Genomic DNA, 115343 nt, shown 5'->3' with positions numbered 1-115343 from the left:
TCGGCAATTACCCAGTACTTTTTTAATGCCGATGCTTATTTTCGCTTTGTAGACGAAGTCAATGCACGCGGCATAACAATTCCTATCGTACCGGGCATTATGCCCATCCAGAACTTTAGTCAATTGGCGCGCTTTTCAGATATGTGCGGTGCAGAAATTCCACGCTGGCTGCGGCTGCGGCTGCAAGCCTTTGGTGACGACACGGCATCGATCCGCGCCTTTGGCCTGGATTTTGTTACCGAGCTTTCCGACCGGGTATTAGCGGGCGGTGCACCGGGCCTGCATTTTTACACACTCAATGCAGCCGGAGCCGTTTCTACTGTCTGCCAGCGCTTAGGTCGCTAAAAGACCCGATCGCCTGCACCTGATTACCATGGTGCTTGGCACGATAAAGCGCTCTGTCCGCCATGCGCAAGAAGTCAGCAGCACTGACTTCTTCTGCTCCAGAATGAATAGCAAGGCCCTGGCTAATAGTCAGAACAGAGCCATCTTCCTGTAAAATTCCGAGTTTAATAACCGCCAGACGAATACGCTCGGCCAGTAATGTACCCATATGTAAATCTGTATTGGGCAGTAAAAGAACAAACCCATTGCCTTCAATCCGGGCAGCACAATCACCAGGACGCTCGGCGAACTTACCCAATACTGCTGCCACTTTTTGCAAAGCAATATCACCCTCGTGGTGACCAAAACTATCGTTATATTGTTTAAATGAATCCAAGCCCAAAATGATCAGTGATAAGGGCTGATTCTTGCGAGCCACATTAGCCATTTCCTTGGCAAGCAGCTCATCAAAAACACGCCGGTTGGCAATTCCGGTTAAGGCATCATGACGCGTCAAATGTGCCAATTGGGTATTAGCAAGCAGCAAAGCATGCTGGGTTTCCTGCAATGACAATTGCTGGCAATGATGCGCCAATACATTGGAGCACAGCCCGGCCACCATAGGGAGCAAGCGCATTTCCAGCGCGGAATACTGGCGGTCCTGATCCGATAAACCTGCAAATAAAACCCCCAAGCGCTCCGTATTAAAATCAAGAGACAAGCCCGCCAGCTTACTTAAATGCAGATCACGGCATAATACAGCCTCATCGCTTCCTTTCGATAATTCATCATCTGCATTCACCATAAAAGTAGTTTGCGAAATAAGATTTTTTTTACTCAATTCAAATAAATTGCGCTTAGCGAAATTAAAATCACTGCGTATTTTTTTATCATCTTTATCCCAGAAATAAAGAGCGCCTTTATGGTGACCATCTGCAAAATGCACCACCACCAAGGCATCCAGTCCCATCAGCTGGCCTGTTTCTTTTAAGGTTTGCTCTAAAGCATATTGGGTACCATCCGGGAACATACTTAAACAACGTGCAGTATCTCTGGATAACAGCTGCAAAAAGCCCGATAAATAAAAGGATTCATCGGCACGTTGCGCGACTTCGACTTCTAACTGATCACGATTTTTTGCCAGAGCATGAATTAATTGACCACGCTGCTGCTGCTGATGCAATAAATTATCTTGTAAATTAGCAAAGCCTTGCAGCAAATTATCCAGCTCATCCCGAACCGGGCTTTCAAATAAGGGAGAAGGAGGAGCCGTATCTAAATGGCCATGCTGCAAAATATGAGTATGAATGGTCAATGCATCCAAACGCCGCAATACCACTTTGCGCAAAAACAGTTGTAAAACAAATAAAAGCCCCATTACAAACAGCAGTTGTGCAAGAGCAAAAGGAAACACGCGATAAGCAACTTGCTTCCAGATTTCATAACGATCACTAATCAGTGTTAACCGTCCGACAGGAATACTGCTGCTCCTGTACATTAATTCAACCGAATATCTTAATTTCTTAGCAACCTCATCAGTCTCCCCCCTGATATAGCGGGCACCACTGGGTGTGGTGAGTACAATACCTGCCACGCTATTTACAGCCAGAAGATTATCAAGCTCTTCGGTCAGAGCAATCGGATCAATATCCCACAATGCAGCACTCAGCCTGGGGCGGTGCTCCTGAGCAAGGCCCACCAGCTGCTCGTGTAAATTATCGGCTACATCAAAATAACAAAGAACGGCATAGACCATCACAATAACAAGCATCAGCAAAAAACCAATGCGATATAAAATATTACTTAGCCGCTGTGCTATTGGCTGAAAATGCTTGCGTGCACTCATTGTAATAAAGACTCTAAAGAAAAATCATACTGCTTTATTTTGGGATTAAGCACTTTGCTATAGCGGGTAAAATTAATTTTTTGAACGCCCTCCGGGCTAAGCCGCTCAGCAAATAAACCCGCCTTCGATACGCTTACCAAACTCAATAAAGGCAATTGCATTTGCGTACCCTGCTGCCTGCCAAAATCCCGACCATGTGCATAATCATACAGCAGCACTATACTCCAGGCCCCCACCATAAAATGCCCTGCTGATAAAGCAGTCAAGCGGCCATTTTTAATCATTGAAATTGCATCATTGGAGTAATTAATAGCCGAGACAAATACCTCCTTACGCGGCCCCCTTCTTTGCTCCAAACTGGAGATCACCCCAAAAGCCATCAAATCATTAGCACACCAGACGGCGGCAACATCGGGGTAACGATCGTGCAATACATTCATCTGCTCCGCAGCAAGCCCCCTGCGCCAATTACCATAGACGATTTGCTTCAGCTCCACATTAGGAAACTCTTTCAACGCCCTTTGTAAACCCAATACACGATCTTGCGATGCTGGCGTCGATTTATCCCCTGCAATCGCCAATAACTGATAAAGACCGTTAGCGCCAGGTTTCTTTGTTTGCACCAGCCGGGTTAATAAAGCCTTAGCCGTTAAATAGCCCGCCTGCTGATTATCCGGAAAGACACTTCCCAGCCAATATTTGAAATGCGTTCGGGGAGCGCCGAATTGCTTAATCTGCTCCGGCGTTAAATCATTAAGTGTAAGTAATGTTGGAATTTGTGCTCGCTCGGCAATCGCCAATAAAGGAGGAGCCATTTGCCTTTCATTGACCACAATTAAATAATCTGGTTTTGGTCCCTGATCAAGCGTTTGCTGCAAAAGAGAAGGCATGCGCAAATGATCACGCTCGGCATAAACCACTCTCAGCTCCATACCCAGATTTTGAGCGGCCGCAGCCATAGACTGGCTGACATTGACCCAGAATGCTTCACTTTCTTTGCCCGGATTAATAAATAAAACCGAAATAGCCCAGGAAGATGAGCTACTTAATAACAAAATCAGGATAAAAAAATGACGAAGTAAATTCATGCATCACTCCTGCACAATAAAGGAGTGAGAATTCTTATTCTGCATTGATACAGCTTCCCTGGCGGCCCCACCGATGTGGTTTATTCTCAGCAATTATAACGTTTACACCCTAACCCCGCTATGTACCTGATCATTTAGACCTGCGACGAAACCATCCTGTCAGCGATAAGCGCTCGCGCCGGGCAGCTAAAACCTCATGCTCAAAGCGATCCGATAAAAACACTACCAGCTTGCCCCCTTCGGGCAAAACATCCAAATGCCTATGCTCATCCAGATACAGACGCAATTGTCCCCCATCCTGCTCTTCCCATTCTGAATTCAGGTATAAAACAACCGTGACCACACGACTGTCTTCCCCCCGGTGCTGATCTAAATGGCGGGCATAAAAACTGCCTGCCGGGTAAGCTGCAAAATGGCACTCGAGCTCATCCAGGCCCAGATATAGTGCAGCATTGAGTGATTGTTTTAATTCATTCAGCCTGTCTAATACCTGGGCGGCAACCGGATCACGGGCATCAATCCAGTAAATATGATCCCCCCGAATCTGCTCGACTACAAAATGACCTTCTTTTCGCCCGACTCCTGCCTGACAAAATAAATCACGGCGCTCTTGCATGGCAGAAGCCAAACCACGAACCTCTGTACTATCTAAAAACTGGGGCACAAGAACAAAGCCATGCTCCACCAGATCGTCAATAACTAAATCAATGTCCATTCGCGTCACTCGATGCTTCATCTTTTGTTGGAATAAAAAAGTCTGCAGGGCGTTTTAGAAAACGCCGCATCAGCTGTCCTAATAAAGGCCGGGTCTGGCCAAAAGACAATTTACGGGAACGCAATGCAACCCACAGCGCCAGGGTAAAGCTCATCACTAAATTGGTCATCCCGATCAGCATCACACCAAGCAATGAGATCACAGCAATATGCCAGTCCATTTGAAAATTTTGCGCAGCTAAAGCAAAAGAAAAATTAGCGGATGAAAAAGTAATATGCCGGATATCGATAGGCAAACCCAGCAGCGTACCAATTGTGCCTATTGAGCCGAGCATTATTCCAAAATAAAAATTACCGGCCAGAGCGCCTAAATTATGCTCTATATAATTGGCCACTCTTTGTGTTCTTGCAGCCCCCAGCCAGCGGTTTAACCAAGGCAAAACAGCGACTCGTTCGGGAATCTCGTTATAAATTGCCTTATTATCGTAATAACCTGAAATCAGGCCCGACATAAATAAGCACACACCAGCAATAGCCGCATGGAAAATAGCCAGGCTGGCAATCGGGCTTAAATCATGCAGTAAATAATCCGCCTTATCTGCACTAATAAAAGGCTCGCCCAGCTGCCACTTCCATGCCATGCCAATTAACAATGCAACCGGAATAGCCAGTAAAACATTGCCGGCAATTGCCACAAATTGTGTTCTAAATACTTTTACAATCAGCTCAACTAATTCGCCCAAACTATCTTTTTGCTTGGTTGAAGAATGAATTGATGCTGCAATTTTAGCGGCAGTCATCGCAGGCTGCTTGGTCGCTACAGTAAAATGCATCATATGGATAAACATAAAACCAAAAGCATAATTTAGGCTAAATGCAATCGCTTCCAGCAATAAGGGCAGGTGTGCTTTGGTAATCAGAATTTTTAGCATGGCCATAAAGCCGACAATAATCCCTGCTCCCGCAGCGGATTTAAACATGCCCACCCAATCCCGGCGTGTTTCAGCGATATAGTGCTCTCCGGTATGGCTGGCATGCTCTGTAACCTGCAAAGCCAGCAATTCCGTATTTTCTGCAAAAAGATCTTTCAAACTATATTTACGATTTTCTGCTATTACAAATGCGTGCAGGGTACGAAGCAAAGTTGCTGATTTTTCAGGTGATGAATCTGGATTAGCCAAGGTAAGTAACGTTTTTAAGCGATCAATATGCTGACGTAATCGAATCAGCAAATAAGTTAAACTAACCGACACTCCCCGCTTGGCTGCATTTTTACGTACTTTGGCAATCACCTCTTCACATTGAGCAAGCAATACACGAATCTGTAAATCATCTTCACTAGGCTTGCCCTCATGAATTAAATCTTGCCGATAGCGTTCAATCCAGGCGAGTGTTTCTACATTCTGCCGTACAAAAGGAGATTCAAAGCGTTCTATATCAGGATGATTTTTTACAATTTCAGGCTCGAGCCCAATTGCAGAAACCCGGCAGGATAAAACCTGAATCGCTTCGAGCATTTGTACTAAAGTGCGGTTAATACTTTCTTGGTCTGTTTCATCATGAAAATGCAGCGCCAAACCTAAATCCTGCCATGCCTCATGCGGCACATTGCCAAACCAGACATAATCATCTTTACAATTAAATGCTGCGCCAAATAAATCTTTTAATGATGACAAATTAACAGTTGGTGGCAGCAAACGATGCCCGATTCGCCGTACCAGCGCATCATAAAGGCTTTCATTCGAAAGAATACCGGTATCGGTATATAAATGAACCTGCTTTGTTGTTGATAACAAATGCAGTAAATGACGGCGTAAAGCCGTACGTAATTCAATCTGCTGTTCAAGTAAATAACATAGAGCCTGAATATTATTAACTGCCTGAGCGGTGTCTTCCGCTTTTACAGGACGCAGCACAGCAATCAGCTGGCACAATAGCTCAAAAGCTTGATCTACCGTAGCCGCCTGCATTGATTTCAGTATTTTTTCCATTCAGTACTCTTTATTCAATTCATTTCAGAGTGCTTAAAGCACTACATTCACCCCGGAATCAGGCGCGCATTCAAAGCATTATTTCGGGCAATATCCCCGGCTGAAATCTCACTTACAAAACGAGGTCTCATTCATAAAAGTTTTTGTCCGATACAGATTGGACGGGAATCGCCCCCTGTTGGCAAGCAGCCTTTTTCCCTTTTTTAGATTTGTAACGCAAATGTCTCACGGTTCCCAAACACGGGAACTCAAAACAGCAAGAGTAATTATCAGCAAAAACAGGACATTACTACTCATTAAATCATTTTAAGCTTGCATTTATGTACAATCTGTCAGCAAAGTCTTATATCGGAGCAAGCAATGCATTTGATTTATTTGGCACTAACGGCAGCTATTTTACTTGTAAATTTAGCTGCACTAGGTCGCTTGTTTAACCTCTACTTCGCCGATGCACAGCTTGCAAGGGCAGCCGGAACACTAACTCTGCTAACTGCCCTGTTTTTCATTGAACATTTTATCGGTTTAGGCCGTTTAAGCTGGGTTTGGCCACTTGGCACTCTAATCAGCGTGCCTTTGCTATTTAAGCATTGGAAAACGGGAGGCTGGCGATCCGAGCTGCCATTGTGGCTCCCCTTTGCTTATGTGTTTGCCTGGCGTTTTGTCTTTCCCGATATTGATGGGCAATCTGAGCATCTCACAGATTTAGCCTTTATATCGAATTACCTCGGCGGCACGCAGCTTCCCCCTCCTGATGTTTGGCTCCCCGCTTACCGTTTTGATATTTACTACGGTTTCTTGCATTATGCAACCGCCTTGATGGGCCGTGTACTGGCTCTGGATGCAGGGCGTGCCATGAATTTTGGCTTTTGTCTGACGATCGCTTTTAGTATCAGCCTGGCCTGGAGTGTAGTAAGCCATTTTTTGACTTCTCGCTGGAAAAAAAGCCTCGTCACCGCCGCGCTCTTAGTCGGCGGAACAGGCGTTGCCCCACTGTTACCTGTGCTCTATGGAGCAGCCAACAGCGATCAAACCGCGATTAGCCAGCTCTGGGCTAATACGCGCTTTGCAGGGCTTTACGATCAGCAGATCAATACAGTAGCAGGGCAAGCGCTTTTCCCAAAAATTGAGGGAGCAGTGCCACGCGAATTACCGCTAGAAACGCTTTCTTATTACATTTACCTCGGGGATTTACATCCGCCATTAGCAGGCTTTGCACTGCTCTTGTTTGCGCTGGCGCTGATGATCCGCCTAGAGAACAAAGAGGAGCCTAAAGCCAAACCCCTAGCCTTTGCCCTAGGTGCGAGTGTGCCACTACTGCTGGCGGTAAATGCTTGGAATCTGCCCTTGCAAGGCTTATTGGTCTTAGGGTGGTGCACCTATCGCCGAGCAGGCCAGCAAGCTTGCTATCTAAAATACTTGATCGCAGGTGCAGGCTGCGCCTTGGCCTTGCTCTACCCATTTATTAATAGCTACGCACCGAATGCCTTATCTGCGGGCTTTGCCCTTGTCACCACAGAAGACCATACACCATTGCATAAGGGTCTTGCCATTTGGTGGCCAGTATTACTGCTGGCCGCTTTAGCACTGGGCCAGGGACCTAAAAACAGACTGGCATTTTGGAGTGGAGCAGGTGTTTTACTGCTCCTTGCCTTGATGGAATTTATCTATATCGATGATCCACTCTCAGGCACCTATAACCGGTTTAACTCCACCTTAAAGTGGTGGTCCTGGCTTTATCCTGCAGCGCTTTTGCTGCTGGGATCCACCGCACTCAATAGCCCCAGGCGTTGGCAACAATATTTAGCCGCAGTACCGCTGATCGCAGTCTGTCTTTACGCTTTGCCACAAGCACAATACTGGCGCTATCACCCCAAAACCAGCATGGGCCAATTTGCTGGCGATGGCTGGTTAAAAAATGACACCGTTCACCGCGCTATTTTAAATCACCTTCGCTCGGCTGAAAAAGGCATCGTTTTAGAAGGATTAGACAGAGGCTCTTACGCACCGGCAAGCGCCTTTGCTCTGCATAGTGGTCAGATGGCCGCCTTAGGCTGGCCAGATCATGAGAGCCTGTGGCGGAACCAAACGCCTTTTATTCAAACTGAAGCGAACAAAATTCGGGCGTTTTATCATGCGTCTCTTCCCAACGCTGATACCTGGCTCAAAAGTCAGAATATTCGCTACATCGTCTGGAGCCGCTTCGATCAGGCACGCAGCCCCGAAGCTTTTACCGCGTTAAGTGCGCAATTAGAACCGCACTACACCTGGCGAGTGCTGGTCATAGAAAACGGCATTGAATTCGGCGTTTGGGAGCAACGCCGGTAAGTTTGCCACCCAGCCAGTGAGAGCTACTTAAACGCTCTCATTGCTACTGAAATACCCCTTTCGCTTGCTACCTAAGCCAGGGCGCAACCTTGCCGCCTTGCCGCCACAGCTCTTCCAAGCGCTCCCAGACTTGATCTTTCTGCTCATCGCTCATCGTTACCCAACTTGACACTTCAACTGCACTCCGGCCGCATCCCCTGCAAATATCATCACCTAATGCCGTTGAACAAACTGCAATGCACGGCGAATCTGGGCGCTCTTTTTTCAATATTTAATCTCCCTGTGGTGGAAAGTGCTCACTAATTCAAGGACAGCATTACTATCACTGATCTGTCATAAACAAGCGGCATGATTTACACATCGCTTCCACGAGCTACCAGTATGTCGAAGAATACGCTCAAGTTTCGTAGCATCTGGATCTCTGATCTGCATCTTGGAACATCAGGTTGCCAAACAGATTATTTGCTTGATTTTCTCAAGCATTGCGATGCAGATCACCTTTATTTAGTGGGTGATATTATCGATGGCTGGGCCTTAAAACGCTCCTGGTTTTGGCAGCAAAGCCACAATGATGTCATCCAAAAAATCCTCAGAAAAGCCCGCAAAGGCACCAAGGTAACTTATATCCCCGGCAACCATGATGAAGGCGCCAGGCAGTTTCTGGGACTGATGTTTGGTGAAATCATAATCAAAGATGAAGTGATCCACACCATGGCCAATGGTAAACGCTTTCTGGTACTACATGGGGATCGCTTTGATGGTGTTGTGCAATGCGCCAAGTGGCTGGCCATTGTCGGCGACCGGCTCTATACCATTACCTTGAAACTGAACCACTGGTTTAACCGAGCCCGCGCACGGCTTGGCCTGGGTTATTGGTCTTTATCACAATTCTTAAAACACAAGGTAAAGTCTGCCGTCAGCTTTGTATCCAACTTTGAAACAGCCGTCGCGGCCCAAGCTAAAGCCCTCGGCTTAGATGGCGTGATCTGCGGCCATATCCACAAAGCAGAAATGCGTGAAATTGATGGGGTGCTCTACTGTAATGACGGCGACTGGGTGGAAAGCCTGAGTGCTCTCGTCGAATTACAAAACGGAGAACTGCGCATCCTCAGCTGGCAAAAATTATTTAGCGAACAACAAGCTGAGCTCATCCATCTGTATGCCCCTCACTCACCACTTTTCGAAGGAATAACCACATGAATATCCTGATTGTGACCGATGCATGGGAACCTCAAGTCAACGGTGTGGTTCGCACCCTCAAGCAAACGCGCCAGGAACTAGAACAGCTTGGTCATACCATTGACGTGCTCTCTCCACTCGAATTCAACACCATTCCCTGCCCGACTTATCCAGAAATTCAACTATCCATATTTCCCGGCCGAAAGATTGCGCAGCGCATCAAAACATTCAACCCCGACGCCATCCATATCGCAACTGAAGGCCCCTTAGGGCTATCTGCCCGCCGCTATTGCCTGCACAATAAACTACCATTCACCACGGCCTATCACTCTCGTTTTCCAGAATATGTCCAACTGCGGGTTGGTATTCCTCTCTCATGGACTTACACCTGGCTGGCACGTTTTCACAATGCTGCTGAAGCCGTCATGGCCCCAACCCAGGTGGTAGTAAAAGATCTTGAAGCTCGCGGTTTTAAAAATGTAGTGATGTGGTCTCGCGGCGTAGATCTCAAAATATTCAGTCCGGGCGACAGAGGCCGCCTGCAAACACGCCACCCTATTTTTGTTTATGTGGGCCGCGTTGCGGTTGAAAAAAATATCGAAGCCTTTTTACAGCTCGATTTACCCGGCTCAAAATGGGTATGCGGCGATGGCCCGGCCGCAGGACAACTACGGGCTAAATATCCGGAGATCAACTGGCTGGGAGTCCTCAGCCAGACGGAGCTTGCCAAAGTCTATAACGCAGCTGATTCTTTTGTCTTTCCATCAAAAACAGATACTTTCGGCTTAGTACTACTTGAAGCCATGGCCTGCGGCTGCCCTGTTGCAGCCTATCCGGTCACCGGCCCCATTGACGTTATCGGCACAGATGGTCCTGGTGCACTTAATGCTGATTTGCAAAAAGCCTGCTTAGACTCTTTAAAATTAAGCCGTGAAGAAGTGCGCAAGCATGCAGAAAAATTCTCATGGGCCGCAGCCAGCCAGCAGTTTCTGGCTCACCTGCACCCATTTACACCCACAGCCCAAAACGAGCTGGCACTTAGCCTTGCAAACACGGCTGAATAAGCCACTGATGGCATAACAGGCGTAGGTTTTGTAGCTTGGATAATCGCGTAACCCAGCATGCAAACCACTGGTGGTTGCTCGCTACGCGATAGCCACTTTTCTTCCACACAAAGCAAAACCCCCGCCTCTTTCGAGTACGGGGTCTTGTTTACATCACGTGCGAATCTTTGATTCGCTCAGTAAGGGTGTCTGGCAATGACCTACTTTCACACAGGTAATCTGCACTATCATCGGCGCTAAGGTGTTTCACTGTCCTGTTCGGGATGGGAAGGAGTGGGACCACCTCGCTATGGTCGCCAGACTTTAACGGGGTAACTCGTTGTGTGTATTGCTCCACAACGCGTTCAGTTCAATAGAAGAAGTAATGTCTTACATTTCAAATCTAGTTTTCTAATCTGGGTAGATTATACCGTCGCGCACACGCGTCTCAGGTTATAGGATCAAGCCTTACGGGCAATTAGTATCGGTTAGCTTAACGCATTACTGCGCTTCCACACCCGACCTATCAACGTCCTGGTCTCGAACGACCCTTTAAAAGGCTTAAAGCCTTGGGGAAATCTCATCTTGAGGCGAGTTTCGCGCTTAGATGCTTTCAGCGCTTATCTCTTCCAGATTTAGCTACCCGGCGATGCCACTGGCGTGACAACCGGTACACCAGAGATCTGTCCACTCCGGTCCTCTCGTACTAGGAGCAGCCCCCCTCAAATTTCCAACGCCCACTGCAGATAGGGACCAAACTGTCTCACGACGTTTTGAACCCAGCTCACGTACCACTTTAAATGGCGAACAGCCATACCCTTGGGACCGGCTACAGCCCCAGGATGTGATGAGCCGACATCGAGGTGCCAAACTCCGCCGTCGATGTGAACTCTTGGGCGGAATCAGCCTGTTATCCCCGGAGTACCTTTTATCCGTTGAGCGATGGCCCTTCCATTCAGAACCACCGGATCACTATGTCCTGCTTTCGCACCTGCTCGACTTGTCTGTCTCGCAGTTAAGCCGCCTTATGCCATTACACTATCAGTACGATGTCCGACCGTACCTAGGCGACCTTCGAGCTCCTCCGTTACAATTTGGGAGGAGACCGCCCCAGTCAAACTGCCTACCATGCACGGTCCCCGATCCGGATAACGGACCAAGGTTAGAACCTCAAAGGGGTCAGGGTGGTATTTCAAGGTCGGCTCCACGCAGACTAGCGTCCACGCTTCATAGCCTCCCACCTATCCTACACAAACCACTTCAAAGTCCAATGCAAAGCTACAGTAAAGGTTCACGGGGTCTTTCCGTCTAGCAGCGGGGAGATTGCATCTTCACAAACATTTCAACTTCGCTGAGTCTCAGGAGGAGACAGTAGGGCCATCGTTACGCCATTCGTGCGGGTCGGAACTTACCCGACAAGGAATTTCGCTACCTTAGGACCGTTATAGTTACGGCCGCCGTTTACTGGGACTTCAGTCAAGAGCTTGCACCCCATCATTTAATCTTCCAGCACCGGGCAGGCGTCACACCCTATACGTCGTCTTTCGACTTTGCAGAGTGCTGTGTTTTTGATAAACAGTCGCAGCCCCCATTTCTCTGCGACCCATTTCTGCTCCATTCGCGAAGAACTTCACATACTCTGGGCTCACCTTCTCCCGAAGTTACGGTGATAATTTGCCGAGTTCCTTCTCCTGAGTTCTCTCAAGCACCTTAGAATTCTCTTCCTACCCACCTGTGTCGGTTTGCGGTACGGTCAATATAAAGCTGAAGCTTAGAGGCTTTTCTTGGAAGCATAGGATCAATCACTTCAGTCCGAAGACTTCGTCGTCACGTCTCAGCGTTATAGCAGCCCGGATTTGCCTAAGCCACACGCCTACTCGCTTAAACCACCTATTCCAACAGATGGCTGACCTACCTTTCTCCGTCCCCCATCGCACTTCATATCGGTACGGGAATATTAACCCGTTGTCCATCGACTACGCATTTCTGCCTCGCCTTAGGGGCCGACTCACCCTGCGCCGATGAACGTTGCGCAGGAAACCTTGGGTTTTCGGTGTGCGGGCTTTTCACCCGCATTATCGCTACTCATGTCAGCATTCGCACTTCCGATACCTCCAGCATCCTTCTCAAGACACCTTCGCAGGCCTACGGAACGCTCCTCTACCATATGTACCATCGGTACATATTCGCGTCTTCGGTTATCAGTTTGAGCCCCGTTACATCTTCCGCGCAGGACGACTCGACCAGTGAGCTATTACGCTTTCTTTAAATGATGGCTGCTTCTAAGCCAACATCCTGGCTGTCTATGCCTTCCCACCTCGTTTTCCACTTAACTGATTATTTGGGACCTTAGACGGCGATCTGGGTTGTTTCCCTCTTGACCATGGACGTTAGCACCCACAGTCTGTCTCCCATGCTCGCACTTGACGGTATTCAGAGTTTGCCATGGTTTGGTAAGTCGCGATGACCCCCTAGCCATAACAGTGCTTTACCCCCGTCAGTGATACATGAGGCACTACCTAAATAGTTTTCGAGGAGAACCAGCTATTTCCAAGTTTGTTTAGCCTTTCACCCCTATCCACAGCTCATCCCCTAATTTTGCAACATTAGTGGGTTCGGACCTCCACTGCGTATTACCGCAGCTTCATCCTGGCCATGGATAGATCACTTGGTTTCGGGTCTACGCCCAGCAACTATGCGCCCTATTCGGACTCGGTTTCCCTACGCCTCCCCTACTCGGTTAAGCTCGCTACTGAACGTAAGTCGCTGACCCATTATACAAAAGGTACGCAGTCACCCCATTTTGCAAGGGCTCCCACTGTTTGTATGCATCCGGTTTCAGGTTCTATTTCACTCCCCTCCCGGGGTTCTTTTCGCCTTTCCCTCACGGTACTGGTTCACTATCGGTCGATGATGAGTATTTAGCCTTGGAGGATGGTCCCCCCATCTTCAAACAGGATTTCTCGTGTCCCGCCCTACTTCTCGCATGCTTAGTACCAACCAATCTCTTTCGTGTACGGGGCTATCACCCACTATCGCCAGACTTTCCAGACTGTTCCACTAAAGTTTGATCTATCACATGCAGGCTCTTCCCATTTCGCTCGCCACTACTTTGGGAATCTCGGTTGATTTCTTTTCCTTCGGCTACTTAGATGTTTCAGTTCGCCGAGTTCGCTCTACACCACCTATGTATTCAGTGATGAGTGACCCAAAAGGGCCGGGTTTCCCCATTCGGATATCGATGGATCAAAGCTTATTTGCCAGCTCCCCATCGCTTTTCGCAGGCTAACGCGTCCTTCTTCGCCTATCATCGCCAAGGCATCCACCAGATGCACTTAGTCGCTTGATCCTATAACCTCAAACACGTATCAACAAAGTTAATACAATTCGAAGTATCTGATTTCGCTTTGTTTGCGACATCGATTATTCAGTTCTGACTTCGAATAATCAATTTTGATACAATCTACCCTTATTTATTTCTAAACTTGAGTATTACTTCTTCTATTTTTTTAAAGATCAATTTACTGTCTTGCTGATTTTAGAAACCAGAATTAATGTGACTTTTGTTCAGCCCGATTAATTCTGCATCCTAAACCAACAATCCCTAAACCTACAGTCGATGAGTGTGAGTACTCAATCCAAAAGTCTTCTCTTGAAAGGAGGTGATCCAGCCGCAGGTTCCCCTACGGCTACCTTGTTACGACTTCACCCCAGTCATGAATCCCACCGTGGTAAGCGGCCTCCCGAAGGTTAGCCTACCTACTTCTGGTGAAACCCATTCCCATGGTGTGACGGGCGGTGTGTACAAGGCCCGGGAACGTATTCACCGCGACATGCTGATCCGCGATTACTAGCGATTCCGACTTCATGGAGTCGAGTTGCAGACTCCAATCCGGACTACGATCGGTTTTATGAGATTAGCTCCACCTCGCGGCTTGGCAACCCTCTGTACCGACCATTGTATGACGTGTGAAGCCCTAGCCATAAGGGCCATGAGGACTTGACGTCATCCCCACCTTCCTCCGGTTTGTCACCGGCAGTCTCCTTAAAGTGCCCAACCAAATGATGGCAACTAAGGACAAGGGTTGCGCTCGTTGCGGGACTTAACCCAACATCTCACGACACGAGCTGACGACAGCCATGCAGCACCTGTGTTCAAGTTCCTTGCGGCACCCCCCAATCTCTCAGAGGTTCTTGACATGTCAAGGCTAGGTAAGGTTTTTCGCGTTGCATCGAATTAATCCACATCATCCACCGCTTGTGCGGGCCCCCGTCAATTCCTTTGAGTTTTAGCCTTGCGGCCGTACTCCCCAGGCGGTCTACTTCACGCGTTAGCTGCGTTACTAAGGAACGAATTCCCCAACAACTAGTAGACATCGTTTAGGGCGTGGACTACCAGGGTATCTAATCCTGTTTGCTCCCCACGCTTTCGTGCATGAGTGTCAGTATTAGCCCAGGGGGTTGCCTTCGCCATCGGTGTTCCTCCGCATCTCTACGCATTTCACTGCTACACGCGGAATTCCACCCCCCTCTGCCATACTCTAGTTCACCAGTTTGCAATGCAATTCCCAGGTTGAGCCCGGGGCTTTCACATCACACTTAATCAACCACCTGCGCACCCTTTACGCCCAGTAATTCCGATTAACGCTTGGACCCTACGTATTACCGCGGCTGCTGGCACGTAGTTAGCCGGTCCTTATTCTTCCGGTACTGTCATCCCCAAAAGATATTAGCTCTTAGGATTTCCTCCCGGACAAAAGCGCTTTACAACCCGAAGGCCTTCTTCACGCACGCGGCATTGCTGGATCAGGCTTGCGCCCATTGTCCAAGATTCCCCACTGCTGCCTCCCGTAGGAGTCTGGACCGTGTCTCAGTTCCAGTGTGGCGGATCGTCCTCTAAGACCCGCTACAGATCGTCGCCTTGGTGAGCCTTTACCTCACCAACTAGCTAATCTGATATCGGCCGCTCTAATAACGAGAGGTCTTGCGATCCCCCTCTTTCCCCCTCAGGGCGTATGCGGTATTAGCTATCCTTTCGGATAGTTATCCCCCATTACTAGGTACGTTCCGATATATTACTCACCCGTTCGCCACTCGTCAGCGCTGCAAGCAGCCTGTTACCGTTCGACTTGCATGTGTAAAGCATGCCGCCAGCGTTCAATCTGAGCCAGGATCAAACTCTTTAGTTTAATCACTAAGCTAGTACTTACTGGCTTACAAAACTCAAGCCATTCCGAAAAATGACTCTTACTATGCAAGCACTTGTTTCGCTTCCGAATCAAGCACTCACACTCATCGACTGTATTTTTTTAAAGATCGTTTCGCTTGCCCAAACACTGTGTTGCCGTGTGTGCTGCAGCGAGAGGCCGAAATATACGGACCTTACCCGGGAAGGTCAACCACTACCGTGCAATAAAAGCCTAGTAATGCGCTAACTGATTGATTTAGATAAGAAGCAATATCAACAAAAAACATCTCGTTTTCATACAAAGCAAAAACGCCGCAATTAGCGTGCGACGTTTTTGTTTACTTTACTCGCTGAAATTAGTGCAAATTTAGCGCTTAACCCCGTATACCTTGCCATTTGGCAAAGTAATAGTAATGTCGCTAGGTACCGTTAGCGGCATAAATACACGCATGCCGATAGTGATAGTTTTTCCTGCACTAAAGTCTGCAACACCCCAGCCTGAATCTTTCATCGCATAAGTCAGACGATGAAAACCATCTGGCAAACCACCAACATTGCCTGTTTTTGTACCGGCCGTTGTGGCTGTCCAAGTGCCACCGCTATAAATATCTACTAAATTCTCTACACCATTGCCTACAGGTGGATCACTTGGCTTGAGGTATTGAACTTCGGAAGGAATCAACGGAGTGGATGGCGCAACATTGAATGCAACCTTTGCACCGGTTAAATCAATCGTTGAATTGTTTTTCAGCTTAAGCCCAATAGCAAGCGGGTAGTTATCATCACCCTTAGGCTTATACCCAACCATATCGACCGAGATATCTAGCAAATCTGCCGGGCGGACAAATTTCTCGTCGCCAGCTTTGATGCCATAAGGTACGGCTGCACGCAGCTTAGCGGCTGCTAGCTTGGTCAGCGTACTGCCCATGGCGTAATAACCCAAGCCATTTTCTGATGGCTTACTGTAGTCCCCTGCCATTTCCCAGAACATGATCCCGCCCGCGCCCTGATCAATGGCGTACTGAACCTTTGCAGCAAAGGATTGCTCATTTTCAGTCGACAAGAACACTTTGGTGGTTGGATTCCATAGCCAGGAAGACTTAGCGACATCGTCATAATTTTCCTGGTAAGAGCCACGAACTTTGGCTTCTGGACGGCTTTGATCGTGACCATACTGAGTAAAGTAAGGTGCACTCAGACCATCACGAAGGTTATTAACATGCCACAGCGGATTAACACCAGCATACATTTCATTACCAGCAGCATCCCGATCAAACCAGAGATTATCAATCCCCTGGGCCCCTAAACCGCAGGGTGCGCCCGCTTTTACACTCAGTGCATCCGGGCCAAGATTCCCGCCAGTACCGAGATAGCACTTGGTTTGATCGGCCAGAGCAGAAAGCCCCCATAAACCATTAGTGCCACCCGCTACATTTTGTGAACCACGGGTGTAGTAGGGCAAACCAATGTTAATGCGCCCTCCCGCAAGAGCTGTACGGAAGTATTTATATGCCCAGTCAATATTCAGATAGCCTTGTGAATTGTAATAATGCGCATCGCCACCCGAATAAATTTTGGCATCGGCAATTTCATTGTCTTTACCTGTATCGTACAACGGTGCATTGTGGCCCACAAAGTGGTTCCATGCGCCGTGCAAGTCGTACGTCATCATATTGACGTAATCTAGGTATTTAACTGCCTGCATGGCTTCCATGCCACGCAATAAATAGCCAGATGATGGGGACGCAATCGTCAACATGTAGTACTTACCTTTTGCTGCTGCCGCCTTATCCAACTCGGCACGCAGTGTTTTGGTCAGAGCCATATAGCCTTTCCACAATTCACCACGATGGGCATTACCGATTTTCCAGTCTTCCGGATTACCCGCATCATTCATTGATGTTGGATATTCATAATCAAGATCAATACCGTCAAAGCCATATTTCTCTAGGAAGGCAACCGCCGACTTAGCAAAGATATCAATTCTATCCTGACGAACTGCGCCTGTTGCCGCATCGTTAGTCAATGCATAGTAGCCACCGCTGACCGTACGGCCATCTGCATCATTAAAATACCCCCCCGTTTCAGCCCAGCCCCCCACCGACAGCAACAGCTTCACGCCTTTAGGCGCGTTCTTATGCAGCATATTAAAGTGGCCTTTGTACGGCAGATTTGGGTCTAGCGCGTATTTAGGATCAGCTTTTTTATCGTCAAAAGTCATACCAACGGCAGAGTTGTTAGGATCCGCAGTATTACCTACCGAAACCTGCCAATTGCTATCGATATGAGCGAAGGCATAATTCACGTGGGTAATGTCATTCCATGGAATATCTGCGGCCAGATAAGAATTCGGCCCGGAATTACGCCAGTTAGTGAAATAGCCAATTGAGCGACGCTTCATATTGTTTGGCAGCTTCTCCCGGCCGTTTGCATCATACACATCACAATAAGGCACATTTGCAACATCTGTCACCAAACCCTCAGGCTGACAAGCAACGCTTGGAGCGGGAGCAGGGACTGGAGTTGGAGTTGGAGTTGGAGTTGGAGTCGGAGTTGGAGTTGGAGTTGGAGTTGGAGTTGGAGTTGGAGTTGGAGTTGGAGTCGGAGTCGGAGTCGGAGTCGGAGTCGGAGTCGGAGTCGGAGTCGGAGTCGGAGTCGGAGTCGGAGTCGGAGTTGGAGTTGGAGTTGGAGTCGGAGTCGGAGTCGGAGTCGGAGTTGGAGTTGGAGTCGGAGTCGGAGTCGGAGTCGGAGTCGGAGTTGGAGTCGGAGTCGGAGTTGGAGTTGGAGTCGGAGTCGGAGTTGGAGTTGAACCACAAGCGCCCAGATCTAACCAAGGCTTGCCTGCCCCTACATTACTGGACGGCACATCGCCCTGTGTCCACCACTGTGCTTTATAATTACGGCCATCATAAGTCACACTTTGACCACCGGAATAAGCCGTCGTTGCCACCCATGCCAGAAAACAACCGGCTGGTGTTGGTGCTGGAGCAGGCTCTAACGTTGGAGCCGTTGTTGGTGCTGGTGTTGGCGAAGGGGTAGACGAGTCACTGGCAATCGGCTCCCAAGGGCCCCACTGCTCAGCACCCGGCACATTACCTTGCGTCCACCACTTCGCTTTCCAATCTTTCCCAGAATAGCTTACGGTTTGACCTGCAGTATAAGTAGAAGAAGCTGTCCACTCAGGAGCAGAAAAAACCTGGGCTGAAATAAAGGCGGCTGGAATAGCAGCCAGCATAAAACGACTAAATTGCGACATAGTTTAATTCTCCATCCATCTTATGAATTGGCGTTATCTGCAAGCACCAAGTGGTATTGATGTTACAAACACGTGTCTATTCTTTTTTGTAATTATTACGTAATAAAGTCATTTACAGAATGCTTCTGGAACTAACTTAAAGATAAGTAATTAAGATTAGTCACTAACGCATTTACTATGTCAACAAGCTCTGTATCGCTTACCAACAAAAAAATCGACCCCCCCCCCTTCTCTGTCATGATAGTTACAAAAACCCAATAATTTTCTCATGGAAACATCACAGCAAAAAATATAAGTACTTGATTAAAAAAATAAAATATTAACAAACAAACACATAAACCTACAAAATATGTAGTCAAAAAACAAATGAAAATGTAGTTCAGATCAGAAAAAAAGAATAATTTTTGATACAAAACCAGAAAGAAGAGAAATTATTACATCAGTAAATATAAAAAATATCTTTCTTAATTCTTTCTAAACATGTTAATAAACACAAATGGCATCATACAAAAAATTTCTTACAAAAAATTAGCCATTCTCAATAAATGGAATTAAAAAAAATTAACAAGTGGATCTATTTAAAAGGCTATTTTAATCAATACCTTGCCGATCTGCGCTGCATCTGATAGAAACCGAACTAACTCTTTGACCTGCTATTCATTATGCTAATTCGTAAACTGTTTAAATTTGAAAATGCACACATCGTGCGTAACTGCTCAAGTGAGCGCTGCCGCAGCTCAATTCATGGACATAGCTATCGGGTTGAAATACTACTGGAAGCAAACGCACTTGATCACGGCCAGATGGTTTATGACTTTGGTTTAATGAAAGGTACGATCCGTGATGTAATTGATGCTTTTGATCACGCAATCTGTTTCTGGGACAGAGATGACACGGAATACATCCGCCTGTGCAAGCAGTTCTCTACACGCTGGATCGCCATGCCGGTGTCACCTTCTGCCGAACAATTTTCCCGTATATTTTTTGTCATTATCGATGCATTGCTTCAGCAAACGATCATGGCTAACGGAGAAGCAGATGTCACCCTCCATTCTGTAATTGCCCACGAGACAGATACCGGCTACGCACAGGCTTTCCGGGCAGATGCGATAAATGAGCGTATGGGGATCATTCGCCTGGAAGATATTATCTTTTCTGAACAATGCCAGGCTGAATGGAAAGACCCTGATATGTATAAAAAACTCTTATCTGGTAAGCACTTTAGCAACCCGCCAGCACCAAGGCAGATTGAAGTCTAAACAACACACAACTAAAAAGGGCATCACTCACCCAAAACTGAGTCCTTGCCCTCATTCATGGCAAGTTTGTCAAACCATGAACAATACGGATTTAATCAGAGCTTACTCAAACAAATAAAAAGCGCAGCCCTTAGGCCGCGCTTTTTATGTTTAGTCCATTCAAATACCAGGTCCCATATACAAACCGGAGCCTACATCTCTACCTGCATCCCCATCTCGACCACACGATTTGGGGGGATCTTAAAAAAGTTAGTTGCACGCGTTGCATTACGACTCATGATGCTAAAGAGATTCCTGCGCCACCAGCTCATAGCCGGATATTTGGCTTCGACAATTGTTTCCCGTGAAAGGAAATAGGATGTCAGCATGCTATCAAACTCAAGCTCGGGTTGTAATAGCTCTACCTGAGCCAGAATAGCGGGCACACTCGGCTCTTCTTTAAAACCGTAAGTGGCAATGATCTGACAGAAACTCTCACCTAATTTACGCACCACTACCCGCTCACGCGCGGCCACATAGGGAATATCCATCGTTAACACAGTCATAAATACCACGTGCTCGTGCAACACTTTATTATGTTTTAAATTATGTAGCAGGGCGTGGGGCACCGAATCCGTGCTCGCAGTCATAAAAATAGCGGTTCCTTCAACGCGTTGTGGCGGGCTTGCTTCCAAAGCTTCAACAAAACCGGCCAGAGGGAGCTCACCGTCGTGCATGCGCTCACTCAGCAGCTTGCGGCCATATTTCCATGTTGTCAGCAAAGCAAACACCATAAGGCCAATCATAAGAGGGAACCAGCCACCTTCGTGTAACTTGAGCAAATTGGCAGAGAAAAATGCTAAATCGATCACTAGTAAGAACGACAAAACAAACCAGATCAGCAGGCGATTCACACGGGAAGCATCACGCCCCAGCACAATAAACGCCAGCAGGGTAGTAATCACCATCGTACACGTTACAGCAAAGCCATAAGCCGCAGCCAGATTACTAGAAGTGCGGAAAGCCAGCACCAAGAGAATCACTGAAACCAGCAGGAACCAGTTAATTTGCGGGATGTAAATCTGGCCGATCTCATTCTCAGAAGTATGTTGGATATCCATACGTGGACAAAAACCAAGCTGTACGGCCTGGCTGGTCATCGAGTATGCACCTGATATCACCGCTTGTGATGCAATGACGGTGGCGCACGTTGCCAGCACTACCAGCGGCGCAAGAGCCCAGGCCGGAGCCATCAAAAAGAAAGGGTTTTTAATCGCCTCGGGGGTATGTAAAAGCAAAGCACCCTGACCAAAGTAATTTAAAACCAGAGCAGGCAGCACCAGTAAAAACCATGCATAACGGATAGCAGGCCGGCCAAAGTGGCCCATATCTGCATACAGCGCCTCAGCCCCAGTCAGAGACAGCACCACCGCGCCCAATAATATAAAGGCCAGACCCGGCTCTGCAGCAAAGAAATGCACCGCATGGATAGGGTTCATTGCAGCCAGCACATCTGGGGATTTAATGATATTCCAGACACCAAGCGCTGCAAGAATAGCAAACCAGATCAACATGACAGGGCCAAACAGCTTGCCAATACTGGCCGTACCTCGTGCCTGCATCATAAACAGGCCAATCAGAACAATAATGGTGACAGGGATAATATAAGCATCAAGCTGATGCGAAATCACCCCAATCCCTTCTAAGGCAGAGAGCACGGATACCGCAGGGGTAATCATGCTATCACCGTAAAATAAAGCCGCACCAAATAGGCCCAGGCCAACAATCACCGCATATTTTCGCGAGCCGGGGGCCGCAGAGCGCAGCGCTAAAGCCATAAGGGACAACACGCCGCCTTCACCACGGTTATCCGCTCGCAAAATGAATACAACGTATTTCAAAGATACAACCAACATCAACCCCCAAAAAATCAGGGATAGAATGCCCAGCACATTAAAAGCAGATAAAGTCAGCTCTGCGTGGTTAAAGCACTCTTTAAGTGTATAGAGCGGGCTGGTGCCAATATCGCCATAAACGACGCCGATCGCTCCGACTGCCAAACCGGCTATTTTTTTTGGGTCACGATCCAAGCTTGATGCTGAAGTCATATTTTATGGTGCCTAACTGAGGGTCGGCGGATTATAACGCTGGCCTTTGTAAAAAAACTGACTTTTTGGACAAATCTTGCGGCAGTGCAATATGACCCCAGTCAAAAAAAGGCCCCGGATCGGTTTTCCTACCCGGCGCAATCTGGCTGTGACCCAGCAGGTACTTCAATGGATATTGAATAGCTAAAGCCTTCAGCAGCTTGTTTAGTATCTGATACTGAGCGGCTTCAAACGGCACAAAATCAGAGCCCTCAAGCTCGATTCCTATCGAAAAATCATTACAACGCTCCCTGCCCTGCCAGCTGGACACCCCGGCATGCCAGGCCCTCTGCATACAAGGGACAAATTGCAACAACTCCCCACTGCGGCGAATCAAAAAATGCGCAGATACCCGTAATCTGGATAATTCAGCGTATGCCGGATGCTTAGCCGTATTTAAGGTGTTAGTAAATAGGCATTCGATATCATCCCCGCCAAAAGGCTGCCCCGGCGGCAAATGAATATTATGAATCACCACCATATCCACAACCGTATTCGGCGCACGAGCATCGCAATTGGGACTAGGTATAATCCGCGCCTGATCTAACCAGCCCTGCTCATCAAATTGCATGATTCACTTCCTGTATTACTGAATTCCCAACCGGTCTAGGCGATAACGCAGGCTTCGGAAAGTGAGGCCGAGTATTTTAGCGGCCTGAGTACGGTTAAACCGTGTTTTTTCCAGAGCCTCTAGAATGGCCTGCTTCTCAACCCGATCCAAATAATCCTGCAAAGGGAATTTTTCCCCCAGATCCAGCCCTTCTTCATCCTCATGATCGCTAAGGCTAAGTTGCAAATCCGCCGCCGTAATAGCGCATCCATCAGCCAGAGCCAGAGCACGCTCCAGTACGTTTTCCAGCTCGCGCACATTGCCAGGAAAATCGTAGCGCTGAAGTGCAGTGAGTGCATCTGCAGCAAAGTCAGGTAACTTCTGGCCATTTAACTTAGCCACTCTCGCCAGCACATGCCGGGCAATCACCAAGACATCACTGCCCATTTCCCTTAAAGCCGGCATACGCAGCTCAATCACATTCAGGCGATAATATAAATCCTGCCTGAACCGCCCTGCTTCCACACACTGGCTCAGACTTTGGTGCGTGGCAGAGATAATCCGCACATCCAGCGCATCCTCGGCCGTCGCCCCCAGTTTGCGCACTTTACGTTCCTGAATCACCCGTAATAGTTTGACCTGCATGGCAAGCGGAAGATCAGCCACCTCATCTAAAAACAAGGTACCGCCATTTGCGGCATGAAAAAAACCATCTCTGTCTTCATTTGCGCCAGTAAAAGCACCTTTTTTATGTCCGAAAAATTCACTTTCCATTAAATTTTCAGGAATAGCCCCACAATTTACTGCCACAAAAGGCTGCTTGGCACGGCTGGAGCTGCCGTGGATCAAACGCGCAGCCCGCTCTTTGCCAGAGCCGGATTCTCCCGTTACATAAACAGGAGCCTGACTTTTAGCCAATTTGGAAATCAGCTCCAATGTGTGCTGCATGGCGGCAGATTCACCCAATAAAGGGCGATCGCTCACATCCAACACCAGCATATCATCAAGGGCTAAAGCCGATTTAACCAATAAACGCAGCTGATCCAAAGCCACCGGTTTAGCCAGGTAATCAAATGCGCCTGCTTTTAGCGCCGCCACCGCATTGTCAGTACTGCCATAGGCAGTAATCACTGCCACCGGCACATCCATTCCTTTTGCTTGAATATGCCGGATGATTTCCAGCCCCTCACCATCGGGCATCCGCATATCGGTAAGGCACAGGTCATACGCCGCACGATCTAGCCTTGCACATGCATCTTGCACTCCATAAGCACAATCTACATCCAGCCCCATTTTTATGAGCGTAAGTTCCAGCAGCTCAGCAAGATCATGCTCATCGTCAACCACCAGTACACGCTTACTGTTTTTATTGATTTTTTTAGCCATTACTACTCCTGACGCACAGACGCAAAACTAAAGTTTTTTTAAATCAGCCCAGAACAGAACTTCGTTTTACCAGTCACCCAAAATTTCTTATAGGAGCAAAACTCAAATTACGCTCCTCTGTCCGTAAGCATACCCAAACACAATACGAAAACACGGATCAGGGCCAGGTGATGAGACGTATTCCAATACAGCCCCATTTGCAGCGCAAATTTCACGCGCTATGTATAGCCCCAGACCAGTCCCCTTGGTGTCAGTCGTAAAAAAAGGCTCAAACAACTGTGTTTGTGCATCAACTGCCACTGGCGGGCCATCATTACGTACATCTAAAACCCAGTGCTCATTTTCACGCCACACATTAAAACTCAGGCTCCCCGCATTTTTTTGACAATAACGCCAGCCATTACGGGATAAATTCCACATCACCTGATGCAGATGCCCCGGATCAAAACGAGCCTCGGCATTGGAAGGACACTCCAGAGCCAGCTCTACATGGATTTCCTCCTGCATGCTAAATTGCTCAACAAAAACGGCCAGCCAGTCTGCCAGCTTAATCTGCGTCATTTGCACACGATCACGCCGATTAAGCTCCAGCACGTCTTTCACCATACGCTCCAGACGCTGACTATTATCATCAATGATGCGGGTTAGCCGTTGCATCAAAGCATTATCTTCAGCTTCCTCCCCCAATAATTGTGCGGCATGTGTAATCGCACTCAGTGGATTTCTGATTTCATGCGCCAGATTCGCGGTTAAACGCCCTAATGCCGCCAGCTTTAATTGTTGCGCCTCCCGGCCCAATTTATCCAAATCTTCCAGATAAATCAGTACATTGCCGTGTGAATCATGAGAGAGTGAAATAAAACGAGGCCTGAGTGTTTTTCGGGTTAAAGCTGTTGTAATTAAACTAGGGTTGTCAGACGGATTTGCCCGCCAACGGGCCAGCGCCACAGCAATCACAGGCATCGCATGCAATAGCACGCCTTCGGGCCGCATTCCCGCTAAACGAATCGCCTGCTCATTACATTGACGGACAATGCCATCAGCATCAACTACCAACACTCCATCAGACACATCTTGCAAAATACGCTGATTAAGCTGCCCCAAATTAGCCAGATCAACACCACGTTGCTCGGCTAAAGCCTCGCTGGCCTGAGCAAAGCGAGCCAGGCGATGTGCCAGCCAGGCCACGGCAAAAGAAGCCACGCATAGCAAAGCTGGCGGTAAGTAATCGCTGACATTCGCATTATCCTGCCAGATCTGCCAGGTTTGCTCACTCAATAGGGCAATACTTGCCATCGCCGCATGAAATAAAGTCATCCTCCCGCGGGAAATCAATCCTGCTGCGGCCAGATAAGGCAGTAATAAAGTGCCGATACCGCTGTGTAAACCTCCAAATAAATGCATCAGCCCGACAATAAACAGCACATCAGTAGCCACCTGGATGCTGAGCTGTATTTCAAAACCGGGCCAACGGCGCCAAATTCCCAAGGCAAACAACAGAGCTAAACAACTATCCACCCCGGCAAGAGCAAGAAACGAATACCAGCTACTCATATCATTTAGCGGCTTATAAGCCAGCCAGAGCACGCTGCAAAAAATACCAATATTAGAAAGCAGCCGAAAAACATTCAGCAGCGCTAAAGAGCGCCAATGAATCTCGGTATGAAAAGCAGAGGAGATATTGGGCATAGGAAGAGGGAGAGACGCGGGCCAGGAAAAACATCAGCCCGCGTAATAGTTGCACCAGCCGCCCATTGGACTTAGGCGATTGTAGTGAGGAAAAGACCAGTTTGGGACAGATTTCATGCGTTGTTGAGGCGAATAGCTGGCTATTTGACGAAAAAACGCGTGAAATATAGCCAAATCCGGCTCTTTCTGCAGTAGATCAATCCTAAATCCAACAGGCGGCTAGTGACCTGAAAAACGCATGACACGAACCACACGCTCAGGTGCTTCTTCAAAGAAACGAGTCAGTTCAAAAAGAGCAGATTCATACACCGTACGCTTGAATTCAATCACCGAATCAAGCGGTGACCAATATTCAGTCCAGCGCCATGCATCGAATTCAGGATGCATAGTGCGGCGCAAGCACACATCAGAATCGTGCCCCGTCAGGCGAAGCAAAAACCAAATTTGCTTCTGCCCCCGGTACGTACCGCGCCATTCGCGGCGAACCCAGTTTGTCGGCACATCGTACTTCAACCAATCCCTTGTGCGGCCAATGATTTCAACATGCTGAGGGCCTAATCCAACTTCTTCCATCAGCTCGCGATACATCGCCTGTTCGGGTGTTTCACCCTGTTTAATGCCGCCTTGCGGAAACTGCCACGAGTGCTCACGCACCCGTTTGCCCCAGAACACCTGGTTTTGCCGGTTGATGATGATGATGCCGACGTTAGGCCGATAGCCATCACGATCGAGCATATCCTTACCTGCGTAAATTGCTTAGTTAACTCGATTTTTCCACATCCTACTCTGCTTGGAAACAGGTATTGCTCGCAAATAGGAAGTTAATCGCAGAATTTATATAAATAATTTTCTGTCATTGTGAGGATTCATCCTTGCCAGATCGCTCACAAACTCAGCAAACTCAAGCCCCAGCTGGGTTTCAAGCACTTTGGCCCGTTCGGCCAGCTTATCCCACGTTGGATTATTCTGACCACAACGAAAAGCAAAAGCAATTACGTTTCCCTTCTGTCTTGCAGGTAAACACAGCACCCGCCCTTCAAAAACTTCACCCAGACGCTCTAAGTAATGATTAAAACGTCGATCTGCTCCCCACAAATTTACCGCCAGCACACCATTATTTGTCAGCCTTTGCCTGCATGCACTGAAAAAATCGACGGTGGCAAGCGGCTCAGCAATACCGGTTGCAGAATAAGCATCCATCATAATCAGGTCACTTGAATTCTCTGGCATATTGTAAACATAGGCCGCACCATCCGTGCACAACACTTCAAGACGGTCATCATCAGGCGGTAAACAAAACATCGAACGCGCTACTGAAATCACCTGCGGATGCAATTCGGCGCAGGTCAGCTTGGTATCCACCAGCTTATGATGCACCCATTTGGCAATCGATCCGCCACCCAGGCCAATTAACAGCGCCGTTTTGGGCAATTCAGTAAATAAGAGATAGCCAAACATACAGCGCGAGTAGGCAAGAATCATTTCGTTTGGATCAGATACCCGCATTGCACTTTGCGTGTCGTCCGCACCGAAATGTAATTTACGTACACCTTGCGATTCAGACACATCAATCATAATTTCATCGCCACCACGGCGGGGAGTGCGTCTGCCCAGCATTATGCATCTCCACAGGCTTCAACCTGAATCGGCCTGCGGCTGTCCATAATCGAAATACGCGCCGGGTCACTAAAGACTTCCTTATCAAAAGCCTTATCGCCGTCTTCTCGCGGCTGTCCATCGGCCTTGATATTGGCAAAGTCATAGCGCTTAGGATCGGCCAGATGCGAAGGCACCACATTGCACATGGCGGTAAACATGGTTTCCAGGCGGCCCGGAAAGCGTTTATCCCAATCGCGCAGCATGTCTGCAATAATCTGGCGCTGTAAATTAGGCTGGGAACCACATAAATTACACGGAATAATCGGGAATTCACGGGCATCGGCGTAGCGAATAATATCTTTTTCTTTACAATAAGCCAGCGGGCGGATCACCACATGCTTACCGTTATCCGAAACCAGCTTAGGCGGCATGCCTTTTAGCTTACCGCCGTAAAACATGTTTAAAAATAGTGTACTAAGGATATCGTCGCGATGGTGGCCCAAGGCAATCTTAGTTGCGCCGATTTCCTCTGCAACGCGGTACAAAATGCCGCGACGTAAACGCGAACAGAGGCTGCAGGTGGTTTTACCTTCTTCAATCACCCGAGTGACAATACTATAAGTGTCTTCCTCGATAATCCGGTGTTCCACGCCAATACCAGTCAGATAGGCCGGTAAAATATCCTCCGGAAAACCCGGCTGCTTCTGATCCAAATTAACAGCAACAATGCTGAAGTTAATCGGCGCAGATTTTTGCAAACCAAGTAAGATATCCAGCATGGTATAGCTGTCTTTGCCTCCTGACAGGCACACCATCACCTTATCGCCTTCCTCGATCATATTAAAATGATTAATCGCATCACCCACATTGTGGCGTAAGCGTTTGGCGAGCTTATTGAAATTGTACTGCTGTTTTTTTTCGACTTCGGAAAGCGTTGAATCAGTCATACGGGGCACCAATGCAGAGCAGGGCGCATCGCGCCCTGCTGTAGATTCTTGAATTAATGCGGATTTTACCCGATTAGAGCGAATTACCGTAGATATAGAAGGTATTTTATTAGCAAAGCACAAAGAGAAGCCCTACAGCACCACACTCCTTCCCCCGTCCACCGGCAAAATCACCCCGGTTAAATATGGCGCTTCCAGTAAAAAGTGAATAGCCTGGGCCAGATCCTCGGGGCTGCCGTTGCGGGCCAAAGGAATGGTATCGATAATGCGTTCACGCTCGGCATCATCAAAAACAGATTCGCCCTCGGGCCAGATATTTGCACCGGGAGCGACGGCATTAACACGCACATAAGGGGCCAGATCTCTGGCTAGCGATTTGGTCATCGCCACCAGGCCCGCCTTGGCAATAGTGTAAATGGTGTGATTTTTATACGGGCGATCAGCATGAATATCGGTAATGGAAACAATTACCCCTCCTGTTTTTTTCAGCTCGCAGGCAGCGGCCTGAGCCAAGAACAGCGGGGCTTTTAGATTGGAGCCCAGTAAATCTAGCCAGGCCATTTCACTAAAATCGCCAATCGGCGTTGGGAAAAAGGATGAGGCATTGTTCACCACAGCATCCAGCCGGCCAAACGCAACAATCGCAGCAGAAACCAGCTCGGGCAGGCGAGCGGTGTCGAGTAAATCTAATTGCACCAGTGCAACAGATGCCGGGCGGATGGTGTTTAACTCGTCAGCCAGCTGCTGCGCGGCCAAAGCGGATGAACGATAGTGCAGCAGCACTTGCCAGCCACGGGCGTGTAAATAACGAGCCAAACCTGCTCCTACTCTTTTCGCCCCGCCAGTAATCAAAACTACCTGCATGCCCAACTCCCCGTTTTAACGGCCCTTGCCAGCAATTTATACAGCCCGGCCCCCCACTTGCCCCACACTTTATTTTCCACGCCAACGGCACTCAACACCACTTTGTGCTGCATATTCTCCCCCCGCCCCATACAATATTGTTTTTATGCTTGCGATTTTCCCGCCCACATGACTAATCCGCAACTCCCAACGCCATCTGACGAGGCACTACAAGCCAGCCAGGCCTTAATCTTACATATTCGCCAGCAGATTAAAGAATCGGGAGGCTGGATTTCTTTTGCCGACTATATGCGCATGGCCCTATACACACCGGGCCTTGGCTATTACAGCGGTGGTGCGGCCAAGTTTGGAGGCGCGGGTGATTTTGTTACTGCACCAGAAATCTCCCCCCTCTTTGGTACCTGCATCGCCAATACGCTGGCTCATGCTTTGCAGGAATGCGGGGGCGACGTTCTGGAAATAGGCGCAGGCACAGGCCAGCTTGCCGCACAAATCTTACTCGAGTTAGAGCGCCTTGATGCCCTGCCCAGCGAATACTTCATTCTGGAGCTATCGGGCGAATTACGCGAGCGCCAGCGTAAAACACTCCAAACCCTTGTGCCACACCTGGCACACAAAGCCAGATGGCTTGATGATCTGCCCAGACAATTTGTGGGCGTAATGGTTGGCAACGAAGTACTAGACGCCATGCCCTGCGAGCTGGTGCGCTTTAACGGCTATCACTGGCAGCAATGTGGTGTGGTTGAAAACAATGGCAATCTGGCATTTGAACACCGGGCGATTACAGATTTAAAACTGGAAGTCGCTTGCGAGCCCTTCCCGCACATCCCGCAATACACCACCGAAATCCAGCAAGAAGCACAGGGCTTTATCAATACGCTCGCTGCCAGCTTGCAATTTGGCTTGATTTTACTGATTGATTACGGCTTTCCTGCCCGCGAGTTTTACCACCCGGAGCGCAGCATGGGCACGCTGATGGGCCATTATCGGCACCACAGCATTCATGACCCTTTCTTTTTACCCGGCCTGACAGATATTACCTGTCACGTGGATTTCTCGGCCATTTACCACGCAGCCAATCAAGCCGGGCTGAGCCTTGAAGGCTATACCTCGCAGGCCAGCTATCTGATCGACGCGGGCATTCTGGAGCGTGCAGCACAAATGGAAACCGGCAGCGTAGAATACCTGCGAATGTCCACTGCCTTACAAAAACTAACCAGCAATACCGAAATGGGCGAACTGTTTAAAGTCATCGCCTTCTCCAAAGAATTGCAAGGCAAAACAGCGCCGGGGCTGGGCGGGCGGGACCGCTCGGGCGAGCTTTAATTTTGAACTGAATGTCTTTTTAAGAACTCATATTAAATTTCAATGGCCAAGCACGTTTCCAGCATTAAATACACTCGGGTATTTTTTAAAAAATATTCAAAAAGCGCCTAATTAGTGTTTGACAGCCCTCCAAAAAGCCACCATAATGCGTCCCTCTTTAAGGCTATGTAGCTCAGTTGGTTAGAGCACAGCACTCATAATGCTGGGGTCGCAGGTTCGAGTCCCGCCATAGCCACCAGATACTTCTCTGGTTAACGCCAGAGAAAAAGCCCCGCAAATCTAACGGTTACGGGGCTTTTGACATTGGTCATCGCTCTCCCAAGTACCAACAAAGCCGACCACCATTGTTGGTATATTTGTTGGTATCAAATCCACATACCAACAATCCATTTTCCGTGGATATTCCTCCCTCACCCCCCGCTGCTTGGGGCTGGCAAAAATATGCCCGCGCTGAATTTTGGCTTTTGATAGCAAGTCCCCTTTTGCCACAAATACCATACGGCCTATCTCTATTTTAAGAGCGATCATGTACTTAGAAGATGCCCGCTGTACCTTCATATTTCACTATAAATTTAGATTTTTAATTCTTAGGTACGCCAATAAAATAATTTAATTTTTACAATATAGTTTGCAGAGGAAAGCTTTATTTAATTGAGCCTTCAAAGGCAAAAAAATGAATCCTTGTTTACATCGCGTTGTATGTTATTGATTTTTTACTGCACTTTCCATTGATGCGTCAAAGTTTAATTTTTATATTGACTAAATAAAATGTACATTTTTACCTGCTATAGAGCAAAAACATAGCCAAAAAAAATATTTTAGAGCGTTTTTTCGAGCCCCTGCATCGCCAGCTAAGCAAAAATATGGCACCACTCGTGGCCTCTGGCCCCACTGATTTACCTGCAAGCACAGCTAAATCAGTACCGTGCTCCGGTTTAAAACAGCGCTTCTAACTTTGACATAACAACGGCTACCCTTCCATATGCACAGCACTAATCTGCTAAAATACAGCAAATTTATGCAATGCAATAAGTCTGAAGCTGCCGCTTTTAAATATCTTATCGCTCTCTCTTAGTCTGCTCTACCCGCCCCCAATCTTCGGGCGCTTTTACCGTAAGGCTCGTCATGACCTCTCCTTTCGCACCCCGCAAATCTGTCACCATTATTGGTGGTGGCCCTGCTGGCCTCATGGCCGCCGAAATCCTTAGCCAGGGAGGGGCAGACGTGGATCTTTTTGACGCAATGCCATCGGTAGGGCGTAAATTTTTACTTGCTGGCGTGGGTGGTTTAAATATTACCCACTCCGAAGCTACCGAGCCTTTTTTAGCCCGCTACGGCCAGCGCAGCAGCCAGCTGCAGCCCATGCTGGCTGCCTTTAGTAACGAAACTTTGCAAAAATGGGTACATGGCCTCGGCATCGAAACCTTTGTGGGCAGCTCTGGCCGGGTATTTCCGAAAGAAATGAAAGCCGCCCCCCTATTACGCGCCTGGATTTCCAGATTGCGCAGCAGTGGCGTGCGCATTCATGTGCGCCATCGCTGGCTGGGCTGGAACGATACTGGGCAAATGCGCTTTACTACGCCAGAGGGCGAAATCAGCCACAGCAGCGATGCTGCCATACTGGCTTTGGGCGGTGCAAGCTGGGCCAAGCTCGGCTCTGATGGCCTTTGGCAGCCTCTACTGGCAGAAAAAGGCATCGATATAGAGCCTTTAGCCCCTGCAAATTGTGGCTTTGATATTGGCTGGAGCGATCACTTAAGCGAGCGCTTTGCCGGTACGCCACTGAAAGCGGTTGCCATTGAATTTAAAGGCATGCGTAAACAAGGCGAATTTGTACTGACCAAAGGCGGGGTAGAAGGCAGCCTGATCTATAGCTTCTCTGCAGCTTTTCGTGATGAAATCAAAGCCAGTGGTAGCGCCGATATTCTGCTGGATCTCGCCCCCGGCAAATCGCTGGAACGTATTTTAGAAGATTTGAAACGCCCGCGTGGTGCAGATTCAATGGCCAGCCATTTGCGCCGCAAATTAGGTATCGAGGGGGTAAAAGCGGGCCTGCTGCGCGAAGAGATTTCCCGCAACGATTTTAACGATATGAATAAACTGGCTATCGCTATTAAAGGTCTGCCGCTCAAACTATTAGCCACGCGGCCAATTGATGAAGCCATCAGCAGTGCTGGCGGTGTGCGCTTTGAAGCAGTAAACCCTGCGCTGATGCTGAACAAAATGCCCGGCGTATTTTGTGCGGGCGAAATGCTGGATTGGGAAGCTCCCACCGGTGGCTATCTAATTACCGCCTGTCTTGCCAGCGGCAGGCAAGCCGGATTGGGTGCTCTGGATTGGTTAAATCAAAACAATTAAATATGCTAGCCAGTTCATACATTTGAACTGGCTAACCAGATTAAAAACTGCTTAATGCGTATCTCTACCATCTAAGACTATTCATCAACAAAGCGATCAAAATCAATAACTGCACCATTTCACACAAAAAACTCAAAAAACAGCGCTATAGAACCTACTTGTACCTACCATCAGTTAAAAAAAATATTCCGTTTTGTAATTAAAAATCTCTGCCATATTAAGCATAACCAGTAACCATAAAATGGTGATGCAAAATGTCTTCTTTCCAAAAAAATCTTATGTTATCTATTGGCTGTCTGATGCTATTAGTCATCGTATTTGCCGTATATGTCAGCCTGCAAAGCCGGGTGGACGATGCCAATTTGCAGCGCTACCAATCCTATTTACTTGCAGACGAGTTACGTCAGTCTTCTGATGATTTAACCCGCCTGGCACGAACCTATGTGGTGTCGCGCGATCCGGCGTATGAAAAGCAATATATGGATATTTTGGCGATTCGTAATGGAGAAAAAGCACGGCCAGAAAGCTACAACCGAATCTACTGGGATTTTGTAGCTGCTACAGGAGCCGCGCCAAGAGCCGATTCAGCCCTCAAACGCCCCTTATTAGAAATGATGAAGGAGCTGGGATTTACCGATGAAGAATTTGGCAAGCTCACTGAAGCCAAGAAAAACTCCGATGGCTTAGTCAATACCGAAGTAGAAGCCATGGGTTTAGTCAAAAAAACCGGAGAAGGCTCGGAAGAAGGCTACGCCAAAGCACGAACAATAATGCACGATAAAAACTATCACATAAATAAAGCCAAAATCATGCAGCCCATTGATGAGTTTTACATCCTGCTTGAATTACGTACCACAAAGGCGGTAGTCGACTCCAATCACTTGGCCAACATTGCAAAACTGACCTTCATATTAACCGGACTAGCGACTCTATTTATGCTGTGGCGCACTTTTGTCGCCTTACGCAACACCATCGGTGGCAGTGTGGAAGAAGCCAAGCAACACATTTCCTATATGGCCGCAGGTGATTTTGCACACCACATTGCAATAAGTGGCCACGCTCCAGACAGCTTTCTGGCCCTTATGGGCGATATGCAAATCAAATTAAGCCGCATAATGCAACAAGTTTCAAATGCTGCCCAGGAAATCGAATTGGGAGCAGATGCAATTGGCAATGCCTCGGATGAAGCAGAAAATTTAGTCAAAAATCAATCCGACTCAATGCTCGCGATGCGTGAAACCGTACAACAACTTGTCACCAGCATTAGTCAAATTTCAAGCAACGCCAACAACGCCAGCGACATGACCAAATCATCCAATCAAACCTTAACCCGCAGCGATCAGGTAATCCGTGAAACAGTAGACAGCATCAAAATTATTGCCGCTACAGTACAAGAAGCCTCCGGCAGTGTCGCTATGCTCACAGGCCATGCCCAGCAGATTTCTGTGATTGTGCAAGTCATCAGAGATATTGCAGATCAAACCAACCTTCTGGCTTTAAACGCTGCTATCGAAGCTGCAAGAGCTGGCGAGCAAGGACGGGGCTTTGCTGTCGTCGCTGATGAGGTACGAAAACTAGCTGAACGCACCGCTAGCTCCACACAGGAAATTACCGATAAAGTACGTAAAATCCAGGAAGGCACTGAATACACAGCAGTACATATGAATGATGGAGTAAAGAAGGTAGAAATGGGCGTTGAACTCGCCAGCCGTGCAGGGACTGCAATCGAAACCATACGCATTGATGCAGAAGCAATGGGGAATGTAATCGGCGACATCAGCAGCTCTCTGCACCAGCAATCACAAAAAGCCAATAACGTGGTTGGTAACATAGACCTTGTTTCACGGCTGGCATCATCCAGCAGCAGTGCAGTAGAAAAAGCCGCCGGTAACGCACGACGCCTGAGAGAGCTATCCAAAGCGCTCACAGCAGAAATGCAGCAATTTCACTTAGTGTAATCCAGTAAAGACAGGCTTCCCCTACTCCACAGCGCCACCCAAAGCCTTATAAATGGCCAGCAAATTACTTGCCTGATCAAAGCGATTTTGTAGCAGGCTGGTTTGGGCGTTACGGCGGCGGGCGGCGGCATCCAGCCGGGGCTGGATGTCTGTGGCCCCTGCTTCAAAACGGGCCTGAGCGATACCATCTAGCTTGTCTGCCAATTGCAAAGACTGAACCAGCTGCTGGTTTTGTTCGCCAAGGCGAACTCTGGCATCCAGTGCCTGCTCAGTTTCAGCCAATGCTTTATAAAGACCTTGCCTGAATGTAATAAGCAACTCTTCATATTGCGTACGGCTGATATCCAGATTCAGCTGATGCTTTTCCCAATCTAAAAAAGGCAGCGCAAGATTCAGGCCGGCAGAAGCGATCGGGTTTTGAAATAGCTCAACTAAAGCAGAACTACCGCTACCCAGGCTGCTGGTAAGTGAAAAGCCGGGGTAGAACGCTGCCCGAGCCACATCAATTTGCGCCAAACTCGCCCTTAATCTAGCCTCCATCGCCTGTAAATCAGGGCGTCGGCCTAATACCTCACTAGGCAAACCCGCGGCAATGCCGGGTAAATCACCTTGCGGTAAGCGGGCTTCTGTCAGAGTAAAACTCTGTGGTGGCCGATCAAACAATAAACTCAGGCTATAAAATGCGGATTTTCTTTGCTGCAAAAGCTGAGTGTGATTAGCCTCTTCACTCAACAAGCTTTGCTCGGCGCTCAGCACTTCACTTCTTGCCAAAGCCCCTGCCTGATTCTTGGCCTGTACGATCGCCAGCAGCCGCTTCTGCTGCTGCAGATCAAGGGTGCTGGCCGCAAGCTTTTGATCCAGTAAAGCAATAGTCCAATATTGACCTGCAACCGATGCCGAGATTGATAATTTAAGCGCCTGCCTGTCGGCCTCAGAAGCAATCCGCTCTTCCCTGGCGGCGGCCCGATCACTGGCTAAACGCCCCCACAGATCAAACTCATAGCTGGCAGTGGCCGAGAGATTGTAGCTCTGACGATTGACTACCGGATCAAAACTACGACTCACACCCGCTTCACCACTTCCACCCAGAACTGGTAAAGCCGCATGCTCACTGACGCCCTCTCTAAGATACGCACGGCGTAATCTGATAGCGGCAACAGATAAATCTGCATTGCTTTGCAAAGCATCGTCAATCAGCCGGTTAAGCGCCGTATCATGAAATGCCAGCCACCATGAGCCCTGAGACACGTTAGCGGCCTGATTTTGCTCAACCCACAGGGCAGGTGTAGCGGGCAAAGGTGTACCGGAACTAGGACTAAGCAAAGAGCCGCAAGCGCTAAGTAAAACCGTTGAAAATAATAAAATTTTTTTCATTTTTATTCTCGCGCCAGCGCTTCAATCGGATCTAGACGTGCAGCATTGCGGGCGGGCAGAAAGCCAAAAAAGACACCAATCAAAGTCGAACAAATAAAGGCTGCAACAAAAGAGCCAAGTGAAAAAATCATTTTCCAGTCAGGTGCAACCAGAGCCACCAGGCCGCCAATTGCCAGCGATAACAAGGCACCAATTGCGCCACCAATCAGGCAAACGAGTACCGACTCGGTTAAAAACTGCTGCATCACATCACTTTGCCTTGCGCCCACCGCCATACGAATTCCGATTTCACGCGTTCGCTCAGTGACCGACACCAGCATAATGTTCATCACGCCAATCCCGCCTACCACCAGAGAAATCAGCGCAATCAGCGATAATAAAAGCGCCAGCATCTGGCTGGTCTGCTCTATTTTTTTAACGAGACTATCCATATTGTAAATAAAGAAGTCCTTACTGCCATGGCGTAATGTAAGCAGCTTTTCTACACTTTGCTCGGCCGCAGCGGACGATTGCCCATCCTTCACCCGCACCGTGATGCTGTTAAAATATTGCCGCCCGAACAGGCGATTGGCCGTAGTGGTAAACGGCAGCCAGACCTGCAAAGATTGCCCGCCACCGCCAAAGCCACTCTTATTTTCTGCTGCCACACCAATCACCGTGGCTGGCAAATTACCTACTAAAATCACCTGTCCCAGCGGGTTGCCCCCCTTAGGGAATAATTTGCCCTGGGTATGAAGATCGATCACGACCAGCTGCGATTGGTTCGCCACATCCTCACTATTAAAAAATCGCCCCAGTGCAGGCTGCAAACCACTCACCCGGAAATAATACTCACCTACCCCACTCACACTGGCCTCTATATCCTGGGATCGATGGCGCAAGCGCAAATTAGTACTGGTACTAGGGGTTACACTATCAATAAAGGGCATAGCCTGCAGCGCAGTAATATCCCCCGGCAGCAGGGAGCGTAAACTTCCCGCCCTATCGTCCCCTCTGCCTTTACCGGGGAAGATATTCATCGTGTTACTGCCAATTTCACCAAAATTTTGCAAAATCCTGCGCTTGGCACCCTCACCAATTGCCACAATCGACACGACCGAAGTAATACCAATCACCACGCCCAGCATGGTGAGCAAGGTGCGCATCCGGCTAGCCGACATCGCCCGCCAGGCCATATTTAAAGCCGCCCCAAAGCGATCTAGTACAACTTTTAGCGATTTCACTTCCCGCCTGTGCGGTGCGACTTTTCCTTCAACCTGCACATCCAGCGGCTTGCTGTGATCGCTAATAATGCGCCCATCGCTGATCTCTACGATGCGCTCGGCACAATCGGCCACTTTATGATCATGGGTAACAATAATGACGGTGTGTCCCTGTGCGTGCAGCTCGCGCAGTATATTCATCACTTCTTCACCGCTGTGGCTGTCAAGCGCACCGGTGGGCTCGTCAGCCAGAATGACTTCGCCACCATTCATCAAAGCACGGGCAATACTCACCCGCTGCTGTTGACCACCAGAAAGCTGGCTGGGGCGATGCTCAAATTTATCGCTTAAGCCAAGGCGGCTGAGCAGAGCTTTGGCTCTATCCTGCCGCGCATCCTTAGCCAGCCCCGAATAAATCGCCGGCATTTCCACATTGCCCTGCGCCGATAAATGCGGCAATAAATGGTAGCGCTGAAAAATAAAACCAAAACGGTCCCGCCGCAACCCGGCCAGCTCGTCACTATCAAGACTAGAAACATCACGGCCATTCACCTGATAAGTACCCGAAGTTGGCTGATCCAGGCAACCCAGGATATTCATCAAGGTAGATTTGCCCGAGCCGGAAGCGCCCACAATCGCCACCATTTCACCAGCGTGAATACAAAGATTCACCTGATCGAGCACCACAGCATCACCATCGCCAGCCGAAAAGCTGCGCACAATATTGGCTAACTCCAATAATGGTTTACGCACGCTATGCTCCAACTGACGCAGAACCACCTGATTTACCTAGGGCCGCATCGCCAGTTACCACCAGATCGCCTTCCTTCAAGCCTTCAAGTACTTGCACCTGCACATTGTTATTCAGGCCGGTTTTGATCTGTTTGTCCACAGCAAAACCATCCATGCCGACCACCCGCACGGTATAGCGGCCATCTTTGGCCTTCGCTCCCAAGGCAATGGTGGGGATACTTAAAGCACTTTTTGCAAAATCAAGCACAATCGCCACCTGAGCTGTCATATCCTGACGCAGCGCACGACCGGGGTTTGGCACCTCAAACAGTGCATTATAAAAAATCGCATTATTCAATTTTTCCGGAGTCGGTTGAATCGCACGCAATTTACCGTGATAGCGTTTATCCGGCTCCCCCAAAGTAGTGAAATAAACCGCCTGCCCGGCATGGACTTTCATCACATCTGCCTCCGAAATCTGCGCTTTAACGGTGATGGTATCTAAATCGGCCAAGGTTAAAAGATTAGGCGCTTGCTGAGCAGCAATTACGGTCTGCCCTTCCAGCGTAGTAATCGCCGCCACTTCACCATCAATCGGCGCAAGAATACGGGTGTAGCCAAGACGGGTTTTGGCAGAATCAAGTGTAAGCCTGGCTTTTTTGATATCGGCATCGCGCAGCGCCAAATCGGATTGCAGCATTCTTTGCTTTAAGCCTGCATCCTCCAATGCCTGCCTGGACGTAGCTTCACGGCTCAGCATGGTTTGCTGGCGGCTCAGCTCGGTTTTGGCCTGCTCCAATTGCAGCAGAGTCGATTGCCTTTGCGCGAGCAACCCCTCTAAAGATGCCCCAGCATTGAGTGCCTCGTTTTGCGCCAGATTCGGGTCGATGGTTGCTAAAAGCTGGCCTTTCTTTACCCTGTCCCCAAGTTCCACTTCCAGCTTTTGCAACTGCCCGGAAACCTGCGCACCCACATCTACCTTGCGAAAAGCCTGCAAAGTGCCTGTTGCCAGTACTGCATTTTCCAGATCTGCCCTCTCCGCCTTCGCCGTGGTGTACTGAGGGGCAGCCTTACTTGGAAAGAAAATCACCTTTACTCCCCAGCCAAATAAAGCCAGCAGGAATAAAACCATTACAATTTTCAACCAGGACCAACGTTTAAACTTCCAAGTCATCGCGTTTTCTTCCAAGCAGTCGATAAAACGAGGCGGTCAGCATAACACCCGGCTTGACTATTTTTTACCGTAAAAAAGTAGCATATAACCATATATTTTTATAGCAGGAGCGCTCTGCTTAACCACAGTCATGAGTAGGCAATGTACGTCTCGCACCATATGACATAAACATTAATGGTGCCACTACACCATTAGTTATTTGTCATTGACTGATAACATCCAGAGCAGTTAAAAACTTATCTCAAGATATTTTAAGTAAGCAAAACCCAAACACCCTAAGTAAACTTGGCATAGCTTTGCCTGCGTCTGCCTCAATTGGAGCGAGCGCAACCCTCACTTAGGCGGCGCGCTCGGCCGCAACGCTACTGCAGCGGGCCAAAATACGATGAAAGATATTTTTGGCATCAAGATATAAACCCCTTACCTCTAGGCCCGCTATGTCTTTGCTCAATACCGCTCTTGCACAAGAAATCGTCAACCGAACCATGACAATTATTGGCAGCAATGTAAATGTGATCGATGCCTCGGGCACGGTGATCGGCAGTGGTGATGCAAAGCGGCTGGGCAAGCAGCATGAAGGCGCTTTGCTGGTGTTGTCTCAGCAGCGCACGGTAGAAATTGACGATGCCATGGCGCAGCAGCTGCATGGCGTGCGCCCCGGTGTGAATTTACCGCTGCGCCTTGCCGGGCAGATTGTGGGCGTAGTCGGTATCACCGGCCAGCCCGATGCGGTGCGCCACTATGGCGAGCTGGTGCGCATGACGGCGGAAATGAGCTTAGAGCAAGCAAGGCTGATTCAGGCCTTGGGGCGTGACACCCGTTACCGTGAAGAGCTGGTTTTGCAGCTGATCAAAGGAGAAGCCGCGCCGCATTCCGATCTGGAAGCCTGGGCGCAAAAGCTAGGCGTAGATATCCAGCGCCCGCGCGTGGTGGCGGTGATTGAGGTAGACAGCGGCACGCTGGGTATTGATGCTGCATTGGCCGAGTTGCAAGAGCTGCAAACCCTGCTGGGCACGCCAGAGCGCGACAATCTGGTGGCCACCGTTTCTTTAACCGAATTAGTGGTGCTCAAACCCGCGTTAGATCATCAAGGCAGCTGGAACCCGGAAGAGCACCGGCTGCGGGTACACGATTTACTCGCACGGGTTGCCAGCAAAAGCAAGCTGGGAGTACGCATTGCGCTAGGGCAATATTTTAGCTGCGCCAATGCCGTGGCCCTGTCTTATCAGAGTGCCATCACAACTTTGCAAATCGGCAAGACACGCCACCTGGAGCAGGCCTGCTTTTTTTATCAGGATTTAAGCTTGCCGGTGCTGCTGGCCGGGTTAAATTCAGGCTGGCAAGCCGCACAGCTACGTATCCCGCTTAAAAATCTTGAGCGCCAGGATGGCAACGGCCAGCTGCGCAAAACACTACAGGCGTGGTTTGCCTGTGACACCCGCCCCGTAGAAACAGCGCAGTTTTTGCATATTCATCGCAACACGCTGGATTACCGCCTGAGCCGGATTGAGGCTATTACTGACCTGAATCTCAGCAAAACGGATGATCGCTTTTTACTCTACGCTGCTTTGCAAATTGCATAACATCACGCCACCCGTAATAAACTCCAAAAAAAATACCAAACACCCTGCATATTTTTATGCAATTGCATGAAGATATCCCCTCGCAGGAAGTTTATCCTGTTCAACATATGCTATCCGCAACCCTCGGCCAGAACAGGAGTTTCAAGCGATGGAAGTCAGTACTCTAGGTGCGCTCAGTGCGCTCGTTGTTGCCATTTTTCTAATTTTAAGAAAAGTACCTCCTGCCTACGGCATGATTGTTGGCGCTTTAGTGGGCGGAATTGTAGGCGGGGTTGATTTATCCAGCACCGTCAATTTAATGATGGGTGGCGCCAAAGGGATTATCCCTGCCGTCATGCGCATTCTGGCGGCCGGTGTGCTGGCGGGTGTGCTGATCGAATCAGGTGCCGCAGCCAGCATTGCCGATACCATCGTCAAAAAAGTAGGCGAAACCCGCGCACTCCTAGCTTTGGCAATGGCCACCATGATTTTAACTGCCGTTGGTGTGTTTATTGATGTGGCTGTCATTACCGTTGCCCCGATTGCCCTGGCAATTGCACGGCAGGCCGATCTATCCAAAATGGCGATTTTACTGGCCATGATAGGCGGTGGTAAGGCGGGTAATGTCATGTCACCCAACCCCAATGCAATTGCAGCGGCCGATACCTTTCATGTACCACTCACCTCGGTGATGGCTGCAGGGATAGTGCCAGGTCTGGTCGGTTTAGGGGTTGCCTATTTCATTGCCAAAAAGCTAGTTAATAAAGGCAGCAAGGTTGAAGCCAGCGAAGTGGTCGCTTTTGATCGCAAAGCCTTGCCTTCCTTTGCGACCGCCATCGTGGCCCCGCTGGTGGCTATTATTCTGCTTTCACTACGCCCGGTGTTTGGCATTGTGATTGACCCCCTGCTCGCCCTGCCTCTTGGCGGTTTACTTGGCGCACTGGCAATGGGCCGCTTTAAAGACAGCAATCAATTTGCCGTGGCAGGCTTAGGCCGCATGGCTCCGGTGGCGATTATGCTGCTGGGCACGGGGACTTTAGCTGGGATCATTGGTGCATCCAGCCTTAAAACTGTACTGATCGAAGCACTGCAAAGTTCTGGCCTGCCCGCCTATATGCTGGCCCCGATCTCCGGTGCGCTAATGTCGCTGGCAACCGCTTCCACCACAGCAGGCACTGTGGTTGCATCGCAAGTATTCAGCAGCACGTTACTCGAGCTGGCCGTTCCAGCCCTTGCCGGTGCCGCCATGATTCATGCGGGTGCTACCGTATTTGACCATATGCCGCACGGCAGTTTCTTCCACGCCACAGGTGGCGCGGTCAATATGAGCATCACTGAACGCCTGAAAGTCATTCCTTACGAAACAGCAGTTGGCTTGTCAATTACAATTGTTTCTACGCTGATTTTTGGTGTGTTTAAATTTTAAGTACTGGAGTTGATAATGAAAATTGTAATTGCCCCCGATTCCTACAAAGAAAGCCTCTCTGCACTTGAAGTTGCCACGCAAATTGAAGCCGGTTTCAAAGAAATACTACCCGATGCACAGTATATAAAAGTGCCGGTAGCCGATGGAGGTGAAGGCACGGTTGAAGCCATGGTTGCCGCCACAGGCGGGCGGATTATTTTGCAAACAGTCACCGGCCCGCTCGGCGAATGTGTGCAGGCATTTTTAGGGCTGTCTGGTGATGGCCATACTGCCATTATCGAAATGGCGGCAGCCAGTGGTTTAAGCCTGGTCCCCCCTTCATTACGTAACCCCATGCTGACCACCAGTTATGGCACAGGTGAGCTGATTCTGGCCGCACTCGAGCATGGCGCAAGACATATTATTCTGGGGATCGGCGGCAGCGCGACGGTTGATGGTGGCGTAGGCATGATGCAGGCTTTGGGCGGACGATTTTTAAACGCATCAGGTAATCCTCTGGCTTTTGGTGGTGCTGATCTGTCCCAGCTCGCACAAATGGACCTCAGCGCCGTCGATAAGCGCATTCAGGATTGCAAATTTGAAGTGGCTTGCGATGTAAACAATCCGCTAATTGGCGAACAAGGCGCCGCAGCTATCTTTGGCCCGCAAAAAGGGGCAACACCTGAAATGGTCGCTCTACTTGATGCAGGTCTTGCCCACTACGCCCAGCAAATCAGCCAGGATTTAGGCATTGACGTGGCACACGCCAAAGGAGCGGGTGCAGCAGGCGGCATGGGCGCTGCGGCTCTGGCGTTTTTAAATGCCAGCCTGCGCCCCGGTGTAGAAATCGTACTGGAATCCGTGCAATTTGCCGCTCTGTTGCAAGACGCAGATCTGGTCATCACTGGCGAAGGCCGTATGGACAGCCAGACCATCCATGGCAAAACACCGATGGGTGTGGCGCGAATGGCCAAGATATTTGATATCCCCGTTATTGGCGTCGCAGGCTGCCTCAGCCCCGATGTAGATGTGGTGCACCAGCACGGAATCGAAGCCGTATTTAGTGTTCTCAACCGTGCCGTCTCAATTGAAGAAGCTCTGGCCCAGGCTGCAGAAAATATACGGCGCTGCGCCAGAAACATCGCCGCCACCATTAAACTGGCGCAAAACCTGCCTAAACGATAGCCACCATTGGCCCGGCTTATGTCGGGCCAATTGCTATACAAAGCTCCGTATTTTTCGTAAATTATATTTTCAAGATTTTGATTTTGCCGCATAAGCGCCCTTGTTTCGCAGCAAAAAAGCCCTTAATCGGCACAAAAAGCCCAGTTTTCACGCCCACATAAATCAGTCTGCACTTTCAATACGCCCCCGAGCTTGTTAGCATTGCGGGTTTTACTAGCGGGAATCCCCATGCCTAAGCTCTTGTTTTGGCTAGCGCTTGCCATCAGCAGCCACAGTTACGCCGCTCGCATCCTGCCCAATCAAGGCCAGTTAGGGAGTCTGGAAGCCGCCGCTCTGCCTGAAATTAAAATTAACGGCAAGCTCTACCGCACAGCGCCGGGGCTTAGAATCTACGGCATTAATAATGCCCTGATTATGCAAAATCAAACCCCGCAACAAGCCCCGATCTGGTATCAGATTGAAACAACTTCCGGCAATATCTGGCGGATCTGGCTGCTTACAGATGATGAAACCGCCACATTAAAAGCCCGCCCGAAAGCGATCCTCACAGAATAATTAACCGAAAGTACAGGCACATTTCATATCTTCGAGCATTAGCTGCCCGTAACAAGCAAACACAATTCAATGAATGAATTTGAAGTAAAACTAACGATCAGAGCATGTATCAATGAGCAAGAAAGTATTTATTAAGACCTTTGGCTGCCAGATGAACGAATACGATTCGGACAAAATGGCCGATGTCCTCCACGCATCCGAAGGCTTAACACAAACCGATAATGTTGAAGAAGCCGATGTGATTTTGTTTAACACCTGCAGCGTGCGTGAAAAAGCGCAGGAAAAAGTGTTTTCAGATCTTGGCCGCGTAAGAGAGCTCAAGCTAAAAAACCCTAATCTTTTAATCGGTGTAGGCGGCTGCGTCGCCTCGCAAGAAGGTGCAGCCATTGTGAAGCGCGCGCCCTATGTAGACATGGTGTTTGGCCCGCAAACCCTGCACCGCCTGCCCGATTTAATTGCAGAGCGTCGCAGCAGCGGTATTTCTCAGGTAGATATTTCTTTCCCTGAAATCGAAAAATTCGACAATATGCCGCCAGCGCGTGTCGAGGGTGCAACCGCTTTTGTATCGATCATGGAAGGTTGCAGCAAATATTGCTCGTTCTGCGTGGTGCCTTACACACGCGGTACCGAATTTAGCCGCCCGTTTGAAGAAGTACTGGCCGAAGTGGCTGGGCTTGCCGCGCAAGGCGTGAAAGAAATTACCCTGCTTGGACAAAATGTAAACGCCTATCGCGGGGCGATTGAAGAAGGCAAAGACGGCGAAGTAGCCGACTTTGCCACCTTGCTCGAATACGTACACGAAATTCCCGGAATTGAGCGCATGCGCTACACCACCAGCCATCCGCGTGAAATGACCCAGCGGATTGTAGATTGCTATCGCACCCTGCCCAAGCTCGTTTCCCACCTGCATTTACCGGTGCAGGCCGGATCGGACCGCGTACTGGTGAATATGAAACGCGGTTACACCACGCTGGAATTCAAATCACTGGTGCGTAAGCTAAAAGACGCACGCCCGGATATTTGCCTGAGCTCCGACTTTATTGTGGGCTTTCCCGGTGAAACCGAAGACGATTTTGAGCGCACCATGAAGCTAATTAACGATGTGGGCTTTGATGCATCATTCAGCTTTGTTTACAGCCGCCGCCCCGGCACGCCTGCTGCCGATTTGCCAGATGATGTACCTGAAGAGCTGAAACTCACCCGCCTCAGACGCCTGCAAACCCGCATTGACGAGCTGGCGCTGGACGTCAACAAAAACATGATCGGCACCGTGCAACGTGTACTGGTTGAAGGCATGGCACGTAAAAACCCTGAGCTGCAAGAGCTGGCAGGCCGCACGGATAACAACCGCATTGTTAACTTTGCAGGCAACCCGCGTCTGATTCATCAGTTTGTAGAAGTGCTGATCACCGAAACTTTCCCGCACAGCCTGAAAGGCGAAATTGTTGTGAAGTAAACAGACGTTAAGCCGCCTCCTGAAGCAGGGCCACAGGAAGAAGAGATATTTCTTCCTGCTCTTAACTTGTTTATTTTTGCTTAGTCACTATGATTGGGCTGAATCAGCCTGTCAGCTCATTGAAGCCTTATAAGATATTAATTACTGCGACGATTGTCATCAACGCACCCGCCAAAAGTATTAGGATATAGGCCTGCCTTACCCTAATACGCATTACCCAAGGAAAACACCATGCTATCGCCAAAAGATGCTGAACTTTTTGCCGTACTAAGCGACGACGACCTCGACCTATTGGCCGATTTTTTAGAATCTGATGCAGCCCCGGAGCAAGCAATGGATTTATCCATGCTGCATGGTTTTTTAACTGCGCAGCTGATTGGCCCGGAAGAAATCCCTGCAGATAAATGGTTTGCCCAGGTTTGGGGTGAAAATGGCGAGCGCCCGAAATTTGCTTCAAATGCAGAGAAAGAAAAAATCGAAGGCCTGATTCTGCGCCTCTATAATCAGCTGATGGATGAGCTGGCCGATGCCGAAAACACCTTTAGCCCGATTGTGTATGTAGACGAGGAAAGCGGCCAGGATATCTCGCAGCAATGGTGCTATGGCTTTACGCTGGGCACATCAATGAACCCGGATGCCTGGCAGGAAATGATGGACGACGAAGAATACGCTCAGCTTGTCTACCCGATTCTGGTTTGCGCCGACGACGAAGGCCGCGCCAATCTGGAAAGTGACGGGCAGGATATGGACGAATTCGAGCACGAAGTCGCAGCATCTTTAGTTGATATCATCCCGGAAATCCGCACATTCTGGCTGGAACGCCGCGAAGTGCCAAAGAATTTTCACTAAACCTTGTTCTGATTCCAAGATAGAAACCTAAAGTCTGTAGACACAGAGCTAAAAGGAGCGCATGAGGCATACGGAAAAACCCTTGAATTTTCAGGTTTTTCTCGATGCGCTCTGTGTTCTTAGCGATCTCTGTATCTACAGATTTGTGTACTTTTGAGAGTCTCTTTTGAATAGCCAAATCATCCATTTCACCCCTGTTGATAACCGTCGCCTTGCCAATCTTTGTGGCGCTTTTGACGAAAACCTGAAGCAAATCGAAACCGCGCTCGATATCACCATCGTCAGGCGTAATGAGCAGTTTCGCGTCAGCGGCAGCGCCAAAAACCTGCAGCAAGGTATTACGCTGCTGGAGCATTTTTACGCCATGGCAGAAGAGCCGCTGGAGCGGGATGATCTACAGCTATCAATTATCGAACACATGCAAAGTACAGAAATTCCGTATATAGAAGAAAACACTACACCGCTACGCACCAAACGCCATGATTTACGTGGCAGAACGCCGCGCCAAACGATCTATATCAAAGCCATCCAAGATCACGACATTACCTTTGGCATCGGCCCGGCCGGCACGGGTAAAACCTATCTGGCTGTCGCTTGTGCCGTCGATGCACTAGAGCGTGATCTGGTTAAACGCCTGGTTTTAGTTCGCCCGGCCGTAGAAGCAGGTGAAAAGCTCGGTTTTTTACCCGGCGATCTAGTACAGAAAATCGATCCTTATCTGCGCCCGCTTTACGATGCGCTCTATGATTTAATGGGCTTTGATAAAGTCACTAAGCTATTTGAAAAAGGCATTATCGAAGTCGCTCCGCTGGCCTTTATGCGCGGCAGAACCTTGAACAACAGCTTTATTATTCTGGATGAAGCACAAAACAGCTCACCAGAGCAGATGATGATGTTTCTGACCCGTATCGGCTTTGGCTCTAAAGCGGTTGTTACTGGCGATCCGACCCAAATCGATTTACCCAAGCATCAAAAGTCCGGCCTGAACGACGCACAAGATGTGCTGGCTGATATCAAAGGCATTGCCCTGCACCATTTCACCAGCGAAGATGTGGTTCGCCATCCGCTGGTGCAAAAAATAGTTAACGCCTACGCAAAGAAAACACAAGAACGGGAAGCAGCATCATTACGCCGCAAGGAATAAACATGTATCGCATCATTTTTATTCTGCTACCACTTGTCAGCAGCCCGGGCTTTGCCATTGACGGCAAAGGTGAACAAGAAGTAAACGCCCTGCTTCAATTTATCGAAAAAGCGAATTGCACATTTATTCGCAATGGCAGCAATTATTCCGCCAAGGAAGGTGCCGATCATATGCGGGATAAATTTAATAAAACACGCGACAAACTTAAATCTGCAGACGACTTTATCGAACATATTGCCAGTAGCAGCTATTTTTCCGGCAAGCCTTACCAAATTCAATGTGGGCAGGCCGCCGCTAAAGCAACCGGGCCCTGGTTAAGCAGCGAGCTAAGCAGAATCAGAAAAGGAGGCAAGCCATGAGTCAACGTTTAGAAATCTGCCATCAGATAGAAAGCGCCGCCACCGGCCTGCCTGACACAGTACAGTTTCAGGCCTGGGCGAAAGCTGCATTGCTACCCGATGTAACAGCGGCAGAAATTACTTTTCGAATTGTCGACACCGAAGAAGGCCAGCAGTTAAATCGTGATTATCGTGGTAAAGACTACGCCACCAATGTGCTCACCTTTACCTTTAATGAAGACATGTCCGATATCCCCGGCCTGCCGCTGCTGGGCGATATTGTGTTCTGCGCGCAAGTAGTAGAAAAAGAAGCTCTGGAACAAAACATCAGCCTGCTTGATCATTACGCCCACCTAACTATTCACGGCATGCTGCATTTACAAGGCTATGATCACCAGGAAGAAGATGAAGCAGAAGCCATGGAAGCGCTGGAAACCAGGCTGCTGGCAGGCTTAGGTATCCGCGACCCTTATTCTGAAGAGAAATAACGCCTACGCGGATCTCCATACGAAACAGATCACGGCTTGTGACCATCTCACTATCACAGCACTGCCTGCAATATCCCGCCACAAGCCATGATCTTAAACTGGCTTTGCCAGCACTTTCAGATGCAAACCAATGATTATCTCATCTAAAATGTGCATTAACCTATCTGTCATAAGATGTACTCAAGCCCCCGGTGCTTTTTTACAGGGTGATTAATCATGCCTGATTTGCTTAATCCCTTTCTCCCGATAAAGGCTAAAAGCAAGTAGAATCAGGGCGTTTAAGAAAAAAGAACTGAGAATGGGAATATGCTGACTTTCCAAGAAATTCTGCTCACGCTGCAAAACTACTGGGGCCGTAATGGTTGCGCCCTGTTGCAGCCTTACGATATCGAAGTAGGCGCGGGAACATTCCATACCGCCACATTTTTACGGGCACTTGGCCCGGAGCCTTGGAACGCCGCCTACGTGCAGCCTTCACGCCGCCCTAAAGACGGCCGTTACGGTGAAAATCCGAACCGTTTGCAACACTATTATCAGTTTCAGGTAGCTTTAAAGCCATCACCTGACAATATCCAGGATCTGTACCTGGGCAGCTTGCGCGAGCTAGGCATTGATACCAGCGTGCATGATATCCGCTTTGTAGAAGACGATTGGGAAAGCCCGAGTCTGGGAGCCTGGGGTCTGGGTTGGGAAGTATGGCTAAACGGGATGGAAGTCACCCAGTTCACCTATTTCCAGCAAGTTGGCGGGATTGACTGCAAGCCGGTGCTCGGTGAGATCACCTATGGTGTTGAACGTCTGGCCATGTATTTGCAAGGTGTAGAAAACGTTTACGATTTAGTGTGGACAGTTTACCCGAATGGCCAGAAAGTAACTTACGGCGATATTTACCATCAAAATGAAGTGGAGCAATCCACTTATAATTTTGAACACGCCAATGTGCCGCTACTGCTTGATTTATTCAATAAATTTGAAAGCGAAGCCGCCCGCCTGATGCAAGCAAATCTGGCGCTGCCAGGCTACGAGATGGTAATGAAATGCTCCCATGTATTTAATCTGCTGGATGCCCGTGGTGCAATTTCGGTGACTGAACGTGCGGCTTATATTGGCCGCGTTCGCACACTGTCACGCTTGGTTGCCAGGGCCTATTACGACTCGCGCGAAGCTCTGGGTTTCCCTATGTGCCAAGCGGCTACGGCTTAAGGTGATATCAATGATCCGCTATCTTCTGTTGATTACGCTATTAACTGCTTGTGGAAAATTTGAAGACGAGGTTTACGGCCCGCTTGAAGTTCCGAAAGAAGGCGACTGGCGCAGCTATGGCACGATGGCGGATTATGAAATGCTGGTCGATGTAAAATCGATTACACATGACGATGATTACGCGCCTACCAAGTACACCTATGTCTGGTTACAGCAAAAATTTAATCAAGACCAGATTGATGAAATAAGCAAAAAGAAGTATCGCCTGAAGTATTCACGCCACGCTATTGATTGCCCGTCAAAAAAAATGGCAGGTGTTTTAAGCGATTTGCGTGATACAGAAAACGAGCAGGTGGCGCGTTACGATATCCCAGGTTTTCAGTGGGAATTCGATGAACCACCTGCCAATAGCTTTGGCGGTGATTTTGTTCGCCAAGTTTGTAAAATCATGGCCGAGAAAGAAGCTAAATTAAAAGAGAATTAATCCCCATGTCCAATCCTGTATCTCAAACACTACTGATTGAAATTTTTACCGAAGAGTTGCCCCCCAAAGCACTGCCTAAATTAGGTGCAGTGTTTGCAAATGGTATTTTTGATGAGTTGGCCAAGCTGGGCTTTGTAGCAAAAGACGCCGAATTTGAATCCTTTGCCAGCCCGCGCCGCCTTGCCGTATCAATCGCCAATGTGCTGGCAGTGCAGCCCGATCAGGCCATTGAGCGCCGGGGTCCTGCTATAGCTTCCGGCATGAAAGACGGCGTACCAACACCTGCACTCGCTGGCTTTGCCCGTAGCTGTGGCGTAGAAGTCGCGCAATTGGCGCAAGGCTCCGATGGCAAACAAGACGTATATATTTTTTCCTCGATAAAAACCGGCGAAGCGCTGACTAAAGTCTTATCAGGCATTATTGCGGCCACACTTAAAAAACTGCCCGCACCAAAAACGATGCGCTGGGGCGACAGAGACGGCCAGTTTATCCGTCCGGTGCATGGCCTGGTGGTACTGCACGGCAGCGATATCGTGCCCGCGCAGTTTCTGCATTTAGAAGCGGGCCGCAGCACTCTGGGGCATCGTTTCTTATCCAACGGCGAAATTGAGCTGGCAAACGCCGACGAATACGCAGGCCGCCTGTTTGATGATGGCTTTGTAGAGGCAAGCTTTGATGCGCGCCGCGCTTTGATTGCCGATCAGCTAAAAAATGCCTGCACTGAGCTAAATGCCCAGATTGCGCCATCGGATGGTTTACTGGATGAAGTCACTGCGCTGGTTGAATGGCCGGTGATTTATACCGGTAATTTCGATGAGAAATTCCTGGATGTGCCGCAAGAGTGCCTGATTTTATCGATGCAGCAGCATCAGAAATACTTCCCGCTGCTCGATCAAAACGGCAAATTACTGCCTAAATTCTTAGTGGTTTCTAATCTGGAAACCGCCGATCCTAGCCATATTATTCATGGTAACGAGCGCGTATTACGTGCGCGTTTATCGGATGCGGAGTTCTTTTTTGAACAAGACAAAAAGAAGAAACTTGAATCCCGCGTGCCGCAGCTGGCCAATGTGGTTTATCACAACAAGATCGGCAGCCAGCTTGAGCGCGTAGAGCGTTTGCAAAAAATTGCCGCTGCCATCGCGGTGAAGCTCAGAGCCGATGTGGCCGATTGCAAACGCGCTGCATACTTAGCCAAGGCCGATCTGATCGCTGATATGGTGGGTGAATTCCCAGAATTGCAAGGTGTGATGGGCATGTATTACGCCCGCATCGATGGCGAAAACGAAGCGGTAGCCAGTGCCATTGAAGGCCATTACCACCCGCGTTTTGCCGGTGACACTTTGCCAGTTGGCGCGGTGGCTCAGGCAGTTTCTCTGGCAGATAAACTGGAATCCATCGTTGGCATTTACGGTATTGGTCTGATCCCGACTGGTGATAAAGATCCGTTTGCCTTACGCCGCGCCGCGCTTGGCGTCTTGCGTATGGTGCTGGATTTACCGCTGGATCTGAAAGAATTGCTCAGCATTACCAGCGATGCTTTCCCGGCAGGTGTGATTGCCGATGGCACCATTGAGGGCGTGTATGGCTTTATGCAAGATCGCCTGAAAAACTATCTGGCGGCAGATTATCCGTCCACCGATATCGATGCCGTCTTGGCGCTAAACCCAACGCTGCTGAACGAGATGGTGATTCGCCTGCAAGCCGTTGCGGCGTTTAAAGCCCTGCCAGAAGCCACTGCTTTGGCAGCGGCAAACAAGCGTATTCGCAATATCTTGAAAAAAGTCGAAGGCGATTTGCCAGAGCTGAATGCGGCGCTGCTGAGCGATGCGGCTGAAATTGCCCTGCATGCTGAGTTATTAAAGCTGCAGCCAGTGGTCAGCAGTGCCCTGATGAGCCAGGATTTCACTGGTGCATTAAAAGCACTGAGCGCATTAAAAGAGCCAGTCGATGCATTCTTTGATTCGGTGATGGTAATGGCAGAAGATCTAGCCGTGCGTGGCAATCGCCAGGCGCTGCTCGCCGCGCTGGCCTGCCTGATGAACCGCGTAGCCGAGTTGTCTTTATTGGCTGAGTAAACGCAAAAAACGTTAAACAAGTCTGCAGACACTAAGATCTCAAAGTGAGTAAAGCGAGAACACAGAGCATGATGTCGTTTTTGGTGCGTAATGTTTTTTTCATTGCGCATCTTAGCGAAATCTCATCGTTAGCAACGAGCAAGCACGACGCTGAGGTATGCTGGGTGTTCTTTCCGTTCTCTGTGTCTACAGAACGTTTAGTTTTTTGAAGCAGATTTAAAACGGAGTCGCGTATGAAGTTATTGATTCTCGACCGCGACGGCGTAATCAATGAAGATAGTCCGAACTACATCAAAACGCCAGAGGAGTGGACTCCGATTGCAGGCAGCTTAGAAGCCATCGGCGAGTTATCCCGCTCTGGCTGGACCATTGTGGTGGCCACAAACCAAAGCGCGATTGGCCGAAAAATGATTGAGACAGGCATGCTCAACCATATTCATGCCAAGATGCACCGAGCCATTGCCGGGCAGGGCGGGCATGTAGATGCAGTGTTTTTTTGTCCTCACGGGCCAGATGATGGCTGTACTTGCCGCAAACCTAACCCCGGCATGATTTTAGATATTTCCAGCCGTTTTCATGTACCGGCTTCACAGCTGACGATGGTAGGTGATTCTCTGCGTGATTTACAAGCTATTGCGGCCGTCGGTGGTAAACCGGTCCTGGTTCGTACCGGTAATGGCATTAAAACTGAACAGAAAGGCTTGCTGCCTGATGGCACGCAGGTATTTGACGATTTGGCGGCATTTGCTGCGCATTTACTTGTAGTCAGCCCAGCTGGATGAATGGGATAGAGATAATGGATTTTTTCGTCTGGAAAAATGCAAGAAAACCGCATAGCAAGCTATGCCGCCAGACAGAAAAAGACGCGACTCATACTCGCCCGATTCATCAGGGCTGACAACTAGCACCAGAGGGTGAAGATTAAATGATTTGGTTGCGCTCCATTCTGTATTGGCTGGCTGTCCCTGTAGTAACTCCCGTTTTCTGCGTAATTGCGATCTTGATTCTGCCGCTGCCCCCAGTGCTGCGCTACCGGATTATTCGTGGCTGGTCGTGGACAATGCTCAAATGGCTGAAATTCACCTGTGGCCTGACTTATCGCGTAGAAGGCATCGAAAACCTGCCCGCTCACCCGTCAGTAGTGATGTGCAAGCACCAGTCGGCCTGGGAAACATTGGCCCTGCAGCATGTGTTTCCGCCGCAAGTTTGGGTATTGAAAAAAGAACTGCTGAAATTGCCGATTTTTGGCTGGGGCTTAGCGACTTTATCGCCGATTGCGATCGACAGATCGAACCGTGCCGAGGCGCAAAAGCAGCTGATCGCCCAGGGTAAAGATCGCCTGGCTAAAGGCTTCTGGATTGTGATTTTCCCGGAAGGCACCCGTGTTCCATCGGGTGGCTACAAGCCTTATAAGCAAGGCGGAGCACGTTTAGCCATCGACTTAGAAGTGCCGATTGTGCCAGTAGCGCTTAATTCGGGTGAATTCTGGCCAAAAAATTCTTTCCTGAAATGGCCGGGCGAAATTACCATGGTGGTGGGTAAGCCCATCGATCCCACCGGCCGCAGCCCGCTGGAGCTAACACAAGAAGTTGAAACGTGGATCGAGAACGAAATCCAACGTTTTGGCGGTATTGGCCCCTGCTACTCGCCTGGCAATCATGGCAAAAAGGCCACAGCGCATCATGAAGCGTAAGCTTGCCATGGCCTCACCTGCCTCTCCCCAAGCAGCGCCCTTGGCGCAATGTTACGTTAAATGACTACACATTCGCTGCGTCTGGCTGATCGTGAACTGCCTTACCAGCTGGAGCGCAGCAGCCGGCGGCACTCGATTGGTCTAAAAATCACCGCCAGTGGCCTCACCGTAATCCTGCCTGCCCGTGCGCCTTTAAAAGAAGCCGAGCGGGCCATAGAAAGTAAATTAAAGTGGATACTTGCCAGGCTGGCGACACCTATCATCGCCCCTGCGGCATTGGCGGCGGGCAGCAGCGTGCTGTGGCTGGGCCTGCCTAAATTTATTCAGCGCTGTGCTGGCCGCACCCGGCTGGATGAAGATGTGCTGTATGTGTCAGAACAAAGCCCGTTGCCCATAACAATCACACGCTTTTATCAGCGCAGCGCCAAGCCTTATTTCTTGCAGAGGCTGGCGTATTGGAGTGAGGGAATGGGCTTGCAGCCACGGCAACTTTTCTTAAGCTCGGCTAAAAGCCGCTGGGGAAGTTGTACCGCCTTAGGCGATATTCGCCTGAACTGGCGCTTAATGCAGGCCCCGCCACTGGTGATTGATTATGTGGTGATCCACGAGCTGGCGCATTTGCAAGAGCTAAACCACTCCCCTCGTTTCTGGGCCATTGTAGAGAGTGCCTGCCCAGATTGGAAAACGCATCGCTTATGGCTGAAGCAAAACGGTGCAATGCTGTTTGCTTGGTAGGAGAGGTACTTATACGTGCTAAGTAAAGTCAAAAAGATCTTTTTAGTGCCTTCGGCACGTTAATTTTGGAGCGGTTGCCACCGCAGAGGCCTTCCTTTCTTGAATGGCCAAGAAACGAAGCCAAAGAAGGCCGCCCCGGCCAGCACGAAACCCCTCACTGCGGACAATCGAGTCGGCGGCTGCGGGACTCGCTTCGGCGTGCTTTAAGGGGACTTTAAAAAGCCCCGTGCCAAGATCTTGACCATTACGATTTTTCGTTGTTTGCTGAAATAAAATCGAATTCGAAAAATAACTTTTAAACCCTGTTTTTCTCCGTGAAACTCTTTGTTTCAAGATTTGGGTTTTACAACACCACATCGAAGATCTAACTCGCCCCCAAAACCTGATTCAACGCTGCTCTGGCGTAGCTAATTGTTTCGCTTGCCGTTAAGCCAATTCCATTGGGATGTATTCTGCGCCAATCATCCGCTGCACGGCCGTGTAGCCAGCTGCCGCTTTGTACAGCTTCTAGCGGGCAGAGGCCTTGAGCTATAAGTGCGGCGATGATGCCGGATAACACATCACCTTGCCCTGCACTAGCAAGGGCGGCATTGCCGCTGGCGTTGATGCTCCAGCTTTGCTCATTGGCACATATTGAGCCTGCTCCTTTGAGCAAGATGGTGGCTTTATAGCGCTGCGCGAGGGCGAGGGCAGATTTAATTCGATTAGCTTGCACGGCTTGAGTACTGGTATGCAGCAGTCTTGCTGCTTCAGCAGGGTGTGGCGTGAGAATACTTGCGGCAGTGCGTTGTTGCATTGCCATAGCTAGTTCTGCTGAGCTAGCCAGTAAATTTAGTGCATCTGCATCTAGCAGTAGGGCTAAGGGGCTGGCAATGCTTTGCCTGAGTAGATCTAAGGCCTTGCTACTCTGACCAAGGCCGGGGCCAATGGCTAGCAGGGTGAGTGCGGGATGGTGGAGTGCATCTTCTGCGCTGTGTAATATCAGCTCGGGCTGCATAGTGTCTACGCTCAGCGCTTTATCTAGCAGACCAAGTACAACGCGGCCGGCACCCATATGTAAAGCCGCTCGGCCAGCCAGTAGCGCCGCGCCGATCATTCCTGCTCCGCCGCCTATGATGCCCACCGTGCCGTAGCTTCCTTTATGGCTATCTGGTTTGCGTCTTAGTAGCGTAATGCTTGATGGTGCTTGAGTTTGTAAATGGCCGTCAGGGCTAAGCAATAGATCATCGGGTATTTGTAAATCGTGCAGGCTGACACCCCCCGCCAGATCGCAGCCTTTGCCGGTAAATAGGCCAGGTTTGTGAGCAATAAAGCTCAGCGTATGCGTGGCATGGATCGCTGTGATGGCATCGCCGCTATCAGCTATGAGCCCACTGGGGATATCCAAAGCGATCACCGGGCAGGACAGTGCTTGCAGTTCGGCGATGATTTGCTGGTCTGCATCACCTAAGGGGCGATTTAAGCCGATGCCATATAAGCCATCGATGGCTAAGTCAGCTTGCTTGGGGGGGCTGTTGAGTATTTGCCCTTCGTGCGCCAACCATACTGCGAGTGCCGCTTGTGCGGGCTGTGTTGCTGCAGGCGCGCTCAAACGTAGTAAAACTGTCTTGCCCGCTAGATGGAGCAGGGTAGCAGTAATGATGGCATCACCGCCATTATTGCCACTGCCTGCCAGCACATAGATGGTTTGTACTTCAGGGTAATGTTTAATAATCCAATCAGCGGCAGCTTGTCCTGCTCTTTGCATGAGTGGCAAGCCTGCTGCTGCAGCTTCAATTTGCTTGAGCTTGCTGCTCAGAAAAAGCGGAGGATTAATCATTCGCGTGAGATTCGCTGGCGTTCAATTTTATTGATAAAACGCTGAATCAGTGTTTGCATCTTGCCGGACAAATCAAAAAAACGGCAACCTATACGTTGCGTTTTAATGCCATTACGAAGCGTCACATCAATCACAATACAGATTTGCATATCAACTTCAATGATGCCGATATCCAGCAGTTGCACCCTGCAATCACGTAAAACATCACCAACCTGCATGGGCAAATCAGAAGATACACCAAGCAGGCTTAAGCCACCAAGGCTGATATCTGTGATGGATAATTCCGTATGCCCTCCGTCATTTAAAGGAATCACACAGTCTATTTTTTGTGACATAGGAATATCCAGACGATAAAAATCCCGTCTTTGCATCCGCAGTGTTTGCACGGGGCCGCCACTGCGAATTGCTGTCCGCCCGTCATAAGCCACCAGCATTACATTGGGCAGCTCAAATTGCACTTTGACTTTATTTACGACGCCCACTAGGAGCATTCGCCCCTCTTTGGTCAGTGCAGCATTGGTGCCCGCATCGTTGCTGACATCAAACAATAATTCATCATCATTAATAGCAAGCACAGTACTGATTGCAAAAGGCTCCCGCTTACCTGCCGGATAAAGGCAAATAATTTCACCATTATCCAGTAATTGCCTTAGCAAATATTTTATTTCTATGCTGGCACTGACAAGGTAGGGGCCCGTATCTGATACAAAAACGGGCTCCAGCGAGGGAGGTTGTTGCATTATGTTAATCAGTAAAAGAAAAGATAAGTTACTTTATATCATTGCCAAGGACTTAATCCTAGCTTGCATTACCATGTATCCAAGCGAATATAACGTACATCACTCTTAGAAACTGCGCAGGCAATAAATTTATAAGAGTCTGGGTTGCTAGCTGGATGCAGAAAGAAATACTTCCAGCTCCTCTAGCCGCATTCGTTCCTCTTTTTGCCGCTCCGCATCGCGCGGACGCACATGCAGACTCACCTGGCTATCGTCAAACCAAAAAGTCAAAGATGGGTAGTCGGCTAACTGGCGGCCATTGGCAGGCGGCAGAATGTCGTAGTCAATTTGTTGATTGAGCAAAAAAATCTCTGCCGATTTGGGGTCATCCAGAAACAAAATCAAATTAATATCCGAGTTTGAGCCCGCAACACCAGATAAAACCGAACCGGTAAGATAGGGATGAAAATGTGCCAGAATTCGCATCACCTTAAGCGCTTTTTGCCTGAGACTATTAAGATGATTGCTGTGTTCCGGGTAGTAAACCGCCCTGTAGTTGGCCAAGGCGGTCTCTATTTCCTGATTGGAGGGCATCATTCGCCCCTCGCTAATTCCCAGTTGCTTGGCGGCCTTTTTTTTTGCCAGTGCAAAATCATGCAAAAGATCTTCAGCAATCAAACGCGCCGCACGTTCGGCAATCTGGGCGCGCAAGACGGAAGACTGACGATCGAGAACGTACGGTTTGCTCATGATTTAGGTGCCCCTAAAAGAGTAATTCCTTGATCTCATCCAGTGGCTGAGCATTGCCTGCCCCGCCCCCTAAGCCTAATTCTGGATTGGTTTGCAAAAATTCGCTGAAAAAATATTCGGTATAAGGTCCGCGCTCTGTCTGAATAGTTTGCGGCGTAACTCCTTCTGGCACCGGATAACCTACATTATCAACGCCTTTCAGGGCTTTACTCATGTAATTAACCCAGATCGGCAGAGCAGCAACACCTCCGTATTCCTTGGCTCCCAATGAGCGGGGCTGATCAAAACCTACCCAGGAGATCGCCACCAGACCAGGCTGATAGCCAGCAAACCAGGCATCATTGGCGTCATTGGTTGTACCCGTTTTTCCTGCCAAATCGCTTCTGCCCAGAATATTGGTTTTGGCTCCCGTACCCTGCGTTGCCACATCGTGCAGCAGGCTGTTCATCACAAAAGCATTTCTGGCGTCCAGTGTGCGCTGCGCGTTTTCTCCAGCGACTTCAGGTTGTGTTTTAGCAAGAACCCGCCCACGGCTGTCTTCAATACGATCAACAAAATAGGAGCGCACGCGATAGCCCGTATTGGCAAATACGGCATAGGCTTCGGCCATTTGTAAAGGGGTAACACTGCCAGCGCCCAGAGCCATCGTCAGATAGGCCGGGTGCTGCTTTGGATTAAAACCAAAGCGGCTGATATGAGCCTGGGCATAGTCCACACCAATAGCTTGCAGTACACGAATAGTGACCAGGTTTCTGGAACGGGTCAGCGCATTACGCACGCTCATCATTCCCTCAAACTTACCATCACTATTTTTAGGCTCCCAGCTTTGCCCTCCCACCTGAGCCGGATCAATCACAAGCGGTGCATCATTAATTTGGGTTGCCGGTGTAACCCCCCGCTCTAATGCTGCAGAATAAATGAATGGCTTAAAGCTGGAGCCAGGCTGCCGCCAGGCCTGAGTCACGTGGTTAAAGCTGCTGCGGTTAAAATCAAAACCTCCGGCCAGTGCCTTGATCGCACCATTTTGTGGATCTAATGCAACAAAGGCACCTTCCACTTGTGGCAACTGAGCCAAACTCCAGCCTTTTTCTGTTTGCTTAATTCGAACAATCGCACCTGGCCTGATTCGTGTTGCAGGTGCAATTTTTTCTGAAAGCATTGCTCTTGCAAAACGTAATCCGTCTGCGTTGATCTCAACCAGCTCGCCCCCTTTTTTGTAAGCTTTTACAGACTGAAGACTGGCACTTAACACGATTGCAGGCTGCAAATCGCCCGAATCTTTTTGTTCAGCCAATGCTTCATCCAGTAGTTCCTCTTTACCTGGGAGTAGTACCTCAGGGGCCACAAACCCTTCCGGGCCGCGGTAACCATGGCGAATATCATAGTCAACCAGACCTTGTCGCAACGATTGATACGCGGCTTCCTGGCTGTCACTTCGCAGTGTTGTATAAACTTTAAAACCTTCGGTGTAAGTAGATTCCTTATAGCGCTCAACCATCATTTGCCGCACCATCTCGGCCAGATATTCAGCATGAACAGCGTATTCTTGCTGGGTACGCTTTAACACCAACGGGGCGTTCTGCGCCGTAGCATAATCGCTGTCATTAATGAACTTTAACTCGTGCATACGGCGTAAAACGTATTGTTGTCTGAGCTGCGCACGTTTAGGGTTGACAACTGGATTGTAAGCGGAAGGTGCTTTAGGCAGCCCTGCCAGCATGGCCATTTCTGCCGGGCTGAGCTGTTTTAGTTCTTTACCGTAATAAATCTGCGCTGCCGAGGCAAAGCCATAAGCGCGCTGACCCAGATAGATTTGATTAAAGTACAGTTCAAGAATTTGATCTTTCGATAGATTGTGCTCAATTTTAAATGAGAGGAGGGCTTCATTAAATTTACGAGTAAATGTTTTTTCATTTGACAAATAAAAGTTGCGAGCAACCTGCATAGTGATAGTACTGGCACCTGATTTTGATTGTCCTGACGTGATATTGCCAATCATTGCTCTTAATACGCCAAGATAATCGATTCCGCCATGCTTATAAAAACGCTCATCTTCAGCCGCTAAAATGGCCTGTTTCATAAGTAAAGGAACTTGTTCTATGGATGTAAATGCCCGGCGCTCTTCGCCAAATTCACCAATCAGTACGTTATCACTGGTGTAAATACGAAGAGGTATTTTAGGGCGATAATCTGTAAGTGCTTCTAAGGAAGGCAGGCGCGGGTAAGTAATAACCAGCGCAAAAGCACCAAGGCCTGCAACAAGAACCATCAGGCCAATTAGAATGCTACAAAGAATAAGTAAAAGGCGTTTGCTCATCACTAAGGGTAGAAAATTGAAAGTAGTGCTAATTTACGCGATTCTGGGTATGTTTGTATTGGCATTTATTTTCTGGCATCAAAGTAATTGAAAAAGCACGAATGTTGGTAATACGCTTGTATAAAAATAAGCTTTACCGTTCTTTCTTTACACAGATAAGTCGCGCTGCTACGATCTGAAGTAGATTCGTAACAGTTGTTTTTAAGTGTTTTATTTAAAAAAGGAAAATGAGTTGAATCTCGATTTCCTCAAGCCCAAAGCACCTGCGCTGATTGGAATTGATATTAGCTCTTCGTCCGTAAAAATGGTCGAGTTGAGCCTATCAGGAACAACCTACAGCCTTGATCGCTATGTGATTGAGCTCCTGCCAAAAGACGCCGTAACCGACGGCAATATCGCCAATATGGATGTGGTGGTGGAGGCTGTGCGACGAGCATGGCGGCAAATGGGCTCTAAAATTAAGAATGTATCGGTCGCTCTGCCTGCCGCAGCGGTGATTACTAAAAAAATTCTGGTGCCTTCCGGTCTAACCGAGCGTGAGCTTGAGATGCAGGTTGAAACCGAAGCAAATCAGTACATTCCTTTTTCTTTAGACGAAGTTAATTTGGATTTCCAAGTACTGGGTGTGTCTCCAATCGCGCCCGATGAAGAGGAAGTTCTGATTGCTGCTGCAAAAAAAGAGAAGGTGGATGAACGCGTAGCGGTCATTGAAGCCGCAGGTTTGCGTGCAGTGGTACTGGATGTTGAATCCTACGCCACACAGGCTGCGTTCGAGCTAATGCAGCCTCAGCTTCCCAATAATGGCGAAAACCAGATTGTGGCAGTTGTAGATATTGGCGCAACAGCCATGCACATGAATATTTTCAAGGATGGCCAGTCTATTTACAGCCGTGATCAGGCTTATGCAGGCAACCAGCTTACGCAGGAAATCCAGCGCAAGTTTAATATGTCGAGCGAAGAAGCCGAGCAGGCAAAAAAACACGGAGGGCTGCCGGAAAACTACGAGCCAGAGGTATTACAGCCTTTTATTGATACGCTGGCTTTGGAAATATCACGCTCATTACAGTTTTTCTATACGTCAAGCAATTACAATTCGGTTGACCATATTTTACTGGCAGGTGGTTGCAGTGCTATTTACGGCCTGGATGATGCTGTTTCTAGCCGCACCAATGTAAGTAGTGCAATGCGGGCTAACCCTTTTCAGGGGATGGCTACCGGTAAAGTACGTGGTAAGCAGGTGCAACTTGATGCACCTTCGCTATTGATTGCCTGTGGATTGGCAATGCGGAGGTTTGACCCTTCATGATTCGAATTAATCTGCTTCCCCATCGCGAGCAAAAACGTGCTGCGCGCCAGAGCCGCTATTTTGTTTTGTTAGGTATGGCATGCCTGGCTGCTGTGGCCGTTGTTGTTACCGGCTATCTTTTTTATTCTGCACGCATTGAAACTCAAAATCAGCGTAATCAATTTCTAACGGACGAAAATATAAAATTAGACCGTGAAATTTCCGAAATTGAGAAATTAAAAGCAGAAAAACAGTCTTTATTAGATCGTAAAAAAATTGTAGAGCGTTTGCAATCCGGCCGTTCAGAAACTGTACTAGCCATGGATCAGCTTGTGCGGCAAACACCTGAAGGTATCTACCTTAAGGAAGTCAGAGCCGTTGATGATCAGATCACGCTAATTGGTTATGCACAATCAAATGCTCGCGTTTCTACTTTAATGCGCAATTTAAACGATTCAGACATTTTTGAGCAGCCGGTGCTGATTGAAGTAAAAGCAGCTCAAATTGGGAATCAAAAACTATCAGAATTTATGCTTACAGTTAAAGTGACCCGCACATCAGAAGAAGCAGCAGAGACAGCCATTCCTGGCAAACGTAAACGGCAGGGTGGCTAAAAATGACACTTGACGAACTGCGGAATCTAGACCCTAAAGACGTAGGCAACTGGCCAATGGCAGCACAGATCGGCCTGATTGTTACAGTCTTTGCTGTGCTTATTTTTGGAGGCTACTTTTACGTCTGGAGTAGCCAGATGGAGGAGCTTGAAACAGGACTAGCCAAAGAAGAGCAACTAAAAAAAGACTTTATTGATAAGAAAAGTAAGGCTATTAATTTAGATGCCTATCGTCAGCAGTTACAGGAAATCCAACAGTCTTTCGGGGCATTGCTTAGACAGTTACCCAATAAGTCTGAAATGGAATCGCTGTTAACCGAGATTAATCAGGCAGGAGTTGGCAGGGGGTTATTTTTTGAATTATTTAAACCCGGTTTGGAAGTGAAAACCTCTGAATTTGCCGAGTTGCCGATTGATATTCGAATTTCAGGTAGCTACCACGATTTAGCCGCTTTTGTCAGTGATGTTGCCCAGCTATCCCGCATTGTCACCTTGAGCAATCTGCAGCTTGTATCTACAAAAGATCCTGAAGTGATTTCTATGCAGGCGATTGCTAAGACATATCGCTCGCTTGATGAGGCTGAATTGCAAGCTATGCATCAGGCCGCTCTCGACGCTAAGAAGAAACAGAAATGAAAATCCGTCTTGAATCAATTAAGCCTATTTTGCTGATAATGGTTACCACCATATCCTTAAGCGCTTGTTTTGGCGAGGAAAATAGCGATTTAAAAAACTGGATGAAAGAAAATAGCGAAGGCTTACGTGGCAAAGTTGAGGCTTTGCCAGAGGCTAAACCTTATGTTTCATTTGAATATAAAGCCTTTGATTTAAGTGACCCATTTCGTGCTGCTAAAATGGAATTAGCAAAAAAGGGCACGGGCGGTGGCTTAGCTCCGAATACAAATCGAGCCAAAGAAATTTTGGAAAACTACGATTTAGAAAAGTTACGCATGGTGGGAACTTTAACTCAGGGGAAAACCATCAATGGCTTAATTAACGCACCTGATGGCAACTTATATCGGGTAAAAGTCGGCAGTTATATGGGGCAGAACTTTGGCATGGTCACCGCAGTAAGAGACACCGAAATTCAATTAAAAGAAATTGTTGAGGACAGCGGGGGTGATTGGGTGGAGCGCACTACCAGTTTATCCCTTGATGAAGCGGAGCAAAAAAAATGAAAATACGCAATATCATCACGTCGGCTATTTTAAGCCTGGCGAGTTTTGCTGCCTTGGCTGCAAGTAGCATTACTGCAGTAGATATCAGTAATATTTCAGCAGACAAACAGATTATTCGTTTAAGTTTTACCGGGCCTGCACCAGTACCGACTAGCTTTTCTGTAAATACACCGCCACGCGTAGCTTTTGATTTTGCAGATACGACTAACCAGGCAGGGAAAAGCTCGGTGCAGGTCAATGGTGCAGCGCTGAGGCTAATCAGCCTTGCAGAGGGCTCTGGCCGTACTCGCGTTGTACTGAATATGCAAAAACAGGCGGCATATCAAACCAGAGCGGAAGGGAATGATTTTTATATCACGGTAGATGGCACAAGCAGTGCAGTGACTGCCCAGGCACGCAATACTCACTTTGCCGACAACAAAGCTTCAGAAGTAACAAATAAGAACAAGCGGGACAGCATCGAGAACATTGATTTTCGCCGTGGTAAAGATGGCGAAGGCAAAGTGGTGATTGATCTGTCTAGCCCGAATGTGGGCATTGATATCCGCCAGCAGGGCAAAATGCTCTTGGTAGATTTCAGCAAAGCGGCTCTGCCTAAAAAGCTGGAACGCCGTATGGATGTGACCGATTTTGGTACACCCATTCAAAAAGTCGATGCGTATACCCAGGGCGAAACAACCAAAATGGTAATCGAGCCTAAAGGCAACTGGGAGTACTCGGCTTATCAGACTGAAAATCGCTTTATTGTTGAGGTACGCGAAGTCAATGATGAGCGCAATAAACAGGCTGGTATCAAACCCGCATTCAAGGGTGAAAAACTATCATTGAATTTCCAGAACGTTGAAATTCGCACAGTTTTACAGGTCATTGCCGAATTTACCGGCCTGAATATCATTACCAGTGACACAGTGACCGGCAATTTAACACTACGCCTGAAAGACGTGCCTTGGGATCAGGCCCTGGATATGATTTTGCAGGCCAAGGGTCTTGATCAGCGAAAAAATGGCAGCGTACTTTGGGTAGCCCCGCGTGAAGAGCTGGCAAGTAAAGAAAAACAGGAGCTGGAATCCAGAAAACAGATTGATGAATTAGAGCCTACCCGCACCGAGGCATTTCAGCTGCGCTACCAAAAAGCTGAAGACCTGAAGAAAATGCTGAGTGACGATAAGCAGCAAATGCTGTCTAAGCGAGGCAGTATTGTGATTGATAGCCGCACAAACACGCTGTTCGTTCAGGATATTTCCAGCAAATTAGAGCAAGTCCGTGCGGTTATTGGCAAAATCGACGTAGCTGTCCGCCAGGTGCAAATTGAAGCACGGATTGTTGAAGCCAATGATGGTTTTAGCCGTGAGCTGGGTGTGAAACTAGGTTGGGGGTCAAGAGGTCATTTAGGCAATACTGATTTAGGTCTGGGCAATAATCTGGATAATGCCGGTAAAGGTATTGGTGTTCTTCAAAGTGGCACGACTACACCAGCTAACAATACTTTAACAATGGGCAATAATGTGAACTTGCCAGCCATTGGTTCAGGTGTGGGCACACCGGGCACATTTGCTTTGATTGCAGCTAATGCAAACTGGCTGCTGGGTCTGGAAATTAGTGCTCTAGCTGCAGACAATAAAGGTAAGATCATTTCCAGCCCGCGCCTTGTAACTGCTGACCAGGTTGAGGCTTCTATTGAGAGTGGAGAAGAAATTCCATATCAGGAAAGCTCACAAAATGGTGCAACAACCATTTCTTTCAAAAAAGCAACTTTGTCATTAAAGGTAACGCCGCAGATTACACCTGATGGCAATGTCATTATGAAGCTGAACGTAACTAAAGACAGTCGCGGGACAGTAACTCTGGGTATCCCATCAATCAACACCAAGCAGATTAATACAACAGTACTGGTTGAAAATGGGGGCACAGTAGTAATTGGTGGAATCTACACGCAAGAAGCTGGGTCTGATGTGACCAAAGTACCTTTGCTTGGCGATATTCCTTATCTGGGGCATCTATTTAAAAACACCCTGGAAAAAGATATTCGTCGTGAATTGTTGATTTTCATTTCACCTAAAGTGATTCAGTCAGACCTGTCATTACGCTAGTTTAGATAATTTATGGTCAGATAAGCGGGGCGCAAATCGCGCCCCGCTCTGCTTTCCGCTACAATGCTCGGCATGAAACTGCCAGGCAATTTTTTTCTGGTCGGCATGATGGGTGCCGGCAAAACCACCGTAGGACGAGCGCTCGCTAAGGTCAGCGGTAAGGTTTTCTATGATACGGATCACGAGATCGAATCACGTACCGGTGCAAAGATACCGATCATCTTTGAAGTAGAAGGTGAAGCCGGTTTTCGCCGCCGTGAGGTGGCAATGATCAAAGAGCTTTCCGCGCAAAAAAACATCGTACTGGCAACGGGTGGAGGAGCTGTGTTAAACCCGGCTAACCGCGCAATACTGAGGCGTGAAGGTTTTGTAATTTATTTGCGGGCCAGCGTGGATGAGCTGTATTTACGCACCTGCCACGACAAAAACCGCCCGCTATTGCAAACCGAAAATCCCAGGCAGCGCTTGCGAGAATTCTATGAAATTCGTGATCCCCTTTATTGTGAAGTTGCTGATCTGGTAATTGATACCAGTCGGCAGTCAGTTCATTCTTTGTTGCAGGTTTTAATGAAAGAGCTGGAGCTGCACGCCGATCGTTAACTGGCATGCAATACAGATACCCGCGCAGTTTGAAAAATGTGTGGGCCAATCGCACCCTACAAAGCTGGAGCGCCATGCAAACCGTTAAACTAGACCTTGCCCACACCCCTTACGATATTCATATCGCTCGTGATTTACTGACCCAGGTTGAGCTGATCAAGCCTCTATTGCTTCAGCCTCGAGTGGTGATTGTAAGCAACGCAACAGTGGCACCTCTCTATTTAAAATCGTTGCAAGATGCTTTGGAAGGCGCAGATATCCAATGCCACAGCATTATTTTGCCTGATGGTGAAGTATTTAAAACATCTGAAACGCTTAATCTGATCTTTGATGAGCTGCTGACCGAGCGCTGCGAACGCAAAACCACCCTGATTGCCTTGGGTGGCGGGGTAATTGGCGATATGACTGGTTTTGCGGCTGCGGTGTACCAGCGCGGCGTGCCATTTATTCAAATTCCCACTACTTTACTTTCGCAGGTCGATTCATCAGTAGGTGGTAAGACTGGGATTAACCATCCTCTGGGTAAAAATATGATTGGCGCGTTTTATCAGCCTAAGCTGGTTCTGGCGGATCTGGCAACGCTGGATACCCTGCCGCTGCGAGAGTTATCCGCAGGCATGGCCGAGGTGATCAAATATGGCTTAATTGATGATCTGGCGTTCTTTGAATGGCTGGAAGCCAATATCGAGCGGCTGATGGCGCGCGAGACGGAGGCGCTGGCTTATGCGGTGGAGCATTGCTGTCAAAACAAAGCACGTATTGTGGCTGGCGATGAAAAAGAGCAAGGCCAGCGTGCCTTGTTAAATCTGGGCCACACCTTTGGTCATGCCATTGAATCGGGCTTGGGTTATGGAGTTTGGCTCCATGGAGAGGCGGTGGCGGCAGGAATGATGCTGGCAGCCTACGCATCACGTGAGCGGGATCAGATCAGCGATGATGATATTGCCCGGATCGAATCTCTGCTGCAAAAAGCAGGTCTGCCCGTTAAAGCACCTGTTTTAGGCAATGAGCGATATTTGGATTTAATGGCTCAGGATAAAAAAGTAGATGCAGGCAAAATCAAATTTGTACTGATGCGCCGCCTGGGCGAATCCTATATTGGAGAGCTAGGCAGCGAAACCATTGTTGCTGCTTTAGCTGCAGGCTGCAGCGCAGCTTAATTTTAGAGGCGTAATGCACTTGTCGTGTGCATTACGCTATCTGAGCAATTAAACAAAGACCACACCGCAGCACCGCATACCCTTTTAATTAAATAGTGAAGTTAGTTGCGGTAGCTGCATCTGCTTTTTTCTGCGCATATTCTGCCAGCGTCATCCCTAAGACATTTTTAAGCTCCTCATGGATATTGCCCAGGCCAGCCTCTAAACGAGCGGACAATGGAGTAACCATCGTTTCAAATACATCGCGTAAGGTGATGCGCTGCAGATCTACCGCTAAGATCCATTCACCATCCCGTGTTGACTCCACCCAATTTTTTAACGCCATTTCTTCAAGTAAAGAATAACTGGCGTCCAGCCCCAGCTGTGTTTCACGCCGAAGTTTATCAATATGCAGTATCTCGCCCCGGCTATACGCTTCGGCCAGCACCAGCAGCAAGCGAATAGATTGTTCTAGCCGGCTCCCCTGGTTGCCCTCCCAGCGCCACGCTGACGCATGCCAGTAAGACAGACAGGCTGAAAGTACGGCTCCGCCTAAAATAATGACCCAACTTACATAGAGCCACATCAAAAAGATGGGGAAGCTGGCAAATGCACCGTAAATCAGCTTAAACGTACCAAACTGCTGGATATATAACCCAAAACCGCGCTTCATCAGCTCCAACGCAACGGCAACAACCAGAGCAGAGATAAAGGCATGGCTACGTGGTACATAACAATTGGGCACCGCCAGATAAAGTAGCGTGAGCGAGCCCAGCATCAGGAGCATAGGCCCAAGCTTGAGCAACAACAGATTCAGCAAACTGGCATCACTATGCAGACCCGTCTGGGCATATAGCCACGAGGTGAGCGAGAGGCTGATCCCAATAATCAGCGGGCCAAGTGTAAGAGCCGCCCAATAGATGATGGTTCTTTGTAGTAATTTTCTAGGGCGTTTAACCCCCCAGATTTCATTAAATGTTTTTTCAATAGTAAAAATCAGCAGCAGAGCCGTTACCAAAAGACCAATCGTTCCCATTGCTGTTAAACGCTCGGCATTATCTGAAAATTGCCGCATATACACGCTGATCACTTTTCCTGAAGCATCCGGCACTAAATTTGTCAGCAGAAAAATTTTAAATTTACTGCTGTAGTCACCAAACATAGGAAATGCAGAAAACAGGGACAGAGCAATCGTTAGCAGAGGGATCAGTGCCAGCAAAGTGGTGTAAGTCAGGCTACCCGCCGTGTCCAGACAACGGTCAGCAAGCAGGCGGCGCCCTACAAAGCGCGCAAAGCCAAACAAACCGTTAAAACGACTGACAACTTGCTGCGTGACCTTGTTATGTACCAACAGAGAAGATTGGGATGGAGTCATGTTTTACACATTTTTAAGTAATTCCTTATACGCTTTAAAAGATGCGCGTTACCGCTTTAAACCGCAGCTTGTCCTTGCTATGACAAATAAATTCTAGCCACCTGCACATTTAAATCAGTGCATAAATGTTACGTTTGTACGATTAATCGATACTTGGCCTTTATAATACCGCAGCTCCACTATTTTGGAATTGTAATGCCAGAGATCCTTGTACTTTATTACAGCACCCATGGTGCCACACGCCAGATGGCGCAGCTCATTGCACGGGGTATTGAGTCCGTCAGCGAAGTGAGTGCCCGAATACGCACCGTACCGCGTGTTTCCACGGTTTGCGAGGCTATTGAGAGCGATATTCCTGAGGCAGGAGCCCCCTATGCGGAGCTTGCCGATTTACAAGAATGCATTGCATTGGCACTGGGCAGCCCCACTCGTTTTGGTAATATGGCCGCGCCAATGAAGTATTTTTGGGACGGCACTGTAGGTGACTGGTTGCAAGGCTCTTTAATCGGCAAACCTGCCTGTGTGTTTACCAGCTCTGGCTCAATGCATGGAGGCAATGAATCAACCTTGTTAACGATGATGCTGCCACTGCTTCATCACGGGATGCTGATCGTAGGGACACCCTACTCTGAAACCACGCTGAGCAGCACCACTAGCGGCGGCACACCTTATGGCCCCAGCCATGTTGCGGGAAGCAAATCTGATCAGCCACTTTCAGAATCCGAAAAACAGCTCTGCATCGCCCAGGGTAAGCGACTTGCGCAAATTGCACTGAAACTGATGGAGGCAGAATGAAGGACCAGCATTTGATTAATTTGTCGCACTGGCTATCTATAGCAAGCCTCGTGGCGCTGATTGCGCTATGCACTGCATGGGAGTTGTGGCTTGCGCCAGTGAAAGACGGCGGTTCCTGGCTGGCTTTAAAGGCTGTGCTCTTACTGCCGATGTTAATGGGAATTTTGAAAGGCCGCCGTTATACCTATCAATGGGGCTCGATGTATATCCTGATCTGGTTTGTAGAAGGCGTGATGCGAGCCTGGGCAGATCATGGCCTATCACAAATATTAGCCGGGGCAGAAGTGTTTCTGGCGAGCTTATGTTTCTTCGGGTTTGCTACTTTTTCATGGTTAACACGCCCTTCATTGGGCGAAGCCGCCGCATAAACACAAAAAGGCCAAAAACCAGAGGCTTAACTTTAGCTCTGGTTTCTGGCCATTTGGTTTGAGTGTCTGCCCGGCACAAGACTTGTGGCCCTGTTGTAACAGATTGGGGATAGCCTGAGTAAAGCGTCCCCGACGGCGGGGCTGATTGGCCAGCCGTATCTCGGTCTTGAATCCTTTGTTTAGACCGGCTCCTGCGCGTTAATCCGCGTTTCCTTGTTATGCAATTTATTCAGCGCCGAGATATACGCTTTGGCACTGGCGGCAATAATGTCGGTGTCTGCACCCTGGCCATTAACGATCCGGCCTGATTTTTCTAAGCGAACGGTTACCTCGCCCTGACTATCCGTGCCCTGAGTAATCGCGTTCACTGAATAAAGTTGCAGCTCTGCGCCACTATTGGCCATGCTTTCAATGGCTTTAAATACCGCATCCACCGGGCCAGAGCCGCTGGATTTTCCGTGTTTTTCATGACCATCTTCGCTCATGGCAATATATGCAGCAGGCATTTCGCCGGTTTCAGAAATCACTTTCAGCGATGTAAATTTAAAATGCTCCTGCTCAATCACCACCATTTCATCAGAAACCAGCGCGTGCAAGTCTTCGTCAAAAATCTCACGTTTACGATCGGCCAATTCTTTAAAGCGGGCAAAGGCGGCATTAAGCGCTTCTTCGCTGGATAAATCGATGCCCAATTCATGTAATTTGGTTTTAAACGCATTGCGGCCAGACAACTTGCCTAAAGTCAGGCGATTGGTGCTCCAGCCTACTGATTCAGCGCTCATGATTTCGTAGGTTTCACGGTTTTTCAGCATGCCATCCTGGTGGATACCCGATTCATGGGCAAAGGCATTGGCCCCCACAATCGCTTTATTTGGCTGCACCGGATAGCCGGTAATAGTGGAAACCAGCTTGGAGGTCGGCACAATTTGTACCGGATCAATGCCGGTTTCCAAATTAAACAAATCTTTACGCGTACGCACCGCCATTACTACTTCTTCTAAGCTGGCATTGCCTGCACGCTCGCCAAGCCCATTGATGGTGCATTCAACCTGGCGCGCACCGGCTTGCACCGCTGCCAAAGAGTTCGCCACCGCCATGCCCAAATCGTTATGACAGTGGGTCGACCAGATCACCTTGTTAGAATTCGGCACACGGGCGATCAATTCCCGCATCCGCTCCGCCCATACTGATGGAATGCTATAGCCCACGGTGTCTGGCACATTAATAGTTTTTGCACCTGCCTGAATGACAGCATCAAAAATACGGATCAGAAAATCCATGTCCGAGCGCACCGCGTCTTCGGCAGAAAACTCCACATCGTCGGTGTATTCCAGAGCAATTTTGACCGCCTTGACTGCTGCATCGACCACCTGATCGGGTGTCATGCGCAATTTGTGCTCCATATGAATGGGGCTGGTCGCAATAAAAGTATGGATACGGCCATATTTAGCGGGCTTGATGGCTTCACCTGCGGCACGTATATCTTTTTCATTTGCGCGAGCCAATGAACAGACAGTGGAGTGCTCGATAATACTGGCAATAGCCTTAATAGCATCAGCATCACCGGGGCTGGCGGCAGCAAAGCCTGCTTCGATAATGTCTACGCCGAGTTTTTCCAGCTGGCGGGCGATACGGATTTTCTCTTCTTTAGTCATCGAAGCGCCAGGTGATTGCTCACCATCACGCAAGGTGGTATCGAAAATATACAAACGATCGCTCATTCCAGTTCTCTCAGATGTGGGTGCTATAGCTGAAAAGTAATACTGAATATTGAAGCTCTTGCCTTGATGGGCCGCCAGTTGCGCCAGTTTATTCGTAGCACTAAGCGGGATACTGCCGCGTTCACGCCATTTGTAGACGGCAGCACGTGAGATCAAATCATCCGGAAACAGATTATTAAGCGCCTCACTTAATGCACTTGGTCCACCAAAATCGGCGATTAGACGTTCAATGTCTAATTTCACGGCTATCTCCTCAAGGTTTATGTGCTTGAGATTAACTTTTGTGCGACGCAGTGTCAAACAATTTATAAATTTTATTTATTTACAGTAGTTAACACATGTAAAATCACATCAAATCAGACTTAATGTCTAATAATTACCAACATCGAGGAGTAAGGGTGTAACGTTTAATATTCAATTTGTACTAAGTTACTACCATGCAAGGCCGTGTAGCGCACACGGTAACCCCCTGTGTTCTTTTCAACATTGCAGCAGAGAGAGGTAGCCAGGCCCTGCAAAATACTCGCAAGGTGTCAGTTTCATGCATTCCAGAAGGACTGGATTTATGCTTCAGGAAGAGAGCTGGTTGAATCCACTGGTTTTAATGGTTTGATCCAGCGATAAAGCCAATACACATAGCCTGATATGCCGTAGCCAATAAAGACACAAAACAGCATAAGTGGCGGCCTGGCTACAATCACCAGTAAAATCAGCGTGATAACCAACAGGGCAAAAAAAGGTACGGTTTTACGCATGTGCAATTCTTTAAAGCTCCAAAAGCGCACATTAGATACCATGGTCAGCCCTGCAAACAGGGTAAAGATCAAAGCGAAATAAGGCATGGCCCCGCTAATGGGGGTGAGCTCTTCCACATATTCGTGGCTGATCCACACCAGACCCGCCACCATAGCCGCTGCCGCCGGGGATGGCAGGCCTTGGAACCAGCGCTTATCAATGACCTCAATATTGGCATTAAAGCGCGCCAGCCTCATTGCTGCGCCTGCACAATAAATAAATGCAGTGATCCAGCCAAGCTTGCCAAAATCGCGCAACATCCATTCATAAGCCACCAGCGCGGGGGCCACACCAAAGCTCACCATATCGGACAGCGAATCAAACTGTGCACCAAACTCAGATTGTGTGTGGGTCATGCGGGCAACACGCCCATCCAGTCCATCAAGCACCATGGCAATAAAAATGGCGACGGCAGCCTGATCAAAATTTTTGTTCATCGCCTGCACAATGGCGTAAAAGCCCGCAAACAATGCGGCTAGCGTGAATAAATTGGGCAACAAATAGATACCCTGACGGCGAAGATTGATCGGGCGTTTAGCTTGCATGAATCCGGCCTTTAAAACATATTGAGTTCGAATTGTAGCTGACACAGGTCAGTAGTTCATGCCCTTGATAGCCCTCTTGGGAAGCTTAAAGGCATCTGCATCGCCGGAGCTCAACTCAGCCGGGCCTAGATCACCAATCAGAAGCTGTCTATTACACTCGGGAGATTTTGCAGCAGCCTAATCCTAAGACCGCCAGGCTGTGAGGATACGTTATAATCTGCAGTTCGATTTATGCCGGAGATACACCTGTGTCAGAGCGTCTGTTCGTTCTATTGCAACATGTCCTACCTAAACTTGCACTTACTGCTTTGGCCGGGGCTGGTTCAAATGTAAAAGCGGGGGGTCTTGGCCAATGGGTAATTCGCTGGTTTATTGGCAAATATAAAGTCAATATGAGCGAAGCTGCTGATCCCGATCCTGCTGCATTTTCCACCTTTAATGAATTCTTTACCCGCGCTTTAAAGCCTGGTGTGCGCCCAATTCATGCCGCGCGCTTTGTCAGCCCCGTAGATGGCAAAATAAGCCAGCTTGGCCCGATTAAAATAGAGCAAATTTTTCAAGCCAAGGGTAAGGAATTCAGCGCAACAGCGCTGCTTGGCGGCGATAGCAACTTGGCCAAGCCTTTTATCAATGGTAATTTTGCCAATATCTACCTTAGCCCGCGTGATTACCACCGCATTCATATGCCTTGCGATGGCAGGCTGATGCAAATGATCTATGTACCTGGCGAGCTGTTCTCTGTAAACCCTGTGACCGCCCGTGGTGTTGATAGCTTATTTGCCCGCAATGAGCGCGTGGTTTGCATGTTTGAGTCCGATTTCGGCCCCTTTGCCCTGGTACTGGTCGGGGCAACCATTGTTGGCAGCATGGCGACCACCTGGCATGGCATCGTGAACCCACCAAGAAGCAAAACAGTAAAAAGCTGGGCTTACACCGATCAGAATATTACGCTGAAAAAAGGTGAGGAAATGGGCCGCTTCCTACTGGGCTCCACTGTGGTAATGCTGTTCCCTGAAGGCTGCTGCCAGCTTAATGCCGATTGGGCCGCAGAAAAAGCGGTGCAAATGGGCGAGAAAATGGGCAATTGACCGCTTAACAGTGCCCTTCCGGCCCTGCGCTGATTTAAGCTGCACCTAACACCTGTCTCAAGCCAGCCATTTCCAAACACACGCCAACGTCTGAGCCATACGAGCCAAGATCATCAATACCACGCCGTGTTGATCTGGTAGTCCTCATTTCCATAACTAGACCTGAAAGTGTATCGTCATGTTGGGGCAATCAGGGGATTATTACTTCCCGGCCCCAAGTCCCGGCTCCGGAACAAGGCGAAGGTTAAAAGAGTTATAAACTATTGCTCGTCTCTCGCATCACTGTGCCCGGTAATATCCTGGTAATAGCCATTCCATATCACGGCAGCATCAGGCAGCAACGTGGATGAAACAGCACGGAACAAAACCTGACACGGCTGCTTTTTCCCCATCAGCCGTATGCTTAACTCTATAAGCTGCGCTTTGCATCCTGCCCGAATTTTACGCGATGCATCGCGAATTGCATTTTGTGCACATGCTCTATCGTCCTCATGCACATCACTCCAGCATAACTCTGGATCATCTTTTAGACTTTCAGCAGAAATGCCAAATATCTCTTCTACCTTTTGATTAATGAAAGGATAAAAACAGTGCCCATCGGGATCAACCCGCATTTGAAAAACAACCAAAGGCAAAACATTTGACATTTCCAATAGCTGCTGATGTGCAGCTTCTGCTTCAAGGCAGGCTCGCCCGATAGCCAGCTCTGCGCTATTCAAACGCTCATTTTGCTCCCCCATTAAAGCTTGCTGAGCTTTAAGTGTTTGCAGCAGATCCTTAAGCTGCCAGCGCTGAATCAACAGGCACAACACAAAAATAACGATTAAGCCCGGCACCAGAGTGAGACGATGATCCGTATTCAAAACAACACCCAGCACCAGCGTGCCGGTCACCAGCAATAGGGTAGCTCGCAGCTGAAACGCCGTTAGCTTTCCCATTAAACGCTGGAAAAATCGTGGCTGCATCAGACTTATATTCCAGGTTAAAAATAAACAAAGAGCGGTATTAGCTAACACCAAAAGGTACATCAAACACATCGTGCCACGTACAGCCTGCAACAGAAATACACAAAAATCAGCACACTCAGGCGAGCTAATTTCCTCTCTGCACAAATAATTACAAACCACCGCCAAAATACTTTCACAACGACAACAGCAGTTTCATTGCAATAACGTTAACCTGGCAAAAATTCAATGATATAAAGACAAATTTACACAGGGGAAATGTCAGTCTGCCTATTGTTTTTTCATAGAAACAACAAATATTTTTCTCTTTTACAATTACTAACCTACGAATACTCGCAAGGCTCGGTTATGCTTGAAGTCATGCTTGTCAGCCCCACACCTATGAAAAACGATGAAAAAAATTTTATTGATCACCTCGCTCTCTCTTTCTGCCAGTGCCCACGCCAGGTTGGATTTATCTTCACTACGTGAAGCTGCCCGCAGCCGTGATTTACCCTCCATCGCAAAAATGGCCGATGCAAGCAATGGTGAAACATTGGAAATGTATCCGCGTTACTACTGGCTAAGCAGCCAGCTCACCACCGTAAACGAAAATGATGCTCAAAGTTTTCTAAAAAATTATGACAATAGTCCCCTTGCAGAGCGTTTTCGCAGCGAGTGGCTCAAAGAACTGGGCCGGCGCAAAAGCTGGGCCAGTTTTAATACCGAATACGCAAAATCGGATAATCCAAATAATGAGCTGCAATGTTTGCGCGCACAGTCAGCTATCGCAAACCGGGAAACAGCCCCTCTTTTAGCGGCAAAGCCATTGTGGTTTTCCGCCAAACCACAAAGCGAAGCATGCAACCCTGTATTTGATGCCTTATTTGACAACGAAGAACTCAATCAGGCTGATGCATGGGCACGCATTCGCCTGGCATTTGCCGACAATCGTACAGATCTGGCCCGCCAACTGGGGGGCAGGGTTGGGAACCCCGGCGAGTTCACCGCCAAAAACATCAGTGCAATCACAGCCAATCCGGACAATCAGTTTTCCAGACAACCGTTATCGGCCCAGGCCGGCCGGGAGCTTGCCATCTATGCACTGGGCCGCATTGCCAGAAGTAATCCGGATCGGGCAGCCAGCCTGCTCAGTGGCATAGAAAAACAATTGCCTGCAGCCGACCAACGCTATGCCTGGCAGCAGCTGGGTTTAATTGCCGCAAAAAAGCAACATGAGCGAGCTTCCACATGGCTGAGCAAAGGTGACAGCGAAGGCATGGATAGTGAAGACAGAGCCTGGTCGATTCGCGCAGCCCTTCGTTTTTCCGACTGGGGAACTGCTTTAGCCCGTATCGAAGCTTTGCCAGGCCAGGAGCAACAGACAAGCACCTGGCTTTACTGGAAGGCACGAATTTTAAAAGGCCAGAATAAAACCATAGAAGCCAACCAGCTCTGGGCTGCTGCGGCTGAGAACTATGATTTCTATGGTCTGCTCGCCAGAGAAGAGCTTGGCCCGAGCATGGAGCCTGCCAATATCCGCTATAAGCCCAACGATATAGAAATCAAACAAATCCGCGCCATGCCGGGCGTGCAGCGAGCCTTAGCCCTGATCGATCAGGACTGGCGCATTGAAGCTATCCGTGAGTGGAACTGGGCCATGAAGGGCCTGACAGACCAGCAGCTGCTGGCAGCAGCAGAACTGGCACGCAAACAAAACTGGCATGACCGCTCGATTTACTCCGCCGAGCGCACACGCCAGCTCCATGATTTTTCGCTGCGCTACCCTACGCCTTATTTGGATTTAATTGAGCCGGCAGCAAAAAATGAAGGGGTAGACCCTGCGTGGGTCTACGGCCTGATCCGACAAGAAAGCCGCTTTATCAGCGTGGCCCGCTCCGGTGTTGGAGCCAGTGGCCTGATGCAATTAATGCCTGCCACCGCAAAATGGGTAGCAGGAAAGCTGGGCAGGAAAAACTTTAATCAATCCGAAGTCAATGATTTGACAACCAATATCAGCTTTGGCACCTTCTACTTGCGCTACATCTGGGAGCGTCTGGATGATAACCAGATTCTGGCTACTGCAGGCTATAACGCAGGCCCCGGTCGCGCGCGCGCATGGCAATCCGGTCAGGCATTGGACGGTGTGGTTTATATCGAAACTATTCCTTTTAATGAAACGCGTGACTATGTGAAAAAAGTAATGGCCAACGCCATACACTACTCCCACGCCTTCGAGGGCCAGGGCTTACCATTGAAGCAGCGCATTGCCAAAATAGCGGGCCGTGGTCAGGCCGTTGACGCACCTTAACAGCAGGGAAGGTGCAGGGCTGCTAAGTAATAAGCCCCAATCTTACAAGCCCTGCACCACACAAAGAAGACTCGTATGTCAAAAATTTTATTAGTTGGTGGTAGCGGGTTTATTGGTAAACAACTGGCAGCCAGGCTGACAAAGGCCGGGCATGAAGTCACCCTGCCGACCCGCCACAGAGAAAACAAACGCGCCGATTTACTGCTCCTGCCCTACCTTAACCTGCTTAGCGCCGACGTTAATGACGATGCCACACTCACCCGGCTGATCACAGGGCAAGATATCGTAATTAATCTGGTTGGCATTTTGCAGGGCAATGAAGCCAGTTTTAAAAAAGCCCATATCACACTCACCGAAAGAATCATCGCCATTTGCACAGCACAAGGCGTGAATCGCTATTTGCATATGAGCGCTTTGGGTGCGGATGTTTATGGCCCATCGATGTACCAGCGCAGCAAAGGCGAGGCCGAAGCCCGGGTTAAAGCCAGCCGTTTAGACTGGACAATCTATCGCCCATCCGTCGTATTTGGTGAGGAAGATCAATTTCTTAATCTATTTGCCAGCCTGATTAAAGTTGCCCCATTTGTGCCTCTGGCAGGTGCGGACACACGCTTTCAACCAATCTGGGTGCAGGATGTCACGCAAGCTTTCGCTACGGGTGTAAAAGATGAAGCCTTGATCGGAAAAACGCTCAGCTTGGTTGGCCCCAAGATTTACACGCTCAGGGAGCTCGTCGCTTATACAGCACAAACCATTGGAATGGTCCGCCCAATTATTGCTATGCCTGACTGGGCAGCAAGGATACAAGCCAGCTTAATGGGCTTATTGCCCAATCCGCCACTAAGCCATGACAACCTTGATTCTCTGCTAGTTGATAATACCGACCCCGCAGGTCTTGCTCCTGAATTGGGCTGGCAAGCCACAGCGCTGGAAGCAATTGCTCCTCTTTACCTGACAGCGGGCAAGCAGGAGCGATATCGGAAACTGCGCAGCCACGCCCACCGAAATTAAACCCATCTTTTTTCCAGCACCTAAAGGGTATAACCATGCAAATTGTAATCGGCAACCTTCCTCCCGGCACATCGGTAGAAGATATACATAGCCTGCTCAAAGATGAAATCGGCCTGAATGATTTTGGTAGCGTCACCGTTACGGAGAATGAAAACACCCTCGCCCTGGTGCAGCTACTCACCGACAGCGCCGCCGCTGCCGACGTACTGACAGCAAAAATTACTGGCTTTCACTGGAAAGGTCACAAACTGACCAGCAGCCACACCCATATCTTTAAAGAGGGCTAAACAGGCCAGCTGATCGCGTGGGCAGGGCCGCTCTTTAAAATAGGTACGAGTCCCTGCATAGATCATCAGTTAACCAACAGGACTTCCACCATGCGCATTGCCGTTTTTGATAGTAAACGATATGACCGGGCCACACTCAGTCAGGCCAATAAACACCATGACCATGAGTTGGTATTTTTTGAAGACCGCTTAAATATCCAGACCGCAGCACTGGCGTCTGGCTTTGAAGTGGTCTGCCCCTTTGTTAATGACCGGGTTGACGCACCCACTCTGGCTCAACTGGCAAAAGCAGGCGTCAAGCTGGTGGCTCTGCGCTGTTCAGGATTTAATGGTGTCGATTTAGCCGCAGCAGCCAAGCACAATATCAGCGTAACACGTGTGCCGGCTTACTCTCCCGAAGCCGTAGCCGAGCATGTTTTTGCATTGCTCCTCACCCTGACGCGCAAAACGCACCGTGCTTATAACCGCATTCGTGAAGGCAATTTCTCGCTGGACGGGCTGGTAGGCTTTAACCTGCATGGTCGCACTTTCGGCGTGGTTGGTGCAGGTAAAATCGGTGCGGCAACCATCGCCATCGCCCGTGGCTTTGGTTGTAAAGTGCTGGCATTTGATCGCAGCCCGTCAGCAGAAAGAGAAGCGGCCTTAGGTTGCACCTTTGTTCCGCTGGCAAAGCTACTGGCACAATCTGACATCATCTCGCTGCACACCCCGCTGACCAATGAAACCAAACACATGATCAACAGCCACACGCTGGCAAACATGAAGCCTGGTGCAGTAATTATCAATACCAGCCGGGGCGGGCTAATCAATAGCAGTGCCCTGCTCGACTCACTAAAAAGCGGCCAGGTGGGAGGTGTAGGGCTTGATGTTTACGAATACGAAGAAGGCGTATTTTTTGAGGACTTATCCGGCTCTGCCCTGGAAGATGATGTTCTGGCGAGACTCACCACTTTCCCTAATGTCATGATCACCTCGCATCAGGGCTTTTTAACGGATGATGCTCTTGCCAATATTGCAGATGCAGTACTGGACGAAGTGAGTGCATTCTCCCGGGGAGAGGCATTGATTAACCCAGTCAGCCAATAGATTTATTACCGGCACAAACATACGGCCCCCGGCACAGGAAGGGCCGTTTTTTTCTGGCAACAGCAAGTAACGCGCACAAATATCACAAGCAGCCCCTACCCCCCATAGACAATTCCTGACATCTGTGGATAATTAACCTTTCACTAGGTTACCCGACCTTTTCGGGTCGACTCCCTGGCTTATCAGATTGACTTTGCATCCTATCACCGTCCCTCCCCGCATCAGCCGCTGGCTGCAACTATTGCCAGGCCTGATTGCAGCGCTATTTACGCTAGCCTTTGCCAGCTGGCTGCTGCTTACCACTGATGCGGATCAGAAACAGCGCAGCAACCAGTTAGAGCAGGATCTGCTCTGGCAAAAACAGGCCATTCAACAACAAATTACCGCCAATACCGATGCTATTAACGCCCTTGCTGTCACCGATTACAACAAACAGTCAGCCCTATTTCAGGCCCGTGCTTTTTCACTGATTCAAAACAGCGCGGAAATCGTTAGCCTGGTCGTCAGAAATCAGGATGATTTCAAGGTATGGTGGTCTGCGCCGCAACAAAAAGTACACCCGTTCAATGGAGAGAGCGGCTGGAGCACGCTGCCAGCAAAACACGATCAGCCCCCCCTGGCTCAATACGCAGTATCCAGCGCTGACGGGCACAATTTTATTATTGCCACCTTCTCTTTTGAACGGCTTTTGCAGCAACAGGTCCCCTGGTGGATTGCCCAGCGCTATCAGGTTTTACTACTTAACCATAACTATGTAACGCTGGCAGCAAAATCCAGCCGCCAGCTCGATCCAAGCGGCTTAAGCACCCGCATCGCACTCGACACCCCGCCCCTGGGCTTATCGCTGCAAGCCGAGCTTTATCATGTGCCACGCCACCAGCTGACCGACTCGCTGCCCTGGCTGCTGTTATGTTTAGCGATCGGCATGCTGGCCTCTACTGCACTCTTGCACCGCGTAATGCGTGTCCGCTCCCAGGCAGAAATGCAATTACGCGCCGAAACAGCGCTACGCCAGGCGATGGAAGACTCTCTCGTAAGCGGTATGCGGGCGATGGATAAAAACGGGCGCCTTATCTATGTCAACCGCGCTTTTTGTGAAATGACCGGCTTTACTGCTGACGAGCTGCTCGGCCAGCAACCTCCGCTGCCCTATTGGCCCCCTGAAGAACTGGAGCGCTGCCAGAGAGCTTTTGATGCTATTCGCTTGGGCCGCGCCGACCCTAATGGCCAGACAGTGCGCTTTATGCGTAAAAATGGTGAACGTTTTGATGTCAGCCTGTATGGCTCCAGCCTGATCGATGGCTCGGGCCGGCATATAGGCTGGATGGGATCGCTCTACGATATTACCGAACTAAAACGTGAGCGCGAAGTGCTGCAAGCCTCACATCAGCGCTTTGTTACCGTACTGGATGGATTAGACACTGCCGTTGCCGTAAGTGACGCTGCCAGTGGCGAGCTGCTGATGAGCAATCGCCAGTTTGATCGCTCGTTTAATCTGCCCGACTGGCGTGGCCGCTGCTGCATCATGCCGTTTAATGTGCGCCGCTACGATACACCGGTCGACTCCGAATGGTATGATCCCATTACAAAACGCTGGTTCCAGATCAAAAGTCGCCACAATTTATGGGTAGATGATTCGGATGTCTGGCTGGAAGTCGCCACCGATATTACCGCACTCAAATCCGCAGCCGAGCGCGAACGCCTGCAAAACGAAAAACTGCAGCAGACCAGCCGTTTAATCTCGATGGGAGAGATGGCCTCCAGCCTTGCCCACGAGCTGAACCAGCCCTTGGGTGCGATTGCCAGCTATGCATCAGGCTGTCGCAATATTCTGGCCAATCCCACGCCTAATTTGCAGCAGCTGTCGCAAGCCATTGAAAAAATGGGGGAGCAGGCCCGCCGGGCTGGGCAAATTATTCGTGGCATTCGTGAATTTGTGCAGCGCCGCGCGCCACATCGCCGCCGCTGTACCATTAACGACCTGCTAGATACCGTACTGGATTTACAATCACACGAGATAGTACGGCGCGCAATAGAAATCAGCATTTCTGAATCGGGGGATTTACCGCCTTTATATGTCGATCCGATTATGCTGGAGCAGGTATTATTCAATTTAATCCGTAATGCCATGGAAGCCATGAGCGATACGCCCGCATCACAGCGAACGCTGGCTATTATGCTCAGCAGAGAGAATGATCACTTACAAGTCACCATTGCGGATCATGGCACTGGCATTAGTCCCGAACAAATGGAACAATTGTTTAAACCGTTTTACACCACCAAAGACTCGGGAATGGGCATGGGGCTGAATATTTGCCGCTCTATTATCGAATACCACCAAGGTCGTCTTTGGGCAGAAAATAATCCTGGCGGCGGTTGCCGCTTTATCTTCACCGTACCGTTTTCCGAGGAAACCCAGGCTAATGAACCCTGATCGCCGCATTGCAATCGTTGATGACGATGACGCCATTTGCGAGGCATTGTCAGCGCTTTTTTCTATCCTTAGCTAACCGGTCCCCTTCAGAGGAAATCCACACAAATGAACCCTGATCGCCGCATTGCAATCGTTGATGATGATGACGCCATTCGCGATGCCCTCGTATGGCTTTTTTCCACCCGCAATCACCGTGCGGACAGCTATGCCAGCGCCGAAGCGCTGCTCGCTGATTACACGCCTGAGCGCTATGGCTGTTTGCTGCTTGATGTACGCATGCCGGGCATGGGTGGCTTAGAGCTATTTGATCGAATCAAAGAGCATCCTTATTGCCCGCCCGTGGTGTTTTTAACCGGCCACGGCGATGTACCAATGGCGGTAGGCGCTTTAAAACAAGGCGCAACCGACTTCGTTGAAAAACCATTTAACGATAACGATATCGTTGATCTGGTTGAGCGCTGCCTGGCCAACGACGCCAGCAAGCGCGGCATCTGGCAAGTTAAGATGCAAATCACCAAGCGCCTTGGCACCCTCACCCCGCGCGAGCGAGAAGTGATGAAGCTGATCCTGACCGGCCGCTTAAATAAACAGATTGCCGATGATTTATCCATCTCGATGAAAACCGTCGAAGTTCACCGCGCACGGATTTTAGAAAAGATGCAGGTTAAAACCGCGATGGAACTAGCCGCGCTGCTGCGCGGATCTGGGGTAGAGTCTTAATTAGCCAGTAAAAAAACCTTAGATCTATAGACTCAGAGAACACAGAGAAAACATAAAGAACGGGTTAACGTTTACACACTCCTCCTCTTGGTTTTCTCTGCGTCGCTTCAAGTTCTCTGTGTTTCAATGGTGTCTGAGGTTTTACTCGGCTTATTCCCCGTGTACTCTGTATTCTCATTGGTCTCTGTGCCCTACAGACTTTTTTACTTTCTGCTTTTTCAACAAACACCCCATTTTCAAAGTCCGTCATGCTTATGCTGCTTTCTCCAGCCAAAACGCTGGATTACACTACGCCTCCTACTACCAGGGATTTCAGTCAGCCTGATTTTCTGGATAATTCTGCCCGGCTGATTGCTTTACTCAGACAACAAACCCCGGCACAAATTGCCAGTCTGATGAAATTATCCGACCCGCTGGCGGTGCTTAATGTGGGCCGCTACCAGGCCTGGCACCCTGACTTTACGCCTGATAATGCCAAGCAAGCCGTGCTGGCCTTTATGGGTGATGTATACGAGGGGCTGAATGCAGGGGAAATGACACCGCAAGAATTGGCCTATATCAGCCAGCATTTGCGCATTTTATCTGGCCTCTACGGCCTGCTGCGCCCGCTGGATCTAATCCAGCCCTATCGCCTGGAAATGGGCACATCCCTACCCAATGCAGCAGGTAATAATCTTTACGCTTTCTGGGGCGAAACCATTACTGCCGCAATTAACGCGATAGAACCCAAAGTGCTCGTCAATCTAGCTTCAGCCGAATACTTCAAAGCAGTCAAACCCAGGCTCTTAAATTGCCCGCTGATTACGCCGGTATTTGAAGACTGGAAAAACGGCAAATACAAAATTATCAGCTTCTACGCCAAACGCGCCCGCGGCCTGATGGTGCGCTGGGCTGCCGAGCACAATATTACTCAGGCCGGCGATTTAAAAGCCTTTAATACGGAAGGCTATACGTTTGATGCCGATGCATCCAATGGCGTGAGCTGGGTATTCAGGCGGCAGCGGGCTGATTAATGAAATGTGATTAAACCCACTCTTGAACCACAAAAGAATACAGGGCTTCACAAGGCAAAAAACTGCGGGTTACAAAGCTCCAGCCTCCTCTTCTTTTTTCCCCTGCTGCCACTGTGCCAGTTTTCGAAACACCCAGCTTTGTGGTTCGGTTTTACCGGTGCGGGCAAAATCCAGCAGATGCGTGGCCTCCTGCATGGCCTGATGAGCACTCTGTGCTTCACGATTACCCGCAAAAAGCAGCTGATCACCAAAGGTTAATGGAGTATCCAGAGAAGGCCATGCCTGCACCTCATCACCATGCACGCGCAGCAACGGCAGGCATTGCAATTTATAGCCATGATCAAAGGGATTATTAATCCAGTGAGCGAGGCGTAGTGGTGGTGAAGGATTAGCCAGAAAAGCATGTACGGCAGCGGTATTTTTGGCGTTCAGGGTAATACTCCAGATTTCCGGCACTTTCTGATCGCACAAATTAGCCAATTGATCAGACAATGCCTTCGCCCAGGCTTCATCTTCTTCTTTAATTAAATCCAGAAATTGCGCCAATAACGGCGTTTCAATCGCACGTAAACATTCATGCGCCACAATTTCACTGCGAATCGATGTGATATCAGGCTTAAAGGCTTCAAACAATAAATGGTTATCACGCAAATTTTGCCTGGCGACTACAAATAGCTTGGAATTAATCGCTCTGGCCGTCGCTAGCGCAGATAAATTATTAATATCATGATCATGACAAACCAGAAGCCCGGAAGCGTGTCCAATACCAGCCGCAATTAAAGAATCCGCATTCACACCCAATGCCTGTACAAATTGCCCTGGTAATAAATCAGGCTGAGGCTCCGGATCAATCACCGTCACACTGGCTCCTTCTTTTAATAATGCAGCGCGCATTGAGGTTCCGAATCGTCCATATCCGACAATAACCCAGTGCCCACAGGGAGGACGCACCAGGCCAGCAATTGGCTGACCGGGAAAATCAGAAAGTAAATTCCATAAACGATAGCTGTGCGGCGCATGCAGCAGCATCTGGAACTGCTGCCCTACGGCATTAAACATATTAATCACTTTATTTGCACCGAACGACTGCATATTATCGGCAACCGCTTTATTTTTACAACGGCAGACTGATACCAGCTTAGGTTGCAAAACAAAAGCTGCCATTGCAATAGCCAGATTAACATTTTCATCACCGGTAATTGCCAGTACCCCCCGGCAGCGCGCATGCGTAATTCCCGCAATTTTTAATAGCTCGGGATTAGAAGCATCCCCCGCATAAAATACCGGATCAGAATGAAAATCGGCCAGAGCCAGATTATTAACCCGATCCTCTCTAAGCTCAATCACCACAAAACGAACATTAATCTGATCAAGTACTTTACAAAGCAAACGCCCCGTTTGCCCGTAACCGCAAATTAAATAAAATGGCTCGCGCAAACGCCTAACTTTATTATTAAAATGCGTATATTGAATCGCTTTTTTTAATGTCTGATCATTAAATAAAGTAAAAATCGCCCCTAAATTATAAGCCCAGCCCGTAACCGACAAATAAATACAACATAAAACCCATAAGCGCTGAGAATAAGAAAATGCATAAGGTGTTTCACCAAAGCCAATCGAAGTAGCCGTATAGCTAATAAAATAAAAGGCATGAAAAAAACCCATTTGATAAGGCCGGCCCTGATCATCCACACCGGGAATCATCACCAGACCTAATACGGCAATCGCATAAATAAGAATCAGCGTAATAATCGGCGCACGCATGCGCCGCATCACCATAAAAAATATATTCGTCATGATATTAGATAATCCTACTAGAGAGGATTAGGGTAAAGCACACTGAAAACATTCGCTGCCTGATCATTTGAAAATTAAGCACTACACATTACCCGGCTCACTCTAGCGGCGATGCTGTAAAGTTTCGCCAATCAGCAAAACCACTGAAACCACATTAGCAGCAAGTGCACCGGCTGAAAAAGACACAATCATTGAAGTCACACCGGGAGTCATTCCCACCTGGCTAACATACATTGCATTCCCCCATATCAAAGCAGCTGCAATTAATTGCAAATCTGCCACTAGGCTTGTGGCTAAATGCAGCGCGCCTACCTGAGTGCGATCACCAAACTTAATTACAGTAGCAATAAAGCTAACCACCATCGCAGAAAACAGCTCGAATACATCATGCTGATGCGGTACATCAATTTGCCCCATAACAAAGCCGAAATTAAGCGTAAATGCCAATAAAATAAAAAAACCAAACACAACTTTTTCGATATTCATACGGCAGACTGCCTGTGGTAATTAATGAAAACATGATAAATCATATAAGATATATGACAATGTATATGTTTACTTTTTAATACATTCTGACTCTTATGATAAACAACCAAGCATTTTATTGAGATAAAATCCTCTCTAAATTAATAGGTTATGTTTAGTAATTAACTGCTGCATTTTATGCGAAACGACTAAATTAATATTTACATCTGCACCACAAACCACCAGACCGTTAATCATGCCCAAGCCGCCCCCAGATAAATAACAGAGCGGGCCTGACAAGATCCAGCGCAAAGCAAGCTGCCAGGCTGAAACGAGAATCAGCCTAAAATAAGGCCCGCTTTTCTAAAAAAGTCCTGCGTACTTTACTTCGCTTTGCATGCAAACCAAGGCTACCTGCCCGCGTAATGATCCAGAGCAAGCTCTGTTACCAGACTTGCACAGCTCACATGCAAGGACAATTGTTATGACAATACGCCAATAACAAGCTTTGGGGGCTTGCTCAAGAACAAGCATAGCCATTATCACAACCATAAGACGTTTGCCAAGGTGCAAAACACATAGCGAAACACAGAAAAAACGATTGAGTACATTAAAATATTTCATACATAGATGCACCAATACTGATGACAAACAAACACCCACCGTGCCTACAAAATTCAAGCTGGCAACCCATAATTAAACCCAAGGTGCAGCTCCCCTGATCAGCCCCTGGCAGCAGCAATCACGGTGTAATTGCATTTTATTGCCCGCCAAGGTTTTTTCCGCATGGTGTAACATACTTCAAATTTAGCGATAATCCGTATCCGATATCTGCCAAGGTTTGATTCGTAGCGATACCAAGCCGAAAAACCACAGCCAGCACTGCCGGGAACCAAGCACCAACAGAGCAGATTTGTTTTTTCCCTCAATTTTTACAGATTCAAAACCTATTAGTTCGGCGTATTCGTGGAAAACAATGACAGGGCCCCTATGATCCAGTTTCAGCAAGTCAGTAAGCGCTATCCTGGCGGCTTTGATGCCGTTAAAAATTTAAGCTTTGAGATTCCAAGTGGCGAGCTGGTTTTTCTGGCAGGCCATTCTGGTGCCGGTAAATCGACACTGCTTAAGTTAATTGCAGGCATAGAAAAGCCCAGTGGCGGGGCAGTGATCGTCAATGGGCAGAATATGGCGAAAATGAATCGCAGCTCGCTACCCTATATCCGCCGCCATCTGGGGCTGATTTTTCAGGATCACAAAATCCTGTTTGATCGCAGCGTTTTAGATAATGTCAGCCTGCCGCTGGATATTGTTGGCTTTGACCATAAAGAAAGCCACCGCCGTGTCCTGGCCGCACTGGACAAAGTGGGTTTGGCAGGTAAGGAAAAGCTCAACCCGATCTCTCTATCGGGAGGCGAGCAACAAAGGCTGTGCATCGCCCGTGCCGTGGTGCATCGGCCTGCTATTTTGCTGGCAGATGAGCCAACAGCCAATCTGGACCGCGATTACGCTCACGATATTCTGGAACTGTTTAAATCTTTTCATCAGGTTGGCGTTACCATCGTGATTTCTGCTCATGATGAAACCCTGATGGCAGATTACGGCCGCCGTATTCTGCGCCTGAAAAATGGTCAATTTACTGCTTGAGGCGCTATGAAACACTGGTTAAGACTCCATATCCAATCTTTAGCACGTACCCTGGGTGCCTTGGTTCGCCATCCTTTCTCCAGCGCACTTAATCTCTTGGTGATTGGTATTACCGCCGCGCTACCTTTAGTACTGTGGCTAATGATTAATAGCCTGAGCAGTGTGGCCAGCCAGATCCATGTAGAGCCGCAAATTTCTATCTTTATGCGCGATACGGCCACGGCAGAAGACATTGCCATGCTTAAGTCTCAATTAAAACAGGACCCGCGTATTGCCAGCAGCCGCTTTATCAGTAAAGACGACGCACTCAAAGAAATGCAGATCTCCTCTGGTGCAGCCAATCTTTTAGCGGGACTAAGTGAAAACCCTCTACCTGATGCCTTTGTATTAAGCAGTAAAGACGGCCAGGCCAGTGTTTTAGAAGCTTTGCAAAAAGACCTGGTCAGCCGCCCTGGTATAGAAGAAGTCCAGCTTGATTCAGCCTGGGCACATCGCCTGGAAAGATTGCTCGCCTTAGGCCAAACCTTATTTGAAGTGATTACCATTTTGCTCGCCACTGCCCTGGCACTCATCACAGGCAATGCGATTCGCATGCAAATTTTAACCCGTAAAGAAGAAATCGAAGTAGCAAGGCTGATTGGTGCAACCGATGCCTTTATCCGCCGCCCTTTTGTCTACTTTGCCATGGTACAGGGCCTGCTTGGCGGGCTTGTTGCCTGCGGTATCGTAGGTAGCATGCTATCGCACCTTAATCCTGCGGTAAGCGAGCTGGCAACAGCCTATGGTCAAAAGTTTAGTCTGCTATCGCCTGACCTCATTACCATTGCTGTCGTTTGTGGGCTATGTATTCTGCTGACCTTCATCGGCGCATGGCTGGCCGTCTGGCGACATTTACGCCAGTTTACTTAGTTATCCAGCAGCCGGGCAGGCCCAATACCCCTCTGCCCAGGCTGAAAGCCTGATCTGCACGCTATTTTAATCATCCTCTTTCTCATAATTAATTTGTTCTATCAAGAGAATAGGGAAAATTGCCGTGCCTCATCACTCCATAGTGTGATTGAATCAATGATCTGAATATTTGCTTTTTTTTAGCACTCCTTCAAGTCAAGTGCTAGAATTGGCAATAGTTTTTGCAAGGAGAGATTTAAACATGGCGTCTGCAGTTACACTTCCCGTACTGTCCGGTGGAGACAGCATCGAGAGCTATATCCAGCGTGTAAATACCGTTCCCATGCTCTCGCAGGAAGAAGAAACCAGCCTTGCCCAGCGCTACCACCAGGACAATGACTTGGAGGCAGCCAAGCAACTGGTGATGTCCCATCTGCGAGTAGTGGTGTCGATCGCACGTGGCTATTCCGGCTACGGCCTGCCTCAGGCAGACTTAATCCAGGAAGGTAATATCGGCCTGATGAAGGCGGTAAAGCGCTTCGAACCCGGCCGTGGCGTACGCTTGTTTTCCTTTGCGGTGCACTGGATTAAAGCCGAAATCCATGAATACGTGTTGCGCAACTGGCGTCTGGTGCGTGTGGCGACGACCAAAGCCCAGCGTAAATTATTCTTTAATCTGCGTTCCATGAAGCCCGGCTTTGCCGCACTCACCACTACGGAAGCACAAAAAATCGCGGATGATCTGGGAGTAAAACGCGAAGAAGTACTGGAAATGGAAACACGGATGAGCGGCCAGGATATATCGCTGGTTGCCGATGACAATGATGACGAGGGCTATGCCCCGATTGACTGGCTGGCTGATCACGACAGCGCACCGGACGCCACCCTGGCCCGCCGCGCCACAGACAAGCTGCATACCGAAGGCCTGCAAATGGCACTCGCCAGCCTAGATGAGCGCAGCCGCCGGATTGTAGAAACACGCTGGCTGGCCGACGAAGGCTCATCCTTAACACTGCATGATCTGGCTGCAGAGTTTGACGTCTCTGCCGAGCGTATCCGCCAGATCGAGGCCAAAGCCCTCAGCAAAATGAAGCAGACTTTACTGCCAGCGTAAAAAAACGGAGCCAGCGGCTCCGTTTTTTTGTATTTAACCATCTTGTTCTCAGCGCTCTCCCTGCCTACAGACCTTTTTGACCTTTAGCCATCAAAACAGCTTTTTCAAATCCATTCCCTTATACATTCCCGCCACCTGATCGCCATAGCCATTAAACATCAGCGTTTTGCGTTTAAAAACCTCACCAATGCGCCGCTCGGTAGCCTGGCTCCAGCGGGGATGGTCTACAGTCGGGTTTACATTAGAATAAAAACCATATTCACTTGGCCCGGCTTTATTCCAGGAAGTTTGTGGCTGTTTTTCGGTAAGGCGGATTTTTACAATAGACTTGGCGCTTTTAAAACCATATTTCCACGGCACAACCAGGCGGATCGGAGCACCATTTTGATTAGGTAATACCTTGCCATAAAGACCTACCGCCATAATAGTCAAAGGATGCATTGCTTCATCCATGCGCAACCCTTCGGTATAAGGCCAGTCTAAAACCTGGCGGCCAACGCCGGGCATCTGCTCTTTATCAGCCAGCGAAATAAGCTCGACGTATTTAGCTTTAGAAGTAGGATTCACCCGCTTAATGAGCTCGGAAAGAGAAAATCCCACCCAGGGAATCACCATCGACCAGCCTTCCACGCAGCGCAGACGGTAAATACGCTCTTCCAAAGGCGCAATTTTTAATAATTCTTCTATCGAGAAAGTACGTGGTTTATCACACTCCCCCTCAATAACAATACTCCAGGGCCGTGTTTTTAAAGTATGAGCAGCTCTGGCCGGATCATCTTTACCAGTACCAAATTCATAGTAATTATTGTATTGAGTAATTTGCTCAAAACTATTTTTATCATCCTTAGCTGAAAGTGGACTAGGCCGATAAACTAGCTCGCCCGCCGCCTGAGCAGGCAAAGCAGCAGCCAGCCCCAAGGCAGCAGCACCAGTCATGATTTGACGGCGATTTAACCAGATGCCTTCAGGGGTAATTTCGGAAGGTAATATTTCTGTCGATGAGCGGATTAACATGGTGTTCTCCAGGGGCGATAGGGCTTAGTCGGGCAGAACAACAAGCGCTGACAGCGACTCTTAAAATTTACCCTGGGTGGGACAGGTAGCAGACCCTAAAGTTTCTTTATCAGCCACTACCCGGCACACCAGCGCCCGGTCAATAGAGGTGTAAAAACAGAGCAAAACCTGCCGCAAGCAGCAAAACAAATGATGCAATTTTCATTGAGCGGTCAATTTCAGAACGAACGCCGGGACTGATTCGCCGCCAAAGTGCCCAAATCAGCAAACCAAACAAGCAGATATTTAGTAATTTTTCTGTCACAAGAAGCAATCAATATTAGGAATGAAAAAAGGGCATTATCTAATAATTAAGTTAAAGTTTTACATTAACTTAATCCGTTTACCTTTTGCTTATCCAAGACAAAATCAAAAGAAAACAATGTAAAAATGTACATTACATAAATTGCAGCTAAGTGATTGTATCAAAAGAACAATTAAAAAACGGGCGCTTGTGCGCTCTTTTTTTTTACTCTATAGTGGGAAGTAGTGGGTAAAAGTGGGTAAAAGTGCAGTACCAACCCTTACAAAAGAGTAAATAAATATGTTTGGCGGTGTGGCTTCTTTAAATCTCGACAGCAAAGGACGCTTGGCAATTCCGGCCAGGCATCGTGACGTGCTGGGGATACGCTGCGCCAATCGCCTGGTGATTACTGCCGAGCCTTCGGGCTGCCTGCTGATTTATCCGGAACCGGACTGGCTACCTGTACGTGATCAGCTCAACCGTCTTTCTGGCGCTCAGATGCCTATTCGCCGTTTTATCGTCGGCCATGCCGAAGAAATCGAACCCGATAACGCTGGGCGCATTTTAATTCCACCCCGTTTACGCCAGCTGGCAGGCCTTGATAAAGAAGTCGCACTGGTAGGGATGGGCAATAAATTCGAACTCTGGGATGAAGCTCGTTGGGCCACCCAGATTCAAGCCGTCATGGATATCAGCCCGGACGATTTGGCAAAACAAATGCAGGATATTGTGCTTTGACGCTTACACACACCACCGTTTTGCTTGAAGAAGCCGTGCATGCACTGGCAATCAAGCCAAATGGCATCTATGTCGATTGCACTTTTGGCCGTGGCGGTCACTCACGCCTGATTCTTTCCAGACTGGGTCCTGGTGGCCGTTTGATCGCTTTTGATAAAGACCCGATGGCAATTGCAGAAGCCGCCACCATTACCGATCCGCGCTTCACCATCGTTCATGAAGGCTTCGTTAATCTGCAGAAAGAATTAAACCTGCGGGAAATTGAAAGTGTTGATGGCGTACTGATGGATCTGGGCGTGTCATCACCCCAGCTAGATGACGCCAGCCGTGGCTTTAGTTTTCGTTTTGATGCGCCGCTCGATATGCGTATGGACACCACGCGCGGCATGACAGCGGCCGAGTGGCTGAATTTAGCCGATGAAAAAGAAATTGCAGAGGTGGTAAAAGACTATGGCGAAGAGCGGTTTGCTAAACAGGTTGCAGCAGCGATTGTTGCGAGTCGAGCGGGAGAACCGATTCTCAGCACCGGGCAGCTTTCCCAGATCGTGGCAACGGCAGTCCGTAGCCGCGAACCGGGCCAGAACCCGGCGACACGTACCTTCCAGGCTATACGGATTTACATCAATCGCGAACTTGAGGAGCTTGCGCTAACCCTGCCGCAGGCTTTAGAAATGCTGAACCAAGGCGGGCGTTTCTCGGTGATTGCTTTTCATTCACTGGAAGATCGCATTGTAAAACGCTTTTTGCAAGATGCTGCGCAAGGTGACAAGCTGCCCTCCCGTCTGCCTGTACGTGCTGCAGATATTGCCGAGCCTCCGGTCAAAATCATGGGCAAGCCGATTCGTGCCAGTGAGAAAGAGGTTGATGAGAATCCACGTGCCCGCAGTGCAATCTTACGCACAGCAGAAAGAACAGGAATGGCCCTGTGACACGTTTAAATCTTTTTTTGCTTGTCATTTTAATTCTATGCGCGCTGGCTTTAGTTACCAGCCAGCACAGGGCGCGCAAATTCTACGGCGAACTGCAAAAGGAAGAAGTATTAAGCCACAAGCTCGAAGTCGAGTGGGGGCAATTACAACTGGAACAAAGTACCTGGGCCATGCATTCGCGTATTGAAGCAGAAGCAACACAAAAATTAGGCATGCAAGTGCCGGGACCAAACCGTACGCAAGTGATCCTGCCGCACGGTGAACGAGTAGCAAAACCGGTGAACGAATGAAATTAGCAAGACCGCCCCGCCAGGCTAGCGGGCAATCACGTCATCAGCGTTTTGCCGCCCCTCACCCCAAGCTGGAACGCTGGCGAGTGTGGCTTGTAGTTGGCTTTTTGCTCTCGCTTTTTGCCGTATTACTGGGCCGTGGCCTGTATTTGCAAGCGTGGAATGAGGGGTTTTTACAAGAGCAAGGTGACGCGCGTTATATGCGTAACCTCAAGCAAGCTTCGAATCGCGGCATGATTACCGATAGAAATGGTGAGCCCTTGGCGATTTCTACCCCGGTGCAATCAATCTGGGCCAGCCCGCGGGGAATAACATTACTGCCAGCAGGGCAAGAGCGCCCAAAAGATTGGGAACCAAAGTCAGAGAAAGACCCGGTACCTGTATCACGTAGCGAGCTAAAAAAACTGGCCGCAGCCTTGCAGCTGCCGGAAGAAGAGTTAAACAGAAAGTTAAGTGTTTCCAGAAAAAACTCGCGAGGCGAAGAAATCCGCCCGGATTTTTTGTGGTTACGCAGGCATATGCCCCCCAATGATGCCAAAGCCGTCATGGCACTGAATGTACCGGGTGTTTATACGCAAACCGAGTACCGCCGCTATTACCCGGCTGGCGATGTGATGGCACATATCGTCGGTTTTACAGATATTGATGGTAAAGGACAGGAAGGATTCGAATTAACCCGCGAGGCCATGCTGGCAGGCAAGCCCGGCAGCCGTACCGTGATTCGCGACCGGCGCGGTTACATCGTTGAAGATGTTTCAACCGTTGTGCCCGCTAAAGACGGCGAAACCTTGCAGCTGTCCATCGACCGTAAGATCCAGTATCTGGCCTATCGGGAGCTAAAAAAAGGGATTGAAACTGCAGGTGCGGTTGCAGGTGCTGCCGTAGTACTCGATGCAAAAACCGGTGAAGTGCTGGCGCTGGCCAATTTGCCCTCATACAACCCCAACAGCCGTGAGCGCGTTGATCTAGCCAGAAAACGCAACCGGGTACTAACCGATATTTACGAGCCGGGTTCAACGATGAAGCCCTTTATTGTGGCCGCAGGTTTAGAGCAGGGGCTGATTAAGCCCTCCAGTATGATCCAGACCTCGCCGGGGCAAATGACGATAGGGCCCGCCACTTTTAAAGACACCCGGAATTACGGCACGCTCAACCCGGAGGGCATACTTAAGCACTCCAGCAATGTAGGTGCAGCCAAAATTGGCCTGATGATGGGACGTGAAGAATTATGGGGTTACTTTAATAACTACGGTTTTGGTGCATCAACACACAGTGGTTTTCCAGGAGAAGCATTTGGACGGGTCCGCCCGTGGAAAACCTGGCGACCGATTGAGCAGGCCACCATGTCTTTTGGCCACGGGATTTCAGTCAGCCTGATGCAAATGGCAAGAGGCTACACCGTGTTTACCAATCATGGCGAAATGAAGCCGATCACCTTTACCAAGATGGTCGCTCCAAGCCCGGGTAAGCAGGTGGTCTCAGCTCAAACTGCAGATTTAGTTAGAAATATGCTGGAAAGCGTCACCCAGGCCGGAGGTACAGCGGCAAGGGCGCAAATTGTAGGTTTTCGGGTCGGAGGTAAAACAGGCACGGCGCGCAAGATTGTGAATGGCCAGTATTCCCGCGAAAAATACGAAGTGTCGTTTATCGGCTTTGCCCCGGTATCCAACCCTCGTTTGATTGTAGCGGTGCTGATTGACGAGCCATCCACGGTCGGAAATCGATATTACGGCGGTACGGTTTCAGCGCCGGTATTTCAGGAAATTATGTCGGGCAGCTTACGCATGTTAGGTGTTCCGCCCGATGCCCCGATTACCAATATCCTGCTACCGGGGCTGGATGCACCTGAATTGAAAGAAGAAACATGAGCAATACTCCAGGCGGCCTGAACCATCGCCAGCGAGTTCCGACCCACCCCCTTGTTCCGGGCTTAAATCCCCCGGACTAAAGGAAGAAATATGAAAGCTGTGAGCTGGAACCTCCCTACTCTCGACCTTCCTGCGATCGATGCCATCGCTGCGGGCGCGCGTCTCGTTGCCGATAGCCGCAGCGTTCAGGCAGGGGACGTATTCTTAGCCTTCCAGGGCGAGTACACCGATGGCCGCAGCTATATCTCCGATGCGATTGCGGCAGGCGCAGCAGCCGTACTGTGGGAAGCAGAAGACTTTGTATGGAATCCAGCCTGGAAAACCCCCAATCTGGCTATCCCGCAACTGCGCGCTCAAGCCGGGATTGTTGCGGCACATTTATTGGGTAATCCATCCCAGTCTCTGTTTGTAACCGGCATTACCGGTACCAACGGCAAAACATCTATCGCCAACTGGCTGGCGCAAGCCTTTAATCTGCTTGGGCATAAAACAGGCGTACTCGGAACGCTGGGCAATGGTTTTATTGATCGACTGGAAAGCTCGACCCACACCACGCTTGACCCGGTAACTTTGCAAGGCTGGCTGGCCCGCCTGCAAAACGAAGGTGCCAGCCATATTGCAATGGAAGTCTCGTCACATGGTCTGGATCAGGGCCGCGTGCATGGCACCCATTTTGATGCTGCTGTATTTACCAACCTTACCCGTGATCACCTGGATTACCACGGAGATATGGCTAGCTATGCAGCAGCAAAAGCACAGTTATTTAATTGGGAAGACCTAAAAACAGCCGTTATTAATACAGATGATGCCTTTGGCCGCGAGCTAGCCTCCCAATGCAAAGCACCCCGTGTGCTGACCTATGGCCTGGAAAACGGCGGCATTCGTGCCAGCAGAATCAATCTAACACTGACAGGCCTGGAGCTGGAAGTTGCCACGCCCTATGGTCTGTGCAATATCAGCTCCCCGATGCTGGGCCGCTTTAACGCCAGCAATCTGCTTGCATGCCTGTGCGTTTTACTCGCTGCCGATGTGCCACTGGCCAAAGCTGCCAATGTGCTCAGCCAGATTCAGCCCGCTGCAGGCCGTATGCAAAAACTGGGCGGTGATGATCGTCCCTTGATTGTGGTTGATTACGCGCACACGCCAGATGCTCTGGAAAAAGCACTGGCCACGCTGCGTGAATCCATGCCGGAAAAAAGCCGTTTGTACTGCATCTTTGGCTGTGGTGGCGACAGGGATAAAGGCAAACGGCCACTCATGGGCGAAATCGCCTGCCGTCTTGCCGACGCAGTGATCATCACCTCAGATAATCCGCGCAGTGAAACCCCGCAAGCCATCATCCAGGATGTTGTACGAGGCGTTTCTGGAGTCCCTGGCAGCGGTCACGCCAATTACAGTATTGATTCGGACCGCTCCTCTGCCATTAATGATGCAATTGATGTCGCCACAAGCAAAGACGTTGTGCTGATTGCAGGCAAAGGCCACGAAACGTATCAGGAAATCGCAGGAATTCGTCATCCTTTTGATGATGTCGCCATTGCAAACCGCGCTTTAGCAAGGAAGAAAAAATAATGTTGTCCCTGCAAGAAACCGCACAGGCCCTGAAAGCCACCTTCACCGGCAACGGTGAGGTCCGCTTTATGCGCGTTACCACCGATAGCCGTGATATCCGTGCGGGCGATCTATTTATTGCACTACGCGGTGAAAAATTTAACGCCAACGATTTTGCCAATGCAGCCATTGCCGCAGGTGCCGTTGCCGCCATCGTCGATACCCCGATTGCCGGGCCGCATATTCTAGTAGCTGACACACTGGCAACCCTTGGGCAGCTTGCCGCTTATTGGCGCGAGCTGCTTAAAAATACAGCAGGTCAGATCGTCATTGGCGTCACCGGCAGTAACGGTAAAACCACGGTAAAAGAAATGATTTCTGCCGTACTGTCCCAGCACAGCGGCAAAGAAGCAGTTCATGCCACCCGTGGTAATCTAAATAATCATATCGGCCTGCCGCTCACCCTGCTGGCTGCCCGCACGCAGCACCGCTACGTTGTTGCTGAAATGGGCATGAATCATTTTGATGAAATCAGCTATCTCACCCATATTGCCAAACCCGATATCGCCATCATTACCAATGCGGGCCGCTGCCATCTGGAAGCGCTGGGCAGCGTGGCAGGCGTAGCTCAGGCCAAGGGTGAAATTTTTGCAGGCCTGGTCGCCGGTGGCTACGCCATTATCAATAGCGATGATGACTACGCTCCGCTCTGGTACGAGCTAGCAAAAGATCACCCTCAGGTTAGCTTTAGCCTTAGCAACGCCGATGTGTATGCCCGCAATCTATGTGCACATATTCATGGTGCGCAATTCACGCTCTGCACCCCCAACGATTCAGCCCAGGTCGATTTACAAATCCCCGGCTTACACAATGTGCTCAATGCACTGGGCGCCGCGGCCGTTGGCCACGCACTCAATCTTGGTGCAGAAGAAATTGCCAGCGGTCTTGCCAGCTATGAAGGCACCAAGGGTCGTTTACAAAGTAAAACCGCCTTTAACGGTGCAAAAGTGTTCGATGACACTTACAACGCCAACCCTGATTCAATGAAAGCCGCCATTGATGTTTTAACCGGCTTTGGTCCTGAAACCATGCTGGTTTTAGGCGATATGGGTGAAATTGGTGACGACTCACCCGAACGCCATCAGGAAATCGGCGCTTACGCACTCAGCAAAGGTATACGCACGCTATACACCCTGGGCGAACAAATGCAACTGGCCAGCGCCGCCTTTGGCGACGCCGCCCAACACTTTGCCACCATTGCCGAACTGATCGCAGCGGTTCGCACTGATTTAACGCCAGCGACCACGCTGCTGGTCAAAGGCTCGCGTTTTATGCGCATGGAACGCGTCGTTGATGGCGTGGTGATGAATACTCTGGAGAAGATGTAAATGTTGTTGCTGTTAACCCAATGGCTTGGCGAATCAATTCGCGCCTTTCATGTTTTTAACTACATCACCCTCAGAGCGGTACTGGCGACCATGACGGCGCTGGGCATCTCGTGGGTGATGGGCCCCTGGGTCATTAGAAAACTAACCGATCTAAAAGTAGGCCAGGTTGTTCGCACCGACGGCGTACAAACCCATCTGATTAAAGCGGGCACGCCCACCATGGGGGGCACGCTGATTTTGCTGGCAATTGGCTTAACCACCCTGCTTTGGGGTGATTTACGTAATAAATATGTCTGGCTGGCACTGATTGTTACCATGTCGACCGGTGTAATTGGCTTTGTTGATGACTATCGCAAAATTGCCCTCAAAGACCCTAAAGGCTTATCTGCCAAAGCCAAGCTTTTCTGGCAATCGCTCATTGCCATTGGTGCCGGGGTATTTCTGGTATATGCAGGTGGCAGCCTGCCCGCCAATACCGGCTTTGTGATTCCGTTTTTCAAACAGATTATCTACCCCTTTGGCGCAGTTGGTTTTTGCGTGCTGACCTACTTTGTAATTGTCGGCACCAGCAACGCTGTCAACCTCACCGATGGTCTGGATGGCTTGGCGATTATGCCAACCGTACTGATTTCCTTTGCTTTTTGCATTTTTGCCTATGTAGCCGGCAATGTGGTGTTTTCAAAATACCTGGGCGTACCCTTTGTGCCCGGCGCAGGTGAGCTGGTAATTTTCTGCGCCGCCATGGCAGGCGCGGGTTTAGGGTTTCTATGGTTTAACGCCTACCCCGCCGAAGTCTTTATGGGCGATGTAGGCGCATTAGCCCTTGGCGCTGGCCTTGGCATTGTGGCGGTGATTGTGCGTCAGGAAATCGTGCTGCTGATTATGGGTGGTGTATTTGTAATGGAAGCGCTGTCGGTGATGATTCAGGTGGCCAGCTTTAAGCTACGTGGCAAGCGGGTCTTTAGAATGGCCCCGATTCACCATCATTACGAATTAAAAGGCTGGAAAGAAACGCAGGTTGTCGTGCGCTTCTGGATTATTACCATGCTGTTGGTGCTGGCGGGTTTAGCCACGCTGAAGCTGCGATAAGATTTCAAAAGCTCTGTAGCCACAGAGAACGGTGAGAACACAGAGCGCACAGAGAAAACCTTTTGTTTTGCATTCTCATGGTTTTCTCTGTGTGCTGCTTTACCTCTTCTGCGTGCTCTGTGTCTACAGACCTTTAGACTTTCAGATTTTTTTAGAAAATTTAAGCATTTCACTGAGATAGAAAATGAATTACCAAGGCAAACATTGCATCGTTGTAGGTTTAGGCGAATCGGGCTTTTCTGCAGCTAAGTGGCTAGCAGCTAAAGGCGCGCGCGTGACCGTGGCCGATAGCCGCAATACGCCTCCTAACTTAGAACAGCTGCAAAACGCCCATGCCGATATCAAATTACGCTTAGGCGCATTCAGCGATGCCACATTTATTGATGCCGACGCACTGATTGTCAGCCCCGGCGTACCACTGACCACGCCAGCCATTGCTGCAGCCGTCGCGCGTGGCGTGCCTGCCTTGGGCGATGTGGAATTGTTTGCTCAGGCCATTGCTGGCACAGCCGCTAAAGTGATTGCCATTACCGGCTCCAACGGTAAATCCACCGTCACCAGCATGGTGGGCCAGATGTGCGAAGCTGCCGGTTTAAAAACTGTGATGGCAGGCAATATCGGCCTGCCGGTGCTGGATGCCATCACAGCCACACCGGATGCCGATGTATTTGTGCTGGAGCTGTCCAGCTTTCAGCTCGAAACCACCACATCGCTAAATGCCGATGCAGCCACCGTTCTTAATATCAGCGAAGATCATTTAGACCGTTATAAAAATCTGGCTCATTACGCCGCCACCAAGGCCGCTATTTTTGCCGGAACGGGCACGGTGGTTCTGAACCGTGAAGATACGCATTGCCTTGCTATGGCAGCAAAGCTGCAATCCCGCCAGATCATCTGGTTTGGTGCAGATAAACCACGCACAGCGGATGAGTACGGCCTGAAAGGCGCTGACTTCACTTTAACCTGCGGCAATGAAGCACTGTTAAATGCAGCAGATCTGCCGGTAGCGGGCTTACATAATGCAGTAAACGCACTCTCCGCTATCGCACTTTGCCGTGCCATTGGCATCGATACCGCGCCCCTGCTCAGCGCACTAAAATCATTCACAGGTCTTGCCCATCGGGTTGAGTTTGTTGCCTCTGTTCAAGATGTTGATTACTTCGATGATTCCAAAGGCACCAATGTAGGTGCTACTGAAGCTGCGCTCAAAGGCATGACCCGCCCTGTAATTTTAATTGCGGGAGGAGACGGCAAGGGGCAGGATTTTCGCCCGCTCAAAGCCGCTTGCGAGCGCATTTGCCGTGCAGTGATTCTGATCGGCCGCGACGCACCCGTTCTGGCCGAAGCATTGAACGAAGCGCAATCACAATTTGTAAATTTTGATGACCCTGAAGAAGAGCCGCTGCTGCCTGTTTTACAGCTGCCCACCATGGAAATGGCTGTGCAATTTGCCAGCAATTTTGCCGAAAGCGGCGATATTGTTCTGCTCTCGCCTGCTTGCGCCAGCCTGGATATGTATCGCAACTATCATCACCGTGCCGAAGTATTTATCGCTGCGGTTAAAGGCTTAGGGAGCTGACGTGCGCCAGCTATTCTCACAAGCCATCAAACGGCTGCGCCCAAACATGGCTTCCTATGATCAGGCGCTGTTCTGGTGCATTACCCTACTGCTGACCATTGGCCTGGTGATGGTGTATTCCTCATCAATTGCCATGGCCGAAGTGGATAAAGACACAGGTTTTCACTCGAACTACTTTTTAATCCGCCATGCTATTTTCCTGATTGTCGGTATTGTAGGGGCATTTATTGCCTTCGCCATTTCCACCAAAACCTGGCAGAAATACTCATCCACCCTGTTTTTAATTGGCATGATTTTGCTGCTGATGGTACTGATTCCCGGAGTCGGGCGTGAAGTCAATGGCAGCCGCCGCTGGTTGTCGCTTGTAGTAATCAACCTGCAGCCATCCGAGCTGATGAAGCTCTTTGTTGTGCTTTATGCCGCTGATTACACAGTACGCAAAGCCATCAGCATGACCGGTTCATTTATGCAAAGCGTAACCAAAGTGCTGTTCCCGATGTTTATGGTAATGGCGCTGGTTGGTGCACTTTTACTGCTGGAGCCTGACTTTGGAGCCTTTGCTGTCATCACCGCCATAGCCATGGGCGCACTCTTTTTAGGCGGCTTTAACTGGAAGCTGTTTGCCGGCCTGTTTATGTTTCTGGGCGTGGCCTTCGTGGGGCTGGTGGTGAGCTCGCCTTACCGTATGCAGCGCGTGCTGGGCTTTTTAGATCCGTGGAAAGATCCGTATGGCAAGGGCTATCAGCTTAGCCACTCACTGATTGCATTTGGCCGTGGCGAATGGAGCGGCGTGGGCTTAGGTGCCAGCGTAGAAAAACTCTCCTATCTGCCCGAGGCACATACCGACTTTTTAATGGCGATTATTGCCGAGGAGTTTGGTTTTATCGGCGTAGCGATTGTGATTTTACTGTTTGCTTTTCTGATTTTTCGCTCCTTTATGATCGGCGTACAAGCCGCCAAGCTGGAACGCCACTGGCAAGCTTTAGCCGCGCAAGGCGTTGGCATCTGGATGGGTGTGCAATCATTTATCAATATCGGCGTAAATATGGGCCTGATGCCCACCAAAGGGCTCACCTTGCCGCTGCTCTCTTTTGGCGGCTCCGGGATTGTGGCCAATTTAATTGCTTTGGGCGTTCTGATGCGCATTGATTACGAAAACCGCCAGCTGATCAGGGGACACAGAGCATGAGTAAACGTACCCTGCTCGTGATGGCTGGCGGCACTGGCGGGCATATTTTTCCGGCTCTGGCAGTAGCGGATGAGCTTAAAGCGCGCGGCTGGAAGATTATCTGGCTGGGCGCTGCCGGACGTATGGAAACACGTATCGTGCCCGAGCATGGGATTGATCTTGTCACACTCAAAATTGACGGCGTGCGCGGCAAAGGCCTCTTAAAAAAACTCAGCCAGCCCTGGGTGCAGCTCAAGGCACTCTGGGGGCGTTCAAAGTGATTTTTGAGCACCGCCCAGATGTGGCAATCGGTTTTGGCGGATTTACCGGGTTTCCTGGCGGCATCGCCATGCGTTTAATGTGGCTGCCTCTGGTGATACACGAGCAAAACTCGGTGGCCGGGCTCACAAATAAGGTGCTGTCTAAGATTGCCAGCCGTGTGCTGTTTGCTTTTCCAAGTGCGTTTCCAGGGATTGAAGGCTGCATTGGCAATCCGGTAAGAGCAGAAATCCAAAATCTGGCGCAGCCTGAAGCCCGCTTTGCAGGGCGTACTGGCCCGCTCAGGCTGCTTGTTGTGGGTGGCAGCTTAGGCGCACAGGTCTTTAACGAAGAAGTCCCCAAGGCACTGGCCTTGATGCCTGCTGATCAGCGCCCGGTGATGATTCATCAGGCAGGCGAGAAACATATCGAAGCATTAAGAGCCAATTATGCCGCTGCCGGTGTCAGCGCAGATTGCGTGGCTTTTATCAGCGATATGGCCCGGGCCTACGCCAATGCCGATCTTATTTTATGCCGTGCCGGTGCACTCACCGTGGCCGAGCTAGCCTGTGTTGGAGCTGCATCGGTACTCGTGCCTTTTCCACATGCGGTGGACGACCATCAAACAGGCAATGCCCGCTACTTAAGCGAGAACGGCGCAGGACTTTTACTAGCACAGAAAGAATTTAACGCAGCAGCACTTGCCCAGTTACTGACCCAAACCAGCCGCGGGCAATGCTTAAGCATCGCCAAGCTAGCACGCGGTCTGGCAAAACCGGATGCCACGATGCAAGTGGTATCGGTGATTGAAGAATTAGCCAAGTAGAAACGATGATGAAACACAAAGTTAAACGTATCCATTTTGTAGGCATAGGCGGCGTCGGCATGAGCGGCATTGCTGAAGTATTGCTCAACCTCGGTTTTGAAATCAGTGGCTCGGATCTTGGCAGCAATGCCACGACACAGCGCCTGGCGGCGGCTGGTGCGCAAGTGCATTTGGGCCATACGGCAGAATTTGTCAGCAATGCCGATGTAGTGGTGATTTCCAGCGCGGTAAAAGATGATAACCCTGAAGTCATCGAGGCGCGCAGCCGCAAGATTCCGGTGGTACCCCGCGCACAAATGCTGGCCGAGCTGATGCGCTTAAAGCAAGGCATTGCCATTGCCGGCACACACGGTAAAACCACCACCACCAGCCTGACCGCTTCTATTTTAGAAGCCGCTGGCTTCGACCCAACCTTTGTGATTGGCGGCAAATTGCATGCTGCTGGCAGCAATGCCCGTTTGGGCCAGGGTGATTTTCTGGTAGCTGAAGCCGATGAAAGCGATGCGTCTTTCCTGCTGCTCACACCGGTTATTTCAGTTGTGACCAATATCGATCAGGACCATATGGATACCTATGGTCATGACTTTAATAATTTGAAGAAGGCGTTTATTACCTTCTTGCAGCACCTGCCTTTCTATGGCCGCGCCGTGTTGTGCATTGATGATCCCTATGTGCGCGAAATTCTGCCGCAGGTCACCAGCCCGATTACCAGCTATGGCGTCAGCGCAGATGCGATGTTGCGCGCGGAAAACATCGTGGCGCTGGATGGCCGTATGCAATTTGACGCGGTTTGGGAAAACGGTGAATCACGCCGTCTGCCCATCACCTTGAATATGCCCGGCATGCACAATGTGCTCAATGCACTCGCCGCGATTGCAACCGGTATTGAAGTAGGCGCAGATGAAGCGGCTATTCAATCCGCACTGGCCAATTTTCAGGGTGTGGGCCGACGCTTTCAGCGCTATGGCGAAATTGCCCTGGCCAGCGGCGGCAGTTTTACGTTGGTAGACGATTACGGCCATCACCCGGTAGAAATGGCGGCCACCATTGCCGCAGCACGGGGCGCATTTCCAGGGCGTCGCTTGGTATTGGCTTTTCAGCCACACCGCTACACCCGCACCCGTGATTGCTTTGAAGATTTTGTGCAGGTTTTGTCCACCGTTGATGGCCTGCTGCTTGGCGAAGTATATGCCGCCGGCGAAGCCCCCATTGTGGCTGCAGACAGCCGCAGCCTGGCCCGTGCTGTGCGTGTGGTAGGCAAGATAGAACCGCAATTTGTGGCCGATATCCAGGAAATGCCCGCAGCCATTATGACCACAGCCAAAGACGGCGATGTGATCATCACCATGGGCGCAGGCACGATAGGCGGCGTTCCGGGCAAGGTTGCGGCAATTTAAAAAATACAATCCAGCTCTTTAACCGCGAGGTAAAAGGAGAACACAGAGGGCCACGGAGAAAAGCAAAAAATTGTTTAGTCTTTCGTTTCCCTCAGATTTTAGGTTTTCTCCGTGAAGCGCCGTGTTCTCTGTGGTTCAAGGTTTGGGTTTGAAATTTGTAGGGTGGGCACGGTTTTGTGTCCACGCAAAAAACAACAGCTTGATTGAGTAAGAAAATGAATAAATACGGAAAAGTAGCGGTTGTAATGGGTGGCACTTCGGCAGAGCGCGAAGTGTCATTAATGAGCGGCAAAGGTGTTCTGGAAGCCCTATTGGCACGCGGCGTGGATGCGCACGCTTTTGATCCGGCCACAAAGCCGCTTGATGCATTAAAAACCGAAGGCTTTGATCGTGCATTTCTGATTTTGCACGGCCCGTTTGGTGAAGATGGCACTTTGCAAGGCGCGCTTGAAGTGATGGGCATCCCTTACACGGGTTGTGGTGTATTGGCTTCTGCCCTTGGTATGGATAAGCTGCGCAGCAAGTTAATCTGGCAAGCGCTTGGCCTGCCGATTCCGGCTTTCGAAATTTTGACTGAGAGCAGCGATTTTACTGCGATTGAACAAAAGCTTGGCCTGCCATTATTTGTTAAACCAGCCTGTGAAGGCTCCAGTATTGGTGTAAGCAAAGTAAAAAATACCGGAGAACTCGCTAGCGCGTTCAAAGAAGCTTACAAATACGACAAGATTGTGATTGCAGAACAGTTCATTGGTGGGGGAGAATACACCGCCGCTGTACTGGGCGAACAGGTTTTGTCATTTGTAAAAATCGAGCCCGCTACAGAATTCTACGATTATGAAGCCAAATATATCCGCGACGACACGGTTTATCGCTGTCCAGCGGGTTTGTCTGCACAACTCAACGAGCAAATTGCCGGCTATGTCAAACAAGCTTTCTGGGCGCTTGGCGGTAAAGGCTGGGCGCGTATCGATTTCTTAATGGATGAAGCAGGCAAACCTTATTTATTAGAAGCCAATACCGCGCCAGGCATGACTTCGCATAGTTTATTTCCTATGGCAGCACGTGAAGCGGGTTTAAGTTACGAGGATTTGGTTTTGCAAGTATTAAACAGCACGCTGGAATAAAAAACGGTGATTTTATTAAGCCATTTCAGCCCACAAGTCATTGCATCGAGGTTCGCCCATGTGGGATAAGCCTCAGCTGTTAATGTGGTTTGCCAATTTGCTGACTGCATTAGCTTTATTGCTTTTATTTTATGCTTTGCTGTTTTTGACCGTACATTCGCCTTTGTTTCCAATTAAAAGAATCAAGGTGGATGGTGATTTAGTTCACGTTACACGTGAGCAATTGCAATACGTTATTAAACACGAACTGACCGGGACATTTTTCACCCTGGATTTGGATAAAACACGGCAAGCCTTTGAAAAGCTGCCGTGGGTAAGGCAAGTCACCGTACGGCGGCACTGGCCGGACCGGGTAGAAGTAAAGGTAGAAGAGCACAAAGCAGTCGCACGCTGGGGCTCGGTGGCTCTGCTTAATAGCTATGGAGAGCGTTTTGATGCTGCATCCAATGATCAGCTGCCCATTCTGGAAGGGCCGGAAGGTACAGAAAAAGTCATGATTGATGGCTTTGCAAAGCTGCATAAAACCTTGCAGCCTCTGGGAAAAAAAACGACCCATGTCTGGCTTTCCGAACGCAGAGCCTGGCGCTTTGAGCTGGATCATCAGCTGGTTATTGAAGTAGGCAGAGACGAGGCAGTTACCAGAACAGCACGATTTGTAACGGCCTACCCCAATTCTCTGGCTTTATTAAAACAGCCTTTTGAATATGTGGATTTGCGTTACCCCAATGGCTTTGCAGTTCGATTGCCAGAGTACAAGCCGGTAGAGAGTAAACCCGGGGAGAAGCCAGCTGTTCCGGCCAAACCCGCAGCAGCTAAACCGGCTTGACGATGTCGTGTTTTAAATATGGCAGTGCGGGCAAAACCCGCCACAAACAAAAAATTCAGCGATACGATTTTCATATCAAATCGTTTTTAAAAAGTAAGACATTGAGTAAAGAGGTTGTCAGATGACCAGAGATAGCAAAAACATCATTGTCGGGCTGGACATTGGAACATCCAAAGTGGTGGCTGTTGTCGCCGAAATCAAAGAAGACGGTGCGCTCAATGTGATCGGTCTGGGCTCGGCTGCTTCACGCGGTTTGAAGCGTGGCGTAGTGGTCGATATTGAAAAAACAGTTGCAGCCATCCAATCCGCTTTAGGCGAAGCCGAGCTGATGGCCGATTGCAAAATCAGCCAGGTTTTTACCGGCATTGCAGGCAGCCATATCAAGAGTATTAACTCTGACGGCATGGTTGCCATTAAAGATAAAGAAGTTACTTCTGCCGATGTAGACCGCGTGATCGAAACCGCCAGTGCAGTCAATATCCCGACTGACCATCAGGTTCTGCACATCCTGGCGCAGGAATACATGATAGACGGCCAGGAAGGCGTAAAAGAGCCGATGGGCATGTCGGGTGTGCGTTTACATGTCAACGTGCATATCGTCAGCGGTGCCGTCAGCGCGGTGCAAAACATCACCAAATGTGTACGTCGCTGCGGGCTGGAAATTGAAGAGGTGGTATTGCAACCACTGGCTTCATCCTATTCGGTACTGACCGAAGACGAAAAAGATTTAGGTGTTTGCCTGGTTGATATTGGTGGCGGCACCACCGATCTGGCGATATTTATTGGCGGCGCAATCCGCCATACCGCCGTGATACCGATTGCCGGCGATCAGGTCACCAACGATATCGCCATGGCGTTGCGTACCCCGACTTCGGAAGCCGAAACAATCAAGTTACAACATGGTGTGGCACTACGCCATATGAGCGACCCGGCGCAAATGATCGAAGTACCGGGTGTAGGCGAGCGCGGTGCCCGGCAAATGAGCCGCCATACTCTGGCAGAAGTCATTGAGCCACGCGTTGAAGAACTCTACGGTTTAGTTCAACAGGAGTTACGCCGTTCCGGTTTTGAAGGCCGCCTATCCAGCGGTATTGTAATTACCGGAGGAGCCGCAATGATGCCCGGCATGGTTGAGCTTGGGGAGGAGATTTTCCATATGCCATTACGGATGGGCACCCCGAAGTATGTGGGTGGCCTTGCCGAAGTGGTTAAAAACCCGCGCTATTCCACAGCGGTGGGTTTGTTGTTAATCGCACGTGAACAATTACTAAAAAACCCCGTACACAGGGGTAAAGATGGCGGTGTAGGGGATATTTTTGGCCGCATGAAATCATGGTTTCAAAACACATTTTAAATTCGGGTAAGCATCAGCGGCCAGGGAAATACCCCAAAGCCGCCTAAATCGGGCAACGCAAGGAGAGCAACATGGCATTAACTTTCGAAGTGCAAGAAGTTGCACATCACGTCAATATTAAGGTGATCGGTGTCGGCGGCGCAGGCTGCAACGCGATCAATAATATGATCGAACATGCATTAAGCGGCGTGCAGTTTATTGCCGCTAATACCGATGTACAGGTACTGAAACTATCCAAGGCAACAGATATAGTGCAATTGGGCTCTACAGGTTTTGGTGCAGGTTGCGATCCTGAAGTCGCTCGCGAAGCGGCCGAAGCCGACCGTGAGCGCATTGGTGAGCTGATCAGTGGCGCCAATCTCTTGTTTATCACCGCAGGTATGGGCGGTGGTACAGGAACTGGCGCATCCCCTGTGATCGCACAGATTGCCCGTGAAAAAGGCATTTTTACCGTGGGCGTAGTCACCAAGCCCGGTCTTGACGAAGGCTCGCGCCAGAAAGTGGCTCAAGCCGGTATCGACGAGCTTTCACGCGCTGTTGATTCGCTGATCATTGTCTCCAATCAAAAGCTGGAAGAAGTGCTTGGCGAAGACGTTACTGTTGATGAAGCCTTCCGTGCTGCTGATGATGTACTGCGTAATGCCGTCGCGTCGATCGTAGAAATCATCCAGTACCCAGGCCTGATCAACGTTGACTTTGCCGACGTTAAAACTGTGATGCAGGAAAAAGGCATGGCGATGATGGGATCGGCCTTTGCTGCAGGCGAAAACCGAGCGATCCGCGCAACTGAAGAAGCCATCAGCTGCCCGCTTCTGGACAACATCAATTTCAAAGGTGCACGTGGTGTGTTGCTAAATATCAGCGCCAGCCGTGCCAGCCTGAAGAAAAGCGAAATCACCCGCGCCCGCGAAATCATTCAGTCGCATGTTGCAGAAGATGCCATGGTTAAACACGGTGTGGTTTACGACGAAAGCCTGGGCGAGCAAATCCGCATTACCATTATCGCCACCGGTATGGGTAATACGGCCACCAAGCCGCAGCTATCTGTCGTGCAGACACCGCAACTTAAAACCGGCACAGACAATCACTCTGGCGAGCCGGATTGGGGTGCTTACGATTTACCTCCGGGTTTCCGCCCGAATAATCGCAGTACCCGTGGTGCAAACGGTGATGTGGCAACAACCACCCGCCCTTCCACCTCTAATGTAGATATGGATATCCCTGCTTTCTTGCGCCGTCAGGCAGATTAATGATGGAAAAGAGTGTAGAGCTGCACCACAGCTCTACGCACAGTGGATGTCCCAGACAGAGATAAAGGCATTGTCTATTGGCAAGATTGCAAAGATCAATCCAGCTTACTACCCGGTGCTGGTAAGATTGAGGTCTGTTGATTAAAGAGACCAATATGTTTCAGCAACGCACTCTGAAGACGACTATCCGCGCCGTTGGTGTGGGCCTGCATTCCGGCGAGCGGGTAACCCTCGTCCTAAAACCGGCCCCGGTTAATAGCGGGATCGTTTTCCACCGCGTCGATTTGCCCGAGTCGACGCCATTCAGAGTTACGCCTGCGCTGGTCAACGACACGCGGCTCTCCTCCACGCTCGTCAAAGACGGCGTACGTGTCGGCACGATCGAGCACATCATGTCCGCATTTGCGGGGCTAGGCATCGACAATGCAGTTGTTGAAGTCGATGCTCCGGAAATGCCGATTATGGATGGATCGGCAGCGCCTTTTATCTATCTGTTGCAATCAGCAGGTATCGTGGATCAGCATGCGGCCAAGCAGTTTGTTCGTGTACTGAAACCCATCGAAGTCTGCGAAGGTGATAAATGGGTGAGATTACTGCCGCATGATGGTTACAAGGTGGCGCTCACCATCGATTTTGCCCACCCAGCATTTAAAAAATCGGCCCAGACGATCACCCTTGATTTTGCCGACACAAATTATGTCAGTGAAATCGCCCGCGCCCGTACCTTTGGCTTTATCCATGAAGTAGAATACCTGCGTATGAATGGCCTGGCCCGTGGCGGCAGCATGGATAACGCCATTGTAATTGATGAATACCGCATTCTGAATGAGGGCGGTCTGCGTTTTGAAGACGAATTTGTCCGCCACAAAGTGCTTGATCTGGTCGGAGATTTATACATCCTCGGCCGCCCGCTGATTGCCGCTTTCGAAGGCTATAAATCGGGTCACGCCATGAATAACAAGCTGCTGCGCGCCCTGCTCGACGACGAATCCTCCTACGAGATTGTCAGCTTCGAAAACAGGGACGACGTGCCCAGCTCATTCCACGATTTACCTGCCTTGGGAATCTGATGTTTATTGTCCTGCGCCTGCTATTTGTTCTCGCCGTATTAGGCATTGCTTACTGCGCTTTCAAATATCAGGGCAGCCGCGACCCCAGCTGGCTGCGCCTCATCAAATGGATTCTGTATTCGACACTGGGTTTACTGGTGATCTTTTTTGTGGGGCTGCTGATAGAGCGGCTATGGGTGGGCTAGCACGATAGGCATCACTAAAAAGCTAACTTAATAACTGATATTGCATAGCGATCTTCTTTTTAGTGCCTTCGGCTCGTTGATTTAGGAGCGTTCACCCCCGCGGGGGCATTCTTTTCTTGAACGACCAAGAAAAAACCCAATGCCGCAACCTCAAAAACACGAAGGCTCCTGCGCTGTGGATAACCGAGCCGGTGGCGGGTGGGATTGACTCCTTCCTAGCACCCAAGTGCAGATTCTTATCAATTTATCCCCCGTTCTTATCGGATTTCGCCACCTGCGCTTTCGCATTTATCCGGTGGACTTGAGAGGCAGCACCCGACCCTATCCGGACGTTGGTGCCACGGTCGATTGAAGGTCTGCTTTCACCAGCAACCGGTCGATTACGGTTAGGATCGCTAACTATTTCATTACTGATAGGTGCTGTGATAGCGGTGAACGACATCACGTACTGGTCAAACACTAATATTGGCGTATTCTGTTAGTAGGGTGGCGCGTTCCGCATATAGTCGTCAGGACATTATTCCCTATACTCCTTACATGCACTTCCGAAGTGCCAACTGTATGTTTAACCAGCTCAAGGAGTTTGCAATGTCCAAACAAGTCGCCCTTATTACCGGCGGTGCTACCGGCATCGGTAAAGCTGTAGCCCTCAAGCTCGTCGCTCAAGGCGTTAACGTCGTCATGAGCGGTCGCCGAGCAGAAGTCGGCGCGGTTGCCTTGGCCGAAGTCTCAGCAGCCGCACGCGACGGTGCCCAAGTTCGCTTCGTACAGAACGATGTGTCCGACGAAGCCAAGGTTAAATCAATGATTGACGGCATCGTGGCTGAATTCGGCCGGCTCGACATGGCCGTCAACAATGCGGGTATCTTCAACGAGTATTCTTCGCTGAACCAATCCGAGACTCAGAACTTCCGCGACATGCTTGAAGTAAACGTGATGGGCGTGTATTTCAGTATGAAGTACGAAATTGCCCAAATGCTCCAACAAGGCAAAGGGGCTATCGTCAATTTGGCATCGATTGCCGGCCTGAACGGCATCCCCTGGGGCGGAACCTATGCGGCGACCAAGCATGCGGTGGTTGGTCTTACTAAGTCGTCAGCACTCGACCATGCGGCTCAAGGCATTCGTATCAACGGTGTGGCGCCCGGAGCTATCCGCACTGACATCATCGCAGAGCAGTTGAACAGTAATCTCGCCGAACTTGAAGCAATGCACCCCATGCAGCGAGTGGGAAAGCCAGAAGAGATAGCGAATGCCATCAGCTGGCTGCTCTCGGACGAGGCCAGCTTCGTCACCGGTCACATTCTCAACGTAGATGGTGGCTTCCAAGCCAAATAAGCATAATGACCGGCTCTATTCCAGACAAAATGAAGGTGCCTGGCGCGCTGTGGGAAGGCATCAAGCGGGTTCAAATCGACCGTGCCGAGGTCGTCCGCCGGGCGGCATTGCCGCTCACCGTGCTGAAGGACGATACGCAGATTTCCACTGCACAGTTTTTCGCACTCTTTCGCGCCATCGAAGCCGTTAGTCAAGACGCCGCTATCGGGCTACGCATCGCATCTGTTCTGGATGGGGCTGTCATGCCCTTGGCTTTCGTCGCTGCTCAGCATGCTAGGGACTTCCGTGATGCGCTGAATCGGGTGGCCCGGTTCAAGCGTCTGTGCACGCCCGAAGATGCTGTACTCGCGGAGGATGGTGACCGCAGCGACATCGTTGTCCGCTGGCCACATGCTGCCCCTGATTCGATTCCATATTCCCTGGTCGATGCCACGATGGCGTCGCTCGTGGAGCTAGGCCGCAGAGGAACTTCAGAACGGTTGATACCAATCGCGCTGGAGTTGGCCCGTCCTGAGGCATCGAGGTCCGCGCTCGAACGATATTTTGGCTGCCAAGTCAGGTTTAATGCCGCGGAAGACCGTATTAGTTTCCGGCGAGATGACCTCGACAAGGAATTCGTCACTTACAACAGGGACTTGTTGGAGGTTATTGCGCCAGAACTGGACCGGCGTTTTAAGCACCATTTGATGTCGGGTTCTGTTGCTGAGCAGGCCCGCTGGGTACTGCGCCGGCGGTTGACGGCTGGTCGGCCGGACATTCGTTCGGTCGCAGCAGAACTGGTTATGAGCGAACGCTCCTTACAACGGCGCCTGACGGATGAAGGTGTCAGTTTCCAGGCCCTTGTGAGTGACACAAGACATCAGTTGGCACTTGAGTATTTGTCTGACGTTTCCTTGACGCTCATTGAAGTTGCCTACATGCTTGGCTACGAAGACAAGAATTCGTTCTTCCGAGCCTTCAGGCAGTGGGAAGAACAAACGCCATCGGAGTGGCGAGTCGCAAATCTAGCGAATCACTCAATGAATGGGTGGGGTCGGTTACGATGAAAGTTCTTATTTTTGGAGCCACCGGCATGGTGGGTGGCGGCGTTCTGCGCGAGTGCCTGCTTGCGGCTGACGTTGAACGAGTGGTTTCCATCGGTCGTTCGGCATTGCTGTTGGACCATCCAAAACTGGTTCAGGTGGTGCGTCCGAATTTTGCGACAGACACATCCGAAATTACGGATGATGACCTGCGCAACGTGGATGCCTGCTTTTTCTGCCTCGGGGTATCGGCATCGGGCCTCTCTGAGGAGAAATACACAGCGCTGACATACAGCCTCACGATGGCGGTGGCTGAGCGCCTTAGCAGCATCAGCCCGCAGGCGAGTTTCGTTTATGTATCGGGCGCAGGGGCAGACAGCAGCGAACAAGGTTCAAGCATGTGGGCCAAGGTTCGGGGTAAGACGGAGAACGCACTGCTACGCCTACCATTCAAGCATGTGCATGTCTTGCGTCCGGCAGTTATTCAGCCCTTGAACAACGCAGTGTCCAAGACTGGCTCCTATCGCATCTTCTATAAAGTCTTGAGCCCCTTGCTCACTTTTGGCCGGATGCTGTTCCCGTCACATGTCCTAACCACCGAAGTTATCGGTCAGGCTATGCTCCAGATTGCACGCAGGGGAGCGCCGGTATCTGTGTTGAACGCAGCCGCCATCTATGAAGTTGCATGCTCATCAGTAGACGCTAACTCAAAGAGATGACAGCAATCAGATAGCAATGGCTGCTTCCGAAACCACAACGGCCTTTGCTGCCGACCGCTGTTGGGGTGGGCGAGTTTCCGCTTTTGGCCGACTGCGGCCACTTGCATAGTCTAACTCAGCCGTTTCTACTAAGTACTGACCTATGTTTGATAATGACTAAATTGGTAAGTTTACTGCCTGTGGTCAATGTGAATTTGGGTGGATAAATCGAATAAGATGTCGCACCAAGCAATCCCCCGCTCTGCTTGTTCCTAGCTCCGGCGTGTTTCAAGGTGAGATTTAAGCCCTGCGCCACAAGCTGCGTTACGTACCCTGGTTACTGGGTTTTAAAACACTTAAAACCTGCAAAACAACTCAAATTAAGCTTTGTCTTTCTCAGTGAAACTCCGTGTTCTCTGTGGTTCAAGATTTGGGGTTTACTGCAAAATATCAGCTCAATAAAACACGGCCCAATTACACTCAAAACTACTGCATCACCACCCCCCGCATTTTCTGCGCCGTATAGCTCAGGCTTGCCAGCAAAATCACCACGCAAACCAGCACGGGGGTAAGCACTTCTGCTGTGCTTAAGGTTTCACCGTTCAGAATTTTGATAATCAGCTGGTTTTGTGCCAGAAGCGGCACCCAGGAAAACCAGACCGGATCGGCCCCCTGTTTTAACATGCCTATCACCAGGGCCAGCGGAGCAAGCAGCATCAGCATGGAGTTTCTGGCCTGCGCTTCCTTGTGGCTTTTACCATTGATCGCCACCGCAATTTGCAAAGCAGCAATAGCCAGCGCCAGCGGGCATAGCACAGCCAAAAATACAAATGCGTCTTTAATTGAGAATTGAAAAGCGATTTTTAATACTTCATTTTTAATTAGAAATAAGGAGGGGAAAATACTCATTACATTAAAAAACAATACGCAAACTGTAAGCATGCCTACCGCCGCCCATTTACCCAGAGCAAAATGCCAGCTCGATACCGGGTTCATCATTAATGGCTCTAAAGAGCCACGCTCCCGTTCCCCTGCCGATGTATCAATTGCGGCATACATCCCCACACCTAATAGCGTCATGATAAACATAAAGGGCAGCATTTCTTTAAGCCCTGCGCTCTGCTGATTTTTCGCCCGGCTTAAATGGCGCTCTTCTACTTGAATCACACTTAATATCTCAGCAGAAATGCCACGCAAGCTCAGGTTTAAACCAGCCTGCTCCTGCATAAAGCCCTGCAATAAAACCTTAATTGGCCGCACGCCTAATTGCGTATCTTTATTAGCCAGATCACTGATAATTTCTACCCTCGGTGCGATCCCTGCTGCATATTGGCTGGAAAAATTTTGTGGCAATAGCAGCACCGGCTCGGTGTATTCTTTGCTATGCAATTTCTTTGCATAACCTGCCCCTGCGGTTTTAATTTCAAAACCTTGCCGGGCAATATAATTGATTAACTCCGGCGCATATTGCGCCCCAACGACGCGAATAAAGCGCTTTTCATTTTGCTCATCCATTCTGGAATACGCTTCAGAGCTGATGAATAAAAAGAAGGGCATCCCCATTAAAGAAGACAAAATCACCACCAGCATGGTGCGCTTATCTCTTAAAGAATCAACCCATTCTTTTTTAAATATTTCCCAAATCATCATCCGCTCATTTCCAGTTTATTTTGTATTTAAAATCCAAGTCTTAAACCACGGAGTTTGGGAGAACACAGAGGATCACGGAGAAAAACAAAACATAGAATGATTTTTTCCGTGGAGCTCTGTATTCTCTGTGCCCTCTGTGGTTCAAGATTTGGGTTTTGTTCGCACACCCGAGTAGTCACCATTTTTGGATACTTCAAGCAAAGGCCAATTTCACAAAAGCGTCTTCAAAATTGCTTTCTGCGGCCTGATCTAATAGCCCGGCTACCGTACCCTGTGCGACGGTTTCGCCACCCGCCACAATCACCACATGATCACAAAGCCTCTCTACTTCTTGCATGATATGGGTCGAAAACAGAATGCATTTACTGCCGCCAGCGGGTGATTTCAGCCATGCCAGAAACTCGCGCAGCGCCCTTGTGGCCAGCACGTCAAGGCCATTGGTGGGCTCGTCCAGAATAATATTTTGCGGGTCATGCACCAGCGCCCTTGCCAAAGCTGTTTTCATTTTTTCACCCTGGCTAAAGCCTTCGCAGCGCCGCTCCATCAAGGCGCGCATATCCAGTGCATCGGCCAGTGCCGTGGCACGCGCATTGGCCTCGTCATGGCTCATGCCATGCAGCACGCCGTAGTAAGCAATGTTTTCACGGGCGCTCAGCCTTGGATACAAGCCTCTCGCATCGGACAACACGCCCATACGAGCCTGGGTGGCCTGCTTGCCTGCCTCCACCTGCACACCATCAACCAGCACACGCCCGGAATCCGCAGGCAGCAGCGCGGCAATCATGCGCAAAGTGGTGGTTTTGCCCGCGCCATTCGCACCCAACAAGCCTGTGACTTCGCCATCTGCCGCGCTAAAGTGAATAT

The 115343-nt window shown here is 49.4% G+C and carries 93 protein-coding genes, 1 tRNA gene, 3 rRNA genes and 1 pseudogene (2 of these 98 running past the window's edge); 64 read left to right on the top strand and 34 right to left on the bottom strand.

Annotation, left to right across the window (positions count from 1 at the left end):
• Window positions 1-345 carry the 3' end of a methylenetetrahydrofolate reductase [NAD(P)H] gene (gene metF / locus EJO50_RS15475; protein ID WP_125975663.1) on the top strand. Its footprint begins 486 nt before the window's first position, so the window shows 345 of its 831 coding nt (coding positions 487-831); its start codon lies off the left edge, out of view; its stop codon occupies window positions 343-345.
• On the opposite strand, the gene EJO50_RS15470 is transcribed toward metF, so the two are convergent.
• The 4 genes from EJO50_RS15470 to EJO50_RS15455 all read right to left on the bottom strand — a co-directional run bounded on the left by EJO50_RS15470 (window position 317) and on the right by EJO50_RS15455 (window position 5963).
• A complete protein-coding gene (locus EJO50_RS15470) occupies window positions 317-2170 on the bottom strand; it encodes a GGDEF domain-containing protein (RefSeq protein WP_125975661.1) in 1854 nt (617 codons plus the stop codon). The two genes, metF and EJO50_RS15470, sit on opposite strands and share 29 nt — an antisense overlap.
• Window positions 2167-3258, bottom strand: coding sequence for an ABC transporter substrate-binding protein (locus tag EJO50_RS15465; protein ID WP_125975659.1), 1092 nt, complete (start codon window positions 3256-3258; stop codon window positions 2167-2169). The genes EJO50_RS15470 and EJO50_RS15465 overlap by 4 nt, the downstream gene beginning before the upstream one ends.
• Before the next feature lie 130 nt (window positions 3259-3388).
• The gene (locus EJO50_RS15460; protein ID WP_125975657.1) at window positions 3389-3973 is read right to left on the bottom strand and encodes a 2OG-Fe(II) oxygenase; all 585 of its coding nucleotides are present in this window, start codon (window positions 3971-3973) and stop codon (window positions 3389-3391) included.
• On the bottom strand, window positions 3963-5963 hold the full coding sequence (locus tag EJO50_RS15455) for a site-specific recombinase (protein ID WP_125975655.1): 2001 nt from the start codon (window positions 5961-5963) through the stop codon (window positions 3963-3965). The genes EJO50_RS15460 and EJO50_RS15455 overlap by 11 nt, the downstream gene beginning before the upstream one ends.
• 360 nt (window positions 5964-6323) lie before the next feature.
• Between EJO50_RS15455 and EJO50_RS15450 the strand changes: the two genes are divergently transcribed.
• Complete coding sequence (locus tag EJO50_RS15450; RefSeq protein WP_125975653.1) at window positions 6324-8288, top strand: DUF2298 domain-containing protein; 1965 nt, start codon at window positions 6324-6326, stop codon at window positions 8286-8288.
• A 67-nt stretch (window positions 8289-8355) separates the two neighbouring features.
• On the opposite strand, the gene EJO50_RS17795 is transcribed toward EJO50_RS15450, so the two are convergent.
• On the bottom strand, window positions 8356-8556 hold the full coding sequence (locus EJO50_RS17795) for a DUF1289 domain-containing protein (protein WP_233702118.1): 201 nt from the start codon (window positions 8554-8556) through the stop codon (window positions 8356-8358).
• Between the two features lie 113 nt (window positions 8557-8669).
• On the opposite strand from EJO50_RS17795, the gene EJO50_RS15440 reads away from it, so the two are divergent.
• Together EJO50_RS15440 and EJO50_RS15435 are read left to right on the top strand one after the other, a co-directional pair.
• Window positions 8670-9488 (top strand): UDP-2,3-diacylglucosamine diphosphatase, encoded by an 819-nt coding sequence (locus tag EJO50_RS15440; RefSeq protein ID WP_125975651.1) that lies wholly within the window; start codon window positions 8670-8672, stop codon window positions 9486-9488.
• Window positions 9485-10531, top strand: a complete 1047-nt coding sequence (locus EJO50_RS15435) for a glycosyltransferase family 4 protein (protein ID WP_125975649.1) — start codon at window positions 9485-9487, stop codon at window positions 10529-10531. The genes EJO50_RS15440 and EJO50_RS15435 overlap by 4 nt, the downstream gene beginning before the upstream one ends.
• Before the next feature lie 187 nt (window positions 10532-10718).
• Here the strand turns inward: EJO50_RS15435 and rrf are convergent.
• The 4 genes from rrf to EJO50_RS15415 all read right to left on the bottom strand — a co-directional run bounded on the left by rrf (window position 10719) and on the right by EJO50_RS15415 (window position 18954).
• Window positions 10719-10832 (bottom strand): 5S ribosomal RNA (rrf, locus tag EJO50_RS15430).
• A 135-nt stretch (window positions 10833-10967) separates the two neighbouring features.
• Window positions 10968-13859 (bottom strand): 23S ribosomal RNA (locus EJO50_RS15425).
• Window positions 13860-14165: 306 nt separating this feature from the next.
• Window positions 14166-15699 (bottom strand): 16S ribosomal RNA (locus EJO50_RS15420).
• Together the 16S, 23S and 5S rRNA genes form the textbook arrangement of a ribosomal RNA operon.
• Window positions 15700-16065: 366 nt before the next feature.
• On the bottom strand, window positions 16066-18954 hold the full coding sequence (locus EJO50_RS15415) for a glycosyl hydrolase family 18 protein (protein ID WP_125975647.1): 2889 nt from the start codon (window positions 18952-18954) through the stop codon (window positions 16066-16068).
• Between the two features lie 662 nt (window positions 18955-19616).
• On the opposite strand from EJO50_RS15415, the gene EJO50_RS15410 reads away from it, so the two are divergent.
• A complete protein-coding gene (locus EJO50_RS15410) occupies window positions 19617-20213 on the top strand; it encodes a 6-pyruvoyl trahydropterin synthase family protein (RefSeq protein WP_125975645.1) in 597 nt (198 codons plus the stop codon).
• A 191-nt stretch (window positions 20214-20404) separates the two neighbouring features.
• On the opposite strand, the gene EJO50_RS15405 is transcribed toward EJO50_RS15410, so the two are convergent.
• The 8 genes from EJO50_RS15405 to EJO50_RS15370 form a co-directional block, all read right to left on the bottom strand.
• Window positions 20405-22300: a potassium transporter Kup gene (locus EJO50_RS15405; RefSeq protein ID WP_125975643.1), complete on the bottom strand. Its 1896-nt coding sequence runs from the start codon at window positions 22298-22300 to the stop codon at window positions 20405-20407.
• 31 nt (window positions 22301-22331) lie between these two features.
• Window positions 22332-22910, bottom strand: coding sequence for a 1,6-anhydro-N-acetylmuramyl-L-alanine amidase AmpD (gene ampD / locus EJO50_RS15400; protein ID WP_125975640.1), 579 nt, complete (start codon window positions 22908-22910; stop codon window positions 22332-22334).
• 15 nt (window positions 22911-22925) lie between these two features.
• Window positions 22926-24275 carry a sigma-54-dependent transcriptional regulator gene (locus EJO50_RS15395; protein WP_125975638.1) on the bottom strand — a complete coding sequence of 450 codons (1350 nt, stop codon included), beginning with the start codon at window positions 24273-24275 and terminating at the stop codon, window positions 22926-22928.
• A gap of 102 nt (window positions 24276-24377) precedes the next feature.
• On the bottom strand, window positions 24378-25964 hold the full coding sequence (locus EJO50_RS15390; protein WP_125975637.1) for a sensor histidine kinase: 1587 nt from the start codon (window positions 25962-25964) through the stop codon (window positions 24378-24380).
• Between the two features lie 219 nt (window positions 25965-26183).
• On the bottom strand, window positions 26184-26699 hold the full coding sequence (locus EJO50_RS15385; protein ID WP_125975635.1) for an RNA pyrophosphohydrolase: 516 nt from the start codon (window positions 26697-26699) through the stop codon (window positions 26184-26186).
• Window positions 26700-26798: 99 nt separating this feature from the next.
• Window positions 26799-27581: a fused MFS/spermidine synthase gene (locus tag EJO50_RS15380; protein ID WP_125975633.1), complete on the bottom strand. Its 783-nt coding sequence runs from the start codon at window positions 27579-27581 to the stop codon at window positions 26799-26801.
• Window positions 27581-28510, bottom strand: a complete 930-nt coding sequence (ttcA, locus tag EJO50_RS15375) for a tRNA 2-thiocytidine(32) synthetase TtcA (RefSeq protein ID WP_125975631.1) — start codon at window positions 28508-28510, stop codon at window positions 27581-27583. The genes EJO50_RS15380 and ttcA overlap by 1 nt, the downstream gene beginning before the upstream one ends.
• A gap of 132 nt (window positions 28511-28642) precedes the next feature.
• Window positions 28643-29374, bottom strand: coding sequence for a pteridine reductase (locus EJO50_RS15370; RefSeq protein ID WP_206434409.1), 732 nt, complete (start codon window positions 29372-29374; stop codon window positions 28643-28645).
• Window positions 29375-29542: 168 nt separating this feature from the next.
• Between EJO50_RS15370 and EJO50_RS15365 the strand changes: the two genes are divergently transcribed.
• The 4 genes from EJO50_RS15365 to EJO50_RS15350 all read left to right on the top strand — a co-directional run bounded on the left by EJO50_RS15365 (window position 29543) and on the right by EJO50_RS15350 (window position 35016).
• Window positions 29543-30700, top strand: a complete 1158-nt coding sequence (locus EJO50_RS15365) for a class I SAM-dependent methyltransferase (protein ID WP_125975627.1) — start codon at window positions 29543-29545, stop codon at window positions 30698-30700.
• 161 nt (window positions 30701-30861) lie between these two features.
• Window positions 30862-30938: transfer RNA gene (locus EJO50_RS15360), tRNA-Met, on the top strand.
• A gap of 887 nt (window positions 30939-31825) precedes the next feature.
• On the top strand, window positions 31826-33058 hold the full coding sequence (locus EJO50_RS15355; protein WP_125975625.1) for a TIGR03862 family flavoprotein: 1233 nt from the start codon (window positions 31826-31828) through the stop codon (window positions 33056-33058).
• Window positions 33059-33357: 299 nt separating this feature from the next.
• Window positions 33358-35016 carry a methyl-accepting chemotaxis protein gene (locus tag EJO50_RS15350; RefSeq protein ID WP_206434408.1) on the top strand — a complete coding sequence of 553 codons (1659 nt, stop codon included), beginning with the start codon at window positions 33358-33360 and terminating at the stop codon, window positions 35014-35016.
• Window positions 35017-35037: 21 nt separating this feature from the next.
• Here EJO50_RS15350 and EJO50_RS15345 read toward each other — a convergent pair whose 3' ends face one another.
• From EJO50_RS15345 to macA, 3 genes are read right to left on the bottom strand one after another with little or no spacing between them, the layout of a single operon-like run.
• Window positions 35038-36390, bottom strand: a complete 1353-nt coding sequence (locus tag EJO50_RS15345) for an efflux transporter outer membrane subunit (RefSeq protein ID WP_125975621.1) — start codon at window positions 36388-36390, stop codon at window positions 35038-35040.
• A gap of 2 nt (window positions 36391-36392) precedes the next feature.
• Complete coding sequence (gene macB, locus EJO50_RS15340) at window positions 36393-38345, bottom strand: macrolide ABC transporter ATP-binding protein/permease MacB (RefSeq protein WP_125975619.1); 1953 nt, start codon at window positions 38343-38345, stop codon at window positions 36393-36395.
• A 1-nt stretch (window position 38346) separates the two neighbouring features.
• Entirely contained in the window at window positions 38347-39498 is a 1152-nt protein-coding gene (gene macA / locus EJO50_RS15335) for a macrolide transporter subunit MacA (protein ID WP_206434407.1), read from the bottom strand.
• 437 nt (window positions 39499-39935) lie between these two features.
• On the opposite strand from macA, the gene EJO50_RS15330 reads away from it, so the two are divergent.
• From EJO50_RS15330 to EJO50_RS15260, 15 genes are all read left to right on the top strand, one after another.
• Window positions 39936-41081, top strand: a complete 1146-nt coding sequence (locus EJO50_RS15330; protein WP_125975617.1) for a sugar diacid recognition domain-containing protein — start codon at window positions 39936-39938, stop codon at window positions 41079-41081.
• Between the two features lie 148 nt (window positions 41082-41229).
• Window positions 41230-42486: a GntP family permease gene (locus EJO50_RS15325; RefSeq protein ID WP_125975615.1), complete on the top strand. Its 1257-nt coding sequence runs from the start codon at window positions 41230-41232 to the stop codon at window positions 42484-42486.
• 15 nt (window positions 42487-42501) lie between these two features.
• Entirely contained in the window at window positions 42502-43650 is a 1149-nt protein-coding gene (locus tag EJO50_RS15320) for a glycerate kinase (protein WP_125975614.1), read from the top strand.
• A gap of 228 nt (window positions 43651-43878) precedes the next feature.
• Window positions 43879-44205, top strand: a complete 327-nt coding sequence (locus EJO50_RS15315; protein ID WP_125975611.1) for a hypothetical protein — start codon at window positions 43879-43881, stop codon at window positions 44203-44205.
• A 112-nt stretch (window positions 44206-44317) separates the two neighbouring features.
• Entirely contained in the window at window positions 44318-45661 is a 1344-nt protein-coding gene (miaB, locus tag EJO50_RS15310) for a tRNA (N6-isopentenyl adenosine(37)-C2)-methylthiotransferase MiaB (protein ID WP_125975609.1), read from the top strand.
• A 231-nt stretch (window positions 45662-45892) separates the two neighbouring features.
• Window positions 45893-46510 carry a UPF0149 family protein gene (locus tag EJO50_RS15305; protein ID WP_125975607.1) on the top strand — a complete coding sequence of 206 codons (618 nt, stop codon included), beginning with the start codon at window positions 45893-45895 and terminating at the stop codon, window positions 46508-46510.
• 166 nt (window positions 46511-46676) lie between these two features.
• Window positions 46677-47654, top strand: a complete 978-nt coding sequence (locus tag EJO50_RS15300; protein ID WP_125975605.1) for a PhoH family protein — start codon at window positions 46677-46679, stop codon at window positions 47652-47654.
• A gap of 2 nt (window positions 47655-47656) precedes the next feature.
• Window positions 47657-48013, top strand: a complete 357-nt coding sequence (locus tag EJO50_RS15295; RefSeq protein ID WP_125975603.1) for a DUF5329 family protein — start codon at window positions 47657-47659, stop codon at window positions 48011-48013.
• A complete protein-coding gene (ybeY, locus tag EJO50_RS15290; RefSeq protein ID WP_125975601.1) occupies window positions 48010-48480 on the top strand; it encodes an rRNA maturation RNase YbeY in 471 nt (156 codons plus the stop codon). Before EJO50_RS15295 ends, ybeY begins: the two co-directional genes overlap by 4 nt.
• A 306-nt stretch (window positions 48481-48786) precedes the next feature.
• Window positions 48787-49683, top strand: coding sequence for a glycine--tRNA ligase subunit alpha (gene glyQ / locus EJO50_RS15285; RefSeq protein ID WP_125975600.1), 897 nt, complete (start codon window positions 48787-48789; stop codon window positions 49681-49683).
• 10 nt (window positions 49684-49693) lie between these two features.
• A complete protein-coding gene (locus EJO50_RS15280; protein WP_125975598.1) occupies window positions 49694-50167 on the top strand; it encodes a hypothetical protein in 474 nt (157 codons plus the stop codon).
• A gap of 5 nt (window positions 50168-50172) precedes the next feature.
• The gene (gene glyS / locus EJO50_RS15275) at window positions 50173-52245 is read left to right on the top strand and encodes a glycine--tRNA ligase subunit beta (protein ID WP_125975596.1); all 2073 of its coding nucleotides are present in this window, start codon (window positions 50173-50175) and stop codon (window positions 52243-52245) included.
• A gap of 233 nt (window positions 52246-52478) precedes the next feature.
• Window positions 52479-53027, top strand: coding sequence for a D-glycero-beta-D-manno-heptose 1,7-bisphosphate 7-phosphatase (gene gmhB, locus EJO50_RS15270; protein ID WP_125975594.1), 549 nt, complete (start codon window positions 52479-52481; stop codon window positions 53025-53027).
• A gap of 143 nt (window positions 53028-53170) precedes the next feature.
• Complete coding sequence (locus tag EJO50_RS15265) at window positions 53171-53938, top strand: lysophospholipid acyltransferase family protein (RefSeq protein ID WP_125975592.1); 768 nt, start codon at window positions 53171-53173, stop codon at window positions 53936-53938.
• 60 nt (window positions 53939-53998) lie between these two features.
• On the top strand, window positions 53999-54673 hold the full coding sequence (locus EJO50_RS15260; protein WP_125975591.1) for a M48 family metallopeptidase: 675 nt from the start codon (window positions 53999-54001) through the stop codon (window positions 54671-54673).
• A gap of 364 nt (window positions 54674-55037) precedes the next feature.
• Here the strand turns inward: EJO50_RS15260 and EJO50_RS15255 are convergent, their stop codons facing one another.
• The 4 genes from EJO50_RS15255 to EJO50_RS15240 all read right to left on the bottom strand — a co-directional run bounded on the left by EJO50_RS15255 (window position 55038) and on the right by EJO50_RS15240 (window position 60278).
• Window positions 55038-56492: an NAD(P)H-hydrate dehydratase gene (locus EJO50_RS15255; protein WP_125975589.1), complete on the bottom strand. Its 1455-nt coding sequence runs from the start codon at window positions 56490-56492 to the stop codon at window positions 55038-55040.
• Complete coding sequence (locus EJO50_RS15250; RefSeq protein WP_125975587.1) at window positions 56489-57232, bottom strand: flagellar brake protein; 744 nt, start codon at window positions 57230-57232, stop codon at window positions 56489-56491. Before EJO50_RS15250 ends, EJO50_RS15255 begins: the two co-directional genes overlap by 4 nt.
• A gap of 147 nt (window positions 57233-57379) precedes the next feature.
• A complete protein-coding gene (locus EJO50_RS15245; protein ID WP_125975585.1) occupies window positions 57380-57961 on the bottom strand; it encodes a nucleotidyltransferase family protein in 582 nt (193 codons plus the stop codon).
• Between the two features lie 13 nt (window positions 57962-57974).
• Window positions 57975-60278, bottom strand: a complete 2304-nt coding sequence (locus tag EJO50_RS15240; protein ID WP_125975583.1) for a penicillin-binding protein 1A — start codon at window positions 60276-60278, stop codon at window positions 57975-57977.
• Window positions 60279-60510: 232 nt separating this feature from the next.
• Between EJO50_RS15240 and EJO50_RS15235 the strand changes: the two genes are divergently transcribed.
• From EJO50_RS15235 to aroB, 7 genes are all read left to right on the top strand, one after another.
• Window positions 60511-61584, top strand: a complete 1074-nt coding sequence (locus tag EJO50_RS15235; RefSeq protein WP_125975581.1) for a pilus assembly protein PilM — start codon at window positions 60511-60513, stop codon at window positions 61582-61584.
• Between the two features lie 92 nt (window positions 61585-61676).
• On the top strand, window positions 61677-62177 hold the full coding sequence (locus tag EJO50_RS15230; RefSeq protein ID WP_233702117.1) for a PilN domain-containing protein: 501 nt from the start codon (window positions 61677-61679) through the stop codon (window positions 62175-62177).
• A 56-nt stretch (window positions 62178-62233) separates the two neighbouring features.
• The gene (locus EJO50_RS15225) at window positions 62234-62812 is read left to right on the top strand and encodes a type IV pilus inner membrane component PilO (RefSeq protein WP_233702116.1); all 579 of its coding nucleotides are present in this window, start codon (window positions 62234-62236) and stop codon (window positions 62810-62812) included.
• Window positions 62809-63354, top strand: a complete 546-nt coding sequence (locus EJO50_RS15220; RefSeq protein WP_233702115.1) for a pilus assembly protein PilP — start codon at window positions 62809-62811, stop codon at window positions 63352-63354. The genes EJO50_RS15225 and EJO50_RS15220 overlap by 4 nt, the downstream gene beginning before the upstream one ends.
• Window positions 63351-65444 carry a type IV pilus secretin PilQ gene (locus EJO50_RS15215; protein WP_125975575.1) on the top strand — a complete coding sequence of 698 codons (2094 nt, stop codon included), beginning with the start codon at window positions 63351-63353 and terminating at the stop codon, window positions 65442-65444. Before EJO50_RS15220 ends, EJO50_RS15215 begins: the two co-directional genes overlap by 4 nt.
• Window positions 65445-65507: 63 nt before the next feature.
• A complete protein-coding gene (locus EJO50_RS15210; RefSeq protein ID WP_125975573.1) occupies window positions 65508-66044 on the top strand; it encodes a shikimate kinase in 537 nt (178 codons plus the stop codon).
• Between the two features lie 74 nt (window positions 66045-66118).
• Window positions 66119-67204, top strand: a complete 1086-nt coding sequence (aroB, locus tag EJO50_RS15205; protein ID WP_125975571.1) for a 3-dehydroquinate synthase — start codon at window positions 66119-66121, stop codon at window positions 67202-67204.
• A gap of 88 nt (window positions 67205-67292) precedes the next feature.
• Here aroB and EJO50_RS15200 read toward each other — a convergent pair whose 3' ends face one another.
• Window positions 67293-68558, bottom strand: a complete 1266-nt coding sequence (locus EJO50_RS15200) for a YihY family inner membrane protein (protein WP_125975569.1) — start codon at window positions 68556-68558, stop codon at window positions 67293-67295.
• 195 nt (window positions 68559-68753) lie between these two features.
• Here EJO50_RS15200 and wrbA point away from each other — a divergent pair, with 195 nt between their 5' ends.
• Both wrbA and EJO50_RS15190 read left to right on the top strand, forming a co-directional pair.
• A complete protein-coding gene (gene wrbA / locus EJO50_RS15195) occupies window positions 68754-69353 on the top strand; it encodes an NAD(P)H:quinone oxidoreductase (RefSeq protein ID WP_125975567.1) in 600 nt (199 codons plus the stop codon).
• Window positions 69350-69721, top strand: coding sequence for a DUF2069 domain-containing protein (locus EJO50_RS15190; RefSeq protein WP_125975565.1), 372 nt, complete (start codon window positions 69350-69352; stop codon window positions 69719-69721). Before wrbA ends, EJO50_RS15190 begins: the two co-directional genes overlap by 4 nt.
• 179 nt (window positions 69722-69900) lie before the next feature.
• Here the strand turns inward: EJO50_RS15190 and EJO50_RS15185 are convergent, their stop codons facing one another.
• Window positions 69901-71685, bottom strand: coding sequence for a 2-isopropylmalate synthase (locus tag EJO50_RS15185; protein ID WP_125975563.1), 1785 nt, complete (start codon window positions 71683-71685; stop codon window positions 69901-69903).
• Between the two features lie 320 nt (window positions 71686-72005).
• Window positions 72006-72782 (bottom strand): CDP-diacylglycerol--serine O-phosphatidyltransferase, encoded by a 777-nt coding sequence (gene pssA, locus EJO50_RS15180; protein ID WP_125975561.1) that lies wholly within the window; start codon window positions 72780-72782, stop codon window positions 72006-72008.
• A 248-nt stretch (window positions 72783-73030) separates the two neighbouring features.
• Here pssA and asd point away from each other — a divergent pair, with 248 nt between their 5' ends.
• Complete coding sequence (gene asd, locus EJO50_RS15175) at window positions 73031-73870, top strand: archaetidylserine decarboxylase (RefSeq protein WP_125975559.1); 840 nt, start codon at window positions 73031-73033, stop codon at window positions 73868-73870.
• 260 nt (window positions 73871-74130) lie between these two features.
• Here the strand turns inward: asd and EJO50_RS15170 are convergent, their stop codons facing one another.
• Complete coding sequence (locus EJO50_RS15170) at window positions 74131-74835, bottom strand: hypothetical protein (RefSeq protein WP_125975557.1); 705 nt, start codon at window positions 74833-74835, stop codon at window positions 74131-74133.
• 391 nt (window positions 74836-75226) lie between these two features.
• Between EJO50_RS15170 and EJO50_RS15165 the strand changes: the two genes are divergently transcribed.
• From EJO50_RS15165 to yaaA, 7 genes are all read left to right on the top strand, one after another.
• A complete protein-coding gene (locus EJO50_RS15165) occupies window positions 75227-77125 on the top strand; it encodes a lytic transglycosylase domain-containing protein (protein WP_125975555.1) in 1899 nt (632 codons plus the stop codon).
• A gap of 75 nt (window positions 77126-77200) precedes the next feature.
• Window positions 77201-78136: a complex I NDUFA9 subunit family protein gene (locus EJO50_RS15160; protein ID WP_125975553.1), complete on the top strand. Its 936-nt coding sequence runs from the start codon at window positions 77201-77203 to the stop codon at window positions 78134-78136.
• A gap of 35 nt (window positions 78137-78171) precedes the next feature.
• Window positions 78172-78423 carry an RNA-binding protein gene (locus tag EJO50_RS15155; protein WP_125975552.1) on the top strand — a complete coding sequence of 84 codons (252 nt, stop codon included), beginning with the start codon at window positions 78172-78174 and terminating at the stop codon, window positions 78421-78423.
• A 90-nt stretch (window positions 78424-78513) separates the two neighbouring features.
• Window positions 78514-79509, top strand: coding sequence for a 2-hydroxyacid dehydrogenase (locus EJO50_RS15150; protein ID WP_125975550.1), 996 nt, complete (start codon window positions 78514-78516; stop codon window positions 79507-79509).
• A gap of 187 nt (window positions 79510-79696) precedes the next feature.
• Complete coding sequence (locus EJO50_RS15145; RefSeq protein ID WP_125975548.1) at window positions 79697-81943, top strand: PAS domain-containing sensor histidine kinase; 2247 nt, start codon at window positions 79697-79699, stop codon at window positions 81941-81943.
• Between the two features lie 105 nt (window positions 81944-82048).
• Complete coding sequence (locus EJO50_RS15140) at window positions 82049-82663, top strand: response regulator transcription factor (RefSeq protein ID WP_125975546.1); 615 nt, start codon at window positions 82049-82051, stop codon at window positions 82661-82663.
• 248 nt (window positions 82664-82911) lie between these two features.
• On the top strand, window positions 82912-83676 hold the full coding sequence (gene yaaA / locus EJO50_RS15135; protein ID WP_125975544.1) for a peroxide stress protein YaaA: 765 nt from the start codon (window positions 82912-82914) through the stop codon (window positions 83674-83676).
• Window positions 83677-83745: 69 nt separating this feature from the next.
• Here the strand turns inward: yaaA and EJO50_RS15130 are convergent, their stop codons facing one another.
• Together EJO50_RS15130 and EJO50_RS15125 are read right to left on the bottom strand one after the other, a co-directional pair.
• Window positions 83746-85473, bottom strand: coding sequence for a potassium channel family protein (locus EJO50_RS15130; RefSeq protein WP_125975542.1), 1728 nt, complete (start codon window positions 85471-85473; stop codon window positions 83746-83748).
• Between the two features lie 102 nt (window positions 85474-85575).
• The gene (locus tag EJO50_RS15125; RefSeq protein WP_125975540.1) at window positions 85576-85959 is read right to left on the bottom strand and encodes a DUF6394 family protein; all 384 of its coding nucleotides are present in this window, start codon (window positions 85957-85959) and stop codon (window positions 85576-85578) included.
• 969 nt (window positions 85960-86928) lie between these two features.
• On the opposite strand from EJO50_RS15125, the gene ftsE reads away from it, so the two are divergent.
• From ftsE to rpoH, 3 genes are all read left to right on the top strand, one after another.
• Window positions 86929-87582 (top strand): cell division ATP-binding protein FtsE, encoded by a 654-nt coding sequence (gene ftsE, locus EJO50_RS15120; RefSeq protein WP_125975538.1) that lies wholly within the window; start codon window positions 86929-86931, stop codon window positions 87580-87582.
• A gap of 6 nt (window positions 87583-87588) precedes the next feature.
• Complete coding sequence (ftsX, locus tag EJO50_RS15115) at window positions 87589-88491, top strand: permease-like cell division protein FtsX (protein WP_125975536.1); 903 nt, start codon at window positions 87589-87591, stop codon at window positions 88489-88491.
• 241 nt (window positions 88492-88732) lie between these two features.
• On the top strand, window positions 88733-89584 hold the full coding sequence (gene rpoH / locus EJO50_RS15110) for an RNA polymerase sigma factor RpoH (protein WP_125975534.1): 852 nt from the start codon (window positions 88733-88735) through the stop codon (window positions 89582-89584).
• Window positions 89585-89674: 90 nt separating this feature from the next.
• Here rpoH and msrP read toward each other — a convergent pair whose 3' ends face one another.
• Complete coding sequence (gene msrP, locus EJO50_RS15105) at window positions 89675-90598, bottom strand: protein-methionine-sulfoxide reductase catalytic subunit MsrP (RefSeq protein ID WP_125975532.1); 924 nt, start codon at window positions 90596-90598, stop codon at window positions 89675-89677.
• A 139-nt stretch (window positions 90599-90737) separates the two neighbouring features.
• Window positions 90738-90902 (bottom strand): protein MIGRI, encoded by a 165-nt coding sequence (locus EJO50_RS17850; protein ID WP_444542841.1) that lies wholly within the window; start codon window positions 90900-90902, stop codon window positions 90738-90740.
• Window positions 90903-91181: 279 nt separating this feature from the next.
• Between EJO50_RS17850 and mraZ the strand changes: the two genes are divergently transcribed.
• From mraZ to EJO50_RS15005, 20 genes and pseudogenes are all read left to right on the top strand, one after another.
• Entirely contained in the window at window positions 91182-91619 is a 438-nt protein-coding gene (gene mraZ, locus EJO50_RS15100; protein ID WP_125975530.1) for a division/cell wall cluster transcriptional repressor MraZ, read from the top strand.
• Window positions 91616-92548 carry a 16S rRNA (cytosine(1402)-N(4))-methyltransferase RsmH gene (rsmH, locus tag EJO50_RS15095; RefSeq protein ID WP_125975528.1) on the top strand — a complete coding sequence of 311 codons (933 nt, stop codon included), beginning with the start codon at window positions 91616-91618 and terminating at the stop codon, window positions 92546-92548. The genes mraZ and rsmH overlap by 4 nt, the downstream gene beginning before the upstream one ends.
• A complete protein-coding gene (gene ftsL / locus EJO50_RS15090) occupies window positions 92545-92838 on the top strand; it encodes a cell division protein FtsL (RefSeq protein WP_125975526.1) in 294 nt (97 codons plus the stop codon). Before rsmH ends, ftsL begins: the two co-directional genes overlap by 4 nt.
• Complete coding sequence (locus tag EJO50_RS15085; protein ID WP_125975524.1) at window positions 92835-94706, top strand: peptidoglycan D,D-transpeptidase FtsI family protein; 1872 nt, start codon at window positions 92835-92837, stop codon at window positions 94704-94706. The genes ftsL and EJO50_RS15085 overlap by 4 nt, the downstream gene beginning before the upstream one ends.
• A gap of 90 nt (window positions 94707-94796) precedes the next feature.
• A complete protein-coding gene (locus EJO50_RS15080; RefSeq protein ID WP_125975522.1) occupies window positions 94797-96278 on the top strand; it encodes a UDP-N-acetylmuramoyl-L-alanyl-D-glutamate--2,6-diaminopimelate ligase in 1482 nt (493 codons plus the stop codon).
• A complete protein-coding gene (locus tag EJO50_RS15075; protein WP_125975520.1) occupies window positions 96278-97645 on the top strand; it encodes a UDP-N-acetylmuramoyl-tripeptide--D-alanyl-D-alanine ligase in 1368 nt (455 codons plus the stop codon). Before EJO50_RS15080 ends, EJO50_RS15075 begins: the two co-directional genes overlap by 1 nt.
• The gene (mraY, locus tag EJO50_RS15070; RefSeq protein ID WP_125975518.1) at window positions 97646-98734 is read left to right on the top strand and encodes a phospho-N-acetylmuramoyl-pentapeptide-transferase; all 1089 of its coding nucleotides are present in this window, start codon (window positions 97646-97648) and stop codon (window positions 98732-98734) included. It begins immediately after the preceding gene.
• Between the two features lie 184 nt (window positions 98735-98918).
• On the top strand, window positions 98919-100313 hold the full coding sequence (gene murD, locus EJO50_RS15065) for a UDP-N-acetylmuramoyl-L-alanine--D-glutamate ligase (protein WP_125975516.1): 1395 nt from the start codon (window positions 98919-98921) through the stop codon (window positions 100311-100313).
• Window position 100314: 1 nt separating this feature from the next.
• Window positions 100315-101502, top strand: a complete 1188-nt coding sequence (ftsW, locus tag EJO50_RS15060) for a putative lipid II flippase FtsW (protein ID WP_233702114.1) — start codon at window positions 100315-100317, stop codon at window positions 101500-101502.
• Window positions 101499-102565, top strand: a pseudogene (murG, locus tag EJO50_RS15055) (undecaprenyldiphospho-muramoylpentapeptide beta-N-acetylglucosaminyltransferase). Before ftsW ends, murG begins: the two are co-directional and overlap by 4 nt.
• A gap of 8 nt (window positions 102566-102573) precedes the next feature.
• Window positions 102574-103962, top strand: coding sequence for a UDP-N-acetylmuramate--L-alanine ligase (murC, locus tag EJO50_RS15050; protein ID WP_125976562.1), 1389 nt, complete (start codon window positions 102574-102576; stop codon window positions 103960-103962).
• A gap of 215 nt (window positions 103963-104177) precedes the next feature.
• The gene (locus EJO50_RS15045) at window positions 104178-105086 is read left to right on the top strand and encodes a D-alanine--D-alanine ligase (RefSeq protein WP_125975514.1); all 909 of its coding nucleotides are present in this window, start codon (window positions 104178-104180) and stop codon (window positions 105084-105086) included.
• A 58-nt stretch (window positions 105087-105144) separates the two neighbouring features.
• Window positions 105145-105912, top strand: coding sequence for a cell division protein FtsQ/DivIB (locus EJO50_RS15040; RefSeq protein WP_125975512.1), 768 nt, complete (start codon window positions 105145-105147; stop codon window positions 105910-105912).
• A 121-nt stretch (window positions 105913-106033) separates the two neighbouring features.
• Complete coding sequence (gene ftsA / locus EJO50_RS15035) at window positions 106034-107266, top strand: cell division protein FtsA (RefSeq protein WP_125975510.1); 1233 nt, start codon at window positions 106034-106036, stop codon at window positions 107264-107266.
• 71 nt (window positions 107267-107337) lie between these two features.
• Entirely contained in the window at window positions 107338-108516 is a 1179-nt protein-coding gene (gene ftsZ / locus EJO50_RS15030) for a cell division protein FtsZ (RefSeq protein WP_125975508.1), read from the top strand.
• Window positions 108517-108671: 155 nt separating this feature from the next.
• On the top strand, window positions 108672-109586 hold the full coding sequence (lpxC, locus tag EJO50_RS15025; protein WP_125975506.1) for a UDP-3-O-acyl-N-acetylglucosamine deacetylase: 915 nt from the start codon (window positions 108672-108674) through the stop codon (window positions 109584-109586).
• On the top strand, window positions 109586-109771 hold the full coding sequence (locus EJO50_RS15020; protein WP_125975504.1) for a hypothetical protein: 186 nt from the start codon (window positions 109586-109588) through the stop codon (window positions 109769-109771). Before lpxC ends, EJO50_RS15020 begins: the two co-directional genes overlap by 1 nt.
• A 588-nt stretch (window positions 109772-110359) precedes the next feature.
• A complete protein-coding gene (locus EJO50_RS15015; protein WP_160794573.1) occupies window positions 110360-111109 on the top strand; it encodes an SDR family NAD(P)-dependent oxidoreductase in 750 nt (249 codons plus the stop codon).
• A 5-nt stretch (window positions 111110-111114) separates the two neighbouring features.
• Window positions 111115-112155 carry an AraC family transcriptional regulator gene (locus EJO50_RS15010; protein ID WP_125975502.1) on the top strand — a complete coding sequence of 347 codons (1041 nt, stop codon included), beginning with the start codon at window positions 111115-111117 and terminating at the stop codon, window positions 112153-112155.
• A complete protein-coding gene (locus EJO50_RS15005) occupies window positions 112152-112850 on the top strand; it encodes a Rossmann-fold NAD(P)-binding domain-containing protein (RefSeq protein WP_125975500.1) in 699 nt (232 codons plus the stop codon). The genes EJO50_RS15010 and EJO50_RS15005 overlap by 4 nt, the downstream gene beginning before the upstream one ends.
• Before the next feature lie 465 nt (window positions 112851-113315).
• Here the strand turns inward: EJO50_RS15005 and EJO50_RS15000 are convergent, their stop codons facing one another.
• Together EJO50_RS15000 and EJO50_RS14995 are read right to left on the bottom strand one after the other, a co-directional pair.
• A complete protein-coding gene (locus tag EJO50_RS15000; RefSeq protein ID WP_125975498.1) occupies window positions 113316-114479 on the bottom strand; it encodes an ABC transporter permease in 1164 nt (387 codons plus the stop codon).
• A 193-nt stretch (window positions 114480-114672) separates the two neighbouring features.
• On the bottom strand, window positions 114673-115343 hold the 3' portion of the coding sequence (locus tag EJO50_RS14995) for an ABC transporter ATP-binding protein (protein ID WP_125975497.1). The gene runs 91 nt beyond the window's last position; 671 of the gene's 762 nt are visible here — the last part of the coding sequence; its start codon lies off the right edge, out of view; the stop codon is at window positions 114673-114675.

Source organism: Iodobacter ciconiae, assembly GCF_003952345.1.
GTDB classification, from domain to species: Bacteria; Pseudomonadota; Gammaproteobacteria; order Burkholderiales; family Chitinibacteraceae; genus Iodobacter; species Iodobacter ciconiae.
Note: the sequence above shows the minus strand (reverse complement) of the source record. Positions and strands in the feature narration are given on the sequence as shown.

What these genes read in the sequence shown, in the direction of transcription:
- EJO50_RS15470 (WP_125975661.1), bottom strand. Translation starts at nt 2,170, where the DNA reads ATGAGTGCACGCAAGCATTTTCAGCCAATAGCACAGCGGCTAAGTAAT.
- EJO50_RS15465 (WP_125975659.1), bottom strand. Translation starts at nt 3,258, where the DNA reads ATGAATTTACTTCGTCATTTTTTTATCCTGATTTTGTTATTAAGTAGC.
- EJO50_RS15460 (WP_125975657.1), bottom strand. Translation starts at nt 3,973, where the DNA reads ATGGACATTGATTTAGTTATTGACGATCTGGTGGAGCATGGCTTTGTT.
- EJO50_RS15455 (WP_125975655.1), bottom strand. Translation starts at nt 5,963, where the DNA reads ATGGAAAAAATACTGAAATCAATGCAGGCGGCTACGGTAGATCAAGCT.
- EJO50_RS15450 (WP_125975653.1), top strand. Translation starts at nt 6,324, where the DNA reads ATGCATTTGATTTATTTGGCACTAACGGCAGCTATTTTACTTGTAAAT.
- EJO50_RS15440 (WP_125975651.1), top strand. Translation starts at nt 8,670, where the DNA reads ATGTCGAAGAATACGCTCAAGTTTCGTAGCATCTGGATCTCTGATCTG.
- EJO50_RS15435 (WP_125975649.1), top strand. Translation starts at nt 9,485, where the DNA reads ATGAATATCCTGATTGTGACCGATGCATGGGAACCTCAAGTCAACGGT.
- EJO50_RS15415 (WP_125975647.1), bottom strand. Translation starts at nt 18,954, where the DNA reads ATGTCGCAATTTAGTCGTTTTATGCTGGCTGCTATTCCAGCCGCCTTT.
- EJO50_RS15410 (WP_125975645.1), top strand. Translation starts at nt 19,617, where the DNA reads ATGCTAATTCGTAAACTGTTTAAATTTGAAAATGCACACATCGTGCGT.
- EJO50_RS15405 (WP_125975643.1), bottom strand. Translation starts at nt 22,300, where the DNA reads ATGACTTCAGCATCAAGCTTGGATCGTGACCCAAAAAAAATAGCCGGT.
- ampD (WP_125975640.1), bottom strand. Translation starts at nt 22,910, where the DNA reads ATGCAATTTGATGAGCAGGGCTGGTTAGATCAGGCGCGGATTATACCT.
- EJO50_RS15395 (WP_125975638.1), bottom strand. Translation starts at nt 24,275, where the DNA reads ATGGCTAAAAAAATCAATAAAAACAGTAAGCGTGTACTGGTGGTTGAC.
- EJO50_RS15390 (WP_125975637.1), bottom strand. Translation starts at nt 25,964, where the DNA reads ATGCCCAATATCTCCTCTGCTTTTCATACCGAGATTCATTGGCGCTCT.
- EJO50_RS15385 (WP_125975635.1), bottom strand. Translation starts at nt 26,699, where the DNA reads ATGCTCGATCGTGATGGCTATCGGCCTAACGTCGGCATCATCATCATC.
- EJO50_RS15380 (WP_125975633.1), bottom strand. Translation starts at nt 27,581, where the DNA reads ATGCTGGGCAGACGCACTCCCCGCCGTGGTGGCGATGAAATTATGATT.
- ttcA (WP_125975631.1), bottom strand. Translation starts at nt 28,510, where the DNA reads ATGACTGATTCAACGCTTTCCGAAGTCGAAAAAAAACAGCAGTACAAT.
- EJO50_RS15370 (WP_206434409.1), bottom strand. Translation starts at nt 29,374, where the DNA reads ATGCAGGTAGTTTTGATTACTGGCGGGGCGAAAAGAGTAGGAGCAGGT.
- EJO50_RS15365 (WP_125975627.1), top strand. Translation starts at nt 29,543, where the DNA reads ATGACTAATCCGCAACTCCCAACGCCATCTGACGAGGCACTACAAGCC.
- EJO50_RS15355 (WP_125975625.1), top strand. Translation starts at nt 31,826, where the DNA reads ATGACCTCTCCTTTCGCACCCCGCAAATCTGTCACCATTATTGGTGGT.
- EJO50_RS15350 (WP_206434408.1), top strand. Translation starts at nt 33,358, where the DNA reads ATGCTATTAGTCATCGTATTTGCCGTATATGTCAGCCTGCAAAGCCGG.
- EJO50_RS15345 (WP_125975621.1), bottom strand. Translation starts at nt 36,390, where the DNA reads ATGAAAAAAATTTTATTATTTTCAACGGTTTTACTTAGCGCTTGCGGC.
- macA (WP_206434407.1), bottom strand. Translation starts at nt 39,498, where the DNA reads ATGACTTGGAAGTTTAAACGTTGGTCCTGGTTGAAAATTGTAATGGTT.
- EJO50_RS15330 (WP_125975617.1), top strand. Translation starts at nt 39,936, where the DNA reads ATGTCTTTGCTCAATACCGCTCTTGCACAAGAAATCGTCAACCGAACC.
- EJO50_RS15325 (WP_125975615.1), top strand. Translation starts at nt 41,230, where the DNA reads ATGGAAGTCAGTACTCTAGGTGCGCTCAGTGCGCTCGTTGTTGCCATT.
- EJO50_RS15320 (WP_125975614.1), top strand. Translation starts at nt 42,502, where the DNA reads ATGAAAATTGTAATTGCCCCCGATTCCTACAAAGAAAGCCTCTCTGCA.
- EJO50_RS15315 (WP_125975611.1), top strand. Translation starts at nt 43,879, where the DNA reads ATGCCTAAGCTCTTGTTTTGGCTAGCGCTTGCCATCAGCAGCCACAGT.
- miaB (WP_125975609.1), top strand. Translation starts at nt 44,318, where the DNA reads ATGAGCAAGAAAGTATTTATTAAGACCTTTGGCTGCCAGATGAACGAA.
- EJO50_RS15305 (WP_125975607.1), top strand. Translation starts at nt 45,893, where the DNA reads ATGCTATCGCCAAAAGATGCTGAACTTTTTGCCGTACTAAGCGACGAC.
- EJO50_RS15295 (WP_125975603.1), top strand. Translation starts at nt 47,657, where the DNA reads ATGTATCGCATCATTTTTATTCTGCTACCACTTGTCAGCAGCCCGGGC.
- ybeY (WP_125975601.1), top strand. Translation starts at nt 48,010, where the DNA reads ATGAGTCAACGTTTAGAAATCTGCCATCAGATAGAAAGCGCCGCCACC.
- glyQ (WP_125975600.1), top strand. Translation starts at nt 48,787, where the DNA reads ATGCTGACTTTCCAAGAAATTCTGCTCACGCTGCAAAACTACTGGGGC.
- EJO50_RS15280 (WP_125975598.1), top strand. Translation starts at nt 49,694, where the DNA reads ATGATCCGCTATCTTCTGTTGATTACGCTATTAACTGCTTGTGGAAAA.
- glyS (WP_125975596.1), top strand. Translation starts at nt 50,173, where the DNA reads ATGTCCAATCCTGTATCTCAAACACTACTGATTGAAATTTTTACCGAA.
- gmhB (WP_125975594.1), top strand. Translation starts at nt 52,479, where the DNA reads ATGAAGTTATTGATTCTCGACCGCGACGGCGTAATCAATGAAGATAGT.
- EJO50_RS15265 (WP_125975592.1), top strand. Translation starts at nt 53,171, where the DNA reads ATGATTTGGTTGCGCTCCATTCTGTATTGGCTGGCTGTCCCTGTAGTA.
- EJO50_RS15260 (WP_125975591.1), top strand. Translation starts at nt 53,999, where the DNA reads ATGACTACACATTCGCTGCGTCTGGCTGATCGTGAACTGCCTTACCAG.
- EJO50_RS15255 (WP_125975589.1), bottom strand. Translation starts at nt 56,492, where the DNA reads ATGATTAATCCTCCGCTTTTTCTGAGCAGCAAGCTCAAGCAAATTGAA.
- EJO50_RS15250 (WP_125975587.1), bottom strand. Translation starts at nt 57,232, where the DNA reads ATGCAACAACCTCCCTCGCTGGAGCCCGTTTTTGTATCAGATACGGGC.
- EJO50_RS15245 (WP_125975585.1), bottom strand. Translation starts at nt 57,961, where the DNA reads ATGAGCAAACCGTACGTTCTCGATCGTCAGTCTTCCGTCTTGCGCGCC.
- EJO50_RS15240 (WP_125975583.1), bottom strand. Translation starts at nt 60,278, where the DNA reads ATGAGCAAACGCCTTTTACTTATTCTTTGTAGCATTCTAATTGGCCTG.
- EJO50_RS15225 (WP_233702116.1), top strand. Translation starts at nt 62,234, where the DNA reads ATGGCAGCACAGATCGGCCTGATTGTTACAGTCTTTGCTGTGCTTATT.
- EJO50_RS15220 (WP_233702115.1), top strand. Translation starts at nt 62,809, where the DNA reads ATGAAAATCCGTCTTGAATCAATTAAGCCTATTTTGCTGATAATGGTT.
- EJO50_RS15215 (WP_125975575.1), top strand. Translation starts at nt 63,351, where the DNA reads ATGAAAATACGCAATATCATCACGTCGGCTATTTTAAGCCTGGCGAGT.
- EJO50_RS15210 (WP_125975573.1), top strand. Translation starts at nt 65,508, where the DNA reads ATGCTCGGCATGAAACTGCCAGGCAATTTTTTTCTGGTCGGCATGATG.
- aroB (WP_125975571.1), top strand. Translation starts at nt 66,119, where the DNA reads ATGCAAACCGTTAAACTAGACCTTGCCCACACCCCTTACGATATTCAT.
- EJO50_RS15200 (WP_125975569.1), bottom strand. Translation starts at nt 68,558, where the DNA reads ATGACTCCATCCCAATCTTCTCTGTTGGTACATAACAAGGTCACGCAG.
- wrbA (WP_125975567.1), top strand. Translation starts at nt 68,754, where the DNA reads ATGCCAGAGATCCTTGTACTTTATTACAGCACCCATGGTGCCACACGC.
- EJO50_RS15190 (WP_125975565.1), top strand. Translation starts at nt 69,350, where the DNA reads ATGAAGGACCAGCATTTGATTAATTTGTCGCACTGGCTATCTATAGCA.
- pssA (WP_125975561.1), bottom strand. Translation starts at nt 72,782, where the DNA reads ATGCAAGCTAAACGCCCGATCAATCTTCGCCGTCAGGGTATCTATTTG.
- EJO50_RS15170 (WP_125975557.1), bottom strand. Translation starts at nt 74,835, where the DNA reads ATGCAGCCACGATTTTTCCAGCGTTTAATGGGAAAGCTAACGGCGTTT.
- EJO50_RS15165 (WP_125975555.1), top strand. Translation starts at nt 75,227, where the DNA reads ATGAAAAAAATTTTATTGATCACCTCGCTCTCTCTTTCTGCCAGTGCC.
- EJO50_RS15160 (WP_125975553.1), top strand. Translation starts at nt 77,201, where the DNA reads ATGTCAAAAATTTTATTAGTTGGTGGTAGCGGGTTTATTGGTAAACAA.
- EJO50_RS15155 (WP_125975552.1), top strand. Translation starts at nt 78,172, where the DNA reads ATGCAAATTGTAATCGGCAACCTTCCTCCCGGCACATCGGTAGAAGAT.
- EJO50_RS15150 (WP_125975550.1), top strand. Translation starts at nt 78,514, where the DNA reads ATGCGCATTGCCGTTTTTGATAGTAAACGATATGACCGGGCCACACTC.
- EJO50_RS15140 (WP_125975546.1), top strand. Translation starts at nt 82,049, where the DNA reads ATGAACCCTGATCGCCGCATTGCAATCGTTGATGATGATGACGCCATT.
- yaaA (WP_125975544.1), top strand. Translation starts at nt 82,912, where the DNA reads ATGCTTATGCTGCTTTCTCCAGCCAAAACGCTGGATTACACTACGCCT.
- EJO50_RS15130 (WP_125975542.1), bottom strand. Translation starts at nt 85,473, where the DNA reads ATGACGAATATATTTTTTATGGTGATGCGGCGCATGCGTGCGCCGATT.
- EJO50_RS15125 (WP_125975540.1), bottom strand. Translation starts at nt 85,959, where the DNA reads ATGAATATCGAAAAAGTTGTGTTTGGTTTTTTTATTTTATTGGCATTT.
- ftsE (WP_125975538.1), top strand. Translation starts at nt 86,929, where the DNA reads ATGATCCAGTTTCAGCAAGTCAGTAAGCGCTATCCTGGCGGCTTTGAT.
- ftsX (WP_125975536.1), top strand. Translation starts at nt 87,589, where the DNA reads ATGAAACACTGGTTAAGACTCCATATCCAATCTTTAGCACGTACCCTG.
- rpoH (WP_125975534.1), top strand. Translation starts at nt 88,733, where the DNA reads ATGGCGTCTGCAGTTACACTTCCCGTACTGTCCGGTGGAGACAGCATC.
- msrP (WP_125975532.1), bottom strand. Translation starts at nt 90,598, where the DNA reads ATGTTAATCCGCTCATCGACAGAAATATTACCTTCCGAAATTACCCCT.
- mraZ (WP_125975530.1), top strand. Translation starts at nt 91,182, where the DNA reads ATGTTTGGCGGTGTGGCTTCTTTAAATCTCGACAGCAAAGGACGCTTG.
- EJO50_RS15085 (WP_125975524.1), top strand. Translation starts at nt 92,835, where the DNA reads ATGAAATTAGCAAGACCGCCCCGCCAGGCTAGCGGGCAATCACGTCAT.
- EJO50_RS15080 (WP_125975522.1), top strand. Translation starts at nt 94,797, where the DNA reads ATGAAAGCTGTGAGCTGGAACCTCCCTACTCTCGACCTTCCTGCGATC.
- EJO50_RS15075 (WP_125975520.1), top strand. Translation starts at nt 96,278, where the DNA reads ATGTTGTCCCTGCAAGAAACCGCACAGGCCCTGAAAGCCACCTTCACC.
- mraY (WP_125975518.1), top strand. Translation starts at nt 97,646, where the DNA reads ATGTTGTTGCTGTTAACCCAATGGCTTGGCGAATCAATTCGCGCCTTT.
- murD (WP_125975516.1), top strand. Translation starts at nt 98,919, where the DNA reads ATGAATTACCAAGGCAAACATTGCATCGTTGTAGGTTTAGGCGAATCG.
- murC (WP_125976562.1), top strand. Translation starts at nt 102,574, where the DNA reads ATGAAACACAAAGTTAAACGTATCCATTTTGTAGGCATAGGCGGCGTC.
- EJO50_RS15045 (WP_125975514.1), top strand. Translation starts at nt 104,178, where the DNA reads ATGAATAAATACGGAAAAGTAGCGGTTGTAATGGGTGGCACTTCGGCA.
- EJO50_RS15040 (WP_125975512.1), top strand. Translation starts at nt 105,145, where the DNA reads ATGTGGGATAAGCCTCAGCTGTTAATGTGGTTTGCCAATTTGCTGACT.
- ftsA (WP_125975510.1), top strand. Translation starts at nt 106,034, where the DNA reads ATGACCAGAGATAGCAAAAACATCATTGTCGGGCTGGACATTGGAACA.
- ftsZ (WP_125975508.1), top strand. Translation starts at nt 107,338, where the DNA reads ATGGCATTAACTTTCGAAGTGCAAGAAGTTGCACATCACGTCAATATT.
- lpxC (WP_125975506.1), top strand. Translation starts at nt 108,672, where the DNA reads ATGTTTCAGCAACGCACTCTGAAGACGACTATCCGCGCCGTTGGTGTG.
- EJO50_RS15020 (WP_125975504.1), top strand. Translation starts at nt 109,586, where the DNA reads ATGTTTATTGTCCTGCGCCTGCTATTTGTTCTCGCCGTATTAGGCATT.
- EJO50_RS15015 (WP_160794573.1), top strand. Translation starts at nt 110,360, where the DNA reads ATGTCCAAACAAGTCGCCCTTATTACCGGCGGTGCTACCGGCATCGGT.
- EJO50_RS15010 (WP_125975502.1), top strand. Translation starts at nt 111,115, where the DNA reads ATGACCGGCTCTATTCCAGACAAAATGAAGGTGCCTGGCGCGCTGTGG.
- EJO50_RS15005 (WP_125975500.1), top strand. Translation starts at nt 112,152, where the DNA reads ATGAAAGTTCTTATTTTTGGAGCCACCGGCATGGTGGGTGGCGGCGTT.
- EJO50_RS15000 (WP_125975498.1), bottom strand. Translation starts at nt 114,479, where the DNA reads ATGATGATTTGGGAAATATTTAAAAAAGAATGGGTTGATTCTTTAAGA.